General features: G+C 61.2%; 104 protein-coding genes, 4 tRNA genes, 4 pseudogenes and 1 riboswitch (2 of these 113 cut by a window edge). Of the genes and pseudogenes, 42 read left to right on the top strand and 70 right to left on the bottom strand.

The annotated features are described in order from the left end of the window. The 3 genes in view from IB249_RS14610 to IB249_RS14600 are tightly spaced (at most 3 nt apart) and all read right to left on the bottom strand, a layout consistent with a single transcriptional unit that may run on beyond the window. Positions 1-1625, bottom strand: the 5' portion of a protein-coding gene (locus IB249_RS14610; protein ID WP_192305824.1) for a GMC family oxidoreductase. 10 nt of this gene lie to the left of the window's left edge; the window shows 1625 of its 1635 coding nt (coding positions 1-1625); the start codon lies at positions 1623-1625; the stop codon falls past the left edge of the window. After that, entirely contained in the window at positions 1622-2176 is a 555-nt protein-coding gene (locus IB249_RS14605; RefSeq protein WP_192305822.1) for a sugar dehydrogenase complex small subunit, read from the bottom strand. The genes IB249_RS14610 and IB249_RS14605 overlap by 4 nt, the downstream gene beginning before the upstream one ends. A 3-nt stretch (positions 2177-2179) precedes the next feature. Beyond that, positions 2180-3571 (bottom strand): cytochrome c, encoded by a 1392-nt coding sequence (locus IB249_RS14600; RefSeq protein WP_192305820.1) that lies wholly within the window; start codon positions 3569-3571, stop codon positions 2180-2182. Positions 3572-3987: 416 nt separating this feature from the next. Between IB249_RS14600 and IB249_RS30200 the strand changes: the two are divergent. Both IB249_RS30200 and IB249_RS30195 read left to right on the top strand, forming a co-directional pair. Then, positions 3988-4770, top strand: a pseudogene (locus IB249_RS30200) (MCP four helix bundle domain-containing protein); the annotation flags it as partial. Then, positions 4765-5628: a methyl-accepting chemotaxis protein gene (locus IB249_RS30195; protein WP_412548012.1), complete on the top strand. Its 864-nt coding sequence runs from the start codon at positions 4765-4767 to the stop codon at positions 5626-5628. The pseudogene IB249_RS30200 and the gene IB249_RS30195, both read left to right, overlap by 6 nt. 72 nt (positions 5629-5700) lie before the next feature. On the opposite strand, the gene IB249_RS14590 is transcribed toward IB249_RS30195, so the two are convergent. Continuing rightward, positions 5701-5777 (bottom strand) — tRNA-Arg (locus IB249_RS14590). Positions 5778-6069: 292 nt separating this feature from the next. Between IB249_RS14590 and IB249_RS14585 the strand changes: the two genes are divergently transcribed. Then, a complete protein-coding gene (locus IB249_RS14585; RefSeq protein WP_192305816.1) occupies positions 6070-6303 on the top strand; it encodes a hypothetical protein in 234 nt (77 codons plus the stop codon). Positions 6304-6325: 22 nt separating this feature from the next. Next, positions 6326-6505, top strand: coding sequence for a PA3371 family protein (locus IB249_RS14580; protein ID WP_192305814.1), 180 nt, complete (start codon positions 6326-6328; stop codon positions 6503-6505). On the opposite strand, the gene phnN is transcribed toward IB249_RS14580, so the two are convergent. Further along, a complete protein-coding gene (phnN, locus tag IB249_RS14575) occupies positions 6480-7052 on the bottom strand; it encodes a phosphonate metabolism protein/1,5-bisphosphokinase (PRPP-forming) PhnN (protein WP_192305812.1) in 573 nt (190 codons plus the stop codon). The two genes, IB249_RS14580 and phnN, sit on opposite strands and share 26 nt — an antisense overlap. Before the next feature lie 386 nt (positions 7053-7438). Here phnN and IB249_RS14570 point away from each other — a divergent pair, with 386 nt between their 5' ends. Continuing rightward, positions 7439-7765: an Arc family DNA-binding protein gene (locus IB249_RS14570; RefSeq protein WP_192305810.1), complete on the top strand. Its 327-nt coding sequence runs from the start codon at positions 7439-7441 to the stop codon at positions 7763-7765. 98 nt (positions 7766-7863) lie between these two features. On the opposite strand, the gene mgtE is transcribed toward IB249_RS14570, so the two are convergent. Continuing rightward, entirely contained in the window at positions 7864-9306 is a 1443-nt protein-coding gene (gene mgtE, locus IB249_RS14565) for a magnesium transporter (protein WP_192305808.1), read from the bottom strand. 320 nt (positions 9307-9626) lie between these two features. Between mgtE and IB249_RS14560 the strand changes: the two genes are divergently transcribed. Next, positions 9627-10139 carry a cell envelope protein SmpA gene (locus IB249_RS14560; RefSeq protein ID WP_192306401.1) on the top strand — a complete coding sequence of 171 codons (513 nt, stop codon included), beginning with the start codon at positions 9627-9629 and terminating at the stop codon, positions 10137-10139. A 19-nt stretch (positions 10140-10158) separates the two neighbouring features. Here IB249_RS14560 and IB249_RS14555 read toward each other — a convergent pair. The 7 genes from IB249_RS14555 to ltaE all read right to left on the bottom strand — a co-directional run bounded on the left by IB249_RS14555 (position 10159) and on the right by ltaE (position 16128). After that, a tRNA-Arg gene (locus tag IB249_RS14555) sits at positions 10159-10235 on the bottom strand. A 71-nt stretch (positions 10236-10306) separates the two neighbouring features. After that, a tRNA-Arg gene (locus tag IB249_RS14550) sits at positions 10307-10383 on the bottom strand. 108 nt (positions 10384-10491) lie between these two features. Further along, positions 10492-10582: transfer RNA gene (locus IB249_RS14545), tRNA-Ser, on the bottom strand. A 62-nt stretch (positions 10583-10644) separates the two neighbouring features. After that, the gene (gene csrA, locus IB249_RS14540) at positions 10645-10833 is read right to left on the bottom strand and encodes a carbon storage regulator CsrA (RefSeq protein ID WP_002554426.1); all 189 of its coding nucleotides are present in this window, start codon (positions 10831-10833) and stop codon (positions 10645-10647) included. A gap of 186 nt (positions 10834-11019) precedes the next feature. Continuing rightward, positions 11020-12261, bottom strand: a complete 1242-nt coding sequence (locus IB249_RS14535) for an aspartate kinase (RefSeq protein ID WP_192305806.1) — start codon at positions 12259-12261, stop codon at positions 11020-11022. Between the two features lie 91 nt (positions 12262-12352). Further along, positions 12353-14977: an alanine--tRNA ligase gene (alaS, locus tag IB249_RS14530; RefSeq protein ID WP_192305804.1), complete on the bottom strand. Its 2625-nt coding sequence runs from the start codon at positions 14975-14977 to the stop codon at positions 12353-12355. 146 nt (positions 14978-15123) lie between these two features. After that, complete coding sequence (gene ltaE, locus IB249_RS14525) at positions 15124-16128, bottom strand: low-specificity L-threonine aldolase (protein ID WP_192305802.1); 1005 nt, start codon at positions 16126-16128, stop codon at positions 15124-15126. A gap of 185 nt (positions 16129-16313) precedes the next feature. After that, positions 16314-16484, top strand: a riboswitch (FMN riboswitch). A 102-nt stretch (positions 16485-16586) separates the two neighbouring features. Between ltaE and IB249_RS14520 the strand changes: the two genes are divergently transcribed. Beyond that, positions 16587-17099, top strand: a complete 513-nt coding sequence (locus IB249_RS14520) for a 6,7-dimethyl-8-ribityllumazine synthase (RefSeq protein WP_192305800.1) — start codon at positions 16587-16589, stop codon at positions 17097-17099. A 151-nt stretch (positions 17100-17250) separates the two neighbouring features. On the opposite strand, the gene astE is transcribed toward IB249_RS14520, so the two are convergent. From astE to IB249_RS14485, 7 genes are all read right to left on the bottom strand, one after another. After that, entirely contained in the window at positions 17251-18261 is a 1011-nt protein-coding gene (astE, locus tag IB249_RS14515; protein ID WP_192305798.1) for a succinylglutamate desuccinylase, read from the bottom strand. 12 nt (positions 18262-18273) lie between these two features. Continuing rightward, positions 18274-18564, bottom strand: coding sequence for a topoisomerase II (locus IB249_RS14510; protein WP_192305796.1), 291 nt, complete (start codon positions 18562-18564; stop codon positions 18274-18276). 19 nt (positions 18565-18583) lie between these two features. Continuing rightward, the gene (gene astB, locus IB249_RS14505; RefSeq protein WP_192305794.1) at positions 18584-19930 is read right to left on the bottom strand and encodes an N-succinylarginine dihydrolase; all 1347 of its coding nucleotides are present in this window, start codon (positions 19928-19930) and stop codon (positions 18584-18586) included. Between the two features lie 166 nt (positions 19931-20096). Beyond that, positions 20097-21563 carry a succinylglutamate-semialdehyde dehydrogenase gene (gene astD / locus IB249_RS14500; protein WP_192305793.1) on the bottom strand — a complete coding sequence of 489 codons (1467 nt, stop codon included), beginning with the start codon at positions 21561-21563 and terminating at the stop codon, positions 20097-20099. Further along, a complete protein-coding gene (gene astA, locus IB249_RS14495) occupies positions 21560-22588 on the bottom strand; it encodes an arginine N-succinyltransferase (RefSeq protein WP_192305791.1) in 1029 nt (342 codons plus the stop codon). The genes astD and astA overlap by 4 nt, the downstream gene beginning before the upstream one ends. Before the next feature lie 71 nt (positions 22589-22659). Next, positions 22660-23679 carry an arginine/ornithine succinyltransferase subunit alpha gene (aruF, locus tag IB249_RS14490; protein ID WP_192305789.1) on the bottom strand — a complete coding sequence of 340 codons (1020 nt, stop codon included), beginning with the start codon at positions 23677-23679 and terminating at the stop codon, positions 22660-22662. A 126-nt stretch (positions 23680-23805) separates the two neighbouring features. After that, positions 23806-25026, bottom strand: coding sequence for an aspartate aminotransferase family protein (locus tag IB249_RS14485; protein WP_192305787.1), 1221 nt, complete (start codon positions 25024-25026; stop codon positions 23806-23808). Between the two features lie 306 nt (positions 25027-25332). Here IB249_RS14485 and IB249_RS14480 point away from each other — a divergent pair, with 306 nt between their 5' ends. Further along, a complete protein-coding gene (locus IB249_RS14480) occupies positions 25333-33006 on the top strand; it encodes a dermonecrotic toxin domain-containing protein (RefSeq protein WP_192305785.1) in 7674 nt (2557 codons plus the stop codon). Between the two features lie 93 nt (positions 33007-33099). Continuing rightward, complete coding sequence (locus IB249_RS14475; protein WP_192305783.1) at positions 33100-37809, top strand: dermonecrotic toxin domain-containing protein; 4710 nt, start codon at positions 33100-33102, stop codon at positions 37807-37809. 98 nt (positions 37810-37907) lie between these two features. Here the strand turns inward: IB249_RS14475 and argR are convergent, their stop codons facing one another. From argR to acs, 7 genes are all read right to left on the bottom strand, one after another. Next, on the bottom strand, positions 37908-38888 hold the full coding sequence (gene argR, locus IB249_RS14470) for a transcriptional regulator ArgR (RefSeq protein WP_192305781.1): 981 nt from the start codon (positions 38886-38888) through the stop codon (positions 37908-37910). Positions 38889-39145: 257 nt separating this feature from the next. Beyond that, a complete protein-coding gene (locus tag IB249_RS14465) occupies positions 39146-39910 on the bottom strand; it encodes an ABC transporter ATP-binding protein (protein WP_192305779.1) in 765 nt (254 codons plus the stop codon). Between the two features lie 27 nt (positions 39911-39937). Beyond that, positions 39938-41062, bottom strand: coding sequence for a M14 family metallopeptidase (locus IB249_RS14460; RefSeq protein WP_192305777.1), 1125 nt, complete (start codon positions 41060-41062; stop codon positions 39938-39940). A 1-nt stretch (position 41063) separates the two neighbouring features. After that, on the bottom strand, positions 41064-41762 hold the full coding sequence (locus IB249_RS14455) for an ABC transporter permease (RefSeq protein WP_192305775.1): 699 nt from the start codon (positions 41760-41762) through the stop codon (positions 41064-41066). Further along, entirely contained in the window at positions 41759-42448 is a 690-nt protein-coding gene (locus IB249_RS14450; protein ID WP_192305773.1) for an ABC transporter permease, read from the bottom strand. The genes IB249_RS14455 and IB249_RS14450 overlap by 4 nt, the downstream gene beginning before the upstream one ends. Positions 42449-42539: 91 nt before the next feature. Beyond that, positions 42540-43313 carry an ABC transporter substrate-binding protein gene (locus tag IB249_RS14445; RefSeq protein ID WP_192305771.1) on the bottom strand — a complete coding sequence of 258 codons (774 nt, stop codon included), beginning with the start codon at positions 43311-43313 and terminating at the stop codon, positions 42540-42542. A 670-nt stretch (positions 43314-43983) separates the two neighbouring features. Continuing rightward, complete coding sequence (acs, locus tag IB249_RS14440; RefSeq protein ID WP_192305769.1) at positions 43984-45939, bottom strand: acetate--CoA ligase; 1956 nt, start codon at positions 45937-45939, stop codon at positions 43984-43986. Between the two features lie 475 nt (positions 45940-46414). Between acs and IB249_RS14435 the strand changes: the two genes are divergently transcribed. Beyond that, positions 46415-46678 (top strand): DUF2790 domain-containing protein, encoded by a 264-nt coding sequence (locus IB249_RS14435; protein ID WP_085578243.1) that lies wholly within the window; start codon positions 46415-46417, stop codon positions 46676-46678. Positions 46679-46804: 126 nt separating this feature from the next. On the opposite strand, the gene IB249_RS14430 is transcribed toward IB249_RS14435, so the two are convergent. Next, a complete protein-coding gene (locus IB249_RS14430; protein WP_192305767.1) occupies positions 46805-47278 on the bottom strand; it encodes a hypothetical protein in 474 nt (157 codons plus the stop codon). A gap of 542 nt (positions 47279-47820) precedes the next feature. Here IB249_RS14430 and IB249_RS14425 point away from each other — a divergent pair. After that, positions 47821-49068 (top strand): ribonucleotide-diphosphate reductase subunit beta, encoded by a 1248-nt coding sequence (locus tag IB249_RS14425; RefSeq protein ID WP_192305765.1) that lies wholly within the window; start codon positions 47821-47823, stop codon positions 49066-49068. A gap of 347 nt (positions 49069-49415) precedes the next feature. Continuing rightward, entirely contained in the window at positions 49416-49979 is a 564-nt protein-coding gene (locus tag IB249_RS14420; protein ID WP_192305763.1) for a Bro-N domain-containing protein, read from the top strand. A gap of 186 nt (positions 49980-50165) precedes the next feature. Here the strand turns inward: IB249_RS14420 and IB249_RS14415 are convergent, their stop codons facing one another. Next, complete coding sequence (locus IB249_RS14415) at positions 50166-50531, bottom strand: hypothetical protein (protein ID WP_192305761.1); 366 nt, start codon at positions 50529-50531, stop codon at positions 50166-50168. 304 nt (positions 50532-50835) lie between these two features. Between IB249_RS14415 and IB249_RS14410 the strand changes: the two genes are divergently transcribed. The 4 genes from IB249_RS14410 (at position 50836) to IB249_RS14395 (ending at position 52988) form a co-directional block, all read left to right on the top strand. After that, positions 50836-52032 carry a colicin E3/pyocin S6 family cytotoxin gene (locus tag IB249_RS14410; protein ID WP_192305759.1) on the top strand — a complete coding sequence of 399 codons (1197 nt, stop codon included), beginning with the start codon at positions 50836-50838 and terminating at the stop codon, positions 52030-52032. Between the two features lie 14 nt (positions 52033-52046). Next, positions 52047-52292: a pyocin S6 family toxin immunity protein gene (locus IB249_RS14405; protein WP_192305757.1), complete on the top strand. Its 246-nt coding sequence runs from the start codon at positions 52047-52049 to the stop codon at positions 52290-52292. A gap of 131 nt (positions 52293-52423) precedes the next feature. Next, positions 52424-52687 (top strand): pyocin S6 family toxin immunity protein, encoded by a 264-nt coding sequence (locus IB249_RS14400; protein WP_192305755.1) that lies wholly within the window; start codon positions 52424-52426, stop codon positions 52685-52687. Between the two features lie 88 nt (positions 52688-52775). Continuing rightward, complete coding sequence (locus IB249_RS14395; RefSeq protein WP_192305753.1) at positions 52776-52988, top strand: hypothetical protein; 213 nt, start codon at positions 52776-52778, stop codon at positions 52986-52988. 107 nt (positions 52989-53095) lie between these two features. On the opposite strand, the gene IB249_RS14390 is transcribed toward IB249_RS14395, so the two are convergent. From IB249_RS14390 to IB249_RS14360, 7 genes are all read right to left on the bottom strand, one after another. Continuing rightward, positions 53096-54727, bottom strand: a complete 1632-nt coding sequence (locus tag IB249_RS14390; RefSeq protein WP_225606973.1) for an acyl-CoA synthetase — start codon at positions 54725-54727, stop codon at positions 53096-53098. Beyond that, positions 54724-55893, bottom strand: a complete 1170-nt coding sequence (locus IB249_RS14385) for an acetyl-CoA acetyltransferase (protein WP_192305751.1) — start codon at positions 55891-55893, stop codon at positions 54724-54726. Before IB249_RS14385 ends, IB249_RS14390 begins: the two co-directional genes overlap by 4 nt. Before the next feature lie 64 nt (positions 55894-55957). Then, a complete protein-coding gene (locus IB249_RS14380) occupies positions 55958-57298 on the bottom strand; it encodes an aspartate aminotransferase family protein (RefSeq protein WP_192305749.1) in 1341 nt (446 codons plus the stop codon). Positions 57299-57439: 141 nt separating this feature from the next. After that, a complete protein-coding gene (locus IB249_RS14375) occupies positions 57440-58198 on the bottom strand; it encodes an amino acid ABC transporter ATP-binding protein (protein ID WP_192305747.1) in 759 nt (252 codons plus the stop codon). After that, positions 58195-58914: an amino acid ABC transporter permease gene (locus IB249_RS14370; RefSeq protein ID WP_192305745.1), complete on the bottom strand. Its 720-nt coding sequence runs from the start codon at positions 58912-58914 to the stop codon at positions 58195-58197. Before IB249_RS14370 ends, IB249_RS14375 begins: the two co-directional genes overlap by 4 nt. Before the next feature lie 17 nt (positions 58915-58931). After that, on the bottom strand, positions 58932-59801 hold the full coding sequence (locus IB249_RS14365) for a transporter substrate-binding domain-containing protein (protein ID WP_192305743.1): 870 nt from the start codon (positions 59799-59801) through the stop codon (positions 58932-58934). A gap of 304 nt (positions 59802-60105) precedes the next feature. Then, entirely contained in the window at positions 60106-60753 is a 648-nt protein-coding gene (locus IB249_RS14360) for a GntR family transcriptional regulator (RefSeq protein ID WP_192305741.1), read from the bottom strand. A 265-nt stretch (positions 60754-61018) separates the two neighbouring features. Between IB249_RS14360 and IB249_RS14355 the strand changes: the two genes are divergently transcribed. Beyond that, positions 61019-61996, top strand: a complete 978-nt coding sequence (locus tag IB249_RS14355; protein ID WP_192305740.1) for a hypothetical protein — start codon at positions 61019-61021, stop codon at positions 61994-61996. A gap of 6 nt (positions 61997-62002) precedes the next feature. Here IB249_RS14355 and IB249_RS14350 read toward each other — a convergent pair whose 3' ends face one another. Then, complete coding sequence (locus IB249_RS14350) at positions 62003-62818, bottom strand: sulfite exporter TauE/SafE family protein (protein WP_192305738.1); 816 nt, start codon at positions 62816-62818, stop codon at positions 62003-62005. 111 nt (positions 62819-62929) lie between these two features. Here IB249_RS14350 and IB249_RS14345 point away from each other — a divergent pair, with 111 nt between their 5' ends. The 3 genes and pseudogenes from IB249_RS14345 to IB249_RS14335 all read left to right on the top strand — a co-directional run. Continuing rightward, positions 62930-63697 carry an AraC family transcriptional regulator gene (locus IB249_RS14345; protein WP_192305736.1) on the top strand — a complete coding sequence of 256 codons (768 nt, stop codon included), beginning with the start codon at positions 62930-62932 and terminating at the stop codon, positions 63695-63697. A 93-nt stretch (positions 63698-63790) separates the two neighbouring features. Then, on the top strand, positions 63791-64105 hold the full coding sequence (locus tag IB249_RS14340; RefSeq protein ID WP_192305734.1) for an XRE family transcriptional regulator: 315 nt from the start codon (positions 63791-63793) through the stop codon (positions 64103-64105). A 21-nt stretch (positions 64106-64126) separates the two neighbouring features. Continuing rightward, positions 64127-64363: pseudogene (locus IB249_RS14335) on the top strand (helix-turn-helix domain-containing protein); the annotation flags it as partial. 24 nt (positions 64364-64387) lie between these two features. Here IB249_RS14335 and IB249_RS14330 read toward each other — a convergent pair. Further along, on the bottom strand, positions 64388-65764 hold the full coding sequence (locus IB249_RS14330) for an amidase family protein (protein ID WP_225606971.1): 1377 nt from the start codon (positions 65762-65764) through the stop codon (positions 64388-64390). Between the two features lie 281 nt (positions 65765-66045). Then, positions 66046-67086, bottom strand: coding sequence for an MBL fold metallo-hydrolase (locus IB249_RS14325; RefSeq protein WP_192305730.1), 1041 nt, complete (start codon positions 67084-67086; stop codon positions 66046-66048). Positions 67087-67294: 208 nt separating this feature from the next. On the opposite strand from IB249_RS14325, the gene IB249_RS14320 reads away from it, so the two are divergent. The 3 genes from IB249_RS14320 to IB249_RS14310 all read left to right on the top strand — a co-directional run bounded on the left by IB249_RS14320 (position 67295) and on the right by IB249_RS14310 (position 69741). Next, a complete protein-coding gene (locus IB249_RS14320; protein WP_192305728.1) occupies positions 67295-67903 on the top strand; it encodes a TetR/AcrR family transcriptional regulator in 609 nt (202 codons plus the stop codon). A 157-nt stretch (positions 67904-68060) separates the two neighbouring features. Beyond that, on the top strand, positions 68061-69137 hold the full coding sequence (locus tag IB249_RS14315) for a diguanylate cyclase (RefSeq protein WP_192305726.1): 1077 nt from the start codon (positions 68061-68063) through the stop codon (positions 69135-69137). A 73-nt stretch (positions 69138-69210) separates the two neighbouring features. Continuing rightward, the gene (locus IB249_RS14310) at positions 69211-69741 is read left to right on the top strand and encodes a DUF1003 domain-containing protein (RefSeq protein ID WP_192305724.1); all 531 of its coding nucleotides are present in this window, start codon (positions 69211-69213) and stop codon (positions 69739-69741) included. Here the strand turns inward: IB249_RS14310 and IB249_RS14305 are convergent, their stop codons facing one another. Together IB249_RS14305 and IB249_RS14300 are read right to left on the bottom strand one after the other, a co-directional pair. Further along, entirely contained in the window at positions 69742-70053 is a 312-nt protein-coding gene (locus IB249_RS14305) for a hypothetical protein (protein ID WP_192305722.1), read from the bottom strand. It lies immediately after the preceding gene. A 242-nt stretch (positions 70054-70295) separates the two neighbouring features. Next, entirely contained in the window at positions 70296-71237 is a 942-nt protein-coding gene (locus IB249_RS14300) for a LysR family transcriptional regulator (RefSeq protein WP_192305720.1), read from the bottom strand. 15 nt (positions 71238-71252) lie between these two features. Between IB249_RS14300 and IB249_RS14295 the strand changes: the two genes are divergently transcribed. Together IB249_RS14295 and IB249_RS14290 are read left to right on the top strand one after the other, a co-directional pair. Beyond that, a complete protein-coding gene (locus IB249_RS14295) occupies positions 71253-71960 on the top strand; it encodes a CTP synthase (RefSeq protein WP_192305718.1) in 708 nt (235 codons plus the stop codon). Beyond that, complete coding sequence (locus tag IB249_RS14290) at positions 71957-72280, top strand: antibiotic biosynthesis monooxygenase family protein (RefSeq protein WP_192305716.1); 324 nt, start codon at positions 71957-71959, stop codon at positions 72278-72280. Before IB249_RS14295 ends, IB249_RS14290 begins: the two co-directional genes overlap by 4 nt. 34 nt (positions 72281-72314) lie before the next feature. Here the strand turns inward: IB249_RS14290 and IB249_RS14285 are convergent, their stop codons facing one another. After that, positions 72315-72641 (bottom strand): DUF2025 family protein, encoded by a 327-nt coding sequence (locus IB249_RS14285; RefSeq protein WP_192305714.1) that lies wholly within the window; start codon positions 72639-72641, stop codon positions 72315-72317. Between the two features lie 219 nt (positions 72642-72860). Between IB249_RS14285 and IB249_RS14280 the strand changes: the two genes are divergently transcribed. Both IB249_RS14280 and IB249_RS14275 read left to right on the top strand, forming a co-directional pair. Beyond that, positions 72861-73988, top strand: coding sequence for a glycerophosphodiester phosphodiesterase (locus IB249_RS14280; protein WP_192305712.1), 1128 nt, complete (start codon positions 72861-72863; stop codon positions 73986-73988). A 193-nt stretch (positions 73989-74181) separates the two neighbouring features. Continuing rightward, complete coding sequence (locus tag IB249_RS14275; RefSeq protein WP_192305710.1) at positions 74182-74490, top strand: PepSY domain-containing protein; 309 nt, start codon at positions 74182-74184, stop codon at positions 74488-74490. A 139-nt stretch (positions 74491-74629) separates the two neighbouring features. Here IB249_RS14275 and IB249_RS14270 read toward each other — a convergent pair whose 3' ends face one another. Then, complete coding sequence (locus IB249_RS14270) at positions 74630-75064, bottom strand: hypothetical protein (RefSeq protein ID WP_192305708.1); 435 nt, start codon at positions 75062-75064, stop codon at positions 74630-74632. 232 nt (positions 75065-75296) lie between these two features. On the opposite strand from IB249_RS14270, the gene IB249_RS14265 reads away from it, so the two are divergent. Then, positions 75297-76319 (top strand): transporter, encoded by a 1023-nt coding sequence (locus IB249_RS14265; protein ID WP_192305706.1) that lies wholly within the window; start codon positions 75297-75299, stop codon positions 76317-76319. A gap of 178 nt (positions 76320-76497) precedes the next feature. After that, positions 76498-78111 (top strand): inorganic phosphate transporter, encoded by a 1614-nt coding sequence (locus IB249_RS14260; protein ID WP_412548005.1) that lies wholly within the window; start codon positions 76498-76500, stop codon positions 78109-78111. A 34-nt stretch (positions 78112-78145) separates the two neighbouring features. Here the strand turns inward: IB249_RS14260 and IB249_RS14255 are convergent, their stop codons facing one another. Further along, a complete protein-coding gene (locus IB249_RS14255) occupies positions 78146-78568 on the bottom strand; it encodes a multidrug/biocide efflux PACE transporter (RefSeq protein WP_192305702.1) in 423 nt (140 codons plus the stop codon). Positions 78569-78657: 89 nt separating this feature from the next. On the opposite strand from IB249_RS14255, the gene IB249_RS14250 reads away from it, so the two are divergent. After that, positions 78658-79512 carry a LysR family transcriptional regulator gene (locus IB249_RS14250; protein ID WP_192305700.1) on the top strand — a complete coding sequence of 285 codons (855 nt, stop codon included), beginning with the start codon at positions 78658-78660 and terminating at the stop codon, positions 79510-79512. Between the two features lie 102 nt (positions 79513-79614). On the opposite strand, the gene IB249_RS14245 is transcribed toward IB249_RS14250, so the two are convergent. From IB249_RS14245 to IB249_RS14235, 3 genes are read right to left on the bottom strand one after another with little or no spacing between them, the layout of a single operon-like run. Continuing rightward, positions 79615-80847 carry an RNA polymerase sigma factor gene (locus IB249_RS14245; RefSeq protein WP_192305698.1) on the bottom strand — a complete coding sequence of 411 codons (1233 nt, stop codon included), beginning with the start codon at positions 80845-80847 and terminating at the stop codon, positions 79615-79617. Beyond that, positions 80844-81212 (bottom strand): YciI family protein, encoded by a 369-nt coding sequence (locus IB249_RS14240; RefSeq protein WP_192305696.1) that lies wholly within the window; start codon positions 81210-81212, stop codon positions 80844-80846. The genes IB249_RS14245 and IB249_RS14240 overlap by 4 nt, the downstream gene beginning before the upstream one ends. A 55-nt stretch (positions 81213-81267) precedes the next feature. After that, on the bottom strand, positions 81268-81693 hold the full coding sequence (locus IB249_RS14235) for a YybH family protein (protein WP_192305694.1): 426 nt from the start codon (positions 81691-81693) through the stop codon (positions 81268-81270). A 141-nt stretch (positions 81694-81834) separates the two neighbouring features. Here IB249_RS14235 and IB249_RS14230 point away from each other — a divergent pair, with 141 nt between their 5' ends. Beyond that, a complete protein-coding gene (locus IB249_RS14230) occupies positions 81835-82320 on the top strand; it encodes a GNAT family N-acetyltransferase (RefSeq protein ID WP_192305692.1) in 486 nt (161 codons plus the stop codon). 125 nt (positions 82321-82445) lie between these two features. Here the strand turns inward: IB249_RS14230 and IB249_RS14225 are convergent, their stop codons facing one another. The 3 genes from IB249_RS14225 to IB249_RS14215 all read right to left on the bottom strand — a co-directional run bounded on the left by IB249_RS14225 (position 82446) and on the right by IB249_RS14215 (position 84245). Continuing rightward, positions 82446-82934, bottom strand: coding sequence for a GNAT family N-acetyltransferase (locus tag IB249_RS14225; protein WP_192305690.1), 489 nt, complete (start codon positions 82932-82934; stop codon positions 82446-82448). A 95-nt stretch (positions 82935-83029) separates the two neighbouring features. Then, entirely contained in the window at positions 83030-83515 is a 486-nt protein-coding gene (locus tag IB249_RS14220; RefSeq protein ID WP_192305688.1) for a GyrI-like domain-containing protein, read from the bottom strand. Between the two features lie 67 nt (positions 83516-83582). Beyond that, positions 83583-84245 (bottom strand): LysE family translocator, encoded by a 663-nt coding sequence (locus IB249_RS14215; RefSeq protein WP_192305686.1) that lies wholly within the window; start codon positions 84243-84245, stop codon positions 83583-83585. 138 nt (positions 84246-84383) lie between these two features. Here IB249_RS14215 and alaC point away from each other — a divergent pair, with 138 nt between their 5' ends. Further along, on the top strand, positions 84384-85598 hold the full coding sequence (alaC, locus tag IB249_RS14210) for an alanine transaminase (protein WP_192305684.1): 1215 nt from the start codon (positions 84384-84386) through the stop codon (positions 85596-85598). Positions 85599-85777: 179 nt separating this feature from the next. Here alaC and IB249_RS14205 read toward each other — a convergent pair whose 3' ends face one another. After that, positions 85778-87130: a GntP family permease gene (locus IB249_RS14205; protein WP_192305682.1), complete on the bottom strand. Its 1353-nt coding sequence runs from the start codon at positions 87128-87130 to the stop codon at positions 85778-85780. A gap of 81 nt (positions 87131-87211) precedes the next feature. Next, the gene (locus tag IB249_RS14200; RefSeq protein WP_192305680.1) at positions 87212-87745 is read right to left on the bottom strand and encodes a gluconokinase; all 534 of its coding nucleotides are present in this window, start codon (positions 87743-87745) and stop codon (positions 87212-87214) included. 215 nt (positions 87746-87960) lie between these two features. Here IB249_RS14200 and IB249_RS14195 point away from each other — a divergent pair, with 215 nt between their 5' ends. From IB249_RS14195 to IB249_RS14185, 3 genes are all read left to right on the top strand, one after another. Continuing rightward, on the top strand, positions 87961-88992 hold the full coding sequence (locus IB249_RS14195; protein ID WP_192305678.1) for a LacI family DNA-binding transcriptional regulator: 1032 nt from the start codon (positions 87961-87963) through the stop codon (positions 88990-88992). 90 nt (positions 88993-89082) lie between these two features. Then, positions 89083-89715, top strand: coding sequence for a glutathione S-transferase family protein (locus IB249_RS14190; RefSeq protein ID WP_192305676.1), 633 nt, complete (start codon positions 89083-89085; stop codon positions 89713-89715). Between the two features lie 160 nt (positions 89716-89875). Continuing rightward, positions 89876-90454, top strand: coding sequence for a hypothetical protein (locus tag IB249_RS14185; protein WP_192305674.1), 579 nt, complete (start codon positions 89876-89878; stop codon positions 90452-90454). Between the two features lie 117 nt (positions 90455-90571). Here the strand turns inward: IB249_RS14185 and IB249_RS30190 are convergent. From IB249_RS30190 to IB249_RS14160, 6 genes and pseudogenes are all read right to left on the bottom strand, one after another. Next, positions 90572-91003: pseudogene (locus IB249_RS30190) on the bottom strand (methyl-accepting chemotaxis protein); the annotation flags it as partial. A gap of 117 nt (positions 91004-91120) precedes the next feature. Beyond that, positions 91121-91891: pseudogene (locus IB249_RS30185) on the bottom strand (PAS domain-containing protein); the annotation flags it as partial. Positions 91892-92535: 644 nt separating this feature from the next. Beyond that, the gene (locus IB249_RS14175; protein WP_192305670.1) at positions 92536-93549 is read right to left on the bottom strand and encodes an ABC transporter substrate-binding protein; all 1014 of its coding nucleotides are present in this window, start codon (positions 93547-93549) and stop codon (positions 92536-92538) included. Then, a complete protein-coding gene (locus IB249_RS14170; RefSeq protein WP_192305668.1) occupies positions 93546-94073 on the bottom strand; it encodes a sigma-70 family RNA polymerase sigma factor in 528 nt (175 codons plus the stop codon). Before IB249_RS14170 ends, IB249_RS14175 begins: the two co-directional genes overlap by 4 nt. A 207-nt stretch (positions 94074-94280) precedes the next feature. Then, positions 94281-95072 carry a phosphate/phosphite/phosphonate ABC transporter substrate-binding protein gene (locus IB249_RS14165; protein ID WP_192305666.1) on the bottom strand — a complete coding sequence of 264 codons (792 nt, stop codon included), beginning with the start codon at positions 95070-95072 and terminating at the stop codon, positions 94281-94283. Positions 95073-95121: 49 nt separating this feature from the next. Continuing rightward, on the bottom strand, positions 95122-96063 hold the full coding sequence (locus IB249_RS14160; protein ID WP_192305664.1) for a fatty acid desaturase: 942 nt from the start codon (positions 96061-96063) through the stop codon (positions 95122-95124). Positions 96064-96406: 343 nt separating this feature from the next. Here IB249_RS14160 and IB249_RS14155 point away from each other — a divergent pair, with 343 nt between their 5' ends. After that, complete coding sequence (locus IB249_RS14155) at positions 96407-96829, top strand: GNAT family N-acetyltransferase (protein ID WP_192305662.1); 423 nt, start codon at positions 96407-96409, stop codon at positions 96827-96829. A 47-nt stretch (positions 96830-96876) separates the two neighbouring features. Here the strand turns inward: IB249_RS14155 and def are convergent, their stop codons facing one another. The 3 genes from def to IB249_RS14140 all read right to left on the bottom strand — a co-directional run bounded on the left by def (position 96877) and on the right by IB249_RS14140 (position 98724). Beyond that, complete coding sequence (gene def / locus IB249_RS14150) at positions 96877-97416, bottom strand: peptide deformylase (RefSeq protein ID WP_192305660.1); 540 nt, start codon at positions 97414-97416, stop codon at positions 96877-96879. After that, complete coding sequence (locus IB249_RS14145) at positions 97413-98369, bottom strand: YihY/virulence factor BrkB family protein (RefSeq protein ID WP_192305658.1); 957 nt, start codon at positions 98367-98369, stop codon at positions 97413-97415. The genes def and IB249_RS14145 overlap by 4 nt, the downstream gene beginning before the upstream one ends. A gap of 163 nt (positions 98370-98532) precedes the next feature. Further along, on the bottom strand, positions 98533-98724 hold the full coding sequence (locus IB249_RS14140) for a CsbD family protein (RefSeq protein WP_075945392.1): 192 nt from the start codon (positions 98722-98724) through the stop codon (positions 98533-98535). Between the two features lie 201 nt (positions 98725-98925). Between IB249_RS14140 and IB249_RS14135 the strand changes: the two genes are divergently transcribed. Continuing rightward, positions 98926-99303: a hypothetical protein gene (locus IB249_RS14135; protein WP_192305656.1), complete on the top strand. Its 378-nt coding sequence runs from the start codon at positions 98926-98928 to the stop codon at positions 99301-99303. A gap of 92 nt (positions 99304-99395) precedes the next feature. Here the strand turns inward: IB249_RS14135 and fadD1 are convergent, their stop codons facing one another. Further along, the gene (gene fadD1, locus IB249_RS14130; protein ID WP_192305654.1) at positions 99396-101096 is read right to left on the bottom strand and encodes a long-chain-fatty-acid--CoA ligase FadD1; all 1701 of its coding nucleotides are present in this window, start codon (positions 101094-101096) and stop codon (positions 99396-99398) included. Positions 101097-101423: 327 nt separating this feature from the next. Next, on the bottom strand, positions 101424-103112 hold the full coding sequence (fadD2, locus tag IB249_RS14125) for a long-chain-fatty-acid--CoA ligase FadD2 (protein ID WP_192305652.1): 1689 nt from the start codon (positions 103110-103112) through the stop codon (positions 101424-101426). A 238-nt stretch (positions 103113-103350) separates the two neighbouring features. Between fadD2 and IB249_RS14120 the strand changes: the two genes are divergently transcribed. Beyond that, positions 103351-104295, top strand: a complete 945-nt coding sequence (locus IB249_RS14120) for an alpha/beta hydrolase (RefSeq protein WP_192305650.1) — start codon at positions 103351-103353, stop codon at positions 104293-104295. A 43-nt stretch (positions 104296-104338) separates the two neighbouring features. Then, a complete protein-coding gene (locus IB249_RS14115) occupies positions 104339-104809 on the top strand; it encodes a MaoC family dehydratase (RefSeq protein WP_020295762.1) in 471 nt (156 codons plus the stop codon). Between the two features lie 125 nt (positions 104810-104934). Here the strand turns inward: IB249_RS14115 and IB249_RS14110 are convergent, their stop codons facing one another. Next, positions 104935-105402, bottom strand: a complete 468-nt coding sequence (locus tag IB249_RS14110; RefSeq protein ID WP_192305648.1) for a ferritin-like domain-containing protein — start codon at positions 105400-105402, stop codon at positions 104935-104937. Positions 105403-105603: 201 nt separating this feature from the next. Between IB249_RS14110 and IB249_RS14105 the strand changes: the two genes are divergently transcribed. Beyond that, positions 105604-105840: a DUF3820 family protein gene (locus IB249_RS14105; RefSeq protein ID WP_003213031.1), complete on the top strand. Its 237-nt coding sequence runs from the start codon at positions 105604-105606 to the stop codon at positions 105838-105840. Positions 105841-105849: 9 nt separating this feature from the next. Further along, the gene (locus IB249_RS14100) at positions 105850-107031 is read left to right on the top strand and encodes an aminotransferase class V-fold PLP-dependent enzyme (RefSeq protein ID WP_192305646.1); all 1182 of its coding nucleotides are present in this window, start codon (positions 105850-105852) and stop codon (positions 107029-107031) included. A 205-nt stretch (positions 107032-107236) separates the two neighbouring features. Here the strand turns inward: IB249_RS14100 and IB249_RS14095 are convergent, their stop codons facing one another. The 3 genes from IB249_RS14095 to zwf are packed head-to-tail and all read right to left on the bottom strand — an operon-like array spanning position 107237 to position 110089. Beyond that, the gene (locus tag IB249_RS14095) at positions 107237-107902 is read right to left on the bottom strand and encodes a bifunctional 4-hydroxy-2-oxoglutarate aldolase/2-dehydro-3-deoxy-phosphogluconate aldolase (RefSeq protein WP_192305644.1); all 666 of its coding nucleotides are present in this window, start codon (positions 107900-107902) and stop codon (positions 107237-107239) included. Between the two features lie 17 nt (positions 107903-107919). Then, positions 107920-108633, bottom strand: coding sequence for a 6-phosphogluconolactonase (pgl, locus tag IB249_RS14090; RefSeq protein ID WP_192305642.1), 714 nt, complete (start codon positions 108631-108633; stop codon positions 107920-107922). After that, positions 108620-110089: a glucose-6-phosphate dehydrogenase gene (gene zwf / locus IB249_RS14085; RefSeq protein WP_192305640.1), complete on the bottom strand. Its 1470-nt coding sequence runs from the start codon at positions 110087-110089 to the stop codon at positions 108620-108622. The genes pgl and zwf overlap by 14 nt, the downstream gene beginning before the upstream one ends. Before the next feature lie 225 nt (positions 110090-110314). Here zwf and IB249_RS14080 point away from each other — a divergent pair, with 225 nt between their 5' ends. Continuing rightward, the gene (locus IB249_RS14080; protein WP_191623047.1) at positions 110315-111175 is read left to right on the top strand and encodes a MurR/RpiR family transcriptional regulator; all 861 of its coding nucleotides are present in this window, start codon (positions 110315-110317) and stop codon (positions 111173-111175) included. A gap of 132 nt (positions 111176-111307) precedes the next feature. On the opposite strand, the gene IB249_RS14075 is transcribed toward IB249_RS14080, so the two are convergent. From IB249_RS14075 to IB249_RS14065, 3 genes are all read right to left on the bottom strand, one after another. Continuing rightward, positions 111308-112162 carry a D-hexose-6-phosphate mutarotase gene (locus IB249_RS14075; protein WP_192305638.1) on the bottom strand — a complete coding sequence of 285 codons (855 nt, stop codon included), beginning with the start codon at positions 112160-112162 and terminating at the stop codon, positions 111308-111310. Positions 112163-112278: 116 nt separating this feature from the next. Then, a complete protein-coding gene (locus IB249_RS14070) occupies positions 112279-113625 on the bottom strand; it encodes a carbohydrate porin (RefSeq protein ID WP_192305636.1) in 1347 nt (448 codons plus the stop codon). A 130-nt stretch (positions 113626-113755) separates the two neighbouring features. Further along, positions 113756-114330, bottom strand: the 3' end of a protein-coding gene (locus tag IB249_RS14065; protein ID WP_192305634.1) for an ABC transporter ATP-binding protein. The gene runs 586 nt beyond the window's last position; the window shows 575 of its 1161 coding nt (coding positions 587-1161); its start codon lies off the right edge, out of view; the stop codon is at positions 113756-113758.

The following is a 114330-nucleotide window of genomic DNA, read 5'->3' as shown; positions in this document are numbered from 1 at the left end:
CCCACCAGCACGTCGGCGATGCGGATGCTCAACGCCGCACCGGTCAGTGTCGGGTTCACGCAGGAGGACGATGGCATCACGCTGGTCCCGGCGATGAACAGGTTCGGGTGGTCATGGGTTCGGCAATCGCGGTCGACCACCGAGTCCTTCGGATCGTCGCCCATGATGGTCGTGCCCATGATGTGCTGACGGTTCTGGAAGCCCACGTCGGTGCTGACGATGTCGGCATCGAGCAGTTTGGCGAACTGCTTGAAGTCTTCCAGCGCCTTTTCTTTGCCGGCGTGCCAGTAGTCCGGCACGCTGTAGTAGATTTCCGGCACCGGCAGGCCAATGGCATCGAACTTGGTCTTGCTCGGCGTGACGCGGTTTTCCGGGAGCGGCAGGGTTTCGAAGTCCACGGCCCAGTTCAGCGAGCGCGCCGATTGCAGTTGGATCTGCTCATCCAGCCTGGAGCCCAGCACGCCTTTGGCGATCAGGTTCGAGGTGATCTGCGAGGTCGGCACGGTGTTACGGACCTTGATCTTGTAGCTCGGATACTGCTCGCGGAACGCACCATCGCGGCTGTTCAGGTAGACCAGCAATTGCGTCGGCCCCTGGCCCGGCCACATGTCTTCCTTGGTCATGACGTTCATGCTGATGCCGGTGTGGTCCATCAGGTTGCGCCCGACCTGATCCGAAGAGTTGGCAATCCCGTTCGGGTATTTGTCCGATGTCGACATCAGCAACAGCTTCGGCGATTCGATGCCGTAGGCCGCGAGGACAAAGGCGCGGGCGGTCAGCTTGTGCTTGGACTTGTCGGGGCGCATGTACCAGATGGCGGTGATTTTGCCATCGTCGCCGGCTTCGATCCTGTACACGACCGAATTGTCCAGAACCTTGGCGCCATGGCGCTCGGCCTCATCGATGTGCATCGAACCGTCGTACTTGGCGGCCGTCGGGCACACCGGGTTGCAGTTGTTGTTACCGGCGCAGGGCGGGCGCTTGCCGTAGGGTCGGGTGGCTCGACCATTGGGTTCGAGGATCGGGTTGTAGCCGCCCTTGCTCAACAACTCGGACAGGCGCTTGAACATGTAGCTCGGTTTCAGCCCTTCCATCGGATACGGAATCGAACGCGGCGGGAATGCTTCGCCGCCCTGCCCGCTTTCATCCTGGCCATCGACACCGGAGACGCCCAGCTCGAGTTCGGCGCGGGCGTAGAACGGCTCCAGTTCGTCATAACTGATCGGCCAGTCACGACCACGGCCGTAGAGCGATTTGAGGCGGAAGTCGTTGGGCAGCATGCGCCACAGGGACGAGCCGAAGTGCCAGGTGGTGCCACCGACCACTCGCAGGTAGGAGGTGTTGTATTTCACCGGGCCGACCTGTTGCAGATAGTCGCCGTACGTGGACGGCGCGTGAGGCAGGCTCGGGTACGGCGAACCCGCACCCTGCAGCTTGGCGTTGGCCAGCGACAGCTTGACCGGGGCATTGCGGAAGGTCTCCACGACGTCACGGCGATTCACCCGAGGACCGGCCTCGAGCACGATCACCGACTTGTTCGCCTTGGCCAGGCCCGTGGCGATCAGGCCGCCCATGACGCCGGAGCCGATGATGACCACATCGGCATCGAATTGATCGCTGCTCATACTTTCGCATCCTGAATAGCTGCTGGTTTGGCGCCCCATGTAGCCGGGCCGCCACCGTAAGTTGGGATGATGAGAATGCCGTGGGTCGGCAGGTACATCATGGCTTGGGAATAAGCGACCAGCTCCGCATCCGCCGGCTCTCCGACGATGCCCAGGTACCAGGCCGAGATGATGCTGGTGGCCGTCGCCTTCAGCGACGCATCCGCGTCGGGCTGGGCCAGGTACTCATCGACATGCTTGTAGCCCTTGGCCTGGATCAGTTGTTTCAGGGCCAGGGCATTGGTCGAGAAATTCGGCGCGCGCTTGTCCAGCGCGGCGTAGTAGCGCGCGGCCAACACCGGGTTGACCGGGCGACTGACCAGAAACTGCGACAGCGCGATGAAGTCGTCACTGGAAACCTGCGCGGCCAGCACCGACTGCCAGGGCATTGCGCCGCTGACCAGCGCCGTCAGCCCAAGGGCCACGGAACCGCGCAACAGATTGCGCCGGGAGAACCCTGTCGGGGCTTCGGCTTGAACCGGAACTTGCTTGTGCGTCATTGAAGTGTCCATTACTCAGGCTCCCTTGCGACGACGGGAAAACACCAACAGGCCGATCAGCACGCACACGAGGATGACTGCCGGGACCGTGAACTTCGCCAGCACCGCCAGCGGCGCCTTCGGGCCACCTTCACGGACCAGCGCCACATCGGCCGCCGAAACGACGCGATCGGCATTGCCGTAGCGCGACAGCACGTAGTTGCTGACGTCGGCAATCTGCTGATCGTTCAGGCGGTCGGTGAACAGCGCGTCCGGGCCAAACCCGGGCATGTCGATGGCCACGCCGCCGACTTCGCGATGCACGCCGTACACGATGGTCGCGATCAGGTTGTCGCTGCGCGCGGTGGCGGTGTTGTTGAACAGCGACGGAAATTCCTTGTTGCCCTGGCCGTTTGGCTGGTGACAGTTGGCACAGGTGCCGCTGAAAATGTGCCAGCCCGGGTTGTCTTCGGGCTTGCCGCCGCGCAGGGTCAGCTCATCGGCCGACGCCTGACCGTACTCATGGCGGGCCTTGGCCTCGCCGGTCTTGATCGGCGTGGTCTGCAGCAGGTAAGTGGCGATGGCCTTGAGATCGGCGTCGCTCAGGTATTGCAGACTGTGCTCGACCGCCTCGGCCATGGGGCCAGCGGCCTGGGCCTTGCCCTCGACATGCCCGGTGCGCAGGTACGCGACGAGCTCGTCGCTCGACCAGGCGCCAATACCGCTGACCTTGTCGGAGGTGATATTGGGGGCATACCAACTGCCCAGCGATCCGCCGGCCAGCGGCTTGCCACTGTCAGCCGCCATCAGCAGGTTGCGCGGGGTGTGGCAGGTATCGCAGTGAGCCAGGCCGTTGACCAGGTAGTCGCCACGGTTGACCTCGGCCGACTTGGCCGGGTCCGGTGTGAAGCGCCGCGTGCTGTGGAACAGGGCGTTCCAGCCGATCATCGAGGCACGGACACTGAACGGGAAGTCCAGCGCGGTTTTCCGGTTCGGCGTATCGACCGGCTGCACTTCATGCATGAAGTAATCGTAGAGCGCGGCGATGTCGCTGTCGGTCATCTTCGAATAGGAGGTGTACGGCATTGCCGGGTACAGGTGGGTGCCATCAGGCGTGACGCCATCCCGTACGGCGCGGGCGAATTGCTCGGCGGTGTAGTTGCCGATACCGGCGGTTTTCGAAGGCGTGATGTTGGTCGAGAAGAGGGTGCCCATCGGCGAGCTGAGCGAGTAGCCACCGGCAAACGCCTTCCCGCCCGGTGCGGTGTGACACGCCACACAGTCGGCGGCTACAGCCAGGCGCTTGCCGGCGGACGAGGCGCTGTCGAGTGACTCGCCACGGGCCACGCCGGCCGTGGCGAGCGTCAGCGTAATCAAACCTGCAAAGGCATACGCCCTGCTTTTTCCTTTATCAATGCGACGCGGCATGAGTCCTTCCCCAGGCAACTGCTTTGGTTTTTTCACGGTTGTGAAAAACAGGAACACCTGTCCCCTTCACCTTGAAAACCAAGATCAAGAGGTACGATGTCGTATGAATTTGCGGGGAATATTTCACACAATGTAACACTTGGCAACAAGAAGAAAAGGCCAAGTGCCATCTTTTGTATGTTTGTGCTGAATGCTCTAAATCGGCACTCTCAAGGATTGTTGAGAAAAATATCGCGCTTTAACATGCGGATTCCGCAGAGAAACCGGGCCATTTTTGTTACAAAAAATGGCAAAAAAGTAGCAAACAACCCTACAGACTTTCGGGCTTCTGCCGAAAGACGTACGACGACTTGATTTTTTTCTGGACGAGTTTCGACCCGGAACTCCCCGCCCGCCAATTGCCCGCAGGATGCCTTATGAGTTGGATCAATGACGCAAAACTCTCGACCAAATTGATCACAGCCTTTGCGCTGTGTGCCTTCATCACGTTGGGAGTCGGCCTGCTGGGCAGCCGGGGCGTGAGTGAACTCTCGACAAGCTTGAGGTCGGTGTTCAGCAACAATCTGGTGGCTGTCGCCGGCATCGCGCAGACCAAAATCAAGGCAGTTGGACAGACCCGCGACATGTATCGGCTGTACGTCGCCACGGCCGCCGGTTTGCCGCAGAGCACCAAAGACGAGTTCCTCGCGTCGATGAAGGCCAACCAGCAGGCGAGCGAAAAAGCCTTTGTCGAGTACAGGAAAACCAGGCTGGCCGACGACGAGCGAGCCGCGGGCGACAGGATGGAAAAAGTCTGGCCGGTGTATCAGGCGATCGTGCAAAAGTACCTGGAACTGATGAAGGCCGGCGACCTGGAGAACGGCCGCCTCCTGCTCATGGGAGATTTGCAGAAGACCTACCGCGTGGTCATGGACGAATTGACCATCATGTCCGAATCCAACGACCTGCAAGTCAGTGAAGCGGCCAAGAATTCGGTGCTGTCGGAGTCGTCGGCCAAGACCTCGCTGTACATCGGCATCGTGCTGGCCTTCATCGCCGCGATCCTGCTCGGCCTGTTCATCAGTCGCCTGATCAGCCGTCCCATCGCCTACGCCGTTGCGAGCGCCCGCAGCATCGCCGGGGGTGACCTGACCCAGCACATCACCAGCACCGGCCGCGACGAGGCCGGCCAACTGCTCACGGCACTGGCCGACATGCAGGGCAGCCTGAAAAACACCATCGAGCAGATCGCCAGCGCAGCCGACCAGTTGGCGTCCGCCGCTGAAGAGCTGACTGCCGTCACCGACAATGGCAGCCGTGGCTTGATCCGCCAGAACGACGAGATTCAACAGGCCGCCACCGCCGTCACGGAAATGACCTCCGCCGTGGAAGAAGTGGCGCGCAATGCCGTCTCCACTTCAGAGGCCTCCCAGGCGACCAGCCTGCAAGCCAGCAATGGCCGCGACCAGGCGCGAAATGCAGTCGCGGCGATCAACAATGCCACGACCGAAATCGCCACCTCCACCACCATGGTCAAGGATCTGGCTGAACAGGTGCGGGACATCGGCAAGGTGCTGGATGTGATTCGCGGGATCGCCGAGCAGACCAACCTGCTGGCACTGAACGCCGCCATCGAAGCGGCCCGGGCCGGCGAACAGGGTCGCGGTTTTGCCGTGGTCGCCGACGAGGTCCGTGCCCTCGCGGCCAGGACCCAGGCCTCGACCGGCGAGATCGAAGGCATGATCAACAGCGTTCGCAACAGTGCCGACGAAGCCGTGGGCGCCATGGGTAAAAGCCAGTCGCTGGTCAGCGAAACCCAAAGCCTGGCGCAGGCGACGGGCCAGGCACTGGAGCTGATTGCCGACGGCATTTCCCAGATCAACGACCGCAACCTCGTGATCGCCACAGCGTCCGAAGAACAGGCGCACGTGGCGCGGGAAGTGGATCGCAACCTGGTCAACATCCAGGACCTTTCCACGCAAACGGCGGCAGGCGCACATCAGACCAGCGCTTCAACCCAGGAACTGTCCAACCTGGCGGCCTCGTTCAATACGCTGGTCAGCCGTTTCCGGTTGTAACGGCGCGGTTTGATGGGCAAGGGAAGCTGAAGCGTGACAGTCAGCGCGCAATCGCGCTGGCTGGCTGAAGAGTGGTGTCCCAGGGCAGGTTCGAACTGCCAACCTTCCCCTTAGGAGGGGGATGCTCTATCCAATTGAGCTACTGAGACAAGAGTCGACCACGAGAAACGCGGTGCGATGGACGGCGTGCATGTTAACGGGCATGCCTGCGTTTGTCATGTCGTCCGTGGGGCTTTTTAAGTGTAGGCAGGCGCCCTCCGGCAGGGCGGGATTTGTTTGTCGGGCAAATTGCATCACTGCAAAATGCTATCAATGCAAATTGCAATGCGAGCACTTCGACATACCCTCCTAACGTACTGTTTTTAAATGATTTAATAGACGTTAGACTGTTGGCACGCCGGCTGCTTCCGTTGTTCGCAAAGAACAATGGAGGCCCGCCTCATGAACACAGCCCTTTTACTTTCGAATGCCGTCGCCCTGGCGATTGTGCTGGGCTTTCATTTTGCCCCTGAGAACGGCGCTGAGCCGGTGGCCCAGCACATGCCGCACTACCTGCAATTGCAGAAGGCGCCGCAGTGGGCGGTGCAGGGCAGCCAGCATGAGGTGATCGGCCAGCCAGTCACCCAGGACAGTTATTCGCAACCGGCGCCCTCTTCCGAACGCCTGGTATTTTGACCCCACACCGAAGGAGCACAGCATGTCCAAGTCAGCCGCGGGATTTTTCATTCTCGCCCTTCTGAGCGGGATTCTTCATTTGTCCCTGTTCCAGGATTCAATGGTCACCCTGCCCCTGATTGCCTGCGGTGTGTTCTCGGTGCTGTTCGTGCTGGCGCTGATTGCCGGTCGCAAGATCAAGTTCGATCCGGTACTGCGCTGATTTTCAGCACGTCCATCAAATGGTCGACCGTCGTGCCAAGGTCGGCGGAGTTGTCCAGGCGATAAATGCGGGTATCGCCCACCTCATCATCAGCCACGAACATTTGATTGCGCCGCAATCGCGCATCAATCTCCTCCGGGCTTTCACGCCCACGCCGCAGTAGCCGCTCGCGCAGCACATCATCGGTGACCGTCAACAGAATCGGCAGCAGCTTCGGGTAACGCGCCCGTGCCTGGCTCAGATGCCCCCGAGAGCCGTTGACCAGCACATCGCGACCCTCCAGCAGCCATTGATCGACCGAAACCGGGATCGCGTAATCCAGGCCATTGGCATGCCAGTGCAACGCATAGTCGCCTTGCTGCTGGCGGCGCGCAAATTCTTCGCGGGAGACGCCAATCGCATCCTCCCCCACCGCTTCCGCCGAACGCGTGATGATCCGGCGCGCGACTTCGCAGCCCTGCGTCAGCAACCGCTGCCGCGCGGCCTCGATAAGGCTGTCCTTGCCGGACCCTGACGGCCCCATCAGGTAAATCAGCCTGCCATCCATCCTGAATCAACCCCTATGATCGAATTGCCACTAGTAAATCGGCCATTTGCCACTATTCTGTATAAGATAAGGAAATGTGACGGAGTTCGCATTGTTTGCCCCTTCGGAGGTCTCCGGACACCGCCTGTCGGGCAACAGGACGCGGTCAGCGATACGGATCGAGGTGCGCTTTTCAAACCAGTCCGCATTTCTGATAATTGGTGCTGGCATAAAGCCTTTATCCGGTTCAATATTTGTCACAGAATTGACGCCAATGATCTGGCTACTTTGAGGCATGATGCGAGCCTCTTTCAATTCAGGTTGAACATTTGGCCGAAGTGCTTGTCCTATCAGACATCGTGCGGCCAATCCCGAGAACCGCTCCCCTGAACTAACCGGTTAAATATATGCGCCCAGCGAAACAGGCAATTTATTCCAGCCGTACGGCTGACAAGTTTGTCGTACGTCTGCCAGACGGAATGCGTGAACGCATTGCCGAGGTGGCCCGCAATCACCATCGCAGCATGAACTCCGAAATCATTGCGCGCCTGGAGCAGAGTCTTATTCAGGAAGGCGCACTGGGTGAAGAGCTGAGCATGCGACTGGACAGCCCTGAGCTGTCTTTGCATGAACGAGAGCTGCTGCAACGCTTCCGCCAACTTTCCCATCGCCAGCAAAACGCTCTTGTTTCGCTGATTGCCCATGACGCCGAAATGGCCGCAGACGCCTCCTGATTCAACTGAACGCTCAAAGCCAGCCTGACCGCTGGCTTTTTTTTGCCTGAAATTCAGGCCAAAAAAAACCCGCCAGTGGCGGGCTTTCGTATGAAGCGTCAGAGCAGGAAGATCGTTGCCAGCCCCAGGAAGATAAAGAAGCCGCCGCTGTCGGTCATTGCCGTGATCATCACGCTGGCGCCCATCGCCGGATCGCGCCCCAGGCGCGCCAGGGTCATGGGGATCAGCACCCCCATCAACGCGGCCAGCAGCAGGTTGAGCGTCATGGCGGCGGTCATCACCACCCCAAGCGACCAACTGCCGTACAACATATAGGCGACGACGCCTATCACCCCGCCCCACACCAGGCCATTGATCAACGCGACCGCCAACTCCTTGCGCATCAGTCGCGAGGTATTGCCGGTGCTCACCTGGTCCAGCGCCATGGCGCGAACGATCATGGTGATGGTCTGGTTACCGGAGTTGCCGCCGATGCCGGCCACGATCGGCATCAGGGCCGCGAGGGCCACCAGCTTCTCGATAGAACCTTCAAACAGACCGATCACACGGGACGCAATGAACGCGGTGATCAGGTTGACCGCCAGCCAGGCCCAGCGGTTGCGCAGGGACTTCCAGACCGACGCGAAAATATCTTCCTCTTCACGCAGACCCGCCATGTTGAGAACTTCGCTTTCGCTCTCTTCACGAATCAGGTCGACCATTTCGTCGATGGTCAGTCGACCGATCAGCTTGCCGTTCTTGTCGACCACCGGCGCCGAGATCAAGTCATAACGTTCGAACGCCTGGGCGGCGTCGTAGGCATCTTCGTCAGGGTGGAAGCTCACCGGGTCACTGGCCATGACCTCCGAGACCTGCTTGTCCGGATCGTTGACCAGCAGGCGCTTGATCGGCAACACGCCTTTGAGGATGCCGTCGTAATCGACCACGAACAATTTGTCGGTATGCCCCGGCAGCTCCTTGAGCCGCCGCAGGTAGCGCAGGACCACTTCGAGACTGACATCCTCGCGGATCGTCACCATCTCGAAGTCCATCAGCGCACCGACCTGTTCCTCGTCATAGGACAACGCGGAGCGAACGCGCTCACGCTGTTGCGCATCGAGGGTTTCCATCAGCTCATGAACGACGTCGCGCGGCAGCTCGGAGGCGAGGTCGGCGAGTTCGTCGGCGTCCATGTCCCTGGTCGCCGCCAGGAGCTCGTGATCGTCCATGTCGGCGATCAGGGTTTCACGGACCGCATCGGAGACTTCGAGCAGGATGTCGCCGTCACGATCAGCCTTGACCAATTGCCACAGCGTCAGACGATCGTCCAGCGGCAGGGCTTCAAGGATGTAGGCGACGTCGGCGGAGTGCAGGTCATCGAGCTTGCGTTGCAGCTCGACGAGGTTTTGCCGGTGAACCAGGCTCTCGACCCGGTCTTGATGCGGACCTTCCTGGCGATGAGTCAGGTCTTCGACGACCCGCTGGCGCTGCAACAGCTCAACGACCTGAGCGAGGCGATCCTGCAGGCTGTCTTGTGTTTTCTTTACTTCAACTTCGGACATAGGCGAACTCCACTCCCAGCAGCGGAGCACGCCGGGAGGATCAATCAGTCAATTCTTGATTGGAACAACGGTTTACTGAATTTCTACTGGGTAAGTCCATGGAGGTATTCCACAAGCCCCGGCGGGGCTGACGGGCGCAATGATACACCGCCCGACGGTTTTTAACGTTAAAAAATCTTGGCTGAAACAAGCGCTTGCGAGACAAACCTGAGCGTCATCCTGATTCATGAAGATGCGACGACTCATTCTGAAAAGAAAACACACCCGCGCTGAAAAATGTACGGACTAACCTTGTGTCAGACCGTCATGGAGGACGTTTGATGCCATCGGATATACATTCTTTTCTGCTGACCACCCTGCTCTGCCTGCCGATCCCGGCAGGGGCCGCGACGGTTCACCGATGCGAGTCCACGGCTGGCCAAATCACTTTCACCACTCAGGGCTGCGCGACCGGGGAGAGTCTCTCGTTGCAGGAGGTGCGCACGTTCATACCCGGCAGCATCGTCGCACTGATGCCGGAGGCTGACCCGCGCAAGGCACCCGAGCACCTCAGGAAGGAGCCCACGGTGGTGGGTCAGAGCAAGGACGCCTGCGGAAACCTGATCAGCGCCCGGGAACGCCGGGAAGCCATCATGAACCAGCGGATTGTCGCCGGCATGAGCCAGCAGGATGTCGAAAGCGCGCTTGGCAGGCCCGACAGGATTACCGTGCGCAACGCTGCCACGAGCTACCGCTACGACACCCGGCAGGGTCGCAGCGCTCACGTCGAATTCGATGAGAAAGGATGCACGAAAGGAAAAGCCAAATCCCGGACAGCAAAAAGCCCGCGTTAAACGCGGGCTTTCTGGTGTATGGTGCACTCGACAGGATTCGAACCTGTGACCGCTCGGTTCGTAGCCGAGTACTCTATCCAGCTGAGCTACGAGTGCATGTGTGGTTTTATACCAGATCACAACTGGTTGAAGCCAAGTCATTTACATCACTGCAAACAACTCTTAAATGGTGCACTCGACAGGATTCGAACCTGTGACCGCTCGGTTCGTAGCCGAGTACTCTATCCAGCTGAGCTACGAGTGCATTTGTTGCCGCGCATTATAGGCCGTCAAATCTTTTTGTAAAGCGCTTTTTTCTAGTAATTTCAACAACTTACCGAAGAAGCCAGATTACAACGTACTAAGCGAATAATGGCGGAGAACGGGGGATTCGAACCCCCGACACCCTTTTGAGGTGTACTCCCTTAGCAGGGGAGCGCCTTCGGCCACTCGGCCAGCTCTCCGCAACACGGGGCGTATATTAACCAGCTTCTTCCCCGTTTGCAAACATAAAAAACGATAAAAATTAATGGCTTGGTTCTTCGTCCTTCTCTTTCTTTATACGCAGGTAAATTTCCTCACGGTGCACCGCAACCTCTTTCGGTGCGTTGACACCAATGCGTACTTGATTTCCTTTGACGCCGAGCACGGTCACGGTGATTTCGCCATCACCGATAATCAGGCTTTCTGCGCACCGACGAGTCAGAATCAGCATACCTATCTCCTCACGCATTTCATTTCAGGGACAACAGTCTGCAAAAAAAAGGCATTCGACCGACAACCTGAACGATCGCTGCCCTACATGCCTGAGTATTGACCAGCGCAGGCAAAAGAACAGTTTCCAGCTGCGCCATTCAAAAAACAAAAGGGCGCGGTCAGACCGCGCCCTTCGGCAAACGCATCACTCGCCCTGGCGGGCCGGTGCGTCCAGTTCGAAAGCCGTGTGCAGAGCGCGCACAGCCAGTTCCAGGTATTTCTCTTCGATCACCACGGAAACCTTGATTTCCGAGGTCGAGATCATCTGGATGTTGATGCTTTCCTTGGCCAGGGATTCGAACATGCGGCTGGCCACGCCCGCGTGCGAACGCATGCCGACACCGACGATCGAAACCTTGGCGATCTTGGTGTCACCCACCACTTCACGTGCACCGATTTCACGCGCCGTGTTTTCCAGCACGCCCTGGGCGGCCTGGTAATCGTTGCGGTGCACGGTGAAGGTGAAGTCGGTGGTGTTATCGTGCGCAACGTTCTGCACGATCATGTCGACTTCGATGTTCGCGGCGCTGATCGGGCCGAGAATCTTGAACGCAACGCCCGGGGTGTCTGGCACGCCACGGATGGTCAGCTTGGCTTCATCGCGGTTGAAAGCGATGCCGGAAATGATCGGCTGTTCCATGGTTTCCTCTTCATCGATAGTAATGAGGGTGCCCGGACCCTCCTTGAAGCTGTGCAGTACGCGCAGCGGAACGTTGTACTTGCCGGCGAACTCGACCGCGCGGATCTGCAGCACCTTGGAACCGAGGCTGGCCATTTCCAGCATCTCTTCGAAAGTGATCTTGTCCAGGCGCTGAGCCACGGACACCACACGCGGGTCGGTGGTGTAGACGCCGTCGACGTCGGTGTAGATCTGGCATTCGTCAGCCTTCAGGGCTGCCGCCAGCGCCACGCCGGTGGTGTCGGAACCGCCACGACCCAGCGTGGTGATGTTGCCGTGCTCGTCGACGCCCTGGAAACCGGCGACCACCACCACACGACCGGCCTTCAGGTCACCGCGAATCTTCTGGTCATCGATCTGCAAGATACGCGCTTTATTGTGAGCGCTGTCCGTCAGGATCCGCACCTGGTTACCGGTGTAGGACACGGCCGGCACGCCGCGCTTGATCAGCGCCATGGCCAACAGTGCAATCGTCACCTGCTCGCCAGTGGAGACGATCACATCCAGTTCACGCGGAACCGGTTGATCTTCGCCGCTGATTTGCTTGGCCAGATCGATCAGACGGTTGGTTTCGCCGCTCATTGCAGACAGCACAACCACCAGGTCATCGCCGGCATCGCGGAATTTCTTAACCTTGTCGGCGACCTGCTCGATTCTCTCGACAGTGCCGACCGAGGTGCCTCCAAATTTCTGTACGATCAAAGCCATTTCAAAGCCGCCTCTGCCCATGAAGGGCGCCCAAATAATCACTCAAACAGTGAGCCGGCCCGCCACTAGACTGCGGGCTGGACACACTGCCTTATAAACCCTGCTCTACAAACGGAACGGTCAGGGCCAGTGCGGCATCCAGTGCGCCGGCGTCGGTACCGCCGCCTTGCGCCATGTCCGGACGACCACCACCCTTCCCGCCCACTGCCGCAGCGGCCTGCTTCATCAAATCACCGGCTTTGAGTTGGCCAGTCAGGTCTTTGGTCACGCCTGCAACCAGAACGACCTTTTCCTCATGGACACTGCCGAGCAGGATCACTGCGCGGCCGAGTTTGTTTTTCAGTTGATCGACCAGCGCCAGCAGCGCCTTGCCGTCCTGCCCGTCCAGACGCACGGCCAGCACCTTCACACCCTTGACGTCCAGGGCAGAGGCCGACAGATCGTCGCCCGCCGCGCTGGCCGCCTTGGCTTGCAACTGCTCGAGTTGCTTCTCCAGCAGACGGTTGCGCTCCAGCACAGCCGACAGCTTGTCGATCAGGTTGTCGCGGCTGCCCTTGACCAGGCTGGCCGCTTCCTTGAGTTGTTCTTCAGCCGCGTTGAAGTAAGCCAGGGCTGCCGCACCGGTGACGGCCTCGATACGACGCACACCGGCAGCCACACCGCCTTCGCTGATGATTTTCAGCAGGCCGATGTCGCCGGTACGGTTGGCGTGGATGCCGCCGCACAGCTCGACGGAGAAATCACCGCCCATGCTCAGCACACGCACGTTGTCGCCATACTTCTCGCCAAACAGCGCCATGGCGCCTTTCTTCTTGGCGGTGTCGATGTCGGTTTCTTCGGTTTCAACGGCGGAGTTCCTGCGGATCTCGGCGTTGACGATGTCTTCCAGCGCCTTCAGTTGTTCAGGCTTGATCGCCTCGAAGTGGCTGAAGTCGAATCGCAGACGCTGACTGTCGACCAGCGAGCCCTTCTGCTGGACATGATCGCCCAACACCTTGCGCAACGCGGCGTGCAGCAGGTGCGTGGCCGAGTGGTTCAGCGAAGTGGCGTGACGCACGTCGGCTTCAACGTGGGTTTCAACCGGCGAAGCAATGGTCAGGCTGCCCGACGCCTGCACACCGTGGTGCAGGAACGCGCCACCGGTCTTGGTGGTGTCGCGCACATCGAAACGACCGTTGCCGGCCTGAATGAAACCGCAGTCGCCGATCTGGCCGCCGGATTCAGCGTAGAACGGCGTCTGGTCGAGCACGACCACGCCTTCTTCGCCTTCATTCAATACGTCGACCGATTGCCCGTCCTTATAGAGCGCCACGACTTTCGCCGAACCGCTGGTGGCGTGGTAACCGGTGAATTGGGTGTCCACGTCAACCTTGACCAGGCTGTTGTAGTCCATGCCGAAGGAGCTGGCGGAACGGGCACGGACGCGCTGGGCTTCCATTTCGCGTTCGAAGCCCGCTTCGTCCAGGGTCAGGTTGCGTTCGCGAGCGATGTCGCCGGTCAGGTCCATCGGGAAGCCGTAGGTGTCGTAGAGCTTGAACACCACGTCGCCCGGCACCACGTCGCCCTTGAGGTCGGCCAGGTCCTGCTCGAGGATCTTCAGGCCCTGCTCCAGTGTCTTGGCGAACTGCTCTTCTTCGGCTTTGAGCACGCGCTCGATGTGCGCCTGCTGGGATTTCAGCTCGGGGAAGGCTTCGCCCATCTCGGCGACCAGGGCCGCGACGATCTGATAGAAGAAACTGCCCTTGGCCCCCAGCTTGTTGCCGTGACGGCAGGCGCGACGGATGATACGGCGCAGCACGTAACCGCGGCCCTCGTTGGACGGCAGCACGCCGTCGGCGATCAGGAAACCGCAGGAACGAATGTGGTCGGCCACCACTTTCAGCGACGCTTGGGCGTCGTTGGTGCAGCCGATGGCCTTGGCCGATGCGTTCAGCAGGCTCTGGAACAGGTCGATTTCATAGTTCGAGTGAACGTGCTGCAGCACGGCACTGATGCGCTCCAGGCCCATTCCGGTGTCCACCGACGGTGCTGGCAGCGGGTGCAGCACGCCATCGGCAGTGCGGTTGAACTGCATGAACACGTTGTTCCAGATTTCGATGTAGCGGTCGCCGTCTTCTTCCGGCGAGCCTGGCGGGCCACCCCAGATGTCGGCGCCGTGATCGTAGAAAATCTCGGTGCAAGGACCGCACGGGCCGGTATCGCCCATGGTCCAGAAGTTGTCGGAGGCGTACGGCGCGCCCTTGTTGTCGCCGATGCGCACCATGCGCTCGGCCGGAACGCCGATCTCCCGGGTCCAGATGTCGTACGCCTCGTCATCGCTGGCATAGACGGTGACCCAGAGCTTTTCCTTCGGCAGGTTCAACCACTTGTCCGACGTCAGGAAGGTCCAGGCGTAGGTGATCGCGTCGCGCTTGAAGTAGTCGCCGAAGCTGAAGTTACCCAGCATTTCGAAGAAGGTGTGGTGACGGGCGGTATAACCGACGTTTTCCAGGTCGTTGTGCTTGCCGCCGGCGCGCACGCATTTCTGGCTGCTGACGGCGCGGGTGTACGCGCGCTTTTCCTGGCCCAGGAAGCAGTCCTTGAACTGGTTCATCCCCGCGTTGGTGAACAGCAGGGTTGGGTCGTTGCCCGGAATCAAAGAGCTGGAGGCTACACGGGTGTGGCCTTGCTCTTCGAAGAAGCGAAGGAAGGCTTCACGGATTTCTGCGCTTTTCATTAGGTTCTTCCACGGAGGCTGCGGCCAAAGGCCTGTTCGAAACGTCAACAGACGAAGCGACGGCAAAGGGCCGCATTATATCGGCCCTGCGCGCGGGGTACAGCGTGTTTATACGATAGAAACGGTCAATTGGACGGCTAACGCGATCAGTTACGCGAAAACTCGACGAATGTCGCGACGACTTGCTCGATTTGGGCGCGGCTGACGTCCATGTGGGTAACCATTCTCAGACGGGCGGCCGCGCTGAGCTTCACACCGCGTTCGGCGGCTAAGGCCTTGAGTGCTTCGGCCCGGTCGCCGATCTGCACGTACACCATGTTGGTCTGCACCGGTTCGACGTCGTAACCGGCTTCGCGCAGGCCCTCGGCCAGCCATTGCGCGTTGGCATGGTCGTCGGCCAGGCGCTCGACGTTGTGGTCCAGCGCGTACAGCCCCGCAGCGGCCAGCAGCCCGGCCTGGCGCATGCCGCCGCCGACCATCTTGCGCAGGCGTCGGGCCTTGGCGATCAGTTCGCTCGAGCCGCACAACACCGAGCCCACCGGCGCACCCAGGCCCTTGGACAGGCAAACCGACACCGAATCGAAATGCTGGGCGATCTCGCGAGCATCCACCCCGAGCTTGACCGCCGCGTTATACAGGCGCGCGCCGTCCAGATGCAGTTGCAAGCCCTGTTCGCGGGTAAACCGCCGCGCCCTGGCCAAGTAGTCGAGCGGCAGCACCTTGCCCTGCATGGTGTTTTCCAGCGCCAGCAAGCGGGTACGGGCGAAGTGGAAGTCGTCCGGCTTGATCGCCGCCGCCACCTGGGCCAGGTCCAGCGAACCATCGGCCTGCACTTCCAGCGGCTGTGGCTGAATCGATCCGAGCACCGCCGCGCCACCGCCTTCGTACTTGTAGGTGTGTGCCTGCTGGCCAACGATGTATTCCTCGCCCCGCTCGCAATGCGCCATCAAGCCCAGCAGGTTGCTCATGGTGCCCGTCGGCACGAACAGCGCCGCGGCAAAACCCAGCCGTTGTGCCAGCTCGGCTTCCAGCCGATTGACCGTCGGGTCTTCGCCATAGACGTCGTCCCCCGTGGCCGCCCTGGCCATTGCGTCGAGCATCCCTGGAGTCGGTTGGGTGACGGTGTCGCTGCGAAGATCGATAACGCTCATGAATCTGGCCTCGGTAGCAGGGAAAAGAAGGATCAAGGTGGGATTACTGCGGTCATCCTGCGCATTAATCAACCCTTGGGTGCGCCTGAATCAACAAAAAAATCGATGGCAATCATCTGAAAGCATCGATGCACAGGCGGGAAAGATGTGTTAAAAACGCAGCGCCGCCAGACATTCTGACGGCAAAACGTTCTCAGGGCGGGGTGCAACTCCCCACCGGCGGTAATTGCGCGCAATGCGCATAGCCCGCGAGCGCTTGGTGGCAGCACGGCTTCGGCGGTGCCTGGCGACAAGGTCAGCAGACCCGGTGTGATTCCGGGGCCGACGGTCACAGTCCGGATGAAGAGAGAACGGGATTGACGCCAAAGGGCCGTGCGCAGGCATCCGTGCGAGTGCGCGTACCCTTAGATCCCCTTCGATTCATATGCCCTGTTTTTTATTTAAACAGGAGTCAGAACTTGCAACCCACCGCAATCGACAGCAAAAGCAAACACCCTCAGGGCGAGCGCGTTGCGTTCATCCAGGCCTGCTGGCACAAGGATATTGTCGACCAAAGCCGTAAAGGCTTCGTCGCCGAAATGATCGCCCAGGGTTACCAGGAATCGGACATCGACTTCTTCGAAGTCGGCGGCGCCTTCGAGATGCCTCTGCACGCCAAGCTGCTGGCCAAGACCGGCCGTTACGCCGGCATCGTCGCCGCTGCGCTGGTGGTGGATGGCGGGATCTACCGTCACGAATTCGTCGCCCAGTCGGTGGTCAGCGGCCTGATGCAGGTCCAGCTGGAAACCGAAGTGCCGGTGTTCTCGGTGTCCCTGACCCCGCACCATTTCCATGCCGGTGAAGAGCTGCACCACACCTTCTTCTTCGAGCACTTCGTGCACAAGGGCCAGGAAGCAGCGAAAACCTGTGCCGATACGCTGAGCAAGGTACGGGCACTGCGTCGCAGCGAGCCGCGTGCGGTGGCGGTCTAAATACACTCAACGGCCGGGTGGGGCCTTAGGCTTCACTCAGTCCACTGTGGAAGCGAGCCGGCTCGCGAAAGCGGTTTAACAGCAACGATGATGTCGTTTGTTGGTCCGCCTTCGCGAGCAGGCTCGCTCCCACAGTTGTCATGGGTGGTGTTCAGGCCAGGTTCTCGTCCGTGGCCGGCACGATCAGGATGCCGGCGCGCAGGCCGTTCTTGACCTTGGGGTTGGGGAAAATGATGCGAGCGCCCTCTTCCTCGATGATCCAGCGCGTCTGGGCGATGTCCTCGGCCAGCAGGTAACCCGGTTCCAACTCGGAAAAATTCTCGATGTCCGCCGGCAGGTTCAGGCGGAAGCTGTCACTGTGCTTGATGATTTCCCGCGCCACGCTGAACAGCTGCAAGCCGTCCAGCGAGGTTTCGTCGAGCGCCGGTTCGTTGCCTTCGATGATCTGCTTGAGGCGGGTTTCCAGCAGGCTCACGTTGACCCCCGCGTTCTGGCCGAACGGCCGCGCCTTGCCCAGTTCCAGGGTGAAGGACTCCGCCCCCAGCTTGTCGTAGGTGTAGGCGCTGAAGACGATGGACGGCTTGTTCTGCAACAGCACCGCTTCCATGCCGGCGGCACGCAGGCGAGCCAGTTCCTGGCGGGAATGCTGGCGGCCTTCCTTCCAGGGGTACAGCGCGAACTGCTCGATCTTCGAGCCACGAATCGCCGTGTGCAGGTCGTAATGCAGGCGCTCGCGGTCCGGGAGGCTGAAGAAACTCGCCGCCAGGCGCTCCAGCTCGCAGGCGCGCAAGGCTTCAGAACCGCTGCTTTGTTCGTGACGGCCATTGAACAGCCGATTGACGTCCTGCTCGACGAAACGCTCGCCCTTGCGAATCGCTTCCGGGTTGCCGAACAGGAACAGGATACGGGCGCGCGGCTTCAGATCGCCGCGAGCGATGTCATGCAACAGCCGATCCAGCAGCTCGATCGGCGCTGTTTCATTGCCGTGGATACCCGCTGACAGCAGCAGGTCCAGGCCATTGTCACGGGCCTCCGGAGGCCGGACCTCCAGCGCGCCTTCGCTCAACCAGCGCATGCGCACGCCTTCGACAGTCAGTTGAGTCTTCTCCGCCGGTTCGCGGCCGGCGAGGGTCAGTTCAAGCAGTTTGCCGAGGGCGAGCATAGAGCGGTTTCCTTAGTGGTCGTGATTGCAGTCCGGGCCGTGAACGTGGCCGTCTTCGTCGCCGACGTCAGCCGGTTCCATTTCCAGTTGCAGACTGACCAGATTAGTTGCCAATGGGCGCAGCAGCAGGTTGGCGTATTCGGCGTCGCCTTCCTCGACGTCCACACCGATCAACAACTGGCCACGGCCGTCTTGCTGGATCCACAGCTCCTTGCCTTGCCACAGGACCGCGACGCGGGTGCAGGAGGTTTCCAGTTGCGTGCCGTCGGTGTCTTCAAGGATCAGCTGCAGGGTATCGCTCATGTTTTTTACGCTCTCGACTTCAATTGATCTGGAAAGGATAAACCGCGCCCAGTTTAAGGATTTGTGTCAGTTCATCCAGTGCCGTCCGGCACTCAAGCAGCAATTGCGGGTCCGCCAGATCGGTTTCGGTCATGCGGTCGCGGTAGTGCCGGTCAACCCATTGGGTCAACGTGTCGTACAACGGCGCGGTCATGATAACCCCTGGGTTGACGGCCGCCAGTTCGGTTTCGTTGAGCGCCACGCGCAGCCTCAGGCAAGCGGGGCCGCCGCCGTTCTGCATGCTTTGCTTGAGGTCGAAGACTTTGACCTCGCGGATCAGGCCGCCCGAGCGGGTCAAACCTTGCAGGTATTGCCAGACGCGCTCGTTGCCCTGGCACTCTTGCGGCACGATCAACAGCATGGAGCCGTCGGCACGCGACAGCAGCTGGCTATTGAACAGGTAGGAACGCACCGCGTCCTCGACGGTGACCGCCGAACGCGGTACGCACACCGACTGGAATGTCCCGCCGACCCTGGCGAGCTTGCCCTGCAGCTCGGCCAGCATCTTGTCGGTCTCGAGGAAGGCATCCTCGTGATAGAACAGCACTTCGCCGTTTCCGACCGCGATCACGTCGTTGTGGAACACGCCCTGGTCGATCACCAGCGGATTCTGCTGGGCATACACCACGCCGTCATCCTTCAGGCCGTGCAGACGTGCCACCGCCTGGGAGGCTTCAAGCGTCTGGCGGGCCGGATATTTCTGCGGCGCCGGGTAGCGGGTGTCGAACGCGCTGCGGCCAAACACGAAGAACTCGACGCCGGCTTCGCCATAGTCACGGCAGAAGCGCGTGTGGTTGGCCGCGCCTTCATCACCGAACTGCGCCACCGCCGGCAACGCCGCGTGGTGAGCGAAGTGCTGCTGATTGGCGAACATCGCTCCCAGCACGCGACTGGTGGTCGGGTGTTCGATGCTGCGGTGATATTTGCAGTTGAGGTTGGCGGCGGTGAAATGCACACGGCCGTCGGCAGTGTCGGCACTCGGGCTGACCGTGGCGGCGTTGGCCACCCACATGCTCGAGGCCGAGCAACTGGCAACCAGCAACGGCATCGCCTCCCGGGCGGCCCGCTCGATCACTTGCGCATCGGTGCCGCTGAAGCCCAGGCGACGCAGGGCGCCGACGTCAGGACGCTCCTGCGGTGCCAGCACGCCCTGCTGAAAGCCCATGTCCATCAACGCTTTCATTTTCGCCAGGCCTTGCAGCGCGGCTTCCTTGGGGTTGGAAGACTGCTGGCTGTTGCTCTGGGACGCGACGTTGCCGTAGGACAAACCGCCGTAGTTATGGGTCGGCCCCACTAGACCGTCAAAATTGACTTCACAGGATTTCATCAGCGAGGCTCCACGAGAATCTGTTGTTATAGGCATCAGGTGACAATTGGTTAAGACCGCGTCGCGGCCATCGCGAGCAGGCTCGCTCCCACAGGGAGGATTGAGGTGTACACACCACTTGTGGACACCCCGATCATTGTGGGAGCGAGCCTGCTCGCGATTGGCATCACGCCATCTTCACGCCCGGCGTCAACGTGGCAGGCAACACCAGGCTCGGCGTCTCCAGCGAGGCCACCGGGTACGCGCAGTAATCCGCCGCATAGTAGGCGCTGGCACGGTGGTTACCCGAGGCGCCGACGCCGCCGAACGGTGCGCTGCTCGCGGCACCGGTCAGTTGTTTGTTCCAGTTGACGATGCCGGCGCGGCTTTCCAGCCAAAATTGCTGGTAACGCGCTTCGGAATCCGACAGCAAGCCGGCTGCCAGGCCGTAGGCGGTATCGTTGGCTTCCGCAATCGCCGCTTCAAAGTCAGCGTAGCGGATCACTTGCAGCAACGGACCGAACAGCTCTTCGTCCGGACGTTCGGCCACCGCCGTCACATCGACGATGCCCGGCGTCAGCAAGGCCGCCTGGGCCTCGGGTTGAGTCATTTCCAGCAGCGCCACTGCGCCGTTGGCCAGCAGGTGCGCCTGGGCGTCGAGCAACGCCTTGGCTGCGCCCAGGGAAATCACCGAGCCCATGAACGGCGCCGGCTGCTGGTCGAAGGCGCCGACCTCGAGGGTCGAACTGACCGCCACCAGCCGCGCCAGCAGCGCATCGCCCCAGGCGCCTTGCGGCACCAGCAGGCGCCGCGCGCAGGTGCAACGCTGGCCGGCGGAGATGAACGCCGACTGGATGATGGTGTACACCGCAGCCTCCACGTCGGCGACCTGATCGACCACCAGCGGGTTGTTGCCGCCCATTTCCAGGGCGAGGATCTTGTCCGGACGTCCGGCAAACTGGTTGTGCAGGTGATTACCGGTGCGGCTGGAACCGGTGAAGAACAGGCCGTCGATCCCGGGGTTCGCCGCCAGGGCAATGCCGGTTTCCCGCGCGCCTTGCAGCAGGTTCAGCACGCCGGCCGGCAGGCCGGCTTCGATCCAGCACTTGACGGTCAGCTCGGCGACTTTCGGCGTCAGCTCACTGGGTTTGAACAGCACGCTGTTACCGGCCAGCAACGCCGGCACGATGTGCCCGTTGGGCAAGTGACCGGGGAAGTTGTAGGGGCCGAACACCGCCACCACACCGTGGGGCTTGTGGCGCAACACGGCGGTGGCGTCGCCCAGCGGGCCGCTCTTCTCGCCGGTGCGCTCGCGGTAGCTTTGCACCGAGATCGCAATCTTGTTGACCATGCTGGTCACTTCGGTCGCTGCTTCCCACAACGGTTTACCGGTTTCCTCACCGATGGTGCGGGCCAGTTCGTCGGCGTGGGTTTTCAGGGCGGCGGCAAAAGCCTCCAGCACCGAGATGCGCTCATCCAGCGTGCGCCGGGCCCAGCCGGGGAACGCCTGGCGCGCCGCCTGCACGGCCGACTCGACCTGGGCGGCGCTGGCGCCCTCGCCCGCCCACAGCACTTGCTGGGTCACCGGGTTCAGCGACTGCAAGGCGTCGCCCTGGCCGGCCAGCCATTCACCTGCGATGTATAGCGAATTCATTGTTTCGACTCCCGGGCAGCGGACAACGGAACGGCGCGCACCTGATCGCCTGCGGTCAGTTGCAGGCGTTTGGCGGTCAGTGGGTCAACCACCAGCGTGCCGGCGGCGAAGCGTGCGGGTGCGGCGGTGATGCGGCAGTCTTCGCGCTTGCGGTTATGAATGATGAACGGCGTGGCGTCCTCGCCCGGCGTACCGATGGCCAGCACCAGCGCCTGGCTGTCGCGCACCGCACGGATCTTGGCGGTTTCGCATTCGATGGCCGGGCCCGCGTCGAAAATATCGACGTAGCCCTGATAGCTGAAACCTTCGCTCCTGAGCATCGACAGCGCCGGCTCGGTGTCCGGGTGGACCTGGCCGATCACGTTGCGCGCATCCGGCGACAGGAAGCAGGTGTACAACGGGAATTTCGGCATCAGTTCGGCGATGAACGCCTTGTTGCCCACGCCGGTCAGGTAGTCGGCCTGGCTGAACTCCATCTTGAAGAAGTGCCGGCCCAGGCTTTCCCAGAACGGCGAACGCCCGGCTTCATCGGAGACGCCGCGCATTTCGGCGATGATCTTGTTGCCGAACAGCTGCGGGAACTCGGCGATGAACATGAACCGCGCCTTGGACAGCATGCGGCCGTTGAGGCCCGTGCGGTAGTCGGCGTGCAGGAACAGCGAGCACAGCTCGGAGTTGCCGGTCAGGTCGTTGGCCAGGAACAGCGTGGGGATTTCGCGGTAGATGTTCAGCTCTTGCGAGGCGCTGACGGTCAGACCGACACGGAAGTTGTACCAGGGCTCTCGCAGGCCCACGGCACCGGCAATGGCGGAAATGCCCACCACACGGCCGTCGTCGTCTTCGAGCACGAACAGGTAGTCCGCATCGCCGCGCCCGGCTTCGCCGCGGAAGGTCTTCTCGGCCCAGCCGACCCGATGGGTCAGGCGTTCTTCGTTGGCCGGCAAGGTGGTCAGGCCGGTGCCGGTGCTGCGGGCCAGGTCGATCAGAGCGGGTAAATCGCTGCTGCGTACGGGACGAACGATCATGCTATCTCCTCAAACGGGCCGCTTGCGCCACCCGCGAAACTCTTGCTGCGTTCCAGGTTGGCAAGCAGGCGTTAAACCGCCACCAGGCGCACGCTGGCACCCTCACCGACGCCCAGGGCTTCGGCCGCTTGCAGATCCAGGGTCACGGGCTTGCCCGGCGCGTAATCGAGCTCGAGCAACACGGCGCGGTAATCCTGCAACTGGGCGTTGGCCACCAGGTACTGACGACCGACCCCTTTGACCGTCTCGCCGATTTTCACCGGCACCACGCGGCTCTGGGCAATCGAACGGATCCCCGAAACACGCGCATGCAGGGTCGGGCCGCCGTCGAAAATGTCGATGTAGTGATCGGTCTCGAAGCCTTCGCGCATCAGGATGTCGAAGGTGATCTGCGCCCGCGGATGCACCTGGCCCATGGCCTCTTGCGCCGAGTCCGGCAGCAGGGGCACGTAGATCGGGTAATGCGGCATCAGCTCGGCCAGGAACGTGCGGCTCTTGAGCCCGCACAGGCGCTCGGCCTCGGCGTAGTTAAGGTCGAAAAAGTTGCGGCCGATGGCGTCCCAGAACGGCGAGTCGCCGTTTTCATCGCTGTAGCCGACGATCTCGGTCACCACCGAATCGGCGAAGCGCTCCGGATGACTGGCTACGAACAGCAGGCGGCCACGGGAGTTGAGTTCGGCCCAGGGCGAACCCACCAGGTCGCGCGTCACGTAGAAACTGGTCAGCAGGCTGTTGCCGGTCAGGTCGTGGCATTGGGAGAGCACGTGGATCTTGTTATGAATCTTCAGCTCGCGGGAGGCGTGCACGAAGGTTTCATTGCGGAAGCTGTAGAACGGCTCGGAGTAACCGGCCGAAGCGACAATGGCCGAGCAACCGGCGAGCTTGCCGGTGTCGGTGTCTTCGAGGACAAAGAAATAGGTCTCTTCGCCATTGAAGCTGACTTCGGCGGCGAACGACGCTTCGCTCGCGGCGATCTTGTCGCTCAGGCGTTCAACGTCATCCGGCAGGGAAGTGACACCAATCGGACTGTCCGCAGCCAGACGCTGTACCTCGCCCAGATCAGCCATTTGCGCGGGGCGCATCACCAGCATGGTGTCACTCCTTTCTTAAAACTCTTTGAGAAAAACAAGCCGGGCCGACTTTTGAACTTCCGTAGGGAAATCGGCCCGGCATGACATTGGGATCGGCGCCCGAATCTTCGGGCGCCGAACGGTCCATCAGGCTTGCGTCAGTTTGGCCGCCGCGCGTTCGAAGCGGTCCAGGCCGGCATCGATGTCGGCGTCTTCGACCACCAGGCTCGGGGCGAAACGCACCACGTCCGGGCCGGCTTGCAGGACCATCAGGCCTTCTTTTTCAGCGGCGTTGAAGATGTCCTTGGCCTTGCCTTTCCAGGCATCGGTCAGCACGCAGCCGATCAGCAGGCCCATGCCGCGCACCTGGTTGAACAGGCCGTATTTCTCGCCGATCTGCAGCAGGCGCGCCTTGAATTTTTCATGCTTGGCCTTCACGCCAGCCAGCACTTCAGGGGTGTTGATCACGTCGATCACCGCTTCGCCCACGGCGCACGCCAGCGGGTTGCCGCCGTAGGTGGTGCCGTGGGTGCCGACCACCAGGTGTTTGGCCAGTGCGTCGGTGGTGAGCATCGCCGCGATCGGGAAACCGCCGCCCAGGCTCTTGGCGCTGGTGAGGATGTCCGGGATCACGCCGTAATGCTGGTAGGCGAACAGGTGGCCGGTGCGGCCCATGCCGGTCTGCACTTCGTCGAAGATCAGCAGCGCGTCGTGCGCGTTGCACAGGTCACGGGCGCCTTGCAGGTAGTCGAGTTCGGCCGGGATCACACCGCTCTCGCCCTGGATTGGCTCAAGGATCACCGCGCAGGTCTTGTCGGAAATGGCCGCTTTGAGCGCCGCCAGATCGTTGTAAGGCACATGGGTGATGCCGGTGATTTTCGGACCGAAGCCGTCGGAATACTTCGGCTGGCCTCCGACGTTCACGGTGAACAGGGTACGACCGTGGAAGCTGTTGACCGTGGCGATGATCTCGTATTTTTCGCTGCCGAACCGGTCGAAGCCGACGCGACGGGCCAGCTTGAGCGCGGCCTCGTTGGCTTCGGCGCCGGAGTTGCAGAAGAAGGCACGCTCGGCGAAGGTCGCGTCGATCAGCTTGTGGGCCAGGCGCAGGGCCGGCTCGTTGGTGAACACGTTCGACACATGCCACAGCTTGTTCGCCTGTTCGGTCAACGCACCGACCAGCGCCGGGTGCGCATGGCCCAGTACGTTAACGGCAATCCCGCCGGCGAAGTCGATCAGCTCGCGACCGGACTGGTCCCAGACGCGGGAACCGGCGCCACGTACCGGAATGAAAGCGGCAGGCGCGTAGTTGGGAACCATTACCTGGTCGAAATCGGCGCGTTCTACCGCAGCGTGCTCAACGGACATCGGAGTCTCCTGAAGAGGAACACTCGCCTGAAACTGGCGAGCTTGGTGAGGATTGTAAGGACAGTTTTCAGCCCGGCCTTGTCGCCAAGCGACAACTTCTTATAGCGCAAACCCCGGTTTCAGCCGGGTTTACGGCAATGCGACATATAGCGTCGCAAAGGCGCAGTTTAAACTGCGGACGGGGCAAGAGGCAGGGTCGCGCGGATTTGATTTCACCGCGCTGTCGATCCGATAACTATGTACCGCCAGCCCCGCGCCCGTCCTTGATTTCCTTGCGCACTCTCCAAACGCTCAAGGAAACGCACGATGCAGCAGGTCCAGGATCGCTCGGCCACGGTCAGCGCGGCACCCTCAGAACACCCCGACAGCCATTACCAGCACCTCGGCAACGCCCTGCCCGACTGGCTTGGCCAGGTCTCGCCCGCTCAGCGCCAGGCACTCAAGGTCACACCACCCCGGCTCGCCGACGGATTGAAGGAGGCGTCGCCCGAACAGCACCAGACCCTGCAGACACTGACTGCCGCGCACTGGAGCGCACAAAGCGCGGTCGATAAACGCCTGGAACACCTGCAAGACGCCAGCGCCTTCGCCGAACCCTTGCTCAGGGCTGCGCTGAAAAACCAGTTCGGCCTGGACCTGGACGTGAGAAACACCTGGTTGCGCCTGTACGTGCCGATCAACGTGCCCGGGTTTGCGCTGAAAACCGGCGCCCGCGCCTGGACCGTTTCCTTGCTGGACGCGGCCCTGCATAACTTCGACGCGCAGGAGAGCGAAGACGATGCCTACGAAGCGCACTCGTGCTTCATCAGCGCGCCGACGCCCACCGGTCAATTCGACACCCTGCCCCAGATCAAGCAGACGTTGAGCATCCCGGCGTTCATCAAACTGTGCAGAACCCTCGACATAGGCGCGCTGTACCAGGCCGGCCTGAAGGAAAGCCTGGGTTTTTCCGAGCCGGTGGGCGCCGCCGTACTGCGCCTGAAAATCGACGCAAGCGAGCAAGCCGCCTTGAGAGCCGCCCTGCAGTGGGCGCGGATGAACGGTGACCTCGACGAGCAATATCTGCGCTTGATCGGCGGGCTGCTCGACGGGTTGCAAGGCATGCGCATCAACGGCCAGGCCTTGCGCTGCCACGACCTGACGATGATGTCGGCGAGCCTGACCGGCATCGTGCTGTTTGCCCCGGACCTGGAACGGTCGCGCGAAGCGGTGCCCGTGGTCGCCTACGTGCCCGGTGACCCCGAGCACCCGGTCAAGCAGTACGGCTCCAGCGCCGAGATGGCCGCCGAGTTGATCCGCCAACTGCGCTCAGCGCCGTACCAGCAGTTCTTCAGCCGCTTCGTGGCTTACGAAAAACGCGGTGTGTTCTTTGCCACGTTGAACACGCGCCTGAGCACACTGGCGTGGCACGAACCGGTCGCCGGCAGCGCGCTGCCGTCCTGGCGGCCAACACCCGTGGAAAAACCGGACCTGCAGTTCACCGCCTCGCTCATTGACGGCGACCTGTGGCGCCACCTGTATCAGGGCAAACTGAACAAGATCCTCAATGACGCCCGCACCCTCGCCGTCTGCACCGCGTCTGCCGACCGGAAAGCGCGTTGGGCGCTGTGGGATTCCTTCGTCGACATAGCGTCCGAGATTCTCCAGACGGCCGCCTTCATCGTGGCGCCATTTGTGCCGGGGCTGGGGGAATTGATGATGGCCTACATGGCGTATCAACTGCTCGATGAAACCTTTGAGGGCGTGATCGACTGGACCCTGGGACAAACCCGCGAAGGCTTCGAACACTTGATGGGGGCCGTGGAGTCGCTGGTACAACTGGGGGTGTTCGCGGCGGGCGCGACGATTGGCGCGGGGGAATATCGCAAAGTGCTGCCCAGCGAGGTCGTGGCGTTCATCGACCGCTTCAAGCCGGTCACCCTGGCCAATGGAAAAACCCGCTACTGGAAACCCGACCTCAAGGCCTATGAACACCCCGCGCCAGCCGCTCGAACCGAAGTCGACGCGCTGGGCCTGCGCGCGCATCAAGGCAAACAACTGCTGCCCATCGACCAGGCCCACTATGCGGTGAGCCAAAATCCGATCACCGGGCAATACCACATCGAACACCCGACCCGGCCGGACGCGTACCGCCCCCCACTGCACCACAACGGCGACGGCGCCTGGCACACCGAACTCGAGCAGCCGCTGGAGTGGGACACCTCTACCGCGCTGCGGCGCATCGGCCATTCGGTCGAAGGCTTTTCCGACGCCCGCCGCGAGCGGATTCTGCAGGTCAGCGGCTGCTCCGAGGACGCGCTGCGCAAGATGCACGTCAATCAGCAGTCCTTGCCGCCACTGCTGGCCGACAGTATCAAGCGCTTCCAAATCGATCAGGACCTTGAACGGTTTATCGGCCAACTGGACAGCGAATCGCCCGAGCAGTATCTGCTCGCGGAGCCATCGCTGCTGCTGCAACTGCTCAAGCGGCACCCGCGCTGGCCAGCGGACAAACCCCTGCAATTCATTGAAGCAGGCGGCTATGACCTGGCGCAGGGCGACCTCCTGCAAACGCTGCTGCAGACCCTCGACGTCAGCGAGATCAAAACACTGCTGGGCGAAGGGTTTGGTGACCCTACACCGTCGCTCGACAGACGGACCCGTACCCTCAGGAAACAACTGGTGGACCTGGCCCGGGAACATCGCACGTCGCTGTTTGAATCACGCTACCAATCCCTTGAGCAAACCCACGACCCACGGGTTCGCCAGATCGCGCAACACGATCCGCACCTGCCGCTCAGCGTCGCACGGGAGCTGGCCGACACCGCGACCGGCGAGGAACTTCAGCAGATCCGCCAGGGACAGCTTCCCGCGCGTCAACAGGCACTGATTGAGCTGGCCAACCAGGAAGTGCGCGTCACCCGTGCCTTCGAAGGGTTGGAGCTGGATTCGGTGAACAATCCCGACACCGAGACCCTGGCGCTGCACAGCCTGCAACAGTTACCCGGCTGGACCCATGAGGTGCGTATCGAGGTCCGCGACGGCAGCTATGAAGGACGCCGGCTGGACAGCGCCGGAGCGGTGCAGGCCCCGCTGCAGAAAATCCTTGTGCGCCAGGCCGACGGTCGCTACCAGCCTTTCGACGATCGCGGCCAGGCGCTGCATTCGGTCACCGATTTCTATTCGAGCATTCTGTACGCCCTGCCCGACTCGGAACGCCAGGCGCTGAACCTGCACATCGGCCAGGGGCAGCAGCTCAAAGCCGCGATACGCGAACGCCCGCTGGCACGCAGTGAACTGCGCGTGGCGATTTCCCACCCACCGGTGCAGGCGCCTGCCCTCGACACCCTGCGCCTGGTGACCGTCCAGGGTTATCGCCGCCTGCTGCGCACGGAGCCCACCTCCCAGGAACTGCCCTTCACTCTGGAACAACGCGCCCAGACGCTGTTTCCCGGGTGCTCCATGGATGAAATCGACGCGCTGCTGACGCGATTGCGCAGCCACCCCGACGGGGTACGGGCCGAGTTGTCGCGCCTGGGCAACGAATTCACGCGACTGGCCGAAGACCTGGGTCGCTGGGTCAACCAGACCCCGACCGCCAACCGCCACGGGCTGCTGACACAGGCGCAATACCAGGATGCCCACCAGGCACGCCGTTTGTTCAAGGACGCCCTGCTGCAATGCTGGCGCCGGGAAACCCGCAACGCTGTCGGTTACATGCTGTTCGTGCCGGGCTCGATCCCCGGCGAGCTGCCGCCCCTGAGCGCCGACTTCGCCCATGTCGCTTCGCTGCAGATCAACGGCAGCAGCGGCACCACCGGCCTCGATGGCTTTTTGCAGCACCTGCCCGGCCTGGTGCATCTGGAGATGGTCAACTTCGAGCTGCCAGGCCTGCCCCAGGCCATCACCGCAATGCCGGAACTGCGCCAACTGGTGGCACGCAACTGCGCCCTCTCGCTGTCGCCGTCCGACCAGCGGATCCTCGCCTCCTCACCGCTGCTGTCACTGCTGGATCTGCAAAACAATCCACTGGCGCACGCACCTGACCTGCGCGCCATACCGACGTTGCGCGAAGTCAACCTGGCCGCCACCGGCATCCGCACGGTGCCCGCGGACCTGCTCGATCATCCGCAACTGATCATTGGCAACTTCTCCAACAACGCCATCACCGAATTGCCCGAGCCGCTCTACACACTGGGCGCGGAACTGAGCAACGGCTACTGTTTTGCCGACAACCCGTTGTCCACCGCCACCCGCGAACGGATCAGACGTCATTACCTGCGCACCGGCACGCACTTCGCCGTGTTGCCCGAACACGTGGACATCGCTCGGGTGGGCAACCTGTTTCCGCAAATGAACATCGGGCAGGTCACCGACCTGCTCTATCGCCTGCCCGGAACGCTGGCCGAAGGCCGGGAACAACTGACCCGCTGGGAAGCCGAACTCACCGTCCTGGTCGGCGACCTGTCGCGCTGGGAGAACGACACCCCGGAGCGTGATCCCGCGACACATCGTCCGCTTAACATCAATGAGATGTTTACCGAACAGGTGGCCAGGGAAGCCTTCGCCCGATCACTGGAGTCGTTCTGGCGCAATCGATTCAGCGACCATCCCGAGCGGTTCCGGCTGGAATTGAAGTTCATCGGCGATCTACCGGCACTCAACGCCGATTTCAGTCATGTGCCGCTGCTGACCTTCGTCGGCAATCCCCACATCGGTGCCATCGACCCGTTCCTGCAACGCTTCCCCGGCCTGCGGGGCCTGCACCTCAAGAACTTCACACTCAACCAACTGCCCACGGCGCTGGCGCGCATGCCGAAACTGCGCACCCTGAGCCTCGATCATTGCCACCTGACGCTCCCCGCCGATGGCCAACTGGCGCTGGCCGCACCGCACATGCTCGGTACCCTGGAACTGGCCAACAACCCGCTGGGCAGCCCGCCCGACCTGACACGGCTGCCCGCGCTCACCTACCTGGACCTGAGCCGGTGCGGATTGTCGACGATCCCGGTCGGTCTTGCCGGGCACACCGAACTCATGACCGCCGTGCTCAGTGGCAACCGCATTACCGCCCTGCCCGATGAGTTCTTCACCTTTTCTGCGGCACAAGTCGATGGCCTGGATTTCGCGCATAACCCGTTGTCGCTCGCCACCCGTGAACGGATCAAGCGCTACTTTCAGGACCAGCGAGAAGACCTGGGCGTGCGCGCTGACGAGGCCGACATCCGGCAGGTGCAACAATTGTTCCCCACCTTGGACGAGGAGGACGCCAGCGATGTGATCTACGACCTGCCCGGCACCCTGCAAGAGGGCCGCGAGCACCTGCGGCGCTGGGCATCGGAACTCACGCAACTGATCGACACCTTCGCGGCGTGGGTGAAAAACGTGCCGGAGCATCATCCGGTCAGCGGTGAACCGCTCAATGCCGATCAGCGATTCACCGAGCAACGGGCCAGGATGCAGTTTTCCCAGGACCTGGAGCGATACTGGCGCAGTCGCCCCGACCCTGAGCAGCAGCGCGCCGACACCTTCGTCCTGAACCTGAATTTCTGCGGCGACCTGCCGCCGATCACGGCGGATTTCGGCCATGTGACCAGCCTGAGCCTCGCCGGCAACCCGGGCGTTCTCGGCAGCGAGCGGTTCCTCGAACGGTTCCCCAATCTTCACACCCTCGACCTGCATGACTTCGCCCTGGATCGAATCCCCCCGGGGCTGACGCAGATGTCAGCGCTTCGGGAACTGATCATGACCCGCTGTCAACTGCCCCTGACACCGGAAGACCAGGCCGTCCTTTCGTCACTCGATGGCCTCGAAGCGCTGGACCTGAGTGACAACCCGCTGACGGTCGCGCCGGATATCACAGGCCTGCCGTTGCTCCATGAACTGCGGTTGTCCAACACCGGGATCGACCAGTTACCCAAGGGCTTGACCGACCTGGAGCACCTGAAGATTGCAACGCTTCACAGCAACCGGATCGCCGAACTGCCCGACGACCTGTTTTCGGTGGACAGGCAGTTCGCCGAGGGCATCAACCTGAGCCACAACCCGCTGTCGGCCGACAGCCGGGAGCAGATCAAGATCCACTACGCCGCCACCGGTCATGACTTTGCCGTGCCCGCCGGGCAGGCAGAGATCGGCCGGGTCCAGGCCTTGTTCAGGCTGATGGATAAAGAGGACGCCAGCCATGTGATCTACAAGCTGCCCGGAACGCTTGAGGACGGTCGCGCGCAGTTGGCCCGGTGGGAAGCCGAAATCAGCCAGTTGACCGAGGACCTCGATCACTGGACTCAGGACGTCCCCGCCCGTCACCCATTACTCGGGCACACACTGGGAGCCCCGGAAATCGACGCAGAGCTGATTGCACGACAACACTTTGCGCAGCAGTTGGAGCAATTCTGGCGCCAGCGGGTGCCCAACACGCCGGAGCTGCGGGACAACACCTTCATCGCCGAGCCGTCGTTCATCGGTGAGATGCCGGCGCTGACCGCCGACTTCAGCCATGTCTCGCTGCTGTCCCTCAAAGGTCATGATGCCCTGCGCATGCAGGCGCGTTTCCTCGACTGCTTCAGCGGCCTGCAACACCTGGAACTGCGTCATTTCGACCTGGGCCGGATTCCCTCCGAGATTGCCCGCATATCCACCCTGGAGTTTCTGGTCCTGGGCCGTTGCGGCGTGGTCTTCGATGACGAAGGGCAAGCCGTGCTCGGCGCGTTGCCACGCTTGAAAATGCTCGACCTGTTCGATAACCCGCTGGGCCGCGCACCGGACCTCACGCCCTTGCAAACCCTGACGTTCATTGACTTTTCCGGCACCGGCATCGAGCGCATGCCTCCCGGCGTGGCGAGCCTTCCCGAGTTGAACACCGCCCTGCTGCGCGACAACCTGATCACTGAATTGCCGCCAGCGCTCTATCAATTGCCGGGGGCCAACGGCGACGGTTTCGACCTGACCAACAACCCGCTGTCCGAGGCGACGCTTGAACGCTTGAAAGCCTACTGGCAGCGAACCGGCAGCGACCTCGGCGCCTCGGCCGCCCCGACAGACATCGAGCACGCCCTGGCGCTGTACCCGGGCCTGGACAGCGTCGAAGCCAGCCACCTGATCTTTGCCCTGCCCGGCACCCTGGCGGAGGGTCGCGTTGAACTGGCTCGCCGGCAAACCGAACTGGGCAGGCTGATCGACGACCTTGACGCCTGGGTCGCGGACATCTCCCACCACCCGACCACCGGCGAACCGCTCGACGCCGCCGCACGGGCACAGGAACAAGAACGACGGCGGGCGTTCAAGGACAGCCTGGAACAATGCTGGCGAACCCTCCCGGTGGAAAACCGCTTCGCCGATGAACTCAGCTTCAAGTTCAACGCGTCGTTCTTCGGCGACTTGCCGGTGCTGACGGCTGACTTCGGCAATGTCCTGGAGCTCTACCTGTCCCACAGCGGCCCCCACGCTCCGCGGATCGGCCGCTTTCTCGAGCACTTCCCCAACCTGACCCGCCTGGCGATTCGCGGTTATCGTCTGCAGCGGATTCCCGACGCCATCTTCAACATGCGCCAGCTGACCGCGTTCAGTCTGCCGGAATGCCACATCACCCTGGACAGCGTCTCGGTGAACGCACTGGCCGGCCTGCACGACCTCGACAGTCTGAACCTGCGTGGCAATCCGCTGAGCCTGGCGCCCGACCTGAGCCACATGCAGGACCTGACCTCGCTGGATCTGAGCCACACCGGGTTGACCGTCATGCCCAAAGGGCTGCTCGCCAACCACGGTTTGCTCAGTGCGCAGCTGAGCTACAACGCCATCACCCAGGTACCGATCGAACTGACGCAAGCCGCTGCCCACTTCACCCAAGGCTTCGACTTGCGCGGCAACCCACTGTCAGCGCAAAGCCTGGAGCGCATCGCCGCGCACTTTCGTGAAACAGGCAACACCCTGGGCATCGACGGCTTGACGCAACGGCCCCGCGCCGATGACCCGGCGAATGGCATCGACATGGAGCACTGAGACCGCCCTGGCCCTGTGCGTTAACTATGTACCGCACAGGGCCAGACGCCCTTTGTTTTGCTGGCAACCCAATCAACCGCTAAGGACTGCGCAATGAATCACCCGGAACCCCCATGGACGGCCTTGCCCGACGTGCACTTTCATCCTGCATTCAACAACCTGCCGCCGTGGCTGCTCAAGGCATCGCCGGCCACCCGCGACAGGTTGGCCGACGCGGACCTGCAACGTCCCTCATGGCACGCGCTCGCGACCCGCGAGCAATGGCAGGCGCTGAAAAACGCCAGCGACCAGCACATGATCGAGCGCACGCGCCTGGAGTCACGGCTGGCCAGGCTGCAAAACGCCCGGGACTTCGCCGAGCCGCTGCTGACGGCGGCGTTGAGCAGCCGCTTCGGCCTCGAACTGGACGTCAAGACCACCTTCCTGCGCCTGTACATCCCGCAGCACATTCCCTGGTTGCCGATTACGTCCGGTGCCGCGCGCACCTGGACGGTGTCACTGCTGGACGCGGCACTGCACAACTTCCAGGCCTCGGAAACACGCGACGAAGCCTACGAGCCGGACTCGACCTACATCACCGAGCCCTCGCCCACCGGGCAGTTCGACACCTTGCCAGCGATCAAACGGCAACTGCCGATTCAGCGTTTTACCCAGTTGTGCCGCGAGCTGGACATCGGCGCCCGCTACCAGGCCTACCTCAAGGAATCCCTGGGGCTGAACAACCGGGTGGCCAGCGAGGTGATCAAAACCTACGTCATCCAGTCGCACAAAACCGCGCTGCGGGCCGCCCTGGAAATGGCGCACCTGCGCAAGGACCTGCCAGAAGATGTTTATCGAGCGATCCACGAGCAGGTTCTCCAGGCCCCGCGCGCGGATAATCGCACGTTGCGCGGCCACAGCCTGAACATGATGGCCTCGACCTTGACCGGAATCCTGGTGTTCGCCGCCGGACTGCAAGGCGCGCGGCGAGCCCTGCCGGTAGTGGCGTACATTCCCGACGACCCCGAGGCGCCGCTCAAACACTACGAGAACGCCCAGGCGTTCATCGGCGACCTGACCCGCAAACTGCGCTCTCCTGCCTACCAGGCGTTTTTCAGCCGCTTCGTCGATCATGGCGAACGCGGGCATTTCTTCGCCGACCTCACCCGGCGCCTGGGCCGCGTCACCTGGCATCAACGCCAGCCCGGCGATTCGCAGCCGAGTTGGCGCAACACGCCCATCGACACCCCCAACCTGCAGTTCTCGGTCAACCCGATCAACGCTGAACTGTGGCCCCACCTCTACCAGCAACACCTGAACAAAATCCTCAACGACGCGCGTACCGTGGCCGTCTCCACCGCCAGCGCCGACCGCGCCGCACGCTGGGCGCTGTGGGACGCCCTGGGAAAAATCGCCAGCACGATTGTCGAAGTGGTGTCGTTCGTGGCCCTGCCGTTCGTGCCGTTTCTCGGCGAGTTGATGCTGGCCTACCTGGCTTATCAGGTCCTCGACGAATCCTTCGAAGGCATCATCGACTGGGCCGAAGGTTTGAAAACCCAGGCGCTGGGCCAGTTGCTCAACATCGCGCAAACGGCGGTGCAACTCGGGGTCTTCGCCGTGGGCGGCGCCATGGCGGCCAATGCGTTCAGTCGCTTGCTGCCCGCGCAAACCGTGGCCCTGTTCTCGTCGTTCAAACCGGTGCGCAACGCCGGCAAAACCCGCTACTGGCGGCCGGACCTGACGCCCTACGAGCAGGCGCTCGAACTGCCGAAAAGCGCCAGGCCCGATGAGCTGGGCCTGTATCGACACCAGGGCAAGACCCTGTTGCGCCTGGAGGACAAGCTTTACGCGGTGAAACCGGACAGCCATAGCGGCGAATTCCAGATCGAGCATCCGACCCGCGCCGAGGCCTATCAGCCGCCGTTGCAACACAACCACCACGGCGCCTGGCAGACCGTGCTGGATGACCCGATCACCTGGGATCGAGACACCGTGATGCGTCGCCTCGGCCACAGCGTCGAGTCATTCAGTCACGCCGAACGCGAGCAGATCCTGCGCATCAGCGGCTTCCACGACAACGTCTTGCGCGAGGTCCACGTCGAGCACCAGCGCCCGCCTTCGCTGCTGACCGACACGATCAAACGCTTCAGGATCGACCGCGATATCCAGGCCCTGATCGACGACCCCGCCCGCCAGCACCCCGACCGTGAGCAAGCGCTGCACCAGCGCCTGTCGCTGTTCGAATCGCGCTACCGCGACAGCGAGCAAACCAGCGACCGCGACATCCAACTGCTGCAAGGCGCCGTGCGCGGGCTGCCGACCGACATCGCCGGGGAACTGGTGGCCAACGCCACCGCCAGCGAACGCCTGGACATGCACCACGGCCGCACGCCACGGCGCCTGACCGACCTGGCGTACAAGGCCCTGGAAGCGGTGCGGGTCGCCCGGGCCTACGAGGGGTTCTACCTGCCCGACATGGAAACCGTGGACACCCGCCGGCTGGCCCTGCACAGCCTGGAATCCATGCCCGGCTGGCCGACCCGCCTGCGCATCGAGGTGCGCCGGTATTCGCACACCGGCGAGGTGCTGGACAGCCTCGGCGAAACCGACGCGCCGGACGTCAAGACATTGGTCAACGAGCAGGACGACACCTTTCACCTGCATGAAGACCCGGATCGACACGGCACCTTCTACCAGGTGCTCCTGGGCACCCTGACCCAGGCCGAACGCGACACGTTGGGGCTTGTCGGCGAAGACAGCCGGGCGCTGAAAAAACGCATCGTCGATGTCGCGACGAACCAGCCGCGACTGCGCACGCTGTTCGCCAAACACCCGCTGCGAAAACCCGTTTACGACCCGTCGACCATGCGCCTGCCCGGCGGCACCCAGGGTTACCCGCGCCGCCATGGCAGCGCAATCCCCACGCTGGAGAACCGGGTGCTCGAACTCTATCGCGGGCTGGACGAAGAGGAATTGAGCGCGGTGATTGCCAGCCTGCGCAGCCATCCCGATGGCGCCCGCATGGAACTCACGCGGCGGGCCAGTGAACTGCATCAATTGCATCGCGATCTGAGCCGCTGGATCAACGACACCCCGGTCCTCGACCCGGACACCGGGTTGGCGCTGAGTGACAGCGAACAGCAGGGGATGCGCAACAATCGCCGTTTGCTGGCGCAGGAAATCCGCCGCAGTTGGCGACGCCAGTCCGAGCGTGACGTCGAAGCAGGCGATGGTGACTTTCGCTACACGCTGCGGTTCAGCGAGCCGATTCCGGGCGACCTGCCCCTCCTCACGGCCAATTTTCCCGACGTTTCGGTACTGACCCTCGAGGGCCATCGCGCCGCGCACGGCATCCCGGCCTTTCTGCAACGGTTCAGCGGGTTGCGCCGGCTGGAACTGCGCCGTTTCACCCTCGACCGGCTGCCCGACGCGATCGCGAACATGCCGCACCTCGAAACCTTGATCCTCAGCGACTGCGGGATTCAGTTCGACGGCATCGCCTGGAAAAAACTGGCGTCGATGAACAAACTCAAGGTCCTCGATCTCAACCGCAATGCGGTTGACGCCGTGCCGGAGATCGAATCGATGCCGGGGCTGGTTCACCTCGACTTGAGCGACACCGGGTTGACCGCCCTGCCCCGTGGCGCCACGCAACACAACGGGCTCAACACCCTGATGTTGATGAACAACGCCATCGACCAGTTGCCGCCCGGTCTGTTCGACAGCCCGGTGCATGAAAAGCGTGGAGTGTTCCTGTCCAACAACCCGCTCACCGAAGCGTCGCGGGAACAGATCAAGCTGCATTACTTCCAGACCGCCTACGATCTCGGGGTGTCGGCACCGGCGGCGGACATCCAGCGGGTCATGGCGCTGTACCCGAACCTGGAATCGGCACAGGCCAGCGACTTCCTCTACGAACTGCCCGGCACCTGGGCCGACAGCCTGAGCGAGCTGACCCGGCTGGAAGCCGAGCTGGCGCAACTGGGTCACGACCTGTCCGCCTGGACCGCCGACCTGCCAGCGCTGCACCCGGTGTCCGGCGAACCCTTCACCGCCGATCAGGTGTTGACCGAGCACCTCAACCGCGATGCCTTCATGCAGGCGCTGCAACGCTGCTGGCGTCAGGACATGGAGCTGGACGAATTCAATGAGCGGCTCGAACCCACTTATGAGCTGGTGCTCGATTCGGTGATTCACGGTGAGCTGCCGACCCTGCGCGCCGATTTCAGCCATGTCTCGGCGCTGGAATTGCGCAGCGACCATGGCGCGACACGCATCGGGCGTTTCCTCGAGGCGTTCCCCAAACTGAAACGCCTGAAGCTGGCCGACTTTGACCTGGGCACTCTGCCTGAGGCGGTGTTCAAGATGGGCCCGTTGAACTCACTGTCGCTGCCCAACTGCCGGATCACCCTGTCAGCGCAATCGGCCAGCGCGTTGGCGGGCATGGAGGGTATCGAGTACCTCGACCTGGCGCACAACCCACTGCAACTCACCCCGGACTTCAGCCAGATGCAAAGCCTCGCGACCGTGGTGATGCATGACACAGGCTTGCGGGAAGTCCCCCGTGGCTTGCTCGACAAAGCCGCACTGGACTGGGTGGACCTGAGCAACAACGCCATCACCGATGTCCCCAGCGACATCCTGGAAATGACGACGGACCAGGCGGATGTCCTGCACCTGTCCAACAACCCGTTCAGCGAAGCCACGCTGCTGCGCCTGATCGCCCACTACGAAAAGACCGGCATCGATTTCGGCATCGAAGCCGTGATCCAGCGCGGCGAAGTGCAAATGGCGACGTCCGACGAATCGGAGGCGGATGAGTAGTGAGTGACGGCGATAACGCGGGATGCCAGATATCCAGCGCCGCCCCGGGTTTTGCGAGCCGGCTCGCTCCCACAGGGGATGCAGGGCCTGCTTTGTCGTCAGCCGCGCTCGGAGGGGACCGATGACAGCTCGAACGGGCTGCTGCTGCGCCGCTGGTTGCGGTCTTCGCGCGGGGTGGCGCCGAAGAAGTTGCGGTAGGCGCTGGAGAAGTGCGGCCCCGAAGAGAAGCCGCAGGACAGGCCGATCTGGATGATCGACTTGCTGGTTTGCATCAACATCTGCCGGGCCTTGTTCAGTCGCAGTTCCAGGTAATACTGGCTCGGCACGCGGTTGAGGTATTGCTTGAAGATCCGCTCCAGCTGCCGACGGGACACGCACACGTGCTGGGCGATTTCGTCGGTGGTCAGCGGCTCTTCGATGTTGGCTTCCATCAGCAGCACCGCCTGGGTGAGCTTCGGATGGCTGGAGCCCAAGCGGTTCTGCAATGGAATGCGCTGACGCTCGCCGCCTTCGCGGATGCGCTCCACCACCAGCTCTTCCGACACGGCACCGGCCAGTTCGGCGCCGTGATCCCGGGCCAACACCGCCAGCAGCAAGTCGAGCACCGACATGCCGCCGCACGCGGTCAGGCGATCGCGATCCCAGTCGAACAGGTGGCTGGTGGCGATGACTTTGGGGAAGCGTTCGGCGAAGTCGTCCTGCCAGCGCCAGTGCACGGCGGCGCGATAACCGTCGAGCAGACCGAGCTGCGCCAGCGGGTAGACCCCGGCCGACAAGCCGCCGATCACACAACCGGCGCGCACCAGTTGCTTGAGCGCGCTGCTCAGTGCCGGCGTCATCGCAGTCGGTGGCTCGTCGGCGAGCAGGAACAGTTTCTGGAAATTCTCGAGCTTGCCGGTCCAGGCCTCGCCCGGCAATTGCCAGGCGCCTTCGCCCGGCGCTTCGGCCTGCAGGAACGACAGTTCGTAGACCACCTCCGGATGCACACGCTGGGCCACACGCAAGGCCTCCTCAGCCAGCGCAAGCGTCAGGGCTTTAGTGCTGGGCCAAATCAGGAAACCAATTCGATGGGCAGTCATGGCGGGCAATCCGAAGCGAAATCAAGTGTTGAAGGCATGGGCCAATGCTAGCCCGTAAATGAACACAAAACTCAAAACCAGTCACGATCCGGGCAGCGATCTGAATGTGGGAGCGAGCCTGCTCGCGAAAGCGATGAATCAGTCGACATCTGCTTGGGATGTCACACCGTATTCGCGAGCAGGCTCGCTCCCACAGATCCGGGGCCGGCTTCAGGCTGCGAAGCATGCACTATCAAGGTGCACAAAGGCAGCCCTGATTACTTCAGGCTCCCGGAGAGGAATTGCTGCAGACGCTCCGATTGCGGGTTCACCAGCACTTCACGCGGGTTACCGCTTTCCTCGACGACGCCTTTGTGCAGGAACACCAACTGGTTCGACACTTCACGGGCGAAGCCCATTTCGTGGGTCACCACCACCATGGTGCGGCCTTCCTGCGCCAGGGCCTGCATCACCTTGAGCACGTCACCGACCAGCTCCGGGTCGAGCGCCGAGGTCGGTTCGTCGAACAGCATCACCTCCGGTTCCATCGCCAGCGCACGGGCAATCGCCACGCGCTGCTGCTCGCCGCCGGACATGTGCCCCGGGTAGGCGTCCTTGCGATGGGCCACGCCGACCTTGTTCAGGTAGTGCTCGGCTTTCTCGCGGGCTTCGGCCTTGGGCACGCCCAGTACGTGGACCGGCGCTTCCATGATGTTTTCCAGCGCGGTCATGTGCGACCACAGGTTGAAATGCTGGAACACCATCGACAGGCGCGAACGCATGCGCTGCAGCTGCTTCGGATCGGCGGCCTTCATCGCGCCGTCCTTGTTCGCCACCAGCTTCAACTCTTCGTTGTTGAGCAGGATACGGCCCGCGTGCGGCTGCTCCAGCAGGTTGATGCAGCGCAGGAAAGTACTTTTGCCGGAGCCACTGGAGCCGATGATGCTGATCACATCGCCGGCGGCCGCTTTCAGGGACACACCCTTGAGCACTTCGTGACTGCCATAGCGTTTATGCAGGTCTTGGACTTCAAGTTTGTACATGCTGTCGGTTCTCACAAAAACAGTCAGTCAGTCGTTGAGCAAGCGCCCGTGACGCAGCGCTTCGCGCCCCGCCACCTTGGCCAGCCAGAAACCGGGTTGGGCATAACGCAGCCGTTCAATGGCAAACAGCACCCCGGACGTACCCGCACACACGGTGCTCACCCGATCCGATAACGGATCGATCACTTCGAAAATCTCGTCGCCGGCTTCGATCCACTCGCCGGGCCTGCGCAGGAAACTGACCACGCCCGGGTGCGGCGCGAACAGCAACTCGGTGCCTTCGAACGGCATGCCTTCACAAGGCTCCTGCGCCGGTCTTGGCCATTCGCCGCCGATCAGCCCCTGTTCGGCGAGGAACGCCAGGATGCCTTCGGCATAGGCCTCGGCATCGTCGCGAGCGGTGTCGGCCTGGCCACCCAGCTCGACGGTCGTCGCCAGGCACGCCAGGGGAATCTGCGCGTCGGGGAACAGCCGCGACAGGCGCAGCCATGGCAGCGAACAGGCTTCATCGAACGAGCTGCCACCGGAATCCTCGGCCAGCAGGCCGACCTTGACGTTCAGGTGCGCGGCCAGCGAACGCCACTGCGGCCAGTGTTGCGGCAAGGCGTACATGTGCAGCGCCGCTTCGGCATCGCAATGCAGGTCCAGCACCACGTCCGCCGTGCAGGCATGACTGAGCAGGATGCGCTGCATGCCTTGCAGCTGGCTCGCGGCGGCAGGCAACGCCGCCAGGTGATCGCTCATGGCCTGGCGGATCAGGCGGATGTTGGCGTGCGGGTCGTCGCCCAGGTGCCCGGCGAGTTGTGCGGCGACGGGCGCGCTGAGTTCGACGAAATCACGGTTGAAGTTCTTGCCGCTGCCCGCCTCGAAACGCCCTTGATGATTGCCCTGCAACAGTTGACCCAGGCCCAGTGGGTTGGCCACCGGCACCAGTTCGATGACGCCGTTGAGCAGGCCCTGGGCTTCGAGTTCGCCCAGGCGCTTTTTCAGCTCCCAGGCGGTGCGCATACCCGGCAGTTCATCGGCGTGCAGGCTGGCCTGAATGTAGGCCTTGCGCTCGCCACTGCACTCTCTATTCCCAAAGCTGAACACCGAGATCTGCCGCTCGCTGCCCAGGTGGCTCCATGGCAGGGAATGATCGATACGTTCCATATCAGTGCTTCCGCGGGGCCAGGTAGCCCAGCCAGCGGCGCTCGGCCAGTTTGAACAGCTTCACCAGGATGAAGGTCAGGCACAGGTAGAACACGCCCGCCGTGATGTACGCCTCGAACGGCAGGTAGAACTGGGCGTTGACCGTGCGCGCGGCGCCGGTGATGTCGATCAGGGTCACGATGGAGGCCAGGCTGGTGGTCTGCAACATCATGATCACTTCGTTGCTGTACTGCGGCAGCGCCCGGCGCAGGGCCGATGGCAACAGGATGCGCTTGTACATCTTGAAGCGCGACATGCCCATGGCCTTGGCCGCCTCGATCTCGCCGTTCGGCGTGGCGCGCAGGCTGCCGGCGATGATTTCCGCGGTGTAGGCGCTGGTGTTGATGGCAAACGCCAGGCAGGCACAGAACGTGGCGCTGGACAGCCACGGCCAGAGGAAGCTTTCGCGCACCGCTTCGAATTGCGCCAGGCCGTAGTAGATCAGGAACAGCTGCACCAGCATCGGCGTGCCACGGATCACGTAGGTGTAGAGCCAGGCGGCGCCGTTGACCACCGCGTTCTTCGAGACGCGCATCAGGCCCAGGGGCAGCGCGCACAGCAGGCCGAAGAACAACGACAGCGCGAGCAGTTTGAGGGTGGTCAGCAAACCGCTGAAGTACAGCGGCAAGGCCTCCCAGATGACGTTGTAGTCGAAGATCATAGCTCAGCCGCCCTTACGCCTACCGAGTAGCGCTTCTCGAGGTGACGCAATGCCAGCAACGAGACGCTGGTGATCACCAGGTACATCGCCGCCACTGCGAGGAAGAAGGTGAAAGGCTCGCGGGTGGCATCCGCCGCCTGCTTGGCCTTGAACATCATGTCCTGCAGGCCCACCACCGAAATCAGCGCGGTGGCCTTGGTCAATACCAGCCAGTTGTTGGTGAAGCCCGGAATCGCCAGGCGAATCATCTGCGGCACCATCACCCGGAAGAACACCTGGAAACTGCTCATGCCGTAGGCCATGCCAGCTTCGGCCTGCCCCTTGGGGATCGCCATGAAGGCGCCACGGAAGGTTTCCGACAGGTACGCACCGAAGATGAAGCCCAGTGTGCCGATACCGGCGGCCAGCGGGTTGAGGTCGATGTAGTCGTCGTAGCCGAGCATCGGTGCCACACGGTTGAGCAGGTCCTGGCCACCGTAGAAAATCAGCAGGATCAGCACCAGGTCGGGAATCCCGCGAATCACCGTGGAATACAGGTCGCCCAGCCACGCCAGCCAGCGCACCGGCGACAGACGCAGCGCCACGCCGATCAGCCCCAGGACAATGGCCAGCGCCATGGACGACAAGGCGAGCTGAAGCGTCAGCCATGCGCCATCGAGGATGACAGCCCCGTAGCCTTTCAACATGATTCAGGTCCTCGAATGTTGGGATGAAAAAATGGCGCAAACCGCAGAGATCCTGTTGCTTGCGCCATTTCGGACTTGTCGCCGGGACGTGTTACTTGCCGTAGATATCGAAGGCGAAGTACTTGTCCTGGATTTGCTTGTATTTGCCGTTTTCACGGATGGCCACGATGGCGCTGTTGATCTTGTCCTTGAGCGCATCACCCTTGCGCACCGCGATACCCACGCCGTCGCCGAAGTACTTGACGTCGGTGAAGGCCGGGCCAACGAACGCGAAGCCCTTGCCGGCGTCGGTTTTCAGGAAACCGTCATTAAGCAGCGTAGCGTCTGCCACGGTGCCGTCGAGGCGACCGGCCGTCACGTCCAGGTAGATTTCGTTCTGCGAGCCGTAAGGCTTGATCTCGGCACCCAGCGGGGCCAGGACTTCGCGGGCGAAACGCTCGTGGATCGAACCACGCTGCACGCCGATGTTCTTGCCCTTGAGCTCGGTCAGGCCGTCGCTGACCTGGGTGCCTTCCTTCATGACCAGGCGAGCCGGGGTGTTGTAGTACTTGTTGGTGAAGTCCACGGACTTCTTGCGATCTTCGGTGATCGACATCGACGACAGGATCGCGTCGATCTTGCGCACTTTAAGCGCCGGGATCAGGCCGTCGAACTCTTGCTCGACCCACACGCACTTGACCTTCATCTCTTCGCACAGGGCGTTGCCGATGTCGTAGTCGAAACCGACGATGCTGCCGTCCGGCGCTTTCGAGGCGAACGGAGGGTAGGCCGCTTCGATACCGATTTTCACAGGCTTGTCATCGGCGAAGGTGGGCAGGGACAGCACGGACAGTGCCAGGGCGCCAAGCAGCACGAGTTTCTTCATCTTGGGACTCCATCGGTAAAGGGCTAAAACGGCAGAGTGAGCGACAGCCCAATATGCGAATGAGTGGGACCGGAAATGTGTTGCTACGTCCTAGGAAGCCCGCGGGATTTTCAACACGGGCAACGACGAGCGAGTGATCGGCATTCTAACGACAGGCCCGAGGTCGATATTTCTTCAATGCGACAACTAGTTACAGATGCCACGAGAAAGCCGCCCGGACACGTTGACAGCCCTGCAAATTCATGCAAGAGCAAAAGACAGTGAACCGATCTATGCTGCAAATTGCGGGCCTATTATTGGCAAAGCCTTCTAATCCGGCAAGCACAGCGTGGGGTGTTATTTTTTTCAGCGGATTTTGTGGCCCTGATTGGGGCATGGACGTTTCTGGATGCCCCGGGTCGGTGCGGGTGGTTACACATTCAGTTACTTGAAGAGTGACGGGTAACAGTGGGAATTGGATGACAGGGGATGTCGATAATTATTGGCCGGGGGTCATGGGGTGTTTGGGCGACCGCCATCGCGAGCAGGCTCGCTCCCACAGAATGGCGGCGTCCATGGTCGGAGCGAGCCCGCTCGCGATGAGGCCCACCCAGCCAACAGAAAACCTCCAGACAAAAAAACCCTGTCCGGCAGCACCGGACAGGGCTTTTCACTGACTCAGAACCGGCGCTTACGCCACATTCATCGTCTTGTGCGTATCAATCAGATGCGCAACCACGCTCGGATCGGCCAGGGTCGAGATATCGCCCAAGCCATCGTACTCGGCCGTGGCAATCTTGCGCAGAATCCGGCGCATGATCTTGCCCGAACGGGTCTTCGGCAGCCCCGGCGCCCACTGGATCACGTCCGGTGAAGCAATCGGGCCGATCTCCTTGCGCACCCAGTTCTTCAGCTCGACGCGCAATTGCTCGCTCGGCTCTTCGCCGCCATTGAGGGTGACGTAGACATAGATGCCCTGGCCCTTGATGTCGTGCGGCACACCGACCACGGCGGCCTCGGCGACTTTCGGGTGCGCCACCATCGCGCTCTCGATCTCGGCGGTGCCCATGCGGTGGCCGGACACGTTGAGCACGTCATCCACACGCCCGGTAATCCAGTAGTAACCGTCGGCATCGCGACGCGCACCGTCACCGGTGAAGTACATGCCACGGAAGGTCTTGAAGTAAGTGTCGACGAAGCGGTCATGGTCGCCGTACAGCGTACGCGCCTGGCCTGGCCACGAATCGAGAATCACCAGGTTGCCCTCGGCCTCGCCTTCGATGATGTTGCCCAGGTTGTCGACCAGCGCCGGCACCACACCGAAGAACGGGCGCGCCGCCGAACCCGGCTTGAGGGCATGAGCGCCTGGCAGCGGGCTCATCATGTTGCCGCCGGTTTCGGTCTGCCACCAGGTGTCGACGATCGGGCAACGGGACTTGCCGACATTCTTGTAGTACCAGTCCCAGGCTTCAGGGTTGATCGGCTCGCCGACCGAACCCAACAGGCGCAGGCTGCTGCCGTCCGCCCCTTCGACCGCTGCGGTGCCGGACGCCATCATGGCGCGGATCGCGGTCGGTGCGGTGTAGAGGATGTTGACCTTGTGCTTGTCGACGATCTTCGCCACCCGGGTGATGTCCGGGTAGTTCGGCACGCCTTCGAACAGCAGCGTGGTCGCGCCGTTGGCCAGCGGCCCGTAGACAATGTAGGAGTGACCGGTGACCCAGCCGACGTCGGCGGTGCACCAGTAGATTTCGCCCGGGCGGTAGTCGAACACGCGCTCATGGGTCATGGCCGCGTACAGCAGGTAACCGGCGGTGGTGTGCTGCACGCCCTTGGGCTTGCCGGTGGAACCGGAAGTGTAAAGGATGAACAGCGCTTCTTCGGCGCCCATCTCTTTTGGCGCGCACACGGTGCCCGCCACTTTCATCAGGTCTTCGTACCAGATGTCGCGGTGCTGGTTCCACTTGATGTCGCCACCGGTGCGCTTGCACACGATGACCTTCTGGATGCTGCTGGTTTCCGGGTTGGTCAGGGCATCGTCGACGTTGGCCTTGAGCGACACCTTCTTGCCGGCGCGGATGCCTTCGTCGGCGGTGATCACCACTTTCGACTTGCAGTCGATGATGCGGCCGGCCAGGGCTTCCGGCGAGAAACCACCGAAGACCACCGAGTGAATCGCACCGATGCGGGCGCAGGCCAGCATGGCGACCACGGCCTCGGGGATCATCGGCATGTAGATCGTGACCACGTCGCCACGGTGCACGTCCTGGCCACGCAGGGCGTTGGCGAGCTTGCAGACCTGCTCGTGCAGTTCGCGGTAGGTAATGTTGCGGCTTTCGGAAGGATCGTCGCCTTCCCAGATGATCGCGACTTGGTCGCCGCGCTCGGCCAGATGGCGGTCGAGGCAGTTGTAGGAAACGTTCAGGGTGCCGTCGGCGAACCACTTGATGTCGACATGGTGATCGTCGAACGACGTCTGTTTCACCGTGGTGAAAGGCTTGATCCAGTCGAGGCGCTTGGCTTGCTCGCGCCAGAAACCGTCAGGGTTGACGACCGACTGCTGGTACATGGCTTTGTAGGTTGCCTCGTCGGTCAGCGTGTTGGCCGCAACCTCGGGACGAACGGGATACAGAGAAGCCGCACTCATCTTTCTTACCTCGGTGGAATAGTTGTTTTTGTATGGCACCAGTTTTAGCCGGGCCAGCACCATAGAACCATTCGACGATGGTAGTAACAATCCCCTACAAAACGTCGTGACAAGCTTCTGACCATCTCCGCCCTCCCCCTGTGGGAGCGAACCTGCTCGCGATTGCGGTCTGTCAGTCACCGAAGCATTCACAGATAAACCGCTATCGCGAGCAAGCCCGCTACCACAAAAAATCAGAGCACCCAAAGCACCCGGGTCAGCGATTGTTACAAAATCTGCCAAAGGTGTTTATCAAAACCCGGCCTATATGAATCCCCACCCCACGCCTAGAATTCGCTCCGCCAACAAGGCAAACCTGATTAACACAGTTGCAGCCCCCACGAAGGCCGTTAATCAAAACTCCGGTAATCAAGTTCCACACGCAACCCCAAAAAGGTTGCGTGACCCCACTCGACCTCTAAAAGGTAAAAACGAAATGAAAGCTTTATTAGTTCTGGCCCTCTCCAGCCTGTGCGCAACCGCCATGGCAGACGAGGTCCCGACTGATGTCGCACAGCAACAACCGGTTATCGAGGAATACACTTACTCCACACACCTGGACATCGCCAAAGTTGTATCGATGAGTGAAGTGCCCAATGTCTGCGAAGTGGTTCCCATGAAAATGGAATACGACGACTCCAAAGGCCAACGCCATATCCTGCGCTACAGCGTCATGGGCAACGGCTGCTCCAACGGCTGATCACCGCCCCTCTTCTTTCTAAACGGTTCGACCCATTCGCCTCGATGTCCAGGCCGATGAAGCGCCGAACCGTATAGATCGAATTATACGATTGATTTAAGCATTTATTTGCGCTTTTTAATCAAATTAGTCGGCGTAGTATGAATTCCACACCAAGACATACAACGACTGCGAACTGGAGCAACCACCATGAAAACTCAACTGATTATCGCCCTGACCCTTTCCGTACTGGCCGCCAACACCTTCGCCGCTGACGGTTACGACCGCACGGGTTCGGCTGCCTTCTCCACCGCATCGGCCTCCTTCGCCGCCGATGGTGCCGACCACGTCGGTGCGTCCAAACTGGCTGCCGATGGCGCTGACCACGTTGGCGCGTCCAAGCTGGCTGCCGATGGCGCTGATCACGTCGGTGCGTCCAAACTGGCTGCCGATGGCGCTGACCACGTTGGCGCGTCCAAGCTGGCTGCCGATGGCGCTGATCACGTTGGTACTTCCAAGCTGGCTGCCGATGGCGCTGATCACGTTGGCGCGTCCAAGCTGGCTGCCGATGGTGCTGATCACGTTGGTGCTTCCAAGCTGGCTGCCGATGGTTCGGATCATGTGGGCGCCGCTCGCCTTAGCTGATCGTCCGGCATGATTTCACAGCCCGACTTCGGTCGGGCTTAGTTGTGTCCAGGCCGGCCAAAAACCGATTCAAAACACAAGATGTAGTAAAAAACCGGTTTTTTGCCTATTTTTTGAACAAAAAAAACCGACCGGAAAAATTAATCAAAAAAAATCTGCGCCCGCCATCTGCGGCCAAAGCCCTGTAAACCCTCGCTCCGACCGAAAAACCCTCCTGCTCGAGCGCTTCGTGCGCGGATTCGCCCCACCACGGCCGCAAAAATTTCCCTATAATGCCGCCTAAACCCGGCCTGCAATATTCCCTTACAGGGAGGACTGCCAGTCTGAAGCCCACGCCGAAGTCCTCAACGATTTCTGCGCCCGTCAGTGGCTCTCGGAACCCGGTACTAATTCATGTTTATTTGCCTGCGTGTACCGCTGCAAAAAACGCTATCAACGCGGCCAACAAGGCCGTGTGAAAAAACAGACCATCCAATTTCACACGGGCACTCTGGCCCTCACGCAGGAGACGACACGTCATGCTGAGCTGGGACGAATTCGACAAAGAAGACACGGAAGTCGTGGCAAAGAGCGCTAACGCCGGCCACCCCACCGAAGCCAATATGGACCGTCTCGACAGCGCCGGCGGTGCCGCCGCCCTGGAAGCCCGCGCCGTAACGGCCACTGACTCGCCTGCCGTGGTCCGTGCCAAGACCGCCCTGGACAACCTCGACATCGCCGAAGGCCTGGCCGAACTCGAAGGCGCCTCCGCACGCGTCGCCGTCGACGAAAAAGCCATGATCAACTGCCGCGCCGACCTCAACCAGCTCGTGCCCTTCAAGTACGACTGGGCCTGGCAGAAATACCTGGACGGCTGCGCAAACCACTGGATGCCGCAAGAAGTCAACATGACCGCCGACATCGCCCTCTGGAAAAACCCGGAAGGCCTGACCGACGACGAACGCCGCATCGTCATGCGCAACCTCGGCTTCTTCTCCACCGCCGACTCCCTGGTCGCCAACAACCTGGTGCTGGCCGTCTACCGCCTGATCACCAACCCGGAATGCCGCCAGTACATCCTGCGCCAGGCATTCGAGGAAGCAATCCACACCCACGCCTACCAGTACTGCATCGAATCGCTGGCCATGGACGAAGGTGAAATCTTCAACATGTACCACGAGATCCCATCGGTCGCGAAAAAAGCCACCTGGGGCCTCAAGTACACCCGCTCCATCTCCGATCCGAAGTTCGAAACCGGCACCGTCGAAACCGACAAAGAGCTGTTGCGCAACCTGATCGCCTACTACTGCGTACTGGAAGGCATCTTCTTCTATTGCGGCTTCACCCAGATCCTCTCCATGGGCCGCCGCAACAAAATGACCGGCGTCGCCGAGCAGTTCCAGTACATCCTGCGCGACGAATCCATGCACCTGAACTTCGGCATCGACGTGATCAACCAGATCAAAATCGAAAACCCGCACCTGTGGGATGCCGAAATGAAGGAAGAAGCCTCGCAGATGATCCTGCAAGGCACCCAACTGGAAATCGAATACGCCCGCGACACCATGCCTCGCGGCGTGCTGGGCATGAACGCGGCGATGATGGAGGACTACCTCAAGTTCATCGCCAACCGTCGCCTGTCGCAGATCGGCCTGAAAGAAGAGTACCCAGGCACCACTAACCCGTTCCCATGGATGAGCGAGATCATGGACTTGAAGAAAGAGAAGAACTTCTTTGAGACTCGGGTGATTGAGTATCAGACAGGTGGGGCGTTGAGCTGGGATTGATTCCTGAGTGAGCCGCGATTTGACGACTTGAACGACAAATCGAACATAGAAAGCCCTGATCTGATCAGGGCTTTTTTGTGGGTAAGAAAAAGTCGACTGGTGATCAAGGGGCAGCTAGATCTCCTACGAAAACTGCAGCACATTCCGTATTGAGCACCACGTCGAGCAGGTCTAATCTTCTTGCAGGTGCCTAAGAAACGCCCAACGTAGAAGCTATCTTCATCACACACAATGCATGCTGGCATTCGCCCACGTATGCACTGTTTGAAGAAAACGCTTGTTGGGATTTCTTAGATCCTCTACGTCGGGCCTGGCCCTCTTCAACTTCGCACGTAGAGGTAATGGATATGCCTGCCACCATCCCGCAACGCTCAGTCATCTCCGAGCCTTCCAGCTCGACCGTTTTTACTCGCCACAACCTGTCTCTTCACGCCCTACTCCTCGAAAACCAACCATGGTTCTGCGCTCGTGACATCGGTCGCCTGATGGGTGTCCATCTCAATGGTCGCATGGTCCACAAATTGGATAAGGATCAGCATCGCGTTCTATGGATCGAGTATTACCAGCAACCTGAAAAGCAGCTGATGCTCAGCGAGTCCGGGGTGTATGCGCTACTGGTGTATCACTACGTTCCAGGCAATCGATTGTTGCGTGAATGGTTAACCCAACAGGTGGTACCGGCCTTGCGCGATGCGCAGCCTTCGGGTCATCCGGATCGGCCGTTGTTGAGTGTGTTGGATTGGCCGCAGATGTCGTTGAGCATGCTGCATTGGCAGGGTGAAGGATGGATTCGGCTGCGGGATATGCCCTATCTGTTGATGGATCACACTCAATATCGGATGCCAGCGGTCAAGCCTTGGCGGCGCAGGGTGATGGAGATTTTTCAGGCGTCTAAACATTCACTGAGCTAGGGCAATACGGCTGGAGGATCGCTTGCGAGACTCGTCATTCTTTTCTGTAGGAAATATCCTGGACAGCAGTAATGGCCACTCAGTATCGTCCGAGGGTTTTCAACCCTCGGCGATGTTATGAGCATAAAGAAGAAAGTTACATGAAACGACCCTGCCCATGCGTACCAAAGGTCAATCTGCGTGGCTCTACCCCACCACCTCAACATAACTCGACTCCCCACCACCCTCCGCCCCCGACAACCATCCCCACACAAACGCCAGCGTCGTCCGCCCTGCCCCATCGACACCCACCGTGCCACGGGACCAGCCGGCCAGGATTTCGCCCTCGGTGGTGATGCAGTGATAAAGCAGCTCGATGGTATCGGGGCCGGTAACGCGGCCAACCTGGTGGCCGGTGCGGATTCGGCCGCCTTGGTAGGTGCTGGTAATCGCGTCGCCTTCGACTTGGTAATGAAAGACTGTGCCTGTGCCGGAGACTCCGTGGGTGTTGCCGGCTACGGTGAATTGGCGGTTTTTGAGGCGTTCGCTGACTAGGGAAAGAGGGGTTGGCATAGGGTACGGTCCTTGGGGTAAGGGTCATCATCCAGTTGATTGAAGTTGCTCGCGATGCGTGACGTGTCTGACCATAACTGGAACAGTCTTCGAGACCAAATTCTCTACGATGTCAGGCGCCGTAGCGATGCTCTCACATTTGCAAGAAAGACCGGTGGCTCGCACATTGCGTAGCCATCCTGTGAAGCAGCGACAATTCCTCACTTCACTCCAGAAGCCTCCTACTGCCCCAATTTCTCCGGTTCGATAACGTCGCCCTGCTCTTCTCCAGAGCTGCCGATGGACGAACACACAGGGACAATCAGTGGCTGGCGAAAAGGGCATTCCCAAGGTCAGAAATCCTCCTTCCGGTGACGGCCATCACGTCACCTACCGTTTCATGACGCCCTCCGAACTCGCGGAACGCGAAACCCGACAAAACGCCTACGAAGCCATGCTCGCCAGGCAAGACGACTACATGCGCAGGCGTCAGGCCAGCGAGGTCGAGCAAAAAACGGTGCATGCAGGTTGCGTCTTCGCCAAATCCTGCAAGCTGCCCGACGCGGTCATCAACTATTCCAACCCTTCGGGCCGAGTGCCTACCGACAGCCTCGCGGATTACGGTGAGATCGCCTGGCTTGGCGCTCGCGAAGCGGACGACGATGGCCTGCTGAAACTACGTACGATCAGCGGTTCCACGGTTTCGCTTGGCGTCGGGCAACTGGCACTTCGCGCGCCTGCGCTCACAGCGCCGGTCGCGGGCACCCTCGCCGCCGTCGGCGCTACGACGGCGGCCGTGTTGACGGGCTTGGTGGCGGTGTTCTGGTCACCCCGCCTCGGCGACAGCGCGCTCTATAACGAAGACCAACTGCGAACCCTCAAGCAGGCTCGCACCCGTATGCGCCTGCAAATCGAGCAAAATGCGGACGGCAGTCTCAAGGGCTACGGGTTCTACACCGGCAACCACCGCGATTGGGAGATGGTTGATGTGGTGCAAGTCGCACTGCGTGACAGCCAGTACGTCGCGGATCTTGGGGAAGGCATTGAGTTGATCTGGACGCCGGCGGTCGATGGCGCCGACATCCTGGGCATTCCCAAGCTGGAGGCCGCTCCGCAGGCACCGCACATCTGGGTTTATCCGCCGACCCAACAGGCGGACAGCATGATCGTTGATCCGATCTATCCGCCTGAGTACAGGGATTTCATTCTTGTGTTTCCGGTGGGTTCATCAGTGAAGCCGGTTTACATTGTGCTGAGCGTGGGCGATCAGAAATACCATCAGGCACCCAAGGAACTGAAAGCCTTCCCGGACGCGGTAAAAGATAAATCCAAAAGCAGCGTTCAAGGTGGCGGCGCACGGCGCAAGCGCTGGAAAGATACGAAAGGTCGAATTTTCGAGTGGGACGCCCAACATGGGGCTGTTGAAATGTATGACAGGCAAGGCAAGCATCAGGGCGAATTCGACCCAGAAACGGGTAAGCAAACCAAACCTGCGAAAGCAGGACGAACCACGCCTAAATAACCAGAGAGGTGTTTATGAGTCTGTGTATTACGGGCTTCTTGCCTGACGTTTTTGAAGACAGTTCATTGAAGTATGAGCTGTATGTAAATGACGAGTTCAACGAGCAGATTGTGGCACTGCTAGGGCATAAGAGCGTGGATGAAATGGCAGCAGGGGAATGGCTGTTGACTGCTGATCAGGTGGCGCAGATTTCGAGGTTGATTGGAGAGGTGATTCCGTCTGATCTGGATATTTTTATTGGGGTGGAGGCTGAGGCGTGATGTTAATGGAGCAAGGTCGATCAGACGATATTCACACATCCGCCAAAAAGACTGGTTGCTCACACCTTGCACAAAACCGGCGAAACCGGCGAAACCGGGTAGAAAAACTTCAAGACAGTAAGGAGTGAACCATGCGCTACCTATTGATCACTGGCTTATATCCGGATGACAAGCAGGACGATTCCCTCCAATTTGAGCTGGACATTGAGGGAACTGAACTCAATGAAAAGGTCGCTCAACTCATTGAGTCAAAACCTCTCGCCGAAATGGAACCGGGCGAATTATTGTTGAGCGAGTGTCAGGTGATGGCGCTCTCCGATCTTTTAGGCGTCAGGTTTCCTGATGGCTTGGAGTACTTTGTAGGCACTTGCCTCAAGAACCCGAGCCCGTCATGAAATTCGGCCTGGCCGCAGTGGGGAAGTACAACAAACGGGGAGATAACTGGAGATCAGACACCGAGGATAGAGCCTTGAGCACAGCGTCATGGGCGTACGCGATGGAGATTATTTCGCGTCATATGAAAAAACACTTCCAATTCTGAGCAGCGAGCTCGCAGCGTTAATGGGCTGGGAAAGTGAAAAAGACTATGTGTACGACTACGAACTCACAAAAACACAGATTAGCGAAATCGAGAAAACCTGCTGCCTGGCGCTCCCGCACAATCTGACTCTTTTCTTAACCAGTAGCGAGCGTTGATGGGCGCCAGAGGAACACTGCAAGCGTCCACGCCAGGAGGTATGGCGTTGGTATCGCCAATCGCGAGCAGGCTCGCTCCCACAGGTGCGGGGGCGAGCCAACATCACTCAACGCCCCACGTGCCCCACCGCCTCCTCGAGCACCACCCTGGCACCCCGCCGCTCCAGCTCCGCCTTCACCAGCAACTTCGTCACCTTGCCATAACCGGACTTGGGCAGCGCGTCCCAGAAGAACACTTGCTTGGGCATTTTGTAACGGGCAATCCTCGCGGCCATCCACTCCAGCAGCTCACCCTCACTCAACACCGCGCCTTCCTTGCGTACACAGACCGCGACGCCGATTTCCCCCCACTGCGCATCCGGCAGGCCGAGCACGGCGGCTTCGGTGATGCCTTCATGCAGAAGGATTTTTTCTTCGATTTCTCGGGGGTAGATGTTGGAGCCGCCCGAGATGTACATGTCGGAAGATCGCCCGGTCAGGTAGATGAAACCGTCCTGGTCCATGTGCCCCATGTCGCCGGTGCGGAACCAGCCATTGCGGAATGCCTTGGCGTTCGCATCGGGGTTGTTGTAGTAGCCCACGAATACCGCCGGGCCCACGACGCAGACCTCGCCCGTGACGCCAGTCGGCAGCTCATTGCCCTGCTCGTCCTGAATCGAGACCTGCATGCCGGTGCGCTCGTAGCCGCAGGTTGATGGCCGTGAGGTCGCGCTTTGATGCTCGCAGGGCGGCAGCACGGTGATGTTGCCGGTCACTTCACCCAGGCCGTAATACTGAACCAGCACGGGGCCGAGTTTTTCCAGGGCGCGTTGCTTGTCGGCTTCGTACATCGGCGCGCCGGCATAGACGACGTGGCGCAGGCTTTGGTGATCCCATTGGTCCACGCTGGGGTGCTCGACCATCATTTTCAGCACGGTGGGCACGGTGAAGATGTTGGTCAGCCGGTGCTTTTCGATGAGTTCGAAGGCCAGGTCGATGTCGAACCGGTCCGAGGGCAGCAGGACCGTGGTGCCGCCCCGCGCGACGATGTTCAGTTGGTGAATGCCCGCACCGTGGGACAGCGGCGCGACCACCAGCGAACCGTCGTGATGGGTGGTGCCTGGCAGGAGATCAGCCAGGTGGTTGTTGATCACGAACGCGAGCTGACCATGGGTCAGAACCGCGGCCTTCGGCTTGCCGGTGGTTCCGGAGGTGAACAGGAACCAGCACGGCGTGTCTCGGGCGACGGCGGCATTGGGCACGGACTTGCCCAGGTGCGTGCGGATCAGGTCATCGGCAAGGGGACGCTGATCCGGCGCGGCAGGCCTGGTGCCTTCCAGCCAGATGAGGTCCATCTGTGGCGCTGCCGCGCACACAGCGGCAGCGTATTCGGGGAAATCACTCTGACACAGGAAGATACGGCTCTGGGCCGTGGACGCCATGTAGATCACTTCGTCAGGCGTGATGCGGAAATTGGTCGGCACCCAGATCGCCCCGAGGCGTAAGGCGGCGAACAGCGATTCGAACATCTCGCTGCTGTTTTTCGAATGCACCAGCACCTTGTCGCCCGCCCCCACGCCCCGCTCGGCGAGCCCTGCGGCCAGCGCACTGACCCGGGCGTCGAACTGCGCCCAGGTCCAGGTGGTGTCGCCGTGGATGATCGCCGGATGATCAGGCAGGCGCCGCGCATTCTGGGTCAGCCAGTGCGCGAGGTTCATGACCCGTTCGGACACTGCCGGAATTTGAGCTGCCATCTTCATTTCGTCCGCTCCAGGATGGAGACGTAGTTGGTGACGGCCGCGCCTCCCATGTTGAAAACACCGGCCAACTGCGCGTTGGCGATCTGCATGTCGCCGGCTTCGTTCATCAGTTGCATGGCGGCCATCACATGCATCGACACGCCTGTGGCACCCAGTGGATGCCCCTTGGCCTTGAGGCCGCCGGAGAGGTTCACCGGCAGGCGGCCCGTCCGTTGGGTGATGCCCTCGTGTATCACTGTCCAACCCTGCCCGGGTTTGGCCAGCCCCATCGCTTCGTATTGCAGCATCTCGGCGATGGTGAAGCAGTCATGGGTTTCCACCAGGTCAAGATCGCCCAGCGCAACCCCGGCGGTTTCGCGAGCGGCATCCCAGGCGTGGCGCGCGCCTTCGAACACCAGTGGGTCACGGCGCGAGAGCGGCAGGAAGTCATTGACGTGGGTGCGCGCACGAAAGCGGATGGCCCGGCCCAGTGCCGCCGCCGTCTCTTCATCGGCCAGCACGATCGCGGCCGCGCCGTCGGACACCAACGAGCAGTCGGTGCGGCGAAGCGGTCCGGCCACCAGGGGATTTTTTTCCGAGATTTTATTGCAGAACTGAACGCCCAGATCCTTGCGAATGTGGGCATAAGGGTTGTGCACGCCGTTGGCGTGGTTCTTCGCAGCGATCATCGCGAGCGCTTCGCGGTGATCGCCGTAGCGGTCGAAGTAAGCACTGGCGATCTGGCCGAAGATGCCGGCGAAGCCTTCGGGACTTTCCTCTTCGCGGCGGTAGCAGCCGCTGAGCAGGATGCCGGGGACCACACTGGAAGGTACGGCGGTCATCTTTTCCGCGCCGACCACCAGGGCAATGCGGCCGCGACCGCTTTCAATGAAATCGGCCGCTGCGTGAATGGCGGCGGTGCCGGTGGCGCAGGCATTCTCAACCCGAACGGTCGGGGTAAAACGCAGGGCCGGTTCGCCCAGGGAGACCAAGGCACCTTCGAATCCTTGCGGGGTGAGACCGTTGTTATAGACGCCCACGCAGACCATGCCAACGTCCCCGGGGGCGACCTGGGCGTGATCGAGCGCAGCCCGCGACACGCGGGCCATCAAGGACTCGACATCCGGGTCGTCCAGCTTACCGAAAGGCGTATGAGCCCAACCCACAATGGTTGCTCGCCTAGCCATATGAAACCCTCCCATATACAGATGAAAGCCGCGACTGCTCAGCAAAACAACGCGGCTGTTGGCCTTACGAGCACACCGAGTTCTGGAACGCGAAGACGCCCTTCTCGAACGCCGCGAGCATCTCCTCCACTTCGGCGTCGGAAATCGTCAGCGGCGGGCAGAACATCAGCCACTCGCCATACGCGGCACCGGCCGTGCGGCGTGAGAACAACAGCAGCCCGTACTCGCGGCAGAGCAATCCGATCTTTTCACTGGCGCGGACTTCATCGGTGAAGATTTCCTTGGTGTCCTTGTCGACGACGATTTCGACCGCCATGTGCAGGCCGATGCCCCGGATGTCGCCGATGACCCGAGTCCTGCTTTTGAGGTCCTCCAGACGCGTACGGATTCTTTCACCCAGCAAGGTGGCGCGCGGCATGAGGGCTTCGTCCTCCAGCACCTGGAGCACCATGTTGGAAGCCGCGCACCCCAGCGGATTGGCCGAGTAGGTATGGCCGTGCTTGAACCCGCCGCTGAGCCTGACGTCATTGACCATCGCCGAGGATGCGAGCACCGCACCCAACGGCGCGTAAGAGCCGCTGACACCCTTGGCCAGGGTGACGATGTCGGGACGGCAGTCGGGCCAATGATGGGCCGCGAGGAATCGACCGGTACGACCAGCGCCGCTCATGATCTCGTCGTAGATCATCAATACGCCGTAGCGGTCGCAGATCTGGCGACAGCGGTCGTAATAGTCGACAGGTGACATCAAGGCCCCCGTCGAAACGCCCCCCACCGGCTCGATCATGAACGCCAGCACGGTCTCGGGGCCTTGGGCGATGATGGTGTCTTCGAGTTGGCGAACGCAGCGATTGATCACATCGTCGACCGATTCATGGGCCGGCCGGCGATACAGCAACGGGGCATCGATCTTTGGCATGTCGACGAACATGGGCTTGTAGGCTTTGGCGTAATCGGTGTCGCCGGTGATGCCGAGCAAGGCGGTGGTGGCGCCATGGTAGGACGGCACGCGACTGATGATCTTGTAGCGGCTGGCCTGCCCGCGTGAGACCGCCACCTGGCGAGCGAACTTGATCGCAGCCTCATTGGCCTCGGAACCGCCGGACACGAAAAACGCTGCTTCGAAATCCCAGCCGCTTAGGCGGGCCAGTCGCTCGGCCAATGCCTGGCTGGGGTCGTTGTCCCAACGCATGCTGTGGGCGTAGATGATCTTGTTCATCTGCTCACGCATGGCTTCCAGCACCCTGGGATGAGCATGACCGATATTGACCGAGACTGCGCCGGAAGAGCCGTCCAATAAACGACGCCCGGTATGGTCCCATATATAAACCCCTTCACCTCTGACAACTTTGGGGAATTCGGCTGTACCGGCCGGAGTAATGAAATGTTGATATCGCAGAGCCATGACGAATCCTCTCTTGACGAATGAGTGCGCGGCCGAACTAATCGGCTGGACGAGTGTTTAAAAAAATCAATGGAGCCGCTGACGTCCAAATGAGCAATAGACGGCGGACTTCTATGAATGAAGAGGTGAAACTTCTAAACTTTAAGCATTCGCCGTACGTTGCAGAAACCGCACGGTTCTTTCATTTTGTGGATGATCGAACAACTGCGCCGGCGGCCCGCGTTCAATAATGACTCCACCGTCCATGAACACCACTTCATCGGCCACTTCCCTGGCAAAGGCCATCTCGTGGGTGACCACAATCATGGTCATGCCCTGTTGGGCCAGATCGCGCATGACATTCAGCACTTCTCCCACCAACTCGGGGTCGAGGGCGCTGGTGGGTTCGTCAAAGAGCATGGCATCGGGTTCCATCGCCAGCGCCCTCGCTATCGCCACCCGTTGCTTCTGCCCACCGGAAATTTCATCCGGAAAGTAGTCGGCCCGGTGGGCCAATCCGACCTTGGCCAGTAACTCGCGCGCCAGTGACTCGACGTCTCTGGCCCGCCGCCCCTTGACCGTAACGGGGCCTTCCATGACGTTGTGCAGAACGTTCATGTGAGGAAACAGGTTGAAGTCCTGGAACACCATCCCCAGTCGGGCGCGCACGGCGGCGACGCTCTTGGGGCTGTGGGCCTTGGCTGCGCCGGACGTTGAATCGAAAAAGATTCGTTGACCGTCCAGCAGTATCGTCCCGGAATCCGGCTGCTCCAGGTAGTTGATGCACCTGAGCAGTGTGGACTTGCCGCTGCCGGACGGGCCAATGATGACCACGACTTTCCCGGTCTCGATGGTGAGGTCGATGCCCCGCAGGACTTCGTGGTCACCGTAAGCCTTGTTCAAGCTTTTGAGTTCGATCATGAGTTTTCCCCTACGGCCGAGCTTTGCGTTGCAGGCGCCGCTCGCGCGACCTTGCGCCGGTAACCGCCCTGGGTGCGTTTTTCCAGGTACCGCACCAGCAATGCACAGGGGTAGCTGACCGATAGGTAGAGCACGCCACACACGGTATATACGGTGAAATACTCATAGTTGCGGACCGCGATGATCTGGCCGGCAAACATCAACTCCTGCAGCGTGACCACGGAGGCCAGTGCACTGTCCTTGAACAGCGCGATCAGGTAGTTACCTAGCGACGGCAGGGTCAGGCGGATAGCCTGGGGAAGAATCACTCGACGGAACGCCTGAAACTCACTCATGCCCATGGCCGCAGCGGCTTCTCGTTGCCCCTGTGGGATACCGTTGATACCGCCTCGATACACTTCACTCAAGTAAGCAATCATGCTCATTGAAAGACCGATCACGGCAGCACTGAACGGCGCCACCTTGATACCGATGATCGGGAATACGTAATACACGTAGATCAATTGCAGGATGACCGGCGTACCGCGCATCACTTCCACATAGATATGCGCAAGCAGGCGTAACACGCGATACCGGGACAGTTGAGCCAGTGCCACGGGTATGGCCAAAACTGCACTCAGGCTGAATACGATAATGGTCAACAATACCGTGAGGCCCAACCCTCTCAGGAACACGGGCCAATATTCGAGTACGACTGAAACGTTGAATAAGTTCATGTTTCACCCCTTGGGCTTTACCAGTTTTTCTCAAGCGGGTGAAGAAACAGATTGCGATTGCTCAGACCGTACTTTTTCAATATCGCAGAGACCTCCCCCGTTCCTCTCACTTCAGCCAACGCCTGGGTATACGCGGCGCGGAAAGTGCAATCACCCTTGCGCAAACCGTAGCGTGCGTAGCCATACCCGTACTTGGTGATCATTTCTTCAGGAACCGGAACGTCCTTGAGCTGCTTGATCGGCAGGGAGGGGTTGGATTTGAGCCAGTCAACGACGGTGACATCATCCTCCAGCACCGCATCCACGCGTCCGGTGGTCAGCGCGCCGATTTCCTGCTCGGCGCCCGGGAACGCGATCGACTCTGCCCCGATCTTGCGCAGGTATTCGTCCGCAGCAGACCCCACCACGGCGCCGACTTTTTTGCCTTTGAGGTCGGCGTAGGAACTGATCTGCAAGTCGGAGTTTGCCGGCAGCACGATGATCGGGCCATACCACCACGAGGGCCCGGTAAAGCTGATGGCTTTGATCCGGTCCGGGGTGACGTGGATGTTGGTGCCAATCACATCGATGCGCTTGGACATCAGCCCCGGGACAAGTTGGCCAACGGGCGTTACTTCGTATTTTATCGACGTGATGCCCATCCATTTCAGCGCCGCTTCATTGATCTCGACGTCAACGCCCTCGGCCTTGCCGTTGGAAGTGTTCAGGAAGGAATGAGGCGGCGCGGACACGATGCCGATCGTGACGCCGTCCTTGATGTACTGGCTGAAGGAGTCGTCCCCGCATTTCTCGTAGCTTGGGGCAACCTCATAGGCCATGGCTGGCATGGCGAGGTTGGCGACGGCGGCGAAGCAAAATGCCGAGAGGATGCACTTGGAAGCTTTCATGACTAAATTCCCTACCGAACGTGATTAGTTGAAATTGTTGGAACCGTTGGGTGGCAGTTACAAAGTCGTTGCTACGGTACTCACAGGGCTTTATAGAGGCGGCTCTGCAGTCCGCTCGAATCTTGTTGTTGCTTAAGCTACGCCCAGTGGCGCAGGTCCGACCATGGCGTCAGTCTTTGGCAGGGCAGATGCCAAACGGGCGACATTGGACGTTTAAAGCTTGATACATGTCCTCCTGTACTCTTGTATACATTGGTAGTCCAAAAAAATCACCACGACGGGTGATTTCGCTTTGAGCGCTTGGCTATTCGACGGTGAGGCACTCCTGAACATGCGGCAAGAGCGCTTCCTTGAATTTCACCGAGTCGTTGCTCTTGAGAATGCTCAGCAGCTTTTCGTGGTCTTCATACACCTTGGTATTGGGAACCCTCAAACCGACTGCGATGAGGATTTTGCGCGACATCTTGTCCCAAATGTCCAAAAGCGTTCGGTTGCCGCTGGCCAAATAGATAGCACGATGAAAGTCCATGTCCGCCTGGGCGGCCAGGAATGCAGAGCCCTTGCGGATGGCGCCCTGCAAATTGAACAGGGCATCTTCGAAGGGTTCGAGCAATCGTGGGTCCTTGGCAATGGCGGCCATTGCCAATTCGACCGCATGGTTCTCCAGTACGACGCGAACCGAAAGCATTTGCTCAAGGGATTCACGATCCACGTCCACCAGGCACAATTCGCGGTTGGTCGTCACGACGATACCCTGGCTTTCGAGGGTCTTGAGGGCTTCGCGCACCGGCACCCGACTGACGCCAAAGGCTTCTGCCAGCTCTACCTCAATGAGCCGGGCACCCGGAGCCAGATCCCCATGAATCGCCGCGCTGACGATAGAGTCGGCGACCTGATCCCCCAGCGTGCGGGACCGCTCATTGGCTACGACCGGAAATTTGGAAAGTGCCATTACCTGTTTACCTTTTAACCCAATGGGCAGAGCAATGATCTCAATGTATTTCAGTATACATATATACAGACTGACTTCAATACCGCTTGTCTTCTCTGCGATGGTGCCTTTGTGGAGGCGATGACATCGATGAAGAACGGGCATGTCCTCGGATTTGTCGCGAGCACGTCCGCTTCCGCAAATTGGCAGTGTGTGAATTCAGTGAGTGCAACCCGACCCGCCTGCCGCTATTAATAGCCTTCCCTCTCAAGGACCCGAGCCTGTCATGAAATTCGATCTCGCCTACTGCCTCAGCCTCGACGACAAGTTGTCGATCTATGACGTGCGCGATTTGAATTTCGACGAGACGCTGGCATTCGATTCCGCCAAGGAACACTTTCAATGCCCCAATGACCGTTGCCGGGCGGCGTTTGAGGCGACGAATGTGCTGACGACGTTCAATGCCAAGAACGTGAACTACGTGCGCACCCCGCACTTCAAGAACACGCCGGGCACGCGGCATGTGGCGGATTGCCCTTATGCCAGCCTCAAGGCGTCGGGGGTGGACGGTGCGGAAACGGATGACGGGCGTGAGGAGTATTTTCCGTCAGAGCTGTTGCTGACCCGGCGTCAGTATGTGCGCAGGCCGTCGAGCCCGGCGGTCGCGGCAACGGATGCCCAAGATGCGCCGGCGCCCTCCCCTTCAGCTTCCCTTGCGCAGACATCGGGCCGCGAGTCGTCGCCGGACAAGACCAGTGTCTTTGCCCATCCGGTGGAGTGTTTCGTCTCGAACTTCACCGACAAGGAGCTGCTCAAGCGCATGCCGCTGAAGGTGGGCGAGCACACGGCGCCGTACGCTTCGTTCTTCAAGAAGATCGAGTACCTGACGGACAACAAGGGGCTGATTTACTGGGGCCGGATCAAACAGATCAAGGATTACACCCAGAGCTTTCGCATCGATTTCGAGCAGAAGGTGTGGTTCAAGCAGGCGGACGAGGCGAAAAAAAAACCGTATTCGGTGAACGTCTACCTCAGCAAAAAGTTGATCGAGGGTTACCGCAAGCGCAAAGCGTTTCTGCAAGAGATCAAGCATGCCATCGACAGCGAGGCCGAGTTGTATTGCTTCTTTTATGGCGTGACGCCGGCGTTGACGCAGGTGCCGAGCAAGAAAAACCCCGAGCAGACGTTCGGGGTGTTCAGCGCGAACATCGAGAACCTGGATCACTTCATTATTCGGGAGGCGCCGGGGCTGGAGGCGACATAGCAGCCTTCAGTTCAGGCCCATGCTGATCATGACCAGAACCAGCAACCCGACATACACCCGCGCATGGATCCGGTCCGGAATTCGACCAATCCAGCGTGTGGCCAATCGAATCCCCAGCATCGACCCCACGGTCAACACCGCAAACGCCAGCAGATCCACATACCCGATAAACCACGGCCCCAGATCATGCGCCCCGAATCCTGCCATCGACAGGTAGGTCAGCGTACCGGCCACCGCCACCGGCAGGCTCAGCGGGTTCGCCATCGAGGTCGCTTGATTCATGCTCAACCCGCATCGACGCAATAATGGGACCGTCATGACGCTGCCCCCCACGCCAAGAAACGTAGCGATGACGCCGATTCCTACGCCACCGACAGATACTTCTGCTCGGCCCAATCGACGTGTGTTGCCGGTGCCAGACGGCGTGAGAAACCCGTGCCTGAACAGGCAATCCACAATGGTCAAGCCCAGGTAGGCGATGAAGGCGTACCGAATCACCTCACCGCTGACCCAGGTCGCCGCAACGGCCCCCAGTACGGCACCCATCGCAATGAACCCGCCCAATGGCCACAGGTAATGGCGAACCAGATTGCCCGCGCGTCGATGCTTTCCGGTGGCGACCAGCGCATTGACGATCATCACGCAGGTCGAGGTGGCGACGGCGATGTGCATCGCCGATTGCCCCAGCGGATCGTCGACCGCGTGATGGGCCATGAGCATGCGGTACAGCAAGGGCACCACGACGAAACCACCACCAAAGCCAAATAACACCGCAGTGACGCCAGTCATGCAGCCGAAGAGTGTCAGCAAGAGGTAGGACATCACGGGCTTCCATCGGATTGAGAGCGCTCGACGATAGAGTGAAGTGGCTTGGCCGACCTCAGCAAATAGGCCAATAATGTTCGCGTTTACGCCAAACGTGGGAGCCGCCCGATGCGCAATGTTTCGATTGATGTGCTGGACGACACGCCCCGGCGGGTGGTCGCGATCGGTACGGATTACGCCTACGGCCAGGTGTTGCCACGTCATACACATCGCAGGGCGCAATTATTGTACGGCGCCACCGGGGTGATGCAGGTGAGCACGCACGACGGCAATTGGGTGGTGCCGCCACAACGGGCAGTGTGGATACCACCGGGGATGGCACACGAGGTGTTGATGCTGGGGGTGAGCACGCGCAGTGTGTACATCGAGCCGGGGGTGGTGGACCTGGGCGGCCGTTGTCAGGTGATCAATGTCTCGCCGTTGATGCGGCACTTGTTGATGGAGGCCGCAGAGGTGGCGCAGGTGTACGACGAGACCGGCCGCGATGGGGCATTGATCGATCTGCTGCTGCACGAACTGGCGCGCAGTGCTCACCTGCCGTTGCACATTCCGTTGCCCGAGGAGCCGCGCCTGCTCGGGTTGTGCCAGCTGTTTTTGCAGCGGCCCGATGCTCATCAGTCGCCGCAACAATGGGCGAGTCAAATGCACGTCAGTCTGCGCACGTTCAATCGCCTGTTTCGCCAGCAAACCGGCCTGAGCTTCAGCCAATGGCGACAGCGTGCCTGTGTAGTGCTGGCGCTTGCCCGACTGGCCGTGGGTGAGCCGGTGACGCGTATTGCGCTGGACTTCGGCTATGACAGCCCGGCGGCCTTCTCGACCATGTTCCGGCGTGTGCTGGGCCATGCACCGTCCGTCTGGATGGCGGAGGCAAACTAGAAAAAAACAAAAAATCAATTTGATCCGGGCCGAAAACAACTGTACAAAAACACAGTACATTTTGGATCAGCACTCTCGAGCCCGGAGCACACCATGGCCTCTTATGCGATGAAAATCACCCTGGAACGTATCGCCCTCTTCCAATTCACCCCCACCCATTGCGCCCAGGCCCGGGCGATGCTGGGCTGGAGTGTTGATGAGTTATCGCGGGAGACCGGGGTGGCGGAGGCCGAAATCGAACGGTTCGAGGCCCGGCGCGAGGTGGCGGACGCCGACCGCTTGGCGCTGGCCTATCGCTTTGAGTCCGAGGGGCTGATGTTCTTCCCGGGGTTTGCGCCGGGGCGGGTGATCGGTGGGAAAGGTGCGGAGGCGGAATCGCGAGGGCAGGCGGAATTTGTGAATGGTTGAGTGAGATGAATTATTGGTTGGCTGGCGGCAAAAATTGGCGAAATCATCAAGGCTCGCCATCTGACCCAAGTTCAAGCATCCGAAATCCTCGGCCTGTCCCAACCCAAACTGTCTGAAATGCTACGCGGAAAGTTTCGCGGTATCAGCGAAGCCAAGATGATGGAATGCCTGTCGTTGCTGGGGTGGGACGTTCAAATCGTGGTCAAGTCGGCCCCCCGATCCAGAAAAGAGGGGCTGATTGAGGTGGTGTTCGCCTGACAAGTGCAGCCTGTAAAACACTGGTTATGGCTTGAACTCCGGCGCCCGCCGCGCATTGGAAACCTGTTCATAACCATACGCCAACGCCAGAAGCCGGGCCTCGCTCCAGCGCGGGCCGTAGAAGAAGATCGAGGTCGGGGCGCCCTCTTCGTCGATGCCGGTGGGCACCATGACGCCGGGGTAACCGGCCAGGGGGGCGACGTTCATGGCGGGGGATGCGACATCCGAGACGAGGGCATCGAGGTGATGGGTGACCAGCAAGCGATCGATGGCGGCGGCATTTTCACCTTGAATCATGCCCCAGAGGTGGTTGTAGGTCTGCTCGTCAAACACCACTTTGCTGGCGGCGATCAGGGTGGCTTGTCCAGGGCCTTCGGCGTTCGCGGCGTTGAACAGTAATAGATCGTCCAGGGTCTGGGCGGGAATGCCGGTTCGTGTGGCCAGGTAGCGAGGCAACTCACGTTGGATGCCCATCTGAAACGCCTCATCCAGCCGAGCCGATGACGGGTCTTTCAGGTCCACGGGAATCAAGGTCGCACCGGCGGCCTGGATGAGCTCCAGCGCCTGGGAAAACTGCGGGTCGAGCAACAGCGGCAGGCCGCTGCGATCAAACTTGGCGGGGTAGCCGATACGCTTGCCAACCAGGGTGTGGGGGCGCAGCAGGGCGGTGTAATCCACGGCGTCCTGGCCATGGGGCTTTCTGACGGGGTCGGCGGGGTCATTGCCACGCATGGCGTTCAGTAGCAGGGCAGCCTCGCGAACGGTACGGGCCATCGGGCCGGGAGTGTCCAGTTTGTGGGTCACCGGGATGATGCCGCTGCGGCTTAACAGGCCTACGGTCGGCTTGATGCCGACCACGCCGTTGAGGGACGCCGGGCAGATGATCGAGCCGGCGGTTTCCGTTCCGACAGCCAATGGGGCGAACCCAGCGGCGGTGGCGGCGGCAGAACCGGAGCTGGAGCCGCACACGTCACCGCTCAACAGATGAGGGTTTCTGGTTTGGCCACCGCGACCGCTCCAGCCACTGGGCAGGGCCGGATCGCGAAACGCCGCCCATTCACTGAGGTTGGTTTTGCCGAGAATGATCGCGCCCGCTTCCCTGAGGCGTTGCACGATAAACGCATCCTTGGCCGGCGGGTCACCCACCATGGCCAGTGAGCCCGCGCTGGTCTGCATCTGGTCGGAGGTGTCGATGTTGTCCTTGAGCAGTACCGGGATGCCATGCAACGGACCGCGCACGTAGCCCGATTTGCGCTCCCGGTCCAGGAACTCGGCGATGGCCAGCGCCTCGGGATTGAGCTCGATCACGGCGTTGATCTTCGGCCCCTGTTTATCGAGGGCGGCGATCCTTCGCTGCAGGTAGAGCACGAACATTGCCGCACTCAGCTCGTTGCGTTCCATCCGCCGGGAGATTTCGTCGACGCTTAAATATTCCAGCCTTGATTCAACCGGGGGTGCGGGTGCGGGTGCGTGTGCATGAGCCGTGCTGGGGAGTGAAAAAAGAACCGTCATGACCAGACACATCAGCCGGCCGCTTTGCCTTACATCCATGAAAAAAAATCCTTTGTGATGACGGGAGGGAGAGGTCCCGTTGCATTCCCAGCCTACCGAGGCGTCCGGAAATGTCCGTCATCACTTACCGCCATAGCTCGTATGAAAGTTCGCGCCTGTCGGTAGCCCTATCAACCAATGCTCTGCTGATACACCTGCTGCTCCACTTCATACCACCAGGCGTCGCCCCGATGTGGATGCATCACGTTGAACGCCTGCCCCATCTGCGGCGTGGTGATCGATACATTGCGATCCCAGGCCAGGGCCAGGATCCGGTCGAACGGTTCGTACCAGGCGTGCATCGCCAGGTCGAAAGTGCCGTTGTGGATCGGCAACAGCCAGCGGCCTTTCAGGTCGATGTGGGCTTGCAGGGTTTGTTCGGGCTGCATGTGCACGTGCGGCCATTCGACGTTGTAGGCGCCGGTTTCCATCAGCGTCAGGTCGAACGGGCCGTAGTGTTGGCCGATGCGTTTGAAGCCATCGAAGTAGCCGCTGTCGCCGCTGAAGAAAATCCGCGTATCACCGTCGATGATCACCCACGACGCCCACAGCGTGCTGTTGCTGTCGAACAGGCCGCGACCGGAAAAATGTTGCGAGGGGGTTGCCGCGAAGCGGATGCCCGCCACTTCGGTGTCCTGCCACCAGTCCAGTTGACGCACTTTGCTGGCGTCGACGCCCCACTTGATCAGGGTGTCGCCCACGCCCAGCGGGGTGAGGAAGTAGTTGGTTTTGTCCGCCAGGTCCAGGACCGCCCGGTAGTCCAGGTGGTCGTAGTGGTCGTGGGACAGGATCACCGCTTCGATCGGCGGCAGTTCTTCCAGGCTGATCGGCGGCTGGTGAAAGCGCTTGGGACCGAGCCACTGCAACGGCGAGGCGCGTTCGGCGAACACCGGGTCGGTGATCCAGAATTTGTCCTGCAGTTTCAGCAATACGGTGGAGTGGCCGAGGCGATAGACGCTGTGATTGGGCGCGGCGATCAGCGCGTCATGGGTCAGGCGTTGCACCGGGACCGCAGCGGTCGGCCGGGTGTCGCGCGGTTTGTGGAAGATCATGTTCCACAGGATGCGCATCATTTTGCGAAAGCCTTCCCGTTGCACCGGCGCATGGTTGCGGAAAAGGCCATCGACCTGGCGGGACGCTTCAGGTGCGGTAGAGGTAGTGGCATTGGCCATGAATGACTCCAGGGCACCGCACGCAAGGCGGTGTCTGCGATGGACGATAAATGGCCAAGGCACGCACGCATCAGCCGGACACTCTAGTGTTGACTGGGCAGGATTAACAAAACATTACACTGCACAGTGTAGTTTCAAGGTTGCATCAATAACCATCACAAGTAAACTGCCAAGTGTAATTCCTGACTTTTTCTGCCGAAGCGTACTTATGACAGCTCCACAGCGCCTGACCGACCGAAAACGCGAAGCGATCATCCAAGCGGCGATTGCCGAATTCCGTGACAACGGTTTCGATATCACCAGCATGGACAAGATCGCCGCCACCGCCGGCGTGTCCAAGCGCACGGTGTACAACCACTTCCCGAGCAAGGAAGAGTTGTTCGCCGAAATCCTCAATCAGTTATGGGCGCGGGTGACCGCCGAACAGGAAACGCCCTACCACCCCGACCTGCCCCTGCGCGAGCAGATGCGCCGGATGCTGATGGCGAAACTGCACATGCTGGGCGATGACAACTTTCTCGACCTGGCTCGCGTGGCGATTGCCGCGACCATCCATTCCCCGGAACGGGCGCAGGACATGGTCGCCAGGATGGGCCAGCGCGAGGAAGGCCTGACCGTGTGGATTCGTGCCGCCCAGGCCGACGGACGCCTGAAGCCGGTCGATCCGGAGTTCGCCGCGCAACAGGTCCAGGGCCTGCTCAAGTCCTTTGCGTTCTGGCCGCAGATTTCCATGGGGCAGCCCAGCCTTTCGCCCGAGCGGCAAACCGCTGTCGCGGAGTCGGCGCTGGACATGTTCCTGGCGTGCTATCAGCGCTGAATCAAGCACTTCATGTGCGTCGACACCGCTAAATGGCTTCGAAGGACACTGATTATTCGCGCTGGAATAAATGACAATGTGCGCCGTTTTTGCCGATGAACGGTAATTTGCTGGCCGCTCGGCATTTTGTTTCAAGATGAATCTGGCGCAGGACATTATGGAAAATCAACGCGGCAAGGGCTTGTCATTTGCCAGACGCATCTACCTGCCGCGGGCCGTTGGACTGTGCATCGGCAGCTTCAGCGTGGCCGCCGCCCTGGCGCCCATGAACCTGCCGTCCTGGATCTGGGCCCTGTTGGTGCTTAACGCCTATATCTGGCCGCACATTGCCTATCAGCTGTCGTCCCGCGCGGACTATCCCTACAAGGCCGAGCTGCGCAACATGCTCTACGATTCGCTGTGGGGCGGCTTCTGGGCCGCGACGGTGCAGTTCAATCCCCTGACCACCGTGACGGTCCTGGGGATGATGGCGATGCACAATGTCGCCATGGGCGGGCTGCGGCTGTTTGCGTTCGGCTCCCTGGCACAGATGGCAGGCATACTGCTTGGCTGGCTGGTGTTCGGTGTCGCCTTCAGTGCGGTGACCACACCGATGCAACTCTGGGCCTCCCTGCCCATGCTCACGCTCTACCCTTTTGCGGTGGGCATGGTCAGCTACCAGTTGGCAATCAAACTGGCCAAACACAAACGCATCCTGAGCGCCCTGAACCGCACCGACAGCCTGACCGGGCTGCTCAACCACGGTGCCTGGAAAGACTCGCTGCAACTGCAATTCCAGCGTAGCCGCCTGCAGGAACACTCGGCCGTGATTGCCTTGATCGACATCGATCACTTCAAACCCATCAACGACACCCATGGGCATATCGTCGGCGATTCGGTGCTGCGCCAACTCAGCGCCGAACTCAAGCGCAACCTGCGCGAATGCGATCTGGCCGGTCGTTACGGCGGTGATGAGTTTTGCGTGATCCTGCCCGACATGCCGCTGTTGCAAGCCCGGGATGTCATGGAGCGCTTGCGCGGCGTCCTGCATGACTACCGCCATGAGCAAGTGCCCGGCCTGCGGATCAGCCTGAGCATTGGCCTGGCCGCCTTCCAGCCGTCCTTCAGCGATGCCATTGCCTGGCTCGATGACGCGGACAAGGCGCTCTACACCGCCAAGAATACCGGTCGCAACAAAATCAGCCTGGCGGCCGGCGAAGGCGATCGCCACCCGACGCCGACCCTGGCGCTTTAAGCCAGACTGCGCGGGGCGGCGATGGGGAGCGCTATAGTGAGCGCTGTCTTAGCCGCCTACCGCAGAGAGCCTCATGACCACTGAAAGCAAGACCACCGCGCCCATCGATCACCTGCGCTTTCATCGCCCCCACGCCCATCTGGCGCCGACCTTCGGCAACGACAAGTTCGCCCTGCGTGCCGAGGCCTTTGCGCGGTTCTTCGGTACCCCGACCTTTCTCGGCGCGCAGACGCTGGTCGTGCTGTTATGGGTGGCGCTCAATGTTTCCGGGGTCACGCATTTCGACGTGTACCCGTTCATCCTGCTGAACCTGGCGTTCAGCCTGCAATCGGCGTACGCCGCCCCGCTGATCCTGCTGGCCCAGACCCGGCAGGCGGCCCGGGACAAAGCCCAATCCGAGGCCGACGCGCAGCACCGCGAGGCACTGGCCGTGGCCAACAGCGAGCGTCAGGCGCAAGCGGCGCAGAACTCCGCGCAACTGCTGGAGTTGCTCGAACAGAACACCCGCCTCACCGAGATGACCAAGACCCTCACCGAACGGATCGAGAGCCTGACCTCGGAAATGCACCAGCACTTCGTGCGCAAGGACGCGCCGACGTCCTGATCAACGGAGCGTGACCTTGTCCGCCGGCACTTGCAGCAAGGCGACGGCACGCTGCTGCCAGCGCCTTTTGTAACTGGGCGTCGAGGTCTCGTTGTTGCCGTCCAGCACGACCTGGATGACGCCCTTCTGGCAAATCGTGAACACCCGCTGAACGCCGACGGCCCGCCCACCATCCTCGATGATGACCTGTTCCAGCTCCGCCTGCGTGTCGCTGCCCAGGAATTTTCCACCACAGGTAAAAGGTTGCGCCATCACTGGCCACGCCCCGGCGCAACAAACCCATACCAAAAGCTGCCCTGCTGTTTTTTTCATGGTGATCCCTTTCCATCGTTTAAAGGTTCAGTCAAATGACTGGAGCCAAACTTAAGGTCGGTGCAACGGGTTCACAATCGGAAAAGTCGACACTGGCCTTAGGCTGAAAGCGCTTGGGGTTGAAGGGTGCTTCGGCAGCGGGCGTTTACCTGTCAACGCACCGGTTGATCTCGCGGCCGCCTCGCGAGCAGGCACGCTCCCACAGGGATTGCAGCCCGCTCGCGAGGAGGCCGGCACACACCTCAAGACAACCGCAACGCCCGCCCCAGCTCATCGAACAACGTCACCACCGAACGCAACGCACGACAATCCGGACGCGTCAGCAACCAGATGGCGGTGTCGCACCCCGGCAGTGGGTCGCTGATGGCCTGCAGGCCATCGCCGATCAGGAAATCCGGCAACACCGCCACGCCCAGGCCCGCGCGTACCAGTTCGGTGACCGACAGCATGCTGTTGCAGCGATACCCCGGCATCACGCCCGGCAAGGCTTGATGACGCCAGGCCACCGTCGGGTGATCGGGCAGGAAACCATCCGGCGCAATCCAGGTGAGTGCCTCCAGTTCTGCGGCATCGATCGATTGCAGGTAACCGGCGCTGGCGCAGACCCGATAGGAAACGTCAGCCAGGTGTCGGCCCACCAGATGCTCCGGCGGCGCGCAGGTCAGGCGCAGGGCGATGTCGGCATCCCGACGGGTGAGGTTGGCGAAGTCGTTGGAGGTGCTCAGTTCGAGGGTCAGCGCCGGATAGTCCGGCATGAAACGCGCCAGTGCCGGCAACAGCAAGCCCTGCAACACCGAGTCGGTGCAGGTCAGGCGCACCGTTCCGCTGATGACATCGCCGCCCTGCTCCACGCCGATTCGCGCGGCTTCCAGTGCCTGCTCGGCCCGTTCCGCCTGCTCGGCCAGAGACTGCGCCAAGGTCGTCGGCAGGTAACCGGCGCGGCTTTTTTCGAACAGTTGCTGACCCAGCGCACCTTCCAGGCGACGCACGGCGCGAAACACCGTCGACACATCCACCTTCATCAGCTGCGAGGCCCGGGCCAGAGAGCCGCCGCGCACCAATGCAAGGATCAGGGCAAGGTCCGGGTAGTCCAGCCGATAGTGCGTGGCTGCATTGATCATTTGGGAAAATGCCCATATTGAGTGCGTGAACGCCAATTTATAGTGGACCTCGGGAATCAACAAGCGCAGAGGCTGATCATGGAAAACCGCGTCATTCGCATCGCCCTGATCGGCGACTACGACCCCCAGGTCACCGCCCACCAGGCCATCCCTGTGGCTCTGGGCCTGGCCGCCGAACACAGCGGCCTGAACGTGCAAGGACAGTGGCTGGCCACCGAGTGCATTCACGCCGACACCCCGCTCGAGGTCTACGACGGATTCTGGTGCGTGCCGGGCAGCCCCTATCGCAACCTGGAGGGCGCCTTGCGGGCGATCCGTTTTGCCCGCGAACGCCCACGACCTTTCCTTGGCTCCTGCGGCGGTTTTCAGCACGCGGTGCTGGAGCACGCCCGCCATGTACTGGGTTGGTCGGACGCCGAGCACGGTGAACTATCGCCCGACGCTGTCAGGGCAGTGATCACGCCCCTGACCTGCTCACTGGTGGAAGCCATCGACGACATTCAGTTGCGTGAAGGCTCATTGATCGCCCAGGCGTACGAAACATCGCAGATCCGTGAAGGCTATCGCTGCCGCTACGGGGTGAACCCGGCGTTCGAACAGGCGCTCCTCAAACATGACCTGCAGCCTGTCGGGCACGATGCAGCGCAGGGGTTACGGGCCATTGAGCTCGAAGGTCATCCCTTCTTCGTCGCGACCCTGTTCCAGCCGGAGCGGGCGGCGCTCCAGGGCGTCCTGCCACCGTTGGTGCGAGCGCTGGTCGATGCCTGCGCGCAGGGGCAAGCATGATCGCCAGCACACCGCCCGCGCCCTATTACGCGGTGATCTTCACCTCGCTGCGCACGGACGGCGATCAGGGCTATGCCGAAGCCGCCGAACGGATGGTGCAATTGGCGCGCGAACAGCCGGGGTTTCTCGGGGTGGAGTCGGCCCGGGGCAACGACGGGGTGGGGATCACCGTGTCGTATTGGACCAGCGAGGCGGCGATCCTGGCGTGGAAGCATCATCCTGAGCACAGCGCGATCCGTGAGCGCGGGCGCTCGACCTGGTATGCGCGGTGTCAGACACGGGTGTGTCGGGTCGAGCGGGCGTATGAGTTCAGCCTGTAACCCGCGATGCGACCGGCACACTCACCGCAATGCCTCAGCCCTGCACCAAACGGCGCACCGCCGAAATCTCCGGCACCTGCTGGCGACTCATGTACACCCGCAACGGCTCGGTGATGTTGATCCGGTCATCGATGTGCTGGTCGAGCAGCAACTGGATCAAATCGCGCTTGAGGGTCATGGCCTGTTCCGGGCCCGGTGCCCAGACGAACTCACTGGCCGGGATGATGCCGTCATCCGCCACGTCCATGCCGAAGGAGTCTTCGCTGAAGCGCACGATGTAGCGGCCGGTCTTGCGGTTGAGGCCGACAAAGCCCTTGAGTTGATCGGCGGCCTGGCAGATGAGTTGGGAAGTGATGCGCATATAAACCTCACAAAAGATCGATGGTTTACACGCCTGGCAAGATGAACGGCGCTCCCTCTGCCGGGGAGACTGCCGTGGCCAAGAGTACTGCAAAGCACCGCACAGATGTGTTGAAAAAAACCGCTTTAAACACGTTTATGTCGGTCTCGCGATAGCGCGGTCGGCGCTCAGTTGTTAAAAGAGACGTCTTCGAAAACTCTCTGCGAAAGGATCTCGACCATGCCAGCCACTTTCACCAAGAGCGCCCTGTTGCTGAGCCTGCTGCTCGGCCTCGGTCAGGCCCAGGCCGCTACCGAGCCAAGTCCCGCCACACTGGCGGCCCGGTCGGGCATCCCGCACCCGGCAGTGATTGCCCATCGTGGGGCCTCGTTCGATGCACCGGAATCCACCGCCGCCGCCTATAAAGTGGCGCGCGACCTGGGGGCCGATTACCTGGAACTGGACCTGCAACGCAGCAAGGACGGCGTGCTCTTTGCCCTGCACGACAACAACCTGCAACGCACCACCGACGTCGCCAGCAAATTCCCGGAACGCAAGGACAGCCCGGCCAATGCGTTCACCATGGCGGAGCTGAAAACCCTGGACGCCGGCAGCTGGTTCAACACCGCTTACCCGGATCGCGCGCGCCCCGCCTTTGTCGGTCTGAAGATCCTCACCCTCGACGAAATCATCGATATCGCCCAGGAAAACCCGCTGCACAAACCCGGTCTGTACATCGAAACCAAGGAGTCGAAGCAGTTTCCCGGCATCGAACGCGACCTCAAGGACAAACTGCATGACCGTGGCTGGCTGATTCCGGCCGGTTCCAAAGGGGCGAAAAGCGCCCTGGCGGTCGGCCAAGGCAGCGGCCGGGTGGTCCTGCAAACGTTCGAGAAGAGCAGCCTCGAACTGCTGGAAAAGGAAATGCCGCAGGTGCCGAAAATCCTGCTGCTGTGGGTGGGCGAAGGCAACATCGAACCCAAGTCCAAAGTGACTTTCGCCGAGTCGGGCGACAAGGACCACGCGACCTACTACGCCAGGCAGGAACCGAAAAGCAAAGCCGAATTCCAGCAATGGATCGATTACGCCAAAGCCCAGGGCGCTATCGGCACCGGGCCTTCCGCCGCACTGACCCACGGCGGCGACCAGAGCTATTCGGACCTGGTGCAACCGTGGATGAACCAGTACACCCACGATCAGGGTCTGCTGGTGCACGTCTATACCGTCGATGAAGCGGTGGATTTCCAGAAGGTCATGGAGGCCGGCGTCGATGGCATCTTCACCAACCGCGCCAGCGAGCTGTTGAAATTCTACAAACGCCCGGCCGCCGCAAGTGTTGCGCAGGTGCTCAAGAACAACGGTTACTGAAACGGCAGGAGCGAGCTTGCTCGCGAAGATCGCCAACGATACCGCGCACAACCTGGTGCCCCGCGGTCTATCGGCATCCATCGCGAGCAGGCTCGCACAGGCAAAAATTTTGCGGAGCAGGGAATTTTAAGGGTGGATTAAGTTACGAACGCTAACCTGAACTCACTTAAACAGCACACCAAGGAAAGCCCCCATGAAGACTTTGACTGCCCTGTTCACCGCCGCTGCACTGACCCTCACCGCTGGCCTGGCGCAGGCGGCCGATGTGCCTGTCGACCAGATTCCTCAGTTGGTCAAGGACGGCAAGATCAAGCCGCTGGAAGAGTTGAACCAGATCGTATTGAAGCTGCACCCGGGTGCCACGATCACCGACAGCGACCTGGACCAGCACACCAACCTCTACGAGTACGAAGTCGAGCTGCGCGACGCCAAGGGCGTTGAGTGGGACGTGGACTTGAACGCGGCCACCGGTGAAGTCCTGAAGAACAAGCAGGACAACTGAGGCCAGCCTGCAACGGCATCGCCATTCCCCTGTGGGAGCGAGCCTGCTCGCGATGCGGTCTGACAGACACCTTGACGGTGACTGACACGCTGCATCGCGAGCAGGCTCGCTCCCACAAAACTGTCTGCAATCTCCTCCATCAAGCCGTCGTGCTGACCATCGTGCCCGAGGTGCTGCCGCCCTCTTCCTGCAAGGCTGCCAGCAACGCAGCCGTGGCGGTCTGCAACGATGCCGAGGTGCTCGTCACCTGCGCTTGAGCCGCCGCCACACTCGCCGCCTTGGCGTCCTCGCTTTGCTGTTCGGCCTGGGCCGCCTGCAGCTGTTGCTGCGCCTCCTGCAACTGCTTTTGCAACTCGGCAATCTGCTTGCGCAGGGCCTTTACCGAATCGGATTCTTCACTGCTGGCACTGCTGCCGCCCGCCGTCGGTGCCCCGCCTGCGGCGACTTTGTTGCTGTCGCTGGAAGTGTCGGTAGTTGCCGTGGCGGACGTGTCGTCCGTGCCGTCGCTGGCGGCGACTTTGCTGGCGGTTGTCGAAAGCGGTTGGGTGATCGAAATCGAGATCATGCTGACCATGGCGTTTTCCTTTGAAGTGACGGGTTTACGCCCATCATCGACATCGCCCGCACCGACTTGAGATCGACTGTGTACCGACTCGGTAAGCAAACCGGTACACAGCCCGTGGCGTCATGCGCTCAAGCGTGCCATCGCCAACTCGACGTCACATAAGTGTCATCCAGCCTTGCGATGATTCGGCTCAAGTGAACCTGTGAAATCCGCGACAGGCGCCTCCTTGCAGCGAGCCTTCATGAACCACAGCATCGACCAAAGCCATCGCGATCCGGACCTGTTCGGTCTGCTCTACGGCTTCAGTTTTCGTCCCGGCGAACGTGGCCGTGAAATCGATTCGGCGATGGCGTTGAGTCGCCTGCAACAACCCGACGACAGCGACGAGTTTCTCTGGCTGCACCTGAACCTCGCCCACGCCGCGTGCGAGCGCTGGATGAAAAATCACCTGGAATTGCCCGACGAGTTTTTCGAGGCCTTGCACGAAGGCTCGCGTTCGACGCGCATCGAACATGTCGACTCGGCGCTGCTGGCGGTGGTCAACGATGTGGTGTTCAACCTCAGCAACATGGTTTCCTCGGATGTCTCGACGCTGTGGGTGTGCGTGCGCAGCCGGCTGATCATCAGTGCGCGCCTTCAACCGCTGCACTCGGTCGACAAGTTGCGTTCCTCGGTGAAGGCCGGCGAGCGCTTTCGCTCACCGCTGGAACTGCTGGTGCATCTGCTGCGCGACCAGGGCGAGGTGCTGACCCAGATCGTGCGCAAGACCAGCCAGAGCGTCGATCAGATCGAGGATGAATTGCTGTCCTCGCGCCTGTCGACCAACCGCGCGGAACTGGGCACCAACCGCCGGGTGCTGGTGCGCCTGCAACGGCTGCTCGCGCTCGAGCCGGGCTCGTTGCTGCGCCTGCTCAACCGCCCGCCGCAATGGCTGCAGAAAGAGGACGTGAAGGAGTTGCGCAAGTCCACCGAGGAGTTTGCGCTGATCATCAACGACCTCACGGCGCTGGGGGAGCGGATCAAGTTGTTGCAGGAAGAGATCGCCGCCAACCTCAACGAACAGAGCAACCGCACCCTGTTCACTCTGACGGTGGTGACGGTGCTGGCGCTGCCGATCAACATCATCGCCGGTTTCTTTGGCATGAACGTCGGCGGTGTACCGCTGGCCGGCGATCCGGAAGGATTCTGGATTCTGGTGGCGTTGGTCGCGACCTTCACCGTGATCGCCGGTCGCTGGGCGTTTCGCAAGCGCCAGGATTATTGAGTACCGTGGGCGCGTAGCGATTTACCGGACAGGCCGCCCTCAATGGATCTGCCCCCACAACGGACGATTTCGGATCAACGGCCCACCCAATTCCCCTAACACTGATCCAACGCAGTGTCTCTGTCAGCCAATGAAACGATCATGACGAACATTCCTCTCCCCCGATGGATTGTCCGTCATGGCTATTTCTTCCTTTGCCCCTGCACCGGCGTCCGCCAGCAGCGGCAAGTCGCTGCTGGACAAGAAGCCCAGCCTGTTCACCCTGGTGATGTTCTTCGGCGTGCTGGCCTGCGGCCTGTTGTTCACCGCATACAGCCTGATGCACGACATGCGCGAAATCGGCACGGTGGTCACCACCTGGACGCCGTTTCTGTTACTGGGTGTCGCGCTGCTGATCGCCCTGGGCTTCGAGTTCGTCAACGGCTTCCATGACACGGCCAACGCAGTGGCCACGGTGATCTACACCCACTCGATGCCGCCCAATGTCGCGGTGGCCTGGTCGGGGTTCTTCAATTTCCTCGGGGTGTTGCTGTCCAGCGGCGCGGTGGCGTTCGGCATCATCGCCCTGCTGCCGGTGGAGCTGATTCTGCAAGTCGGTTCGTCCGCCGGTTTCGCCATGATTTTCGCCCTGCTGATCGCGGCCATCCTGTGGAACCTCGGCACTTGGTGGCTCGGCTTGCCGGCTTCGTCGTCGCACACGCTGATCGGCTCGATCATCGGTGTGGGCGTGGCCAATGCCCTAATGCACGGCCGCGACGGCACCAGCGGCGTGGACTGGGCGCAGGCCATCAAGATCGGTTACGCACTGCTGCTGTCGCCGCTGGTCGGTTTCGGTTTTGCCGCGCTGTTGCTGCTGGCCCTGCGTGCCTTCGTCAAGAATCGTTCGCTGTACAAGGCTCCGCAAGGCAACACGCCGCCACCCTGGTGGATCCGCGGCATGCTCATCGTGACCTGCACCGGGGTGTCGTTTGCCCACGGCTCCAACGACGGCCAGAAAGGCATGGGCCTGATCATGCTGATCCTGGTGGGCACCCTGCCGATGGCCTATGCGTTGAACCGCACCATGCCGGCCGATCAGGCCCTGCAGTTCGCCGCAGTGGCCGAAGTCACCCAGCAGGCGCTGATGAGACATTCGTCGCTGCCGGCACCGGCCGATCCGCGTCTGGTGCTGTCCGCTTACGTGGGCAGCAAGCAAGTCACACCGCAACTGATACCGGCCCTCGCCGCGCTCACCGGCAGCATCGGTGCGCAGGTCAAGGGGTACGGCTCCTTGTCCAGGGTGCCGGCGGAAGCGATGGGCAACGTGCGTAACGACATGTACCTGACCAGTGAAACCATTCGCCTGATGGACAAGCACAAGGTCGGCCACTTCGACGCCGACACCACGGCCAACCTGCAATTGTTCAAGCAACAGATCGACAACGCCACGCGCTTCATTCCTCTGTGGGTGAAGATCGCCGTCGCGATTGCCCTGGGCCTGGGCACCATGGTCGGCTGGAAACGCATCGTGGTGACGGTCGGCGAAAAGATCGGCAAGACCCACCTGACCTACGCCCAGGGCGCCTCGGCCGAAACCGTGGCCATGCTGACCATCGGCGCGGCGGACATGTTCGGCCTGCCGGTGTCGACCACTCATGTGTTGTCGTCGGGCGTGGCCGGGACCATGGTCGCCAACGGCGGCGGCTTGCAGATGAAGACCATCCGCAACCTGCTGATGGCCTGGGTGCTGACCTTGCCGGCGGCGATCGTGTTGTCGGGGAGTCTGTACTGGTTGTTCTCCCGGTTGTTCTGAGTCCCCTGCCCTATGGGAGCAGGGGCATCAGCCATCAGGCACTGACCAGCCGCGCCCGCATCACGTCGTAGCCCCAGTGGTAAACGTAGGTGTACGGCAGGAAAAACAGCAGCACGCCGATGTCCATCAGGAACGCCTGCCACAGGCTGACGTCCAGCCACCAGGCAATCAGCGGCACGCCGACCGCCACCAACCCGCCTTCGAACAGCAGCGCATGGATCACTCGGGTCCAGGCGTTGTGCACCACCGCGAAATGCCGCAACACGCGATCGAACACGCCGTTGAACACCACGTTCCAGGCCAGTGCCAGCGCCGCCAGCACCACCGTGACCACGCCCATGTCGAGCATCGGCTTGTCCATGATCCAGGCCAGCAGCGGCGTACAGATCAGGATCGCCAGCAGTTCGAAGCCAATGGCCTGGCAGATGCGTTCAAGGATGGATTTGTCGGCGGTCATGACCAGCACTCCTGAGTGAATGTGGTTGTCATCATCCTGCCCCGCACCGATACTTCCTAACCAATAACCATCGACCAGGACGATAGTTCATGGCCTCCCACGAAGTGTTGCAGGCGTTTGTACAAGCGGCCACCCAGGGTTCGTTTTCCGCCGCGGCCCGCAAGCTCGGGCGCAGTCAGTCCACCGTCAGTGCAGCGGTGGCGAGCCTGGAGATCGACCTGGATCTGCTGCTGTTCGACCGCAGCAGCCGCAAGCCGACCCTGACCCCGGCCGGGCATGTGATGTTGCAGCGGGCCGAGGAGATCCTCGCGGCCACCAGTCGCCTGGAAATGACCGCCAGCCAGCTGGCCCAGGGTGTCGAACCGAAGCTGACCGTGGCGTTGTCCGACACTTACCAGTCCGACCGTTTCGAAGCCGCACTCAGCGCGTTCGAGCAGCGTTACCCGGACCTCGAATTCGAGTGCCTGATTGCCGAATGCGATGACCTGATCGCGCTGGTCCAAAGCGGGCGGGCCCAGGTCGCGTTCGCCGAACAGCAGCCCAGTTACCCGCCCGACCTGGAAAGTGCCACGGTGCAGGAGCACACGGACATTGCGTTGTTCGTGTCCCGCCGGCATCCGTTGACGGCCCTGTCGGGGATCGATCAGGCGGTGTTGCAACAGCACCGGGAGTTGCGCCTGGCAACCATCGTCAACCCATACGAAAGCCGCGCGAAGGGGCGTGTCTGGTCGGCGCCGAGTTACCTGATGCTGCTGGAAATGGCCGAAGGCGGGTTCGGCTGGGCGCCGCTGCCGCGCTGGCTGGTGGCGCGATTTGGCGCCGGAACATTACAGGAACTGCAGGTGCGGGGCTGGCCCCGGCCGCTGTTCGTCGATGCGCTGTGGTCGCGCCTGCATCCACCGGGGCCGGCGGGGAGCTGGCTGTTGGGCAGGATGCTGGAATAGCGGTGCGGCCATCGCCAGCAGGCTCGCTCCCACAGGAGGCCATGGTGCAAAGAACATCCATTGTGGGAGCGAGCCCGCTGGCGATGGCTCCGATGAATCCCTTCACAATGCCTTGAGCCGCGCCTCGATGAACCGTCGCTCCGGCACCTGTTGCGTCAAGGTCAGCGCCCGCTCGTACGCCGCTCGCGCCTCCTCCACCCTGCCCAGTTGCCGACAGAACTCCGCCCGCGCCGAATGCGCCAGGTGGTAATCCTGCAAATCGCCGCGGGCCAGGATGTCCTCGATCAAGGTCAGCCCCGCCAGCGGTCCATCTCGCCGGGAGATCGCCGCTGCGCGGTTCAACTCGATCACCGGCGAAGGCACGGCGGCCAAGAGCACGTCATACAGCCCCACGATCTGCTCCCAGTCCGTCTGCGCCGCCGTCGTCGCTTCGGCGTGCACCGCCGCGATGGCCGCCTGCAGGCAATATGGCCCGAAGCGCCCCTGGCCCAGGGCTTGCTCGGTCAAGGCGCAACCTTCGGCGATCAACCCGGCATCCCACAGCGAGCGGTCCTGCTCATCCAGCAGGATCAGCTCACCGGTGGGCGAGGTGCGCGCCGTGCGTCGCGACTCGTGAAGCAGCATCAATGCCAGCAGGCCCATCACCTCGGGCTCGGGCAGCAATTGCATCAGCAGGCGCCCGAGCCGGATCGCCTCGCGGGTCAGGTCTTCGCGAGTCAGTTCGTTGCCGATGGAGGCGGAGTAGCCTTCGTTGAACACCAGGTAAATCACCCGCAGCACGCTGTCGAGTCGCTCGGGCAGTTCTGCCAGGGTCGGCACCTGATAGGGGATTTTCGCGTCGCGGATCTTCGCCTTGGCGCGCACGATACGCTGGGCGATGGTGGCCGGCGCGCACAGGAAGGCCCTGGCAATTTCCTCGGTGGTCAGGTCGCAGACTTCACGTAAGGTCAGCGGCACCTGGGCGTCCGCCGCCAGCGCCGGGTGGCAGCAGGTGAAGATCAGGCGCAGACGGTCGTCTTCCACATCGTCATCACTCCAGTGGGCCTGCTCCAGGGCCTCCGCCTGCGCTATCAGCAACGGTCGGGACGCAGCGAACCGGGCACGCCGACGCAGGACATCGATGGCTTTGAAACGCCCGGTGGACACCAGCCAGGCCCGTGGATTGTCCGGTACGCCGTCACGCTGCCAACGCTCCACGGCAATGAAAAAAGCTTCGTGCAGCGCCTCTTCGGCGAGGTCGAAATCACCCAGCAGGCGAATCAGGGTCGCCAGGATTCGCCGCGATTCTTCGCGATAAACCTGTTCGACCCGCGCCTGGACGGATACGGCCGTCATCGGTGCTGCTGGCCTTCGCGCTGCGGGTTCAGTTGCCGAATCGGCCGCACCTCGACACAGCCCACCCGGGCCGCCGGAATATGGCCGGCGACCTGCAGGGCCTCATTGAGGTCCTTGGCATCGATCAGGTAGAAACCGGCCAACTGCTCCTTGGTTTCGGCAAACGGTCCATCGGTGATCGACAGCTTGCCGTTGCGCATGCGCACCGTGGTGGCCGTCTGCACCGACTCCAGCGCTTCGGCCGCGAGCATCCGTCCGCTGCCCTGGATCGACTCGGCGTAGGCCATGCACTCAGCGTCTTCCGGGCTGTCGGGCAGCGAATGCAGCAGGCGCTCATCGCTGTAGACCAGGCATAGATACTTCATGGTGTTCTCCGGGGTTGCACGGATCAACTATGGCCGCAGATCGCGGATTTGGCGACTAAGGCTGCACATCGAACAGGGTGGCGCCGCTCATCGGGTCGAACGGTGCCGACCAGTGCTCGTGGACAATCTTCCACGTCCCGCCAACCTGCCGGTAACACGCGGTGGCGCGCATCCAGCAACTCTGGGTTTCGCCCTTCTCGTTGGTACCGCCGCAGTTGGCCACCCAATGGGCGAAGGCGATGTTTGGCGCCACTTCGATGGCAATTTCGTGGAACTCGAAGACGTGCGGGCCCGGGCACATTTCCATGCACGCCAGCCAATGCTCGCGGTAGGCGGGTTTGCCCTTGAATTGCAGGGCCTTGATCGCATCGAACGAAAGGATGTCGTCGGCGTACAGGGCCATGACCTTTTCCACATCCTTGGTCATGACGGCCTGGCGATAAGTGTCGATCAGGGTTTGAATTTCAGTCTGTGCGCTCATGGTGTTCTCCGTGTTTTTTGTGGTGAAGACACCCCTAGTCGTTCGACGATGAGCGGGATCGACAGCTGAAACAAAAAAAATCCGAGGAAAACAAAACCGCTAGAATCGGCAGCTCATCTTTGTAGGAAAAAGGAAATTCCCGTGTCAGCCCGACTCGTGCCTTACGAAAGCCTGAATGCCACTCAACGACAACAGGTCGAGGCCATTGAAATCCATCCCGAGCAGATCAAGTTCTCCGGCGACATCCACGGAGCCTTGCATACCCTGCTGTCGAAACCCGGCCCCGGCGTGAAAGGTTTTGCCCTGCTGGCAGACGAGGTCCCGGTGGCCTTCCTGCTGCTCAAGCGCCCGCCATTGCTGCCGGCCTGGGCCGATGAGCACAGCGCCACCTTGCATGCGCTGCAAGTCGATCATCGCGCTCAAGGCAAGGGCTATGGCAAGGCCTGCCTGCAGGCGCTGCCCGACGTCGCGCGTCAGGCCTGGCCGGAGATCAAGGGCCTGGAACTGTCGGTGGACGCCGACAACGATGCCGCCATCGCCCTGTACGCCCGCTATGGCTTCGTCGACAGCGGCGAGGCGTACAAGGGGCGGATCGGCTATGAGCGGCGGATGGGGATGAGTTTCTGATAGCACGCCCCGGCCCCTGTGGGAGCGAGCCTGCTCGCGATGGACTTCCAGGCACCGCTGGGTGTCAGGTCGCCAGCGTTAACGTTGACGACCATCGCGAGCAGGCTCGCTCCCACAAAGAGCGATTACAGTGTCAACACCATCTCATGCCACGCCATGCCGCCATGGTCGGAGGCCGACGGCTTGATGTAGGCAAAGCCGAACCCGGCGTACAGCGGGATGTGCCGCTCCTTGCACATCAGGTGAATCGTCGCCTTGTCCAGGCCGCGCATGCGCTCGATGAACTCGCCCATCAGGCGTTTCGCCAGGCCCTGGCCCTGGAAGTCGGGGTGCACCACCACCGACATGATCACCACGTTCGGGCCTGCCGGGTCGTGACCGATCAGTTCCTTGAACGCTTCGTCGGACATTTCCACCTCGAACGCCGCGCCGGAATTGATGAAACCCGCCACCACGCCGTCCACCTCGGCGACGATAAAACCGTCAGGCCAGGTGGCGATGCGCGTGGCGATTTTCTCCCGGGTGGCGGCTTCGTCCCCTTCGTACGCCACGGTTTCGATGGCGTAGCAGCGGTCCAGGTCGGCAGGCGTAACGGGGCGGATGACGGTGTTCATGGCAGGTCGCAGTCAGCTGGAAAAGGCTGGGGATCATAAATCAGCGTCGGCATGACATCGAGAGACAAATCCTCGATCCGCCTTCGATGGTCGTCTCACGCCTTGATCGGCACCCAGATCTCCAGCTTTCCGGTGTTGAGCTTCGGGTTGAAATCTTCGCTGTAGCGCTCGAACTCCGGAGCATCCGCCGCTTGATGGCCGGACTGCGGCAACCAGGTTTTCCAGATGTACTGGAAGGTCTGCGGCAAGCTCTCCAGCGTGCCCTTGTGTTCGAACACGGCGTATTGCTGCGGCTGCACTTCAACCCAACGGTAGGTGTCAGGCAGGTCATCGAGTTTGCTGATCTCGACACCGGCGATGTACTCGAAACCGCCCTTGCCATCCGGATTACAACAGATGCCGTAGGTCACGTCGCTTTTCTGCCCTGGGATCTTGCCGATGTGTGGAATGAATTTCGCCCAGAGGTCGGGAATGCCCTGGGTCGTATCCTGGGTGAAGCGTCCACCCAGCCCTGCGATCAGCTGGAAATGCCCGTGTTCGAAACGTGGTTCGGCCAGCAATGCGCCTGATAGCTCATCCATGACACGACTCCTGAATCAGAAAAGTGGGTTCGGCTGGGAGTATAGAGGTCATTCCCGATTCGCCCAATTACAGGCTGTGCAACGCCTCTGCGGCACCGCCTCCGACAAACTCGTTATACCCGGAAAGGATCACGTACACCGCGAAATAGCAGAAGATCGCCGCCGATGCCAGGTAGGAATAGCGCAACAGCTTGTCGCCCAGCAACTTACCGCCATGGCTCGCGGCGAAACACAGGCCCGCCGACCACAACAGCCCGGCGCAGAGAAAACCGCCCAGGAACAACGCAGAACTGAGCGGGCCGCCCCCGCCGGAACGGGCGATCAGGGTGCCGCCCACCGCCGCGAACCAGAGGATGGCGCTGGGCGACGACACGGCGAGGAAGATCCCGCGAAAGAATTCCTTGCGGTGGGAGTTGTGGCCCACCTCGGCGGTTTCGGCCAGCAACGCCTCGTGGTGAATCGCCGAATAGATCATCTTTGCCGCGAAATAGATCAGCAGCGCCGAGCCGCCGATCCACAGGACCCAGCGCACGGTTTCGTATTGCAGCAGAACGGTCATGCCGGCCAGGGCCAGCACCGCGTAGATCAGGTCGCCGACACAGGTCCCCAACCCCAGGGCAAAGCCTTGAAAATAGCCGCGCTGCATGGCCAGGGTGATCATCGCGATGTTGGCCACACCAATATCCAGACACAGAGAAAGGCTCAGCAGGAAGCCGCTGCTAAATTCCATCGAACGATTTCCTTCGGAAAAAAATGTTTACATTCAAGCTGGACAGTCTGTCACAGCTTTCCGTACATTGCGCCACAGGTCACCGCAGTGACCAGCGTCGCTCGGACGGTTCCGGGCGCTTACGTTATCGAGGCAACAATGGCCGAACAAGGTTCGCCGCGCCGCTTTGCGCGCATAGATCGACTCCCCCCCTACGTTTTCAACATCACCGCCGAGCTGAAGATGGCCGCCCGCCGCCGTGGCGAAGACATCATCGACTTGAGCATGGGCAACCCCGACGGCGCCACGCCGCCGCACATTGTCGAGAAACTCGTCCAGGTCGCCCAACGTGAAGACACCCACGGTTACTCCACGTCCAAGGGCATCCCGCGCCTGCGCCGGGCGATTTCCAACTGGTACAAGGAACGCTACGAGGTCGAGATCGACCCGGAAAGCGAAGCCATTGTCACCATCGGTTCCAAGGAAGGCCTGGCCCACCTGATGCTGGCCACCCTCGACCAGGGCGACACGGTGCTGGTGCCCAACCCGAGCTACCCGATCCATATCTACGGCGCCGTGATTGCCGGTGCCCAGGTGCGTTCGGTCCCGCTGGTGCCGGGCGTGGACTTCTTCGCCGAACTGGAACGGGCGATCCGCGGCTCGATCCCGAAGCCGAAGATGATGATCCTCGGCTTTCCGTCCAACCCCACCGCGCAGTGCGTGGAGCTGGACTTCTTCGAACGTGTGATCGCGCTGGCCAAGCAGTACGACGTGCTGGTGGTGCATGACCTGGCGTATGCCGACATCGTCTACGACGGCTGGAAAGCCCCGTCGATCATGCAGGTGCCAGGCGCCAAGGACATCGCGGTGGAGTTTTTCACCCTGTCCAAGAGCTACAACATGGCGGGCTGGCGGATCGGTTTCATGGTCGGCAACCCGGAGCTGGTCAACGCCCTGGCGCGGATCAAGAGCTACCACGACTACGGCACCTTCACCCCGCTGCAAGTCGCCGCGATTGCCGCGCTGGAAGGCGATCAGCAATGCGTGCGCGACATCGCCGAGCAATACCGGCAGCGTCGCAATGTGCTGGTCAAGGGCCTGCATGAACTGGGCTGGATGGTCGAGAACCCGAAAGCCTCGATGTACGTCTGGGCCAAGATTCCCGAGGCTTACGCCCACCTGGGCTCGCTGGAGTTCGCCAAGAAACTGCTGGCCGAGGCCAAGGTCTGCGTCTCGCCGGGCGTGGGTTTCGGCGAGTACGGCGACGACCACGTGCGCTTCGCCCTGATCGAAAACCAGGACCGGATTCGCCAGGCCGTGCGCGGGATTCGCGGGATGTTTAGGGCGGATGGGTTGGTGCACAAAACCAACTGACGCCTCCTGCCCCTGTGGGAGCGGGCTTGCTCGCGAAGAGGGACAGTCTGTCAACGAAGATGTTGTTTGACACACCGCTTTCGCGAGCAAGCCCGCTCCCACAAGGACGGTATTCAGCCTGATCGATCACCCACAAAAAAACCGCATCGCTGCGGTTTTTTTGTGCCTGCCGAGCGGGCTTAGACGAACAGCGACAACAACAGGATAAAGCCCAGACCGACCACCGACAGGATGGTTTCCATCGCGGTCCAGGTCTTGAAGGTTTCCGCCACGGTCATGTTGAAGTACTGCTTGACCAGCCAGAAGCCCGCGTCATTCACGTGGGACAGGATCAACGAACCGGCACCGGTGGCCAGCACCAGCAGTTCACGGTTGACCCCTGGAATCATCCCCACCACCGGCACCACGATGCCCGCGCCGGTAATGGTTGCCACGGTCGCCGAACCGGTCGCGATGCGGATCACCGCTGCCACCAGCCACGCCAGCAGGATCGGCGAAATCTGCGCCGCCACCGCCATGTGGCCGATCACGTCACCCACGCCGCTGGTCACCAGCATCTGCTTGAAGCCGCCACCGGCACCGATGATCAGGATGATCGCGGCGGTCGGGGCCAGGCTCGCGTCCAGCCACTTGAGCATCTGCTGCGAGCCGATGCCCTGCTTGTAGCCGAAGGTGTACAGCGACAGCAGCAACGCCAGCAGCAGGGCCGAGATCGGGTGACCGATCAGGTCCATGAAGGTGCGGAAAAAGTTGCCATCCGGCAGCACCACATCGGCGAAGGTCTTGAGCAGCATCAGGAACACTGGCGACAGCACGGTGACCAGGGTGATGCCAAAGCTCGGCAGATCGGCCGAATCCGACTCACGCGCCAGTTGATCCACCAGCTCCTGGTTCGGATGACCGGGGATGTGCTTGGCAATGAACGTACCGAAAATCGGGCCGGCAATGATGGCCGTCGGCAGTGCGACGATCAGGCCGTACAGGATGGTCTTGCCGATGTCGGCACCGAACACGCCGATGGCCAGCAACGGGCCCGGGTGCGGTGGCACCAGGCCGTGCACGGCGGACAGGCCGGCCAGCAGCGGGATCCCGATCTTGATGATCGACACGCCCGTGCGCCGGGCCACGATGAACACCAGCGGGATCAACAGCACGAAACCGATTTCGAAGAACAGCGGGATGCCCACCAGGAACGCGGCGAACATCATCGCCCACTGCACCTTGTCCTTGCCGAACGCCCGGATCAGCGTCTGGGCAATCTGATCCGCCCCGCCCGACTCGGCCATCATTTTGCCGAGCATGGTGCCCAGCGCGAGGATGATGCCGACGAAACCGAGCACCCCGCCGAAGCCGTCCTGGAACGCCTTGATGATGGTGCCGATCGGCATGCCGGAGGTCAGCCCGAGAAAGGCGGCGGCAAGGATCAGGGCAATGAACGGGTGGAACTTGAACTTGGTGATCAGGACGATAAGCCCGATCACCGTGACCACTGCATCGAGCAGCAGGAACGTCTCGTGGGACATGCCAAACATTAGGGGTGTCTCCTGGTTGTTGTTGTTATTAAAGCGGGTTATTCGAGCGCCATGAGGACAGCGCTGTCTTTTCGAGCAAAATCAACCGGCGCGTTTCAGGCCGTGCGCCAGCCACCAGGCGTGGGCCTGTTGGGCCAACTGCGCGACGCTGTGATTCGAAGCGTCGAGCGCCAGGGTCAGCGGCTCGCCCACAGGGGATTCGAGGGTGGCGAACTGGCTGTCGATCAGGGTCGATGGCATGAAATGGCCCGGGCGATGGGAAACGCGGTCGGCGGCGACTTCGGGCGTCAGCTCGAGGAACACGAAACCCAGGCCCGGCAAGGCGCTGCGCAGGCGCTCGCGATAAATGTGCTTGAGCGCCGAGCAGGTCAGCACCGGGCGCTGGCCCGAGGCATCGACGCGGCGCAATTCGGCGCACAGCGTATCGAGCCAACCGGCACGGTCGTCGTCGTTCAGGGGGATGCCTGCGCTCATCTTTTCGATGTTGGCGGCAGGGTGGAAAGTATCGCCTTCAATGGCAGTGGCGCCGCTGAGCTCGCAGAGAGCTTCACTGACGCAGGTCTTGCCGCAACCGGCAACGCCCATGATGACCAGGGCGGTGATGGGATGATTCATGTAACACCTCAGCGCGCAGACAGCGCTACCTTTGTCAGTTATGACACTGCAGCAAAAGCAGAAGTTGCCGACGCCTTCTTGTCATTTTTGTGGGTTGCAGCTAATTCGGTCCCAACGCCGAAAAGCGAGGTTCAGGTCAAACTCGCTTACGCATTTGCAGCTGCTTCGGGACAGCGCTACCTTAGTGCCTTGAATTTTGTTTGGCAAGCCGCCCGATGACCGCCCCTAAAAACGATAAAAATACCCGAACCACTGGCCGTCCGACCCTCAATGAAGTCGCCCGCCTGGCCGGCGTCAGCCCGATTACCGCCTCCCGCGCCTTGCGCGGGGTCAGCACGGTGGCCACCGAACTGGTGGAAAAGGTGCAGCGAGCCGCGCTCGAACTCAACTACGTGGTCAACCCCGCCGCCCGCGCCCTGGCCTCGGCCCAGAGCCATTCGGTCGTGGTCCTGGTGCCGTCGCTGTCCAACCTGCTGTTCATCGACACACTGGAAGCCATTCATCAGGTTTTACGCCCCAAGGGCTTCGAAGTGCTGATCGGCAACTTCCATTACTCGCGCGATGAAGAAGAAAACCTGCTGCGCAACTACATGGCCTATCAGCCTCGCGGCCTGCTGCTGACCGGGTTCGACCGCACCGAAAGCTCGCGACGGATGATCGAAGCGAGCAATATTCCCTGCGTCTACATGATGGAGCTGGACAGCGCGGCCGGGCTCAACTGCGTCGGTTTCTCGCAACTGGCGGCCGGCGAAACGGCGGCGCAGCACCTGCTGTCACGCGGGCGCAAGCGCCTGGCCTACATCGGCGCGCAACTGGATCAACGCACCCTGTTGCGTGGCGAAGGGTTTCGCAAAGCATTGCAGAGTGCCGGTCGCTATGACCCGGACCTGGAAGTGCTGACCCCGCGCCCCTCCTCCGTTGGCCTGGGCGGCGAGCTGTTCCTGCAATTGATCGCCAGTCACCCGGATGTCGATGCGATCTTCTTCGGCAACGACGACCTGGCGCAGGGCGCGCTGCTGGAAGCGATGCGCTGCGGCATCAAGATCCCCGAGCAGGTGGCGATCCTCGGCTTCAACGACCTGCCGATGTCGGCGCACATGGTGCCGCGCCTGAGCAGCATCAACACCCCGCGCGAGGCCATTGGCCGGCGCGCTGCGGAGCAGATGCTGACCCTGATGGCGGGTAACACCGTGGCCAGGCCGGTGCAGGACATGGGCTTCGAATTGAAGGTGCGCGAAAGCACCTGACCCTGGCAGACGTTCAGGCGACGCTTTTCAACTAACCTTGAAGGGGTGCCTCGGCGTCCTGAAGCATCGAATCGCTGAAGGAGTGGCTCAATGGAACAGGTCCTGAAAATTCTTGGCAAAGCGTCGTCCATCAACGTCAGGAAGGTCCTGTGGACCTGTGACGAACTGAACATCGACTACACGCGCGAAGACTGGGGCAGCGGTTTTTCCTCGACCCACAGCCCGGAATTCCTGCGCCTGAACCCCAACGCCCAGGTGCCGGTGATCATCGACGAGGCCGGCGTGCTGTGGGAGTCCAACACCATCTGCCGCTACCTGGCCGGCAGACAGCAAAACACCGACCTGCTGCCCCACGAACCGGCGGCTCGGGCACGGGTCGAGCAATGGATGGACTGGCAGGCCACCGATCTCAACGCGTCCTGGCGCTATGCGTTCACCGCCCTGGTGCGCAAGGACCCGGAATTCCAGGAGCCGCAGCGCATTGCCCACGGCCTGCGCGACTGGAACCAGAAAATGGCCATCCTCGAACACCAGCTCGCCACGACCCGGGCCTATGTCGCCGGCCCTCGCTTCACCCTGGCGGACATTGTCATCGGGCTGTCGATCAACCGCTGGCTGATGACACCGATGGAACGGCCCGACTTCTCCGCCATCGATGAATATTTCCAGAGGCTGGCGCAACGCCCCGGCTTCCTCAAACACGTCTGCAACGGCCTGCCCTGATCGGACGGCCGCTGCCGCCCGGCGGCAAAAGCTGACCGCTCGACCTTGGATTGTTTAGCCGACGATACAGTGTAAGTTATTGTAATTAATGACTTTTATACCTTAGGCACACTAATTGCTCTCGGCACTGTACCGCAACCACCTACAAGGTCTACTCATCATGTTGGTCAGTGCAAAACCCAATCTAGTGACGCCGCTCGTCCTGAAGAAACCCGGCGAAGAGCCCAACGCGGAAGCCGCCGCGGGCCTTCAGGGCGGCCTGCAAGCTGCCTTGATGCAGAACGTGCAGAACAACATCCAGCTGCAGAACAGCAAGGAGGCGGGCAACGTTCAGGCCGCTGTCTCCAAACAGAGCACCGAGCAGGTCAACGCCGCGAACAAAATCAGCGACAACATCGACGAAGCGTTCGCCAAAACCCGCGTGGAACTGCAAACGACCTATGCACCACTGCCCGAGGGCACGAAGGAGCGCATCGGCACGTCCGGCAGCGCTACCCAGGACTTCAAGGACTGGATGGCCAAGAGCCCGGAACAGCGCATCCGTGATGCGATTCTGGAAGAGATGGGCCTGACCCAGGAAGAGGTCGACCAGATGCCGCCGGAGAAGCAACAGGCCATCGGTGAGGAAATTGCCAAGCGCATGCAAGACAAGGCAGCCATTGCCAAGACGGAAGAAGCCCAACAGAGCGGCGATCCGGAAAAGGCCGCTGTGGTCGACAAGTTCCTGGCGTCGCTGTAAGCCTGCACCTGCGGGAGCGCGCCTGCTCGCGATGGCCGCCCAGGCAACCCGGGCATTCAGACAGCCCGCGTTATCGTTGACGGCCATCGCGAGCGGGCTCGCTCCCACAGGTATCCGTCAGTTCAATTGCAGCGTTGAATTGAACTGGCTGATCGCGTCCACCACATGCCGCGAGCCCTGCTGAATCTCCAGAATCACCTCCCCCGCCTCGTTCGCCAGTTCTACGCCCAGCCCGGTTCGGCTCAAACTCGATTGCATGCTGGTCACCGCACTCACCGACAGGTCGTGGTTGCGGCGCACCACATCAACGATTTCCACGGTCGCCTGACTCGTGCGAGCCGCGAGGCTGCGCACTTCATCGGCGACCACCGCGAACCCTCGTCCATGCTCCCCGGCGCGTGCCGCTTCGATGGCGGCGTTGAGCGCCAGCAGGTTGGTCTGGTCGGCAATGCCACGAATGGTCTGGACGATGGTGCCGATGATGTCGGACTGTTTGCTGACCGCATCGATGCTCAGCGCGGCCTCGTTCAAGTCCCGGGAAATGTCCTGGATGATCTGCACCGTCTGCTGCACCACCTGAGAGCCTTTCTGCGCGCAGGCGTCGTTCTGCACCGAAGTGCTGTGGGCCGATTCGGCGGCAGTTTGCAGGGTGGTCATCTGCCGAGTGATGTCGCTGGCGAACTTCACCACTTTGTACAGCCGCCCCTTGGTGTCGAACAACGGGTTGTAGGACGCTTCAAGAAAAATGGTACGGCCGTGTTTATCCTTGCGCTCGAAGCGGTGGGAATGAAATTCGCCGCGATTGAGCGAAGCCCAGAACGCCCTGTAGCCCGGGGATTCGGCTTCGGCACGGTGGCAAAACAAGCTGTGATGCTGACCGACGATTTCGTTGAGCGAGTAGTGCGTGGCCTGCAGGAAGTTGTCATTGGCGGTGATCACCCGACCTTCGGGGGTGAATTCGATCACCGCCATGGAACGGCCGATGGCCTCGAGCATGCTTTTATTTTCGTGCTCCTCGTGCACCCTGTCAGAGATGTCGCTGGCCACCTTGATCACGCTCTTTACCTGGCGGTCAGGGCCGAACACCGGCATGTAACTGGCTTCGAGCCACACCTCCCTGCCGTTTTTGTCCAGACGTGGAAACGTGCCGCTGACCGGTTCGCCACGGGCCAGGTCACGCCACAAGCGGGCGTACTCTTCACTGCGGTAAAACGCCTCTTCACAGAAAATCCGGTGATGCTTGCCTCGCACTTCTTCGACGCTGTAGCCCATGGCCGCGCAGAAATTTTCGTTGGCATCGAGGACGAAACCGTCCGGCGTGAATTCAATCATCGCCATCGAACGACAGATCGCGGCCAGTTTGGCGTTGGCCTCGCTCAGCGCGCAGCTGAAGCGTTCGATTTCCAGCAGGTCAGCCTTGTGATGAAGGTTAAACATGTCATATCACCCTAAGCGCGGTTCTTTGATTGATGAAAGTTCTGCGGTCTTTCAACGTATCCACCACAACGTTCCAAGGAACAGGCACACGCGCCCCTCCACACGAGGGGCTGTTCAGGTGATCAATGATGTTGAATCGGAGAGTCCATGTGGCAACGCTCTTATCAAGACATCCGTCTCTTGATAGCCCGGGACCGGGCCAACCCTGATGTATTCACAAGCAATTCCCTTTCACGCAAAGCTCCCGGTCGCTCGTTATCGGTGCCTTGTCTCGCGCACTCTCGAGCCAGCAGCCGGACATCCGTCCGACATAGTTAGTTACGAATCAGCATAGCCAGCCGCTTACGGCCTGCAAGGCCACTAGTCGGCCAGTATTGAGGACAAAAACGATTCAGCACGTGGGGGCTTAATGATCAGCCAGCATCGCCAGGAGTGCCTGCACCGCTGCCGAGGGTGGCTTGCCTGGGCAATGGCCGCAAAGTCGCGCTCATCGCTTGCATGCGAGTTTTACTGAACAGGCTGAATGCCATGTTGCGGGACGGAACCGAATGGCGGTGACGGGTGGCATGGGGAAAACAGTTGCTCCCACCGGAAACGCATTCCATCGTGGGAGCGAGCCTGTTGGCGATAACCGGCTTCTTTATCTACAGGCTGGAACTGACTTTTTCAGCCACCTCCCCCGGCACCCAGCCCTTCCACACCTGCGGCTGATCACGCAAAAACGCCTGCGCAACCTGGCGCGGTGGCTGGCGTTTCTCGGCCATCTGCGCCAGGGTCTGGTTCAGCAGGTCGATGGGGAAATCGACTTTCTCGAACAACGCCACCAGGTCCGGATACTGCGCCTTGAACGGTGCGGACACGCCAATGGCCAGGCTCGCCGGCATCGAGCGTGTGCCCTTGGGGTTTGGATGATTGGCATCGGACAGGGTTTTCCAGGCGTCGGCGTCAAACGGCGGCTCCTCGAGTTTCACCAGTTTGTACCGTCCCAGCAAAGGCGTCGGCGACCAGTAGTAGAACAACACCGGTTTGCCGCGACGAATCGACGACGCCACTTCGGCATCCAGCGCCGCCCCGGAGCCGGTACGGAAGTTGACGAAGCTGGTGGTCAGGTCGTAGGCCTTGAGCTTCTGGCTGTTGACGATCTCCGACGTCCAGCCGGTCGGGCTGTTGAGGAAGCGTCCCCGGCTCGGGTCCTCGGGGTCGCGGAACACATCCTTGTAGCGCGCCAGATCGGCCACCGACTTCAGCTCCGGCGCCAGCGGTTTGAGACCGCGTTCAGGGTCGCCCTTGATCACGTATTCCGGCACCCACCACCCCTCGGTGGCTCCTTTGACGGTGTCGCCCAAGCCAAACACTTTGCCTTCGGCGGCGGCCTTGACCCAGGCAGGGCTGCGCCCGGCCCATTCTTCACCGATCACCTGGATGTCATTTTTGGCCAGGGCGGCTTCGAGGCTGACGGTGCTGCCGGGCAAGGTGTCGGTCGGGTAACCGTAGCCTTTTTCGACGATCAGCCGCAGGACTTCGGTAATCAGGCTGCCGCTTTCCCAGGTGATGTCACCGAAGTGGATCGGCGCGGTTTTTTCGGCGGCGGGGACATGGCTGGCCACCAGGCTCAGGGCCAGCAGCGAACCGCCGAGCAGACTTTTGATCGATTTCATGCGGACCTCTGATGCAAGGGTTCATTGGCGCTGTGCGGGGCGCATAACGCGAGGGAGCGGGTCATGTAGACGCTGACCGAGCGTTGGGAAATGCCCAGCTCGGCCGCGATCTGCGGGTACGTCAGGCCATCGATCCGCGACAGCAGGAACGTCGCCCGGACCTTGCCTGGCAGTCGCTCCAGGGTGCGGTCGAGGCCCTGCAGGGTTTCGCTCAGTTGCAGCAGAACCTCGGGCGAGGTCACGGCTGGCGGATCGAAGTGTTGCAGGTGTTCGCGGTGCCGGCGCTCCAGATCACGGCGCCGCCAGAGCTGATAAATCAACCGCTGGGCGATGGTGGTGAGCAAGGCACGGGGCTCGCGAATCGGCGCCAGGCCGGGCGATTCGAGCAGTTGCGCAAAGGTTTCCGCGGCGATGTCTTCGACGCTGGAATGAGTACCCAACTGCTGACGCAGGCGGGCGCACAACCAGGGGTAATGGGCGCGGAACAATCCGCCCACGGCGTGACGATGGTCGGTGCCGGACATAGAGGCTCCAGGGGTTAGGGTCGCTGAATGTCCGGTGGCCCGGTGAGGCGAATCCTAGCAAGGAGCCTTATTCATTAATAATACTTAAAATTCATTTTTATATTCGATAAAGGAATTTATGCACAACATCGCGAGCAGGAATCCAGGGAACTGTGGGAGCGAGCCTGCTCACGATGGCAATGGCGCCGACGCCACTGGTTCTCCCGCTCACCGCACCCGCCCATACCCCAAGCCCTGCGCCTCTCGCTGATAATCGAGCAGCACCTGATAATCCTCCTCGCCGGCCGGCAACACCTCGCTTAAACCGAGTACTTCGGCGACCTCAGGCAACTCGCCCAATGTCTCGTTCATGACCCTGCGCAACGCCGTGACCTGCTCGTCACTGGCCGTCACGGCGGTGATGTACGGCAAGGTCGGGCTCGACGCACTGCGCTCCACCACGCGCAGCCCCCTCACTTCCTGCTCGGCGTGCCGCGCCAGGTAGGCGAAGGTCACGCTGTCGATGGCGGCGAGGTCGGCCAGATCGTCGCGCAGCCAGCGCAGGCTCTCGCGATGGCTGCCGCTGATGCCGACATGGGTGAAGAACTGCCCGTCGCGGTGCAGCGGCGCCAAGCGCTGACGCAACAGGTTCATCCCACTGTTGGAGTCTTCGCCGTTGATCACGCCGCGACTGTTGAAGAAGTCAGGCAACGTCCGGCGAGGATCATCGGCGCGGCTCAACAACAGGCTGCAATGATTGCCGCCACTGGCCTCCGGCAGCTCATAGCGGGGTCGGCCGACCACCCGCACCTGACCGCGCAAGGCCGTCATCAACGGGTAGCCGCAGGTTTGCGTCAGTAACAGCTCCGGCGCCCGCCACAGCTCAAGCAGCGGCAACCCGCCAGCGCCACGGCGCGTGCTGCCCAGGCGCTCGAGAATCCGCGCCAACCAGCGCTCGTTGGCCTGCTGGATGGGTTCGGGGGCGACGTACATGAGTAATTCGGCAATCTGTCGGGTCATCGGAAAATCGTCCCTGCACACCATTGAACGGTGGGAGTACTGACTGGAATCAGTGGAATGGATGTCGTGGGCTGTCGATCGCCTTTATCCCATTCTCGCGCCACAACTGGCCATAACCGCGCACCAGAAACCCGCCGCTGCGCGCCAGCCATTGTTCGCGGCGCGCGTGGTAGACCCGGGGCAGGTCGTACCAGGGCAGGCCCGGCAGGTCGTGATGCACCAGATGGAAATTGAGGTTGAGGAACAGCCAGCGCCATGGCCAGGCCGCTTCGTTAAGTACCGTGCGCTGCTCGGGTTGCGCGTGGGGACGATGCTCGTAATAGGAACGGATCATCGCAATCGACAGCGCCGGCACACTGATCAGCAACAGGTAATGCCACACCGGCAACACGCTGTAGCGGGCGATGAACAGCAACATCAACAGGGTCAGCGTGCCGTGGCTCAGCCACATCAACCAGGCCTGACGCTCACCGGCCTGCAGCCGTTGCAGCTCTTCCCGCGCCAGCCCCAGCAGCGCCAGGGGCGCACCCAGGAGGAAGCGACCGAGCACGGTTTTGTTCAACCAGTGCAGGCTCTGCTCGTACAGTGAACGGTCCTGCCATTGCCGCGCACTCAGATAACGGCTTTCAGGATCGATGCCGGGTAGCGTCAGGTCTTCGTCGCGGTGATGCCGCAAGTGGCTGTCGCGATACAGGGTGTAGGGATACCAGACGGCGAACGGCGCATAGCCGAGGATTTTGTTCAGCGTGGTCCAGCGGGTCGGATGGCCATGCAGCAATTCGTGCTGCACCGATAACCAGAGCACCAGCAGCACGATCAATGCCAGCGTGCTCCACCCAAGCCCCAATCGGGCGCTGCCCAGCACCAGGCTGAACCAGCCGACGTACACGGCGACAAGCAGCAACCAGGTCGGCCACTCGGTGCGAGCCGTCAGGCGTTGGCGCAGGGTTTCGATTTCTTCTCGATGGGCACTATCGAAGTAATGGGGCATGGCGTTGCTCGGATCAGGGACCAGTCCCCTTCTGTGCAACAGCGCCTGGAAATCTTGCAGATTATTTTTTGCGAAGCGGCGGCGATCATTCCCACACCCTGCGCGGGAATGATCTTCCTGCGTGTGGCGTCAGTGACCGAACACGTCCACCTTCTTGGCCTTCTTGTCCGCACGCTTTTCATCGGCGGTCTTTGCCGGTTTCTTCTTTGCCGCTTTTTTTGAATCCATGCCTTTGGCCATGATACTGACTCCACTCATACGGGATGTACGATCAGGTATACACCTATCCCCGGCCACGCGTTCTTTTATAATTGCCGGCCTTGCCCAGCGACAGATCCGCGCCATGCCCGAAACCCGGTACACCCAGCTCGACGAGCCGTCATGGCCGTTGATGAACAAGTTTTATCGCGCCCACCAATCGTCGATGAAAGCGGTCCGCGAGGCTCGCCTCTGGGTCGCCCGGCGCGAGCAGATCATCGGTGCGCTGTGCCTGCGACCGGTGTCGGGGGGACATTGGTTGACGGGATTGTTCATCGACCCGAGCTGCCGCAACCAAGGGGTGGCGGCGGCGCTGATCGGCGCAGCGGTCGAAGGCCTCGAACAACCGGTGTGGTTGTTCTGTCATCCGGACCTGCGCGGTTTCTACGAGCGTTGCGGCTTCGGGTTCGACCCGCAGATGCCTTACGCGATGGTCGAACGGCTTAGTCGTTACGCACGCAGCAAGCCGATGATTGCGATGGGGTTGGAGCCGTTCGGGAAGGCTTGAAGAGCCCTTTGTGAGAGCGCGCGGGCTCACTCCCACAAGGACCTGGATCAATCGTCAGCGTTGGGATCGAGATCGGGAAACATCACTTCGGTAAAGCCGAACTTGCTGAAATCGGTGATCCGCGACGGGTACAACCGGCCGATCAGGTGATCGCATTCGTGCTGCACCACCCGCGCATGAAAGCCTTCGGCGATGCGCACGATCGGTTCGCCCTTGGGGTCGAAACCTTCATAACGGATCTGCTGGTAACGGTCCACCGCGCCCCGCAGGCCGGGCACCGACAGGCAACCTTCGAACCCCTCCTCCATCACCGGGCTCAACGGGGTGATCAGCGGGTTGATCAGGATGGTCTGCGGCACGGCCTCGGCATCGGGGTAGCGTTCGCTGTGCTCGAAACCGAAGATCACCAGTTGCAGGTCGACGCCGATCTGCGGTGCGGCCAGGCCGACCCCGCCAACGCTTTCCATGGTCTGGAACATGTCGTCGATCAGTTGCCACAGTTCCGGGCTGTCGAACATCTGCGCCGGGACCGGTGGCGCGATGCGCAGCAGGCGCTCGTCGCCCATTTTCAGGATTTCACGGATCATTGGATGGCTTCGTCAGTGTTCGGTTTGATCGAGTGGTCCCGACCCAGTCCCGAAACGTGTTGTTTGGGGGTTTCGTCGAGCTCGCCGGGGACCTTTTCGCCAGGGTCCTTGCCTTCGCTGGACATGTGCTCGATCACCGCATTCATCTCCGCGCCGAGCAACAACACCGCCGAGGAAATATAGAAATACAGCAACAGCACGATGATCGCACCGATACTGCCATACATGGCGTTGTAGTTGGCGAAGGTCTTGACGTAGAACGCGAATCCCAGGGACGCGATGATCCATACCACCACCGCCAGCACCGACCCCGGGGTGATGAAGCGAAACTCCTGGCGCACGTCCGGCATGACGTAATAGATCAGCGCGACAGCGATCATCATCAGCACCACGATCACCGGCCAGCGGGCAACGGTCCAGACCGTGACGATGAAGTCTTCCAGCCCGACCTGCGCGGCAATCCAGCCCATCACCTGCGGCCCGAGCACCATCAACGCAGCGGCGACCAGCAACATGCCGGCGATACCGATGGTGTAGAAGATCGACAGGGGAAAACGCTTCCACAGCGGACGACCTTCCACCACATCGTAGGCGGCGTTCATCGCGCTCATCATCAGGCGCACGCCGGCCGAGGCCGTGTACAGCGCAATGACGATACCGACCGAGAGCAAGCCACCCTTGGATTGCTGGAGCTGGTCGATCACCGGGTTCACCTGTTCCAGTGCCTGGGGCGGCAGGACCAGTTCCGATTGCAGGCGCAGCCACGAGAAAAAGTCCGGCAGGTGCAGGAAACCGATCAGGGCGATCAGGAACAGGATGAAGGGAAACAGCGAAAACAGCATTTGATAGGCCAGCGCCGAGGCGTAGGTCGACATCTCGTCGTCGACGAACTCCTTGATCGTGCGCACCATCACTCGGTGGAGGGGCAAGCCTTTCATGTCGGGGAAAATCATGAGCGTCTCCTTTCGCCGCAAATCGCTTGAAGTCGTGGCGACTCAGGGGCCGTTTTCTACCATCAAATTAGCCTACTTGGCGATTTTGATCTTGTTCAAGTAAAGGCCGACGCAAAAACGGCCATCCGCGGATGGCCGTTTCGGTCGTGCGTCAAAGGCTGGATCACGCCTTGTCGACACCTTTTTTCACCGCATCCTTGGCTTTGCCGACCGCTTGCTGCGCTTCGCCTTTCTTTTCCTGCACCACGCCCTCGGCGCGCATCTTGTCGTTGCCGGTAGCCTTGCCAACGCCTTGCTTGACGTTGCCGACGGCTTCGTTGGCCATGCCTTTTACTTTATCGCCAGTGCTGCCCATGGTAGTTCTCCTGTGAACAATTGAACGCATTGAGTCGTTACACAAGGATTGACCGGAGGGGTTTGTGCAGAGTTTCATTTATTTTGCCCAACGACATTTGATCGCCGGCTGCAGGTTGGGCTTTATGTTTGCCGGCCAACCCCCGAGAATGCGCAACGTATTCAGGCCATGGCGCTGAAGATCCAACCCCGTAGGAATGTTATGAAACTCGATAAAAAGCAGGCCATTGCCCGCAGAAACCAGGAACTTGGCGGAGCTGTGCTGGGCGTCAACAACTGCCACTTCACCGAATTGAACCGCAATCGCAACATCTGGTGGTTCGATATTCCGGTGTCGCGCCTGGCCGTGGGTCAGTACGAATGGATTCACCTGCTGATGCACACCCCGGCCACCGACGAACTGCTGCACCTGAAGGTGCCGACCGTGTTCCTGCGCGAGAAGCTGGAAGGGCTGGTGGTGCGTAACGAAGGCAAGCGCAAGGCAGCGCTGAGCCTGGAATTGAGCGCAGACAAGGATTCATTCCTGCAGGACATGCGCCCATCCGGGACCAACGTCAACTTCGCGCCGTTTCGCCAATAAGAACCGGCCTGTGGGAGCGAGCGCGCCCACAGGACACCGAGGTTTCCGGACGGCCAACAAAAAGCCCCGCATCGGCGGGGCTTTTTGTTGGATTACGCGATGGCTTTCTTCGCGTTGATCTTCTTCAGCTCTTCATCGCGCAACTCTCGACGCAGGATCTTGCCGACGTTGGTGGTCGGCAGTGCATCGCGGAACTCGACCGAGCGCGGAACCTTGTAGCCAGTGACGTTCGCCCGCATGTGCTCCATCACCTGCTCCTTGGTCAGGGTCACGCCCGGCTTGGCGACGATGAAGATCTTGATCGCCTCACCCGATTTCTCGTCCGGTACGCCGATGGCCGCGCATTGCAGCACGCCCGGCAGGGTCGCCAGCACGTCTTCGAGCTCGTTGGGGTAAACGTTGAAACCGGAGACCAGGATCATGTCTTTCTTGCGATCGACGATGCGCATGTAGCCGTCAGGCTGGATCACCGCAATGTCGCCGGTCTTCAGCCAGCCTTCACTGTCGAGCATCTCATCGGTGGCTTCCTGACGCTGCCAGTAGCCCTTCATCACCTGCGGGCCTTTCACGCACAGCTCGCCAATTTCACCCAACGGCAGTTCCACGCCGGCATCGTCGATGACTTTGCACAAGGTCGAGGGCACCGGAATGCCGATGGTGCCGATCTGGATGTTCTGGATCGGGTTCACCGTGGCCACCGGGCTGGTTTCGGTCATGCCGTAACCTTCGCAGATGGCGCAGCCGGTGACCGCTTTCCAGCGTTCGGCGGCGGCCAGTTGCAGGGCCATGCCGCCGGACAGGGTGACTTTCAGCGCCGAGAAATCCAGCTTGCGGAAGCCTTCGTTGTTGCACAGGGCGACGAACAGGGTGTTCAGGCCGACAAAGCCGCTGAACTTCCACTTCGACAGTTCCTTGACCATGGCGGTCAGGTCACGCGGATTGCTGATGAGGATGTTGTGGTTGCCGATCAGCATCATCGCCATGCAATGAAAGGTGAAGGCATAGATGTGGTACAGCGGCAGCGGCGTGATCAGGATCTCGCAACCTTCATTGAGGTTGGAGCCCATCAGCGCCTTGCATTGCAGCATGTTCGCCACCAGGTTGCGGTGGGTCAGCATCGCGCCCTTTGCCACGCCCGTGGTGCCGCCGGTGTATTGCAGCACCGCCACGTCACCGCTGGCCGGGCTGGCTTCCGCCACAGGCTGGCCCTGGCCCTTGCTCAGCACGTCATTGAACTTGATGGCCTTGGGCAAGTGATACGCCGGGACCATCTTCTTCACGTACTTGATGACGCTGTTGATCAGCAGGCGCTTGAGCGGCGGCAGCAGGTCGGCCACTTCGGTGACAATGACGTGCTTGACGCCGGTCTTTGGCACGACCGTCTCGGCCAGGTGCGCCATGTTGGCCAGGCACACCAGGGCCTTGGCACCGGAATCGTTGAACTGGTGTTCCATCTCCCGCGCGGTGTACAGCGGGTTGGTGTTGACCACGATCAGCCCGGCGCGGATGGCCCCGAACACGGCGACCGGGTATTGCAGGACGTTGGGCAATTGCACGGCGATTCGATCGCCCGGCTGCAAGTCGGTATGCTGTTGCAGGTAAGCGGCAAAGGCACCGGACAATTCGTACAGTTCACCGTAGGTGATTGTCTTGCCCAGGTTGCTGAAAGCCGGCTTGTCGGCGAAGCGTTGGCAGGACTGCTTCAACACTGCCTGAATATTCGGGTATTCGTCCGGATTGATGTCGGCAGCAATCCCGGCAGGGTACTTATCCTTCCAGAAGTCTTCGATCATGCAAGCCCACTCCTCAGCAACGCGAATTCAAATACCGCATTTGATGCGATTATTATTGGTGTTGATTGTTGGTGAATCCGGCCGTTTTTGAAGGCCAGGAGGTCACAAAGCGCGCCGAGATTAGCAGCTTTGCCAAGGGCCGACTAGAGCCAAACGTGGCCCCTACAGTCATTTTAGTGACTCAAGAATAACAGGCGGTCATTTTAGAGCAAAGAGCCTATAAAACCCTGAAGGCCCCGAAATTCGGGGCCTTCACAACAAGATAGCGAGCAGGCTCGCTCCCACAGACGAGACGTGATCTGTGGGAACGACGCGTCCATTCATCGCTTACGCAATATCCCGCAGCTCCCGCCGCAGAATCTTGCCCACCGGCGTCATGGGCAACGACTCGCGCAACACGATGTGCTTGGGCACCTTGTACGCCGTGAAGTTTTCCTTGCAGTAAGCCTTCAGCTCTTCGAGGCTCACGCCCGACTCACGCGCCACCACGAACAGCTTCACCGCCTCGCCGGAGCGCTCGTCCGGTACCCCGATGACCGCACAATTGGCGACTTTCGGGTGGGCCATCACCACGTCTTCGATTTCGTTCGGGTACACGTTGAAACCCGAGACGATGATCATGTCTTTCTTGCGATCGACGATGCGCACGAAACCGTCCGGGTCGATCACCCCGATATCGCCGGACTTGAACCAACCCTCGGCGTCCAGCACCTCGGCGGTGGCATCGGGCTTCTGCCAGTACCCCTTCATGATCTGCGGGCCCTTGATGCACAGCTCGCCGCGTTCGCCCAACGGCTGCTCGACGCCCTCATCGTTGATGATTTTCAGCGTGGTGCCTGGCACCGGCAGGCCGACGGTGCCGATCCGCGACTTGTCGCCGTAGGGGTTGGTGCACGCCACCGGCGAGGTTTCGGTCAGGCCGTAGCCTTCGGTGATGCGGCAACCGGTCAGTTGCTCCCAGCGCTCGGCGGTGGCCTTGACCAGCGCGGTGCCACCGGAGTTGGTCAGCTTGAGGCTGGAGAAATCCAGGGTCTTGAAATCCGGATGGTCCATCAGCGCGACGAACAGGGTGTTGAGCCCCAGCAGGCACGAAAATCGCCAGTTCTTCAGCTCCTTGATGAAAGCGCCGATGTCCCGTGGATTGGTGATCAGCACGTTGTGGTTGCCGGTCACCATCATGCACATGCAATTCGCCGTGAAGGCATAGATGTGGTACAGCGGCAGCGGCGCGATCATCACCTCCTGCCCTTCGCGCAACAGCGGCTGGCCATCGTCGCCATACTGCCCGAGGCAGCCCCGCGCCTGTTGCATGTTGGCCACCAGGTTGCCGTGGGTCAGCATTGCGCCCTTGGCCAGGCCGGTGGTGCCGCCGGTGTATTGCAGCACGGCGATGTCGTCGAGGCCGACGTTCAGCGGCTTGATGCCCTGGCCACGGCCCAGGCGCAGGGCGCTCTTGAAGGAAATGGCCTGGGGCAACTGATAGTCCGGAACCATTTTCTTGACCTTGCGCACCAGGGTGTTGACCAGCCAGCCTTTGGCGGCGGGCATCATGTCGCCCATCTTCGCTTCGATCAGGTACTGCAGATCGGTGTCGGCCAGCACTTCCTGGACCTTCTGCCCGAACATGTTGAGGTAGACCAGCGCACGGGCACCGGAGTCCTTGAACTGGTGGCGCATTTCCCGTGCGGTGTACAGCGGATTGGTGTTGACTACGATCAGCCCGGCGCGCATCGCACCGAACACGGCAATCGGGTATTGCAGGACGTTGGGCATCTGCACCGCAATGCGATCCCCCGGCTCCAGGTCGGTGTGGGCTTGCAGGTAACCGGCGAACGCCGCGCTCTGGCGTTCGAGTTCGGCGTAGGTCAGGGTCACGCCCATGTTGCTGAAGGCCGGGCGGTCCGCAAATTTCTTGCAGGAACGCTCGAACACCTCGATCACCGACTTGTAGGCTCCTTGATCGATGTCCAGGGGCACGCCGGCCGGGCGTTTGTCATTCCAGAAATCAGGTTGCATTGTTCTTGTCCTCTTTACCTGAACCTATCCGGGGCCGCTTTTGTGTCCTTGCTTTCCCATCCCTTGGAACAGAAAGCAAAAAGCGGAGCTTCACGGACACTAGCAGCTATGGCCAATCAGGCAAATATGGCAACAACCGACATTGATCGTATGAATCTTGGTGCCTTGGTGTGGGCTGATCGGACGGCGGGCGAAGGATGCGCTATACAATGCAACGTGCCCATGCAAAGGAATCGCCATGATCCACGACACCTTCTGGCTGACCGCGAGTGACCGCAGCCGCCTGTTCGTCAACCAGTGGTTGCCGGACACGTCGTTGAAAGCCGTGATCCTGCTGGCCCATGGCATGGCAGAACACAGCGCTCGTTATGCCCGTCTGGCGCAGGAATGTTGTACTCAGGGCTACGGCGTGTATGCGCCGGACCAGCGGGGGCATGGCAGAACGGCCGACGGCGGGACCCTCGGTCACTTCGCCGACGACGATGGCTGGTGCAAGGTGGTCGGCGACCTGGCCAGCCTCAACCAGCACATCGGCCAACAGCACCCCGGGGTGCCCATCGTGTTGCTTGGCCACAGCATGGGCAGCTACATCGCCCAGGCTTATCTGCTGCACCACAGCGCCAGCCTGCACGGCGCGGTACTCAGCGGCTCGAACTTCCAGCCCGTGGCGCTTTATCGCGCGGCGCGCCAGATCGCTCGCCTCGAACGCCTGCGCCAAGGGCCGAAAGGCCGCAGCGCCTTGATCGAATGGTTGTCGTTCGGTTCGTTCAACCAGAAATTCAAACCGGCGCGAACGCCCTTCGACTGGCTCAGCCGCGACCCCGCTGAAGTCGACAAGTACGCCAACGACCCGCTTTGCGGCTTTCGCTGCACCAACCAATTGTGGATCGACCTGCTCGGCGGCTTGCAGCAGATCAGTAAAGCGTCCAATCTCGCGCAGATCGATCCGGGCCTGCCATTGCTGGTGATCGGCGGAGAATGTGATCCGGTGAGTGAAGGCAAGCGTCTGAAGGATCTGGCCGACGCACTGCGCGCCGCCGGCTGCCAGAACCTGCAATTGAAGATTTACCCGCAGGCCCGGCACGAACTGTTCAACGAGTGCAATCGCGATGAAGTGACGGCCGATGTACTGGGCTGGATTGCCCACGCCCTCAGCCACCGCCGCCCGCCCAGATCCGAATAGTTGTTTTTTGTGTTTTTTTATTTGTTACAGGAATTCAAAACCGATGACCCAGGTGACCAACACTCCTTATGAAGCCCTCGAAGTCGGGCAGACCGCCAGCTACAGCAAGACGGTCGAAGAGCGTGACATTCAATTGTTCGCCGCGATGTCCGGGGACCACAACCCGGTGCACCTGGACGCCGAGTTCGCTGCCGCCACCATGTTCAAGGAGCGCATCGCCCACGGCATGTTCAGCGGCGCCTTGATCAGCGCGGCCGTGGCCTGCGAGTTGCCTGGCCCGGGGACGATCTACATCGGCCAGCAGATGAGCTTCCAGAAGCCGGTGAAGATCGGCGACACCTTGACGGTGCGCCTGGAGATTCTCGAGAAGCTGCCAAAGTTTCGCGTGCGCATCGCCACCCGCGTGTTCAATCAGCGTGATGAACTGGTGGTGGATGGCGAGGCGGAAATCCTCGCACCGCGCAAGCAACAGACAGTGACGCTGCCGACCCTGCCGGCGATCAGCATCGGCTGATTTTCAGCGCAAAAAAAAGTGGGAGCGAGCCTGCTCGCGATGGCGCCAGGTCATTCAACAGTGCTGTTGAATGAGAGGCCGCTTTCGCCAGCAGGCTTGCTCCCACAGTTGGTTACACGCTTGGATTACGAACGTGCGCGAGCCTGGTTACGCAGGGCCTTGACCTGATCGTGGTTACGTTGCACGCCGTGGTACTGACGTTCAACCAGATCACGAATGCCCACCAGGTTGTGTTTGTTGATCTTCTCGATGGCTTCACGGTAAGCCTTCAGCGCGTGGTCTTCACCGCGTTCGGCTTCGTTCAGCACAGCCTCTTCATCCTTGCCGGTGAACATCGCTTTCACATCGACCCAACGACGATGCAGGTCGCCGCTGACGCTGGTCGAGGTTTCCGGATCGCCACCCAGCGAACGTACGGCCGCTTGCAGTTCCGAAGCCGCAGTCGCGCAATCGGCGGAACGCTGGGTGAACAGCGTTTTGAGTTCCGGATGCTTGATGTCTTCAGCGCAGGTCTTGAACCCTTCCTGACCGTCCTTGCTGGTTTCGATCAGATCATTGAGCACAGAGATCGCTTCTTTATTCATGTCGGTCATTTTCAATTCCTCACGGGTTGATGAAAGATGCAATAGCTATTGCAGCCGACATGCCAGCTTTCACATTGCAATTTACTCCTTTATTTTCAATAGCTTAGACTTTGAGCGGAAATCTGTATCCGCTTTTTTTGCATGATCTGTCATTTGGCCTGCATGCAGAATGCCTGTATTTTTCAAGTGGCCAATCAAGACGAGCCACCGATGAACCCTGAAAAGCTGGAACTGCTGATTACCCGCGAAATGCCCTTTGGCAAATACAAGGGTCGCATCATTGCCGACCTGCCCGGTCCCTACCTCAACTGGTTCGCCCGGGAAGGCTTTCCCCATGGCGAATTGGGCGGGCTGCTGGCCCTGATGCAGGAAATCGATCACAACGGTCTGTCGGAGTTGCTCGAGCCGTTACGTGCCAAACATGGCAAACCCGCCCCTCGCCACTGAGTTGTCCTTATGCCCGATAACACCCGCCGCGCCCGTGATGAACTGTTCTGGAAAACCTTCGCCGATCGCTACGCCGTCGAGTCCGGTCCGGTCAATCTGGAAAACGGCTACTTCGGCCGCATGTCGCGCACGGTGGTCGAGGAGTACCAGCGCAACATCGAACTGATCAACCGCAGCAACTCGGTGTATGTGCGCCAGCGCTTCGAAAAGGCCGACGGCGTGAGGATCCGCACCCGGCTCGCCGAGTTGATCGACGTGCCGGTGGACAGCGTTGCCTTTACCCGCAACGCCTCGGACGCCCTGCAGTCGCTGATCCGCAATTACAATCGCCTGCAACCGGGCGACCAAGTGCTGATCTGCGACCTGGAGTACGACACGGTCAAGGGCGCGATGCGTTGGCTGGCACGCCATCGCGGTGTCGAAGTGATCGAGATCGAGCACACGCACCCCGCCAGCTTCGACAGCCTGCTGGAGACCTATCGCGACGCCTTTGCGCGTCATCCCAGACTCAAGCTGATGGCGCTGACCCACGTCACCCACCGCACCGGGCTGGTGATGCCGGTACAGGCGATCGCCGCTGCCGCCAGGGAGCATGGCGTCGATGTGATCCTGGACGGCGCCCATGCCCTCGGGCAGATCGAGTTCGACCTCGCTGAACTGGGCATCGAGTTCGCCGGGTTCAACCTGCACAAGTGGATCGGCGCGCCGCTGACCCTGGGCTTCATCTACATCGCCCCCCATCGCCTGGCCGACATCGACCCGGACATGGGCGAAATGCATTTCCCGGTCACCGACATTCTAGGGCGCACACCCTACAGCACCCCCAACATTCCGGCGCTGCTGACCCTGCCGCTGGTGTTCGAGGAACACAGGGCCATGGGCGGAGCCGCCGCCAAGGGCACCCGACTCAACTACCTGCGCGACCTGTGGGTCCGCGCGGTGCGCGAGCTGCCGGGCATCGAGGTCCTGACCCCGGACGATCCCCGACTGTATTGCGGCATCACCTCGTTGCGCTTCACCGCGCAGGTCGATCAACAGACGATGGTCGAGCGACTGCTCAACGACTTCAACCTGTTCACCTTGGTCCGTAGCGGGGCGGCCTGTGGCCCGTGCATTCGAATCACGCCGGGGCTGACCACGACGGCCGAGCATATGAGGCAGTTGGTTGCGGCGTTGACACAGCTGAGCTGATGCCCTCTCCCTGTTGGAGCTAGCTTGCTCGCGAGGAAGGTCCAGACACCGCTGGCCTCCTGACAAACCGCGTCACCGCTGACGACTCTCGCGAGCAGGCTCGCGCCTACCGGCGCGCGACGGTGGCTTTCTGGCGGGCAAAAAAAAGGTGCGCCGACCAAGCGCACCCAAAAGCCGTAGAACACACAACGAAGTGTCGGGTCGATCAGTCCAGCAGCGCCAAGGCCTCGGCGGTGCATTCCTGAATGCGGGCCCAGTCGCCGTTCTTGATCCACTCGGGATCCAGCATCCAGCTACCGCCCACGCACATGACGTTTTTCAACGCCATGTAGCTCTTGATGTTGGCCGGGCCGACGCCGCCGGTCGGGCAGAATTTCACCTCGCCGAACGGGCCGCCGAGGGCCTTGATGGCTGCGACGCCACCGCTGACTTCCGCCGGGAACAGCTTGAAGCGGCGATAGCCCAGGCCATAGCCTTCCATGATGCCCGACGCGTTGCTGATGCCCGGCAGCAGCGGAATCGGGCTGTCGACGCTGGCTTCCAGCAGGTCACGAGTAATGCCCGGGGTCACGATGAATTGCGAACCGGCCGCTTCGGCAGCCGCCAGCATCTGCCGATCGAGCACGGTACCGGCACCGGTCACCAGCTCCGGACGCTGCTCGCGCAGGATCTGGATCGCCTTGAGGCCGAACTGCGAACGCAGGGTCACTTCCAGGGCGGTCAGGCCACCGGCGGCCAGGGCATCGGCCAGCGGCAGGACGTCCTGTTCACGAGCGATGGTGATCACCGGCAGGATCCGCGCCTTGGCGGCGAGGCTGTCGATCAGGGCAACTTTATCCGCCATGGAAACGGTCGGGGATGGGTTTGTCATAGCGGCTGTTCCTTGGCTCATGGGCACCAGTAAATCTCTAACGTAGGTTGCAGAAATGCGCGAATCGGCAGTGCGGCGACATCGTCACCGGCCAGTGCGGTGTTCAGGGTGGTCAGCTTGGACTGACCGGAAATCGACAGAATCTTGTGTTTGGCCGATGCCAGCAGCGCACGACTCATGGTCAGGCGTTGATGCGGCACGGTCGGCGCCAGCATCGGATAGCATCGACGCGTGCCGTCGGCCTTCAAGGCCTCGGCGAGGTTCGGGCTGTTGGGGAACAGCGACGCCGTATGCCCGTCGTCGCCCATGCCCAGCACCAGCACGTCGATCACCGGCAATTCGGAGAGCAACCGGTCGGCGTGCTCGGCGGCCTGTTCCAGATTGGCGCTGGCGCTGTACAGGCTGAGGAATTGCGCCTTGGCTGCCGGCCCCTGCAACAGGTATTTCTTGAGCAGACCGGCATTGCTGTCGGCGTGCTCCACCGGCACCCAGCGCTCGTCCGCCAGGCTGACCACGACGTTAGACCAGTCCAGCGCCTGCTTGGCCAAATGCTGGAAAAACGCCACGGGACTGCGACCGCCGGAGACCACCAGCGTCGCGGTGCCCTGAGTGTCGATCGCCGCACTCAATTGCTTGGCCACGTTCAGCGCCAGGCTCTCGGCCAACAGCACCGGGCTCTTGAACGCATGGGCGCTGACGCCCTGCGGCAGTTTCAAATCAGATATCGCCATACCACGACCTCCCGTCCCGCGTGATCAGTGCAATGGAGCTCATTGGCCCCCAGGACCCGGCCGCGTACGGCTTGGGCGCATCGCCGGACTTTTTCCAGCCGGCGATCAACTGGTCACACCACTTCCACGCGGCTTCGATTTCATCTTTGCGGACAAACAGGTTCTGATTGCCGCGCATCACTTCCAGCAACAATCGCTCGTAGGCATCGGGAATCCGTGCGCTGCGCCAGGTGTCGGAAAAATTCAGTTGCAGCGGACCGCTGCGCAGTTGCATGCCCTTGTCCAGGCCCTGGTCCTTGGTCATCACCCGCAGGGAAATGCCTTCGTCCGGTTGCAGGCGGATAATCAGCTTGTTACTGATCTGCAGACGCTGTTCCGGCGCAAAGATGTAGTGCGACGGTTCCTTGAAATGGATGACGATCTGCGACAGCTTCTGCGGCATGCGCTTGCCGGTGCGCAGGTAGAACGGCACGCCGGCCCAGCGCCAGTTACGGATGTCGGCACGCAGGGCGACGAAGGTTTCGGTGTCGCTCTGGGTGTTGGAATTGGGCTCTTCAAGATAGCCCGGCACCGGTTTGCCTTCGCTGTAACCGGCGATGTACTGGCCGCGAACCACCTGCGTGGTCAGGCCTTCCGGACTGATCGGCGCCAGGGCCTTGAGCACTTTGACTTTCTCGTCACGGATGCTGTCGGCGGACAGGTCGGCCGGCGGGTCCATGGCGATCAGGCAGAGCAGCTGCAGCAGGTGATTCTGGATCATGTCCCGCAATTGGCCGGCCTTGTCGAAGTAGCCCCAGCGGCCTTCGATCCCGACTTTCTCGGCCACGGTGATTTCCACGTGGGAGATGTAGTTCTGGTTCCACTGGGTTTCGAACAGGCTGTTGGCGAAACGCAGGGCGATCAGGTTCTGGACGGTCTCTTTGCCCAGATAGTGGTCGATGCGGTACGTGCGGTTCTCCGGGAAGAACTGCGCCACGGCGTCATTGACCGTGCGCGAGGATTCGAGGTCCGAGCCGATGGGTTTTTCCAGCACCACACGGGTGTTTTCCGCCAGGCCGACCTTGGCCAGGTTCTCGCAGATCGCACCGTAGACGGCGGCCGGCGTGGCGAAGTAGGCAATCAGTCGCTGGGTGGTGCCGGCCAGTTCGGCCAGGGCCACGTAATCTTCGGACTTGAGGAAATCGACATGCAGATAGGTCAGGCGCGCCAGGAAACGTTCGACCACTGCTTCGTCCAGCTCTTTGGCACCGACATATCGGCGCAGCTCGGAAGCGATGAACGTCAGGTGCTCCTGCTCGCTGCCGGGCTCACGGGCCAGCGCGATGATGCGCGTGTCCTCGTGCAGCAGGCCGGCGCCATCGAGCTGATACAGGGCAGGAAACAGCTTGCGCAAGGCCAGGTCGCCAAGGGCGCCGAACAGGGCGAAGGTGCACGGTTCAACCGTAATCGAAGGCATGATGTTTGTTCTTTTATCAAGTTAAGCTACAAATACCTTTTTTCAAGGCATCACTCAAGGGAAAATGTAGTAATAACCACAACATTTCCGCAAAATACAGATTCCGAGTGGTGGTCGGTCGGAGCCATCAGTAGGATAGGCCACCGTTACGGGCCCCATCAAAGGCCCTTTTTGCATAGCCGTGCGCTTATCCGCGCAGGTGTCAAGGATGCTTATATGGACCGCGTGCGAAATTTACTGGAGCAGATCCAGAATCGCCTTGAAGAGCTGAACAAGGCCGAGCGCAAAGTCGCCGAGGTGATCCTGCTCAACCCACAGCAGGCCACCCGGTTCAGCATTGCCGCCCTCGCCCAGGCCGCTTCGGTCAGTGAACCGACGGTCAACCGCTTCTGCCGTTCGTTCGGCGTCAGCGGTTACCCGGAACTCAAGTTGCAGCTGGCCCAGAGCCTGGCCAGCGGCGCCGCGTACGTCAGCCGCGCAGTGGAAGCCGACGACAACCCGGAAGCCTATACCAAGAAGATTTTCGGCAGTGCCATTGCCTCCCTGGACAGCGCTCTGCAAGCCCTGGACCCGAGCCTGATCAGCCGCGCCGTCGACCTGTTGATCCAGGCCCGGCAGATCCACTTCTTCGGCCTCGGCGCCTCCGCGCCGGTGGCACTGGATGCGCAGCACAAGTTCTTCCGTTTCAACCTGGCCGTCACGGCCCATGCCGACGTGCTGATGCAGCGCATGATTGCCTCGGTGGCGCACACCGGTGAACTGTTCGTGATCATTTCCTACACCGGCCGCACCCGCGAACTGGTGGAAGTGGCGCGTATCGCCCGGGAAAACGGCGCTTCGGTGCTGGGCCTGACCGCCGAAAACTCACCGCTGGCCAAGGCCAGTACCTTGAGCCTGAACATTCCGCTGCCTGAAGACACCGACATCTACATGCCGATGACCTCGCGGATCATTCAACTGACGGTGCTGGACGTACTGGCCACCGGCATGACCCTGCGCCGTGGCGTGGATTTCCAGCCGCATTTGCGCAAGATCAAGGAAAGCCTGAATGCGAGCCGGTATCCGGTGGGGGATGAGTTCAACTGATCCAGAATCTGCAGTGGCAGATCCTCCGCCATCGCGAGCAGGCTCGCTCCCACAGTGATCGCGTCGAGCACAAAACCTGTGGGAGCGAGCCTGCTCGCGATGAAGCCAGATGCGACACCACAGTCCCGGCGCCTAAACCCCCACCCGCGCCTGCAAACTCAAGTGCGCCCGCTCTCCAGGCTTGAGGCAAAGGCTATCGGTGCCACCGCTGGCGGCTTCCACGCAGACAAACTCCGACACCTCGTCCCAGCTCACCCCCAGCAACGGCCGCGAGCCGGGATGCCAGACCACCGTATCGGCGGTTTCGCCGGTATCGATGCACAATTCGCGCTGCCAGGCATGGTCCTTGAGCTGCAATTCACCCTCGTGCTGGAACACCCGCTGACAGCCGCCCTCCACCCGTAACTCGCCTTCCTGCTGGCAAACCTGACGGTTGAGCTGGTCGTAACCCTGCGCGCCTTCGAGCCCAGACAGCGCTACCTCACCGACGTCGCCAATACGCCAATAGGCGTGCAACGCCTGACTCAACTGGCACGGCAGGCTGTCCTGATGCTCGGTGCTCAGGCGCAATTCCATGCGCTCGCCCAGGTGCGCATGCAGGTCCACCTGCCAGTCACACAACTCCAGGCGCCAGTGCAGGCGCACACCGTCGTCGTCATGGCGGCTGTCGAGCAGCTTCCAGTCAAGCAAGCGGGCCCAGCCATGGGACGGCCAGGCGTTTTCGCTCGGATGCCGGCCGTACCACGGCCAGCACACCGGCACGCCACCGCGAATGGCGCCCACGTGTGGCCATCTCGCCGCGCACCAGAGCCAGGGTTTCTGCCCCCTGGGCTGAAAGTGCAGCAATTGCGCGCCTTGCCGGCTGAACACCGCCTGACACAGCGGGTGATCGATCACCAGCACATCGCGCTTCTGATAGCGCTCCCAGGCGAACACCGGACGTTCGCGCAAGGATTTGAAGAAGCGTTGTAGCGGATGCTCATGCATGTGCCACGGTCCTGAAATTCATCTGCCACCGGGGTGCGCCGCCCTCCCAAAAAAAAGCGGACAGCCTGGGCCGTCCGCAAAAATGCGCACATAGAGAGGAGCTTATCGCAACAGCGTTAGAACACCGACTGAATTTTCAGACCGGCGACCAGCGCGTTGTCGACTTCATCCACACCGCCTGGGTGAGTGATGTATTGCAGGTTGGGACGCACGGTCAGCCAGTTGGTCACATGGAAGCCGTAGTTGATTTCGTAGTTGTATTCGGTGTCGCGCAGGGGCGAGAACAACGGGTCCTGGTAATCGCCGACACCATTGGCAGCGTTGACCAGCTCGGCGTTCTTCTTCACGTCATCGTTGACATGGATACGGGCGAAACCGATACCGACGTCATCCTTCGGACGCGCATCGAACGGGCCCTTGTACACCAGCATCAGCGACTGGTAGTTGTCGACGATGTTGGTGTCCTTGTCGTGGAAGGTTGCGTTGGCGGAAAGGGTCAGACCGCGCGACGCGTCACCGTTGTGGCTGGTGAGTTGTTGCTGCGCCACGAACCAGTAGCCGGACTTGCTGCTGTGGCTGCGATAGGCATTGCCGCTGGTGGCCGCGTCATCACCGTTCACGTCTTCACGAACGTCATCGGCCTTGGCCGTGCTCTTGTAGTAACCGACACGGTATTCGCCCGGCAGATTGCCTGGGTTAGGCAACCACACCAGTTCCACCGGCAGCACGGTGCCCTTGGTACCGCTGCCGCTGAGCTTGAAGCCGTTGCCGTGTTCCAGTTGCGACGGGTTCTGGTTATAGGCGCCGATCTGCGCATAGAACTCCGGCGAGATGTTGTACTTCACGCGGATGGCCGCCTGGCTGACCGGCCAGTTGTACCAGATGTTGGTGGCCCAGTTACCCACCTGGGAACCGCAGAACGCCAGGTTCTGGAATTCGCACGGGAAGGTGTTGAAGTCTTCGCCTTCACCGAAGTAACCGGCCTTGACGTCCAGCTTGCCATCGAGGAACTGGTGCTTGATCCACAGTTGGGTCAGGCGAACCATGTGGCCACGGCCGTAGACTTCCTGGGACGAACTCAGGGTGCCGGCACGCGGGTCGCCCACGCGGTCGTTGGAGATGTTTTCGCCGTTACGGTTGGTCAGCTGGATCTTCGCCTGGGTGTTATCCCAGCCCCAGAGCTTTTGCAGATCCAGGGCGACGCCGAGGCCAAACTGGTCGGAGTAACGCGCCGTCTTGTCGTTGTTGTAGCCGCCGTGCAGGTTGCCACCGACTTCACCGACGTAATCCATTTTGATGTCGATACCCTGCTCGATCAGGCGGGTCCGCTCACCACCCCAGTCACCGGTCATCCATTCGGAGTCGGCGGCAAACGCGTCAGCCGCCTGGACGCTACCGGCCAGCATCATTGCCGCAACTGCCGATAACTGGCAGATCAACTGGGCGTTGTTGTTCTTCTTCATCCCTACATTCCTCGTTTTATTGTTATTAACTTTTGTTTAACGCGGTTACAGCGGTTGTGGCGGACGACAGGCCGCCCGTCACGGATTTCCCCCTGGTGGGAGCGAGCAGGCCCGCTCCCGCACGTGTTCTTCAGCGGCCCTTGAATTGAGCGACGTTCGCCGCGTGGTTCCCGACCTTCGGCACACCGGCCTCGCCGAGGCGTTCCCCGGTCTTCGCATCAAACAGCAGCACTTTCGAGGGGTCGAACTGCAGGGTCAGGGTCTCGCCCACCTGCGGCGCAACATCCGGCGCCAGGCGGCAGCAGACCTTGGTCTCGTTGAGATTGACGAACACCAGGGTGTCGGGTCCGGTCGGTTCGGTGACTTGCACCTCGGCGCGAATGGTCGGCAATCCATTGCCGTCGCTGGTCGCCAGTGCGATCTGCTCCGGGCGGATACCAAGGATCACTTCGCGGTTTTCGAGACCGGCGTCCTGCGTGCCCAGCGGCAATTCGCAGCGCGCCTGGCCGCTGTCGAGCAGCGCCAGCAGACGGCCGTCCTTGCGTTGCAGGCGCAGGGGGATGAAGTTCATCGGCGGCGAACCGATGAAGCTCGCCACGAACAGGTTGGCCGGGTTGTTGTAGATGTCCTTCGGCGTGCCGAACTGCTGGATGATGCCGTCCTTCATCACCGCCACCTTGTCGCCCAGGGTCATCGCTTCGATCT

The organism is Pseudomonas sp. PDM04 (assembly GCF_014851765.1).
Taxonomy (GTDB): Bacteria; Pseudomonadota; Gammaproteobacteria; order Pseudomonadales; family Pseudomonadaceae; genus Aquipseudomonas.
This window is presented reverse-complemented; position numbering and strand designations above follow the sequence as displayed.

Coding starts and splice junctions, on each gene's coding strand:
- IB249_RS14255 (WP_192305702.1), bottom strand. CDS start 78,568: ATGACCGCCGACAAATCCATCCTTGAACGCATCTGCCAGGCCATTGGC.
- IB249_RS14345 (WP_192305736.1), top strand. CDS start 62,930: ATGCGCAATGTTTCGATTGATGTGCTGGACGACACGCCCCGGCGGGTG.
- IB249_RS30195 (WP_412548012.1), top strand. CDS start 4,765: ATGCAGGGCAGCCTGAAAAACACCATCGAGCAGATCGCCAGCGCAGCC.
- pgl (WP_192305642.1), bottom strand. CDS start 108,633: ATGGCGATATCTGATTTGAAACTGCCGCAGGGCGTCAGCGCCCATGCG.
- IB249_RS14145 (WP_192305658.1), bottom strand. CDS start 98,369: ATGATTTTCCCCGACATGAAAGGCTTGCCCCTCCACCGAGTGATGGTG.
- IB249_RS14370 (WP_192305745.1), bottom strand. CDS start 58,914: ATGAACTTATTCAACGTTTCAGTCGTACTCGAATATTGGCCCGTGTTC.
- IB249_RS14365 (WP_192305743.1), bottom strand. CDS start 59,801: ATGAAAGCTTCCAAGTGCATCCTCTCGGCATTTTGCTTCGCCGCCGTC.
- csrA (WP_002554426.1), bottom strand. CDS start 10,833: ATGCTGATTCTGACTCGTCGGTGCGCAGAAAGCCTGATTATCGGTGAT.
- IB249_RS14460 (WP_192305777.1), bottom strand. CDS start 41,062: ATGGAACGTATCGATCATTCCCTGCCATGGAGCCACCTGGGCAGCGAG.
- IB249_RS14535 (WP_192305806.1), bottom strand. CDS start 12,261: ATGGCTTTGATCGTACAGAAATTTGGAGGCACCTCGGTCGGCACTGTC.
- IB249_RS14450 (WP_192305773.1), bottom strand. CDS start 42,448: ATGTTGAAAGGCTACGGGGCTGTCATCCTCGATGGCGCATGGCTGACG.
- IB249_RS14325 (WP_192305730.1), bottom strand. CDS start 67,086: ATGGCCAATGCCACTACCTCTACCGCACCTGAAGCGTCCCGCCAGGTC.
- IB249_RS14400 (WP_192305755.1), top strand. CDS start 52,424: ATGCGCTACCTATTGATCACTGGCTTATATCCGGATGACAAGCAGGAC.
- IB249_RS14195 (WP_192305678.1), top strand. CDS start 87,961: ATGACCGCCCCTAAAAACGATAAAAATACCCGAACCACTGGCCGTCCG.
- IB249_RS14250 (WP_192305700.1), top strand. CDS start 78,658: ATGGCCTCCCACGAAGTGTTGCAGGCGTTTGTACAAGCGGCCACCCAG.
- IB249_RS14340 (WP_192305734.1), top strand. CDS start 63,791: ATGGCCTCTTATGCGATGAAAATCACCCTGGAACGTATCGCCCTCTTC.
- IB249_RS14570 (WP_192305810.1), top strand. CDS start 7,439: ATGCGCCCAGCGAAACAGGCAATTTATTCCAGCCGTACGGCTGACAAG.
- IB249_RS14215 (WP_192305686.1), bottom strand. CDS start 84,245: ATGGAATTTAGCAGCGGCTTCCTGCTGAGCCTTTCTCTGTGTCTGGAT.
- def (WP_192305660.1), bottom strand. CDS start 97,416: ATGATCCGTGAAATCCTGAAAATGGGCGACGAGCGCCTGCTGCGCATC.
- IB249_RS14170 (WP_192305668.1), bottom strand. CDS start 94,073: ATGTCCGGCACCGACCATCGTCACGCCGTGGGCGGATTGTTCCGCGCC.
- zwf (WP_192305640.1), bottom strand. CDS start 110,089: ATGCCTTCGATTACGGTTGAACCGTGCACCTTCGCCCTGTTCGGCGCC.
- alaS (WP_192305804.1), bottom strand. CDS start 14,977: ATGAAAAGCGCAGAAATCCGTGAAGCCTTCCTTCGCTTCTTCGAAGAG.
- IB249_RS14415 (WP_192305761.1), bottom strand. CDS start 50,531: ATGCCAACCCCTCTTTCCCTAGTCAGCGAACGCCTCAAAAACCGCCAA.
- IB249_RS14140 (WP_075945392.1), bottom strand. CDS start 98,724: ATGGGCAGCACTGGCGATAAAGTAAAAGGCATGGCCAACGAAGCCGTC.
- fadD1 (WP_192305654.1), bottom strand. CDS start 101,096: ATGATCGAAGACTTCTGGAAGGATAAGTACCCTGCCGGGATTGCTGCC.
- IB249_RS14290 (WP_192305716.1), top strand. CDS start 71,957: ATGATCGCCAGCACACCGCCCGCGCCCTATTACGCGGTGATCTTCACC.
- IB249_RS14190 (WP_192305676.1), top strand. CDS start 89,083: ATGGAACAGGTCCTGAAAATTCTTGGCAAAGCGTCGTCCATCAACGTC.
- IB249_RS14605 (WP_192305822.1), bottom strand. CDS start 2,176: ATGGACACTTCAATGACGCACAAGCAAGTTCCGGTTCAAGCCGAAGCC.
- IB249_RS14430 (WP_192305767.1), bottom strand. CDS start 47,278: ATGATCCGAACCATCGGCAGCCAGCTTGGAAGCACCAACGTGATCAGC.
- IB249_RS14165 (WP_192305666.1), bottom strand. CDS start 95,072: ATGACCCGACAGATTGCCGAATTACTCATGTACGTCGCCCCCGAACCC.
- IB249_RS14265 (WP_192305706.1), top strand. CDS start 75,297: ATGAACCACAGCATCGACCAAAGCCATCGCGATCCGGACCTGTTCGGT.
- IB249_RS14465 (WP_192305779.1), bottom strand. CDS start 39,910: ATGTACAAACTTGAAGTCCAAGACCTGCATAAACGCTATGGCAGTCAC.
- phnN (WP_192305812.1), bottom strand. CDS start 7,052: ATGGATGGCAGGCTGATTTACCTGATGGGGCCGTCAGGGTCCGGCAAG.
- IB249_RS14390 (WP_225606973.1), bottom strand. CDS start 54,727: ATGAAGATGGCAGCTCAAATTCCGGCAGTGTCCGAACGGGTCATGAAC.
- IB249_RS14375 (WP_192305747.1), bottom strand. CDS start 58,198: ATGATCGAACTCAAAAGCTTGAACAAGGCTTACGGTGACCACGAAGTC.
- IB249_RS14260 (WP_412548005.1), top strand. CDS start 76,498: ATGGCTATTTCTTCCTTTGCCCCTGCACCGGCGTCCGCCAGCAGCGGC.
- mgtE (WP_192305808.1), bottom strand. CDS start 9,306: ATGTCCGAAGTTGAAGTAAAGAAAACACAAGACAGCCTGCAGGATCGC.
- IB249_RS14095 (WP_192305644.1), bottom strand. CDS start 107,902: ATGACAAACCCATCCCCGACCGTTTCCATGGCGGATAAAGTTGCCCTG.
- acs (WP_192305769.1), bottom strand. CDS start 45,939: ATGAGTGCGGCTTCTCTGTATCCCGTTCGTCCCGAGGTTGCGGCCAAC.
- IB249_RS14395 (WP_192305753.1), top strand. CDS start 52,776: ATGGGCGTACGCGATGGAGATTATTTCGCGTCATATGAAAAAACACTT.
- IB249_RS14225 (WP_192305690.1), bottom strand. CDS start 82,934: ATGAACACCGTCATCCGCCCCGTTACGCCTGCCGACCTGGACCGCTGC.
- IB249_RS14135 (WP_192305656.1), top strand. CDS start 98,926: ATGAAACTCGATAAAAAGCAGGCCATTGCCCGCAGAAACCAGGAACTT.
- IB249_RS14360 (WP_192305741.1), bottom strand. CDS start 60,753: ATGGCACTTTCCAAATTTCCGGTCGTAGCCAATGAGCGGTCCCGCACG.
- IB249_RS14285 (WP_192305714.1), bottom strand. CDS start 72,641: ATGCGCATCACTTCCCAACTCATCTGCCAGGCCGCCGATCAACTCAAG.
- IB249_RS14115 (WP_020295762.1), top strand. CDS start 104,339: ATGACCCAGGTGACCAACACTCCTTATGAAGCCCTCGAAGTCGGGCAG.
- IB249_RS14070 (WP_192305636.1), bottom strand. CDS start 113,625: ATGAAGAAGAACAACAACGCCCAGTTGATCTGCCAGTTATCGGCAGTT.
- IB249_RS14275 (WP_192305710.1), top strand. CDS start 74,182: ATGAAGACTTTGACTGCCCTGTTCACCGCCGCTGCACTGACCCTCACC.
- IB249_RS14380 (WP_192305749.1), bottom strand. CDS start 57,298: ATGGCTCTGCGATATCAACATTTCATTACTCCGGCCGGTACAGCCGAA.
- IB249_RS14425 (WP_192305765.1), top strand. CDS start 47,821: ATGCTGAGCTGGGACGAATTCGACAAAGAAGACACGGAAGTCGTGGCA.
- IB249_RS14205 (WP_192305682.1), bottom strand. CDS start 87,130: ATGTTTGGCATGTCCCACGAGACGTTCCTGCTGCTCGATGCAGTGGTC.
- IB249_RS14355 (WP_192305740.1), top strand. CDS start 61,019: ATGAAATTCGATCTCGCCTACTGCCTCAGCCTCGACGACAAGTTGTCG.
- IB249_RS14510 (WP_192305796.1), bottom strand. CDS start 18,564: ATGAGCGATACCCTGCAGCTGATCCTTGAAGACACCGACGGCACGCAA.
- IB249_RS14235 (WP_192305694.1), bottom strand. CDS start 81,693: ATGAGCGCACAGACTGAAATTCAAACCCTGATCGACACTTATCGCCAG.
- IB249_RS14420 (WP_192305763.1), top strand. CDS start 49,416: ATGCCTGCCACCATCCCGCAACGCTCAGTCATCTCCGAGCCTTCCAGC.
- astA (WP_192305791.1), bottom strand. CDS start 22,588: ATGATCGTTCGTCCCGTACGCAGCAGCGATTTACCCGCTCTGATCGAC.
- IB249_RS14475 (WP_192305783.1), top strand. CDS start 33,100: ATGAATCACCCGGAACCCCCATGGACGGCCTTGCCCGACGTGCACTTT.
- IB249_RS14435 (WP_085578243.1), top strand. CDS start 46,415: ATGAAAGCTTTATTAGTTCTGGCCCTCTCCAGCCTGTGCGCAACCGCC.
- IB249_RS14295 (WP_192305718.1), top strand. CDS start 71,253: ATGGAAAACCGCGTCATTCGCATCGCCCTGATCGGCGACTACGACCCC.
- IB249_RS14560 (WP_192306401.1), top strand. CDS start 9,627: ATGCCATCGGATATACATTCTTTTCTGCTGACCACCCTGCTCTGCCTG.
- IB249_RS14245 (WP_192305698.1), bottom strand. CDS start 80,847: ATGACGGCCGTATCCGTCCAGGCGCGGGTCGAACAGGTTTATCGCGAA.
- IB249_RS14075 (WP_192305638.1), bottom strand. CDS start 112,162: ATGCATGAGCATCCGCTACAACGCTTCTTCAAATCCTTGCGCGAACGT.
- IB249_RS14385 (WP_192305751.1), bottom strand. CDS start 55,893: ATGGCTAGGCGAGCAACCATTGTGGGTTGGGCTCATACGCCTTTCGGT.
- IB249_RS14110 (WP_192305648.1), bottom strand. CDS start 105,402: ATGACCGACATGAATAAAGAAGCGATCTCTGTGCTCAATGATCTGATC.
- IB249_RS14200 (WP_192305680.1), bottom strand. CDS start 87,745: ATGAATCATCCCATCACCGCCCTGGTCATCATGGGCGTTGCCGGTTGC.
- IB249_RS14455 (WP_192305775.1), bottom strand. CDS start 41,762: ATGATCTTCGACTACAACGTCATCTGGGAGGCCTTGCCGCTGTACTTC.
- IB249_RS14220 (WP_192305688.1), bottom strand. CDS start 83,515: ATGGATGAGCTATCAGGCGCATTGCTGGCCGAACCACGTTTCGAACAC.
- IB249_RS14320 (WP_192305728.1), top strand. CDS start 67,295: ATGACAGCTCCACAGCGCCTGACCGACCGAAAACGCGAAGCGATCATC.
- IB249_RS14330 (WP_225606971.1), bottom strand. CDS start 65,764: ATGGAACGCAACGAGCTGAGTGCGGCAATGTTCGTGCTCTACCTGCAG.
- IB249_RS14280 (WP_192305712.1), top strand. CDS start 72,861: ATGCCAGCCACTTTCACCAAGAGCGCCCTGTTGCTGAGCCTGCTGCTC.
- astE (WP_192305798.1), bottom strand. CDS start 18,261: ATGCTCGCCCTCGGCAAACTGCTTGAACTGACCCTCGCCGGCCGCGAA.
- IB249_RS14305 (WP_192305722.1), bottom strand. CDS start 70,053: ATGAAAAAAACAGCAGGGCAGCTTTTGGTATGGGTTTGTTGCGCCGGG.
- ltaE (WP_192305802.1), bottom strand. CDS start 16,128: ATGAGCGTTATCGATCTTCGCAGCGACACCGTCACCCAACCGACTCCA.
- argR (WP_192305781.1), bottom strand. CDS start 38,888: ATGACTGCCCATCGAATTGGTTTCCTGATTTGGCCCAGCACTAAAGCC.
- IB249_RS14100 (WP_192305646.1), top strand. CDS start 105,850: ATGCCCGATAACACCCGCCGCGCCCGTGATGAACTGTTCTGGAAAACC.
- aruF (WP_192305789.1), bottom strand. CDS start 23,679: ATGCTGGTGATGCGCCCCGCGCAAATGGCTGATCTGGGCGAGGTACAG.
- IB249_RS14315 (WP_192305726.1), top strand. CDS start 68,061: ATGGAAAATCAACGCGGCAAGGGCTTGTCATTTGCCAGACGCATCTAC.
- IB249_RS14160 (WP_192305664.1), bottom strand. CDS start 96,063: ATGCCCCATTACTTCGATAGTGCCCATCGAGAAGAAATCGAAACCCTG.
- IB249_RS14350 (WP_192305738.1), bottom strand. CDS start 62,818: ATGTCCTACCTCTTGCTGACACTCTTCGGCTGCATGACTGGCGTCACT.
- IB249_RS14600 (WP_192305820.1), bottom strand. CDS start 3,571: ATGCCGCGTCGCATTGATAAAGGAAAAAGCAGGGCGTATGCCTTTGCA.
- IB249_RS14580 (WP_192305814.1), top strand. CDS start 6,326: ATGTCCAAGTCAGCCGCGGGATTTTTCATTCTCGCCCTTCTGAGCGGG.
- IB249_RS14175 (WP_192305670.1), bottom strand. CDS start 93,549: ATGAAATCGATCAAAAGTCTGCTCGGCGGTTCGCTGCTGGCCCTGAGC.
- astB (WP_192305794.1), bottom strand. CDS start 19,930: ATGAAATCCTGTGAAGTCAATTTTGACGGTCTAGTGGGGCCGACCCAT.
- astD (WP_192305793.1), bottom strand. CDS start 21,563: ATGAATTCGCTATACATCGCAGGTGAATGGCTGGCCGGCCAGGGCGAC.
- IB249_RS14270 (WP_192305708.1), bottom strand. CDS start 75,064: ATGGTCAGCATGATCTCGATTTCGATCACCCAACCGCTTTCGACAACC.
- IB249_RS14105 (WP_003213031.1), top strand. CDS start 105,604: ATGAACCCTGAAAAGCTGGAACTGCTGATTACCCGCGAAATGCCCTTT.
- IB249_RS14310 (WP_192305724.1), top strand. CDS start 69,211: ATGACCACTGAAAGCAAGACCACCGCGCCCATCGATCACCTGCGCTTT.
- IB249_RS14480 (WP_192305785.1), top strand. CDS start 25,333: ATGCAGCAGGTCCAGGATCGCTCGGCCACGGTCAGCGCGGCACCCTCA.
- IB249_RS14445 (WP_192305771.1), bottom strand. CDS start 43,313: ATGAAGAAACTCGTGCTGCTTGGCGCCCTGGCACTGTCCGTGCTGTCC.
- IB249_RS14240 (WP_192305696.1), bottom strand. CDS start 81,212: ATGAAGTATCTATGCCTGGTCTACAGCGATGAGCGCCTGCTGCATTCG.
- fadD2 (WP_192305652.1), bottom strand. CDS start 103,112: ATGCAACCTGATTTCTGGAATGACAAACGCCCGGCCGGCGTGCCCCTG.
- IB249_RS14120 (WP_192305650.1), top strand. CDS start 103,351: ATGATCCACGACACCTTCTGGCTGACCGCGAGTGACCGCAGCCGCCTG.
- alaC (WP_192305684.1), top strand. CDS start 84,384: ATGGCCGAACAAGGTTCGCCGCGCCGCTTTGCGCGCATAGATCGACTC.
- IB249_RS14585 (WP_192305816.1), top strand. CDS start 6,070: ATGAACACAGCCCTTTTACTTTCGAATGCCGTCGCCCTGGCGATTGTG.
- IB249_RS14155 (WP_192305662.1), top strand. CDS start 96,407: ATGCCCGAAACCCGGTACACCCAGCTCGACGAGCCGTCATGGCCGTTG.
- IB249_RS14405 (WP_192305757.1), top strand. CDS start 52,047: ATGAGTCTGTGTATTACGGGCTTCTTGCCTGACGTTTTTGAAGACAGT.
- IB249_RS14185 (WP_192305674.1), top strand. CDS start 89,876: ATGTTGGTCAGTGCAAAACCCAATCTAGTGACGCCGCTCGTCCTGAAG.
- IB249_RS14485 (WP_192305787.1), bottom strand. CDS start 25,026: ATGTCCGTTGAGCACGCTGCGGTAGAACGCGCCGATTTCGACCAGGTA.